We start from the raw sequence: 114,438 nt of genomic DNA, 5'->3' as shown, positions 1-114,438 counted from the left end.
GGTTGGGCACAGGCCGTTGTAGGAGCGGGTTCACCCGCGAACACCGGCGCAGCCGGTGCCACGCAACGCGCCGCCTGCTTCGCGGGTATGCACCATCGATACGACCAAGCGCTTCAGCCTCGAGCACCTCAGAAAAGCTCGACCGCTCGCAGCGTATCTACAGGAGGCCGCGCCACGTTGTTGCTTACCAACGAAGGTCTCGCTGCCCCGCCAAGGCCTGCGGCCCAAGCCATTGGGCCCCACGCAACAATGGCGTCAACTGCGCTTCAGGCTGCAGCTGGAACACCACCTGCGCCTGGCGTCCTGGCAGGTCGGCATCCACGGCCAGTTGATGTTGCCCTTGCTGCGCCAACTGCCCGCGCAGGTGCCAGCCACTGCGGCAATCCATTTCCAGCCAGCCGTGCCCAAGGCCTAGGGACCAAGGGTCGCTCAGGGCAAGGTCGGTTACGATCACGCGGCCTTCACTGGCCTGGCATTGGCGCCCTGTCCCCTGCATCCTCAACACACCCTGCCACTGGCCGGCCAGGCGGTAATCCGTCGAGACCGTCGCCAAAGGCCCCTTGGCTGATGCCTCCAGCCGCCAACGCCAGGGCCAGCCTTCTGCACGCAACTGCCAGGCCTGCCCCTGGAACCCCACTTGCGCGTTCGCCTGCAAGCGCCAGGGCTGCAGCGTCCAGCGCAAAGGCCCGACCGGCCCCCATTGTTGTGCCTGCCCTTGCCAGAGGCTTCCACCGACATCGCGTACCGGCAGGCCGAACGCACGCACCACCCAATTGGCCGGAAGCTCGATAAACAGCGTGAGCACGAATACCAGTAACACCCAGGCCATTGCTGCACTGCGGCTCATGGCTGCACCACCAGATCAAATCGCAAAGCCTTGCCCTGCTGCTCCAGCCCCCATTGCAACGGCAGTGCGCCTTCTGCACGCAGGCTCTGCACCCAGCCTTGCAGCATGCGCTCATCGGCCACCTGCCCGCGCAGTTGCCAGGCCTTGCCTTGCGTATCGACTTCGGTCAGTTCAACCCCACGGGCCTGGGCCGACTGACGTAGCCGCTCCAGGTTCAAACCGGGCCCGCCTTGCAGGCTGGCCGCCTGTTCGGCCAGCACACGCCACTGGCCAAGCACGCGCCATTGCGCAACGCCTTCGCGCAGGGCCAGGAAGGCCAGCAGCAGGGCGATCAGTCCCCAGGCGAACGTGAAGCGATGACGCTGTAGCCAGTCCCGGTTCATGAGGCTGCTCCCAGGTCGAAGATCACTTGGCCTTCTTGAACCTGCACTGTGGCGCCAGCGGCAGCCGCCATATCACGCCATGGCGGCGCACTGCCCTCGCCCTCCAGGCGCAGGTGCCAACGCTGACCATCGAAGCGCACCGCTTGCAGGCGCAAGCCGGGGTTGGCACGCAGCCAGGTCTGCAAGCGAGCCTGCAGGTCGTCTAGCTGACGTGTACGCAGTTGCTGCTGCAGTACGCTCTCGCGCAGGCGCTTGAGGGCCTGTGCCGCGTGCCGAGGGCTGGCCTGCTCGCCGGTCACGGCAACGACCTGGTTGCGCCAGAGTTGCGCCTGACGCCATTGCTGGCTCACCCACAAGCCACCCCAAACGGTGGCCAGCACCAGGCAAGCTGCCAGCAGCCGCTGCTGCTGGCGGGAGGCCGCCGGCAACGAACGCACCTTGCGGGCGCGGTCGAACAGGCCAGGCAATGTGTCGAGCGGCGCAAATACGGTTGGCCAATTGCCGCTCAGCGACGTCTTGTGCAGCCCTGCCCACGGTGGCTGCGGCACGCCACCCAAGGCATCAGGCCATGCCAGCCAGTGCTCCTGTCCGTCTTCGGCCAAGCCTTTGTAGAAGGACAGCCCGGGGGTGCGTTGCCATTGCCAGGCGCATCCTGGCTCGGGCGAAGGCAGCAGCTGCAGCTCCGCCCAGCAACGTACCGTCTGCAAGCCCCATTCGGCGCATTGGCCACGCCAGTCATCCAGCTGCTGACGCGCCACTACCAACAGACGAAGGTACCCCGGTTCACGGGCCAGGCAAGCACAGGCCACCTCATGCGGGGCCTGCAGCAAGCGATCCTCAAGCAGCAAAGGCCACTCTTCGCGCTTGAGCCCGGGCGGGGCCGGCACGCGAAAATGGCTGCACGCCTCGGCCGGCAGGACCAGCGCAACATGGGCCTGCGGGTTGGCCGGTGGCTCGCCCTGCCCCTGGCTTTGCAAAATACCGTCCTGGACCAGCGCCCAATGCCAGGCAGTACCCGGGCGCACCAGCAGCCACGCCTGGGCCGGCATACGCCGCCGCCATTCAAATTTCATGAGCGCCCCCATGGAAGGGCGAAGGTGCAGACATAGGGGGCTCCATCACGCAGCAGTTCCAGACGCACACCACGGCCTGGGTGCACCGGTTGGTCAGAGGGCCAGGCCAGCCAGCGGCCGCCCTGGTAGTACAGAACGTTCATGGCGCTGACCTGGTCGAGTCGTTCGCGCTGTACCCAGCGCGGGGCGACAGCGGCGTACAAGTCCGCCGAGCTTTCCAGCAGCAGGCGTTGCTCGCGGGCCTCGAACCGCAGGCGCTGGCGTTGCAGGCGCGAGCCACCTTCGGCTGCCGGCAGGCCGGTGCTGGCGACCCACAGCAACTGGTTGCTGGCGGGCTGCCAGTCCAGCCAACGGCTGGCCAGCGGCAGACGCTGGTCGTAGACACGGCGCAGCACCGGGCTGTCGAAGCGCCGCTCCAGGGCCAGGCAAAAGTCCAGCACCGAGGTTTGCCGAATGGTGTCCTGCAAGCGTTCGCGCACCTTCAGCCAGCCGTTGACCAGGGCGGCCAGCATGATGCCGAGCACGGCCGTCAGGGCCAGCGCGACCATCAGTTCGATCAGGGTCAAACCTGCCTGGCGGTGTTTCATGGGCGCTCCAGAAACACGGTGTACTGGCCCAGTGGCAGGCGCTGATCGCGGTCGGCGAACAATTGCAGTTCGCCACGGCGCAGGTCTCGCACGCCGGTACGGCGCAGTTGCAGTTGCCAGTGACACCGTTGGCCACCTTGGCCGAGCTCGCCGGCTACCTGGTTTTCGGCAGGCCAGTACTGCTCGACGGCAAAGCGGGCTTGCAGCTCACGCGCGCACAGCAGGCCAAGGCGGTGCTGTTGCAGGTTGTCCTGAACGGCCAGCCGCTGGCGCAGCACCTCGCTGGTGATCACCGCCAGCACGGCAGCGATTGCCAGGGCTACGGTCACCTCCAGCAGAGTGAAACCACGCTGTGCTTGCTTCATGGCACGACCCACATGCCATCGGTGCGGCTCCAGGCCCATTGCTGACTGCCATCGGCCCAGCGCCAGCGCACACTACCCGCCTGCGCCCAGCCATGCGGCGTGAACAGCACGCGCGGTTGCGGGCTGGCCGGCCAGTCCGGGTGCAGGCCCTTGGGCCAGTCGCCGAGCGGGACCGCTTCGACCACCCAGGCATTGCCCTCGCGGCGGACGAACTCCGGGCGCTGGCCATTCCAGCGCAACCCGCGCAGTTGCCCCGCATGCCGGGCCAGCGCGGCCTGGCCGCGGACCTCGACCGCCAGCCGTTGCAGGGCCTGCTCGACACTGGCCTGGCCGTTGCCAAGGCCGGCCACCGCCAGCCCGGTCATCAGCCCGGCAATGGCCAGTACCACCAACAGTTCGATCAGGCTGAAGCCGCGCTGATGACGCACCGTTACAGCGCCCAGTTCCCCAGGTCGGCATCCTGGCCTTCGCCACCCGGCAGGCCATCGGCACCCAGCGAGTACACATCGACCCGGCCATGTTCGCCGGGCATGCGGTACTGGTACGGGGTGCCCCACGGGTCCTCCGGCAGGCGACGCACGTAGCCATCACTGCGCCAGGCCCGAGGCACTGGCTCCTGAGCCGGCTTTTTCACCAGCGCGGCCAGGCCCTGTTCGCTGCTGGGGAAGCGCAGGTTGTCCAGCCGGTACATGTCCAGCGCCTGCTCCAGGGTGGCCAGGTCGGCCATCACCTTCTGCTTCATGGCCTTGTCCTGGTTGCCCAGCACGCTGGGCGCCACCACGGCGATCAACAGGCCGATGATGAAGATCACCACCATGATCTCCATGAGGGTGAAGCCGCGTTGGCGGTTACGTCGATGCTGCATGGCAATACTCCTTGTCGTCACAATTGCAGGCCCTGGTTGAGTTGCATGATCGGCAGCAGCACCGCCAGCACGATGAACAGCACCACGGCGCCCATCACCAGGATCATCAGGGGTTCGAACAGCGCCATGGCGGTATCGACCTGGCGGGCAAAGCCGCGCTCCTGGTCGTCGGCCACGCGCTCGAGCATGTCCGCGAGGGTGCCGCTGGCCTCGCCGCTGCCGACCATGTTCACCAGCAGCGGCGGGAATTGCTGGCTGGCATCCAGCGCACGGTGCAGGCTGGTGCCGCCCTGCACGTGTTGGCGCACCTGCTCCATGGCCAGGCGGATACGCCGGTTGCCGATGGTTTCGGTGGCCACTTGCAAGGCTTCGAGCAGGGCCACGCCACTGCCACAGAGAATCGCCAGGCTGCGCGCCAGGCGCGCGCTCTCCAGCACCTGCAGCAGGCTGCCAATACGCGGCAGGCGCAGCAGCAGCTGGTCGCGACGCAGGCACCAGTGCGGTTTGCGCAGCAGCCAGCCAGCCAGCCCCCCGAGCAACAGCGCCACCCCTAACAACCAGGGCCCGGCGTGCACCAGCCCCTGGCTCAGGCCGATCAGCAACGAGGTGATCAGCGGCAGGCTTTGCCCGGCATGGGCGAATTGCTCGGTGAGTTTGGGCACGACGAACGTCATCAGGCCAATCACCACGGCCAGCGATACCCCCATCAGCACAGCGGGGTAGATCAGCGCTGTGCGGGCCTTGTGTTGCTGGCGTTGCACCTGCTCCAGGTGGTCGGCCAAGCGGGTCAGCACCTGGGCCAGGTGCCCGGAACGTTCGCCGGCCTCGACCAGCGCGCAGTAAAGGCCAGTGAACGGTGCACCCTGCCGGGCCAGGCTGCGGGCCAGGCCCAGGCCTTCGGCCAGTGAGCCGCGCAAGGCCACCAGCACACTGTGCAAGGCGGGTTGACGCAGTTGCCGTTCAAGGGTGGCAAGGGCATCGACCAAGGGAATGCCGGCCCCGGTCAAGGTGGCCAGCTGACGGGTCAGCTCACACAACTGGGCGCGGCTCAGGCGCTGGCGTCGGGGTTGTCGGCTGCCGGCTTCATGGCGCTGCAACTGGCGGGCGAACAGGCCCTGCTCGCGCAGCAGCTGGCGGGCGTGGCGTTCACTGTCAGCCTGCAGGCTGGCCTTGTGCGATTTGCCGGCGAGGTCAACGGCCTGGTAGCGATAGGTCGGCATGCCTTAGCCCTGCACCACGCGCAGCACTTCAGCCAGGCTGGTTTCACCGCGGGCCAGGCAATCGCTGGCCATCGCCACCAGGCTCTGGCGCCGATCAGCCAGGTAATCCTGCATGGCCAGCTCACTGGCGCCGTCGTACAACAAGCCGATGAGCCCAGCGTCCAGTTCGATAAATTCGTACAGCCCCAGTCGCCCGATATAACCGCTGCCCTGGCACTGCTCGCAGCCCACGGCGTGATAAGTGCTGTCCAGTGCCGCCAGCTCGGGCCACAGCTCGCGCTCGGCGGCCTGTAGCGGCTGCGCCACCGCACAGCCGCACAAACGCCGCACCAGGCGCTGGGCCAGGACGCCGCGCAGGCACGAGGCGATCAGGAAGGGCTCGATGCCCATGTCGCGCAGGCGGGTCACTGCGCCTACCGCGCTGTTGGTGTGCAAGGTCGACAGCACCAGGTGGCCGGTGAGGCTGGCCTGCACGGCGATCTGTGCAGTCTCCTGATCGCGGATTTCGCCGAGCATGATCACGTCAGGGTCCTGACGCAGGATGGCGCGCAGGCCACTGGCAAACGTCAGCCCGGCACGCGGGTTGATGGCGGTTTGGCCAATGCCGGCGATGGCGTACTCCACCGGGTCCTCGACGGTGAGGATGTTGCGGCTGCCGTCGTTGAGGCTGTTCAGGCTGGCGTACAGGGTCGTGGTCTTGCCCGAACCGGTCGGGCCGGTGGACAACACGATGCCGTTGGGCCGCGCCAGGCAACTGCGCAGGCCCTGCAATACCGCTGTCGGCATGCCCAGGTTATCCAGCGCCAGCAGGTTGGCCTGCTTGTCGAGCACGCGCATCACCACCCGCTCGCCGTGGATGCCGGGCAAGGTCGAGACCCGTACGTCCACTTCGCGCCCCGCCGCGCGCAAGGTGATGCGGCCGTCCTGGGGCTGACGCTTTTCAGCAATGTCCAGGCGGGCCATGACCTTGATCCGTGATACCAGCATGGCCGACAACGCACGTGGAGGGCGCAGCACCTCACGCAGGTGGCCATCGACCCGCAAACGCACCACCAGGCTCTGCTCGAAGGTCTCGATATGGATGTCCGAGGCGCGCAGCCGCAGCGCCTGGCCGAACAGGCCGTTGATCAGGCGGATCACCGGGGCTTCGTCGTCGCTTTCAAGCAGGTCTTCGATGCGCGGCATCTCGCTCATCAGGCTATCCAGGTCGACCTGGTCGCCAATGCCTTCGATCAGCGCTTCGGTGGCGGCATCGCCAGCCTGGTACAGCTGGCCAAGGCGCTCGTCGAACAGCGAAGGTTCCAGGTATTCGAGCAGGCTTGGCTGGCCATGCACACGCAGCAACTCCTGCAACTGGGCATTGTCGGCGTCGGGCCGCAGCCATAGCTGCCAGCCCTGCTCTGCCGGGGCCATGGCCACTCCGCTCTGCCGTGCCTGGCGATAGGGCAGCATCACCAGTCACCGCCTTCCAGGCGTGCGCGGCTGGCGGGGAATACCTGCAACAGCCGCGCGCCCTCTGCAAGGTCCGGCAATTGCAGCGGTGTGGTCTGCTGCAGGGTGCGGTACTTGTCTTCACTGAGGCCCGCCAGGCTCGGGCCGTCGCGCAGAATGCGCGGGCGGATGAACACCATCAGGTTCTGCTTGGCGTTCCTGGTGGCATCGGAGCGGAACAACCGGCCAAGATAAGGAATGTCGCCGAGCAGCGGCACACGCTGGTTGCTGGTACTCAACTCGTCGCTGATCAGGCCGCCAAGTATCACCAGGCCGTTGTCCTCGACCATGACCTTGGTCTTGATCTCGCGCTTGTTGGTGATCACGTCGCTGGCCGAGCTGGTGTCGGCAATCGACGACACCTCCTGAACGATGTCCAGGCGCACGCTGTTGTCGACATTGATCTGCGGCTTGATGCGCAGCTTCACCCCGACTTCCTTGCGCTCGATGGTCTGGTACGGGTTGGCGTTGTTCTGCGTCACGGAGCCGGTGACGAAGGGCACTTCCTGGCCAACCAGGATCGATGCCTCGGCGTTGTCCAGGGTCAGCAAGGTGGGCGTGGACAGCAGGTTGAAGCCGCTCTTGCCTTTCAGCGCGTTGATCAGCATGGCGAAGTTGAAGCCCCCGCCGAAATGGCCGATGCCCGCCGTGGCACCGGTGGTGGTGGACAACAGGTCGCCCAGGGCCTCGTTGTCGCCACTGGCGGCGGCCCCGGCAATGCTGGCGATATTCACCCCGTTACTGCCGAAGTTGACGATACCGGCGCCGAACTTCTCGTCGGCGAACAGCCACTGAACGCCCAGCTCCTGGGCGCTGCTGTCGGACACCTCGGCGATGATCGCTTCGACCACCACCTGGGCACGGCGAATGTCCAGTTGCTCGACAATGGCCCGGTACGCTGCCAGCTCGCTGTCGGGGCCGACCATGACCACGGCATTGGTCCCTTCTTCGTATTCCAGGCGGATACCCGGGCCACCGGAGGCTGGCATCACCGGCCGGTCCTTGCCCTCTGCCTCGCCCGCGCCTTCAGCCGGCACCGCCCCTTCCTGGCTGAGCCCTCGCAGCACCTTGACCACTTCACCAGCATTGGCATGGCGCAGGTAGATCACCTGGGTGCTGCCGCTGCCCGGTGCCTCTTGAGGGCGGTCGAGCTGGCGCAGCAGGCTGGCGATGCGTTCGAGGTTGCTGCGCCAGTCAGTCACCACCAACTGGTGCGCCGCCGGGTACGGTGTAATCACCCCAACCCGCGGGTCGATCAGCGGTTTGAGGATGCCCAGTACCTGTTCGCTGGCGGCGTTGCGCACGCTGAATACGCGGGTGGCCACGCTGTCGCTGCCCTCGCCCTGCTGCCCGCCCGCCTCTACCGGCACCGGCTCCAGGCGCGCGGCCTGGTCGGGCACGATTTTCACGCTGCCGTTGGGCAGGTCGACGGTGGCATAGCCCTGGGCGCGCAGTTGGGCCAGGAAGATGTCGTAGATAGCGTCGGCGTCGTGCAGGTCGACAGTGCGCACGGTGACCTTGCCCTTGACCCGGGGGTCGACGATGAAGGTGGTGCCGGTGATACGCGACACGCTGTCGATGAACTCGCCGAGTTCGGTATCGACGAAATTCACTTCGTACATCGGCGTACCGTTGTCATCGAACACCGGCTCTTGGGCATAGGCCATGGACAAGGCCAGGCTCAGCGCAGCCGCCATGCAGTATCTAACAGGCATCGTTCATCCTTGCCGCTTGAAGCCGGTCACGGCGGGGCGTGGCGGCCAGGGCAGGCGCTCACGCCGCCCCTGGTTGTTGAAAATCAGGCCATCGCTGTCGATGTCCTGCAGCACGATCCCTGGCGCCAGGCGCTGACCGCGGGCCAGGGTGCGCACTTGCTCGCCGTAGCGCAGCACCACCACACTGGCGGCCAATGGCTGGGCCTTGAGGCCGCCGAGGTATTGCAGCGGCAGACGGGTAATGGTGATGGCGCCGTCGTCGGGCGGCGCCTGCCAGTGACCGACCATCAGCCCGGGCAGCAGGCTGTCGGCCACCGCAGACGCCGTGGCCGGGTGTGGCTGCCGGCTCAACTGCAGCACACACTGCGCAGACAACCAGCCGGCCAGGGTCAGGCCAGCGCCGGTGAGCAGGCGCGAGGTGAGCATCACGAGGCCAACTGCCGTGGGTGCCAGCCTGGGTGCCCCTGCACGTAACGCACTTCGGGCAGTTGCAGCGGCGCCAGTTGCCAATTGTCAGGCTGGCGGGCCAGCCAGGCTTCAACCCGCTGCCACAGTGGCTCGCCGGCCTGGCTTTCGAATTGCAGGCCAAAGGTGCGGCAAAGGCCCTGCACCGGCTCCAGCCCCGTGATGCGCTTGCCTTGTGGGCTGTAGCTGACGCTCCAGGCCTGGCCCAGCCAGCGCGGCAGGTCCTGGCTGTTGTCCAGCAGCAGCGGGTCACCGAACAATTGTTCAGCGGCGTTTTCCAGCACTTGTTCGACCTGCCTGGCCGGTGCCTCGACCACTGGCGCCGGGTAGCCACCGGTAAGGCTGATCAGGTGTTCGCGGGTAATGGGCGCCCCTGCTGCCAGCGGGTAGTCATAACGCAGGCCCGGCAACAACACGGGCATGCTGCTATCGTCGGCCAAGGCTTGATGCAGCAGGCGGTCCCAGCTGCCGCCACGGGTATCGCGGCGCCACAAGGCCTGGGGCGCGCGGGCCAGCGGCTGGTCGAGCCAGGCCGCGTGGCCGGCCCGTTGCTGGTGCAGTTGCGCCTGCAGTGGCGCGACACGCAGCTGCGCGGCAGGCGCCAGTTGCTGTTCAAAGGCCGGGAAAAAACGCCCGTCGAACTGCCACTGGCCGGCCACACGCTGGCAGCGCAGGCGGAAGGCACCGCTGCCCCGGCAGCCGGCAAACAGCACCGGTACGCGGCGACCGCTGGCCTGGGTGACCTCGACCGGCGCGGGCCACAGGTCCTGACCACGGGCGCACAACAGCACGTCGATTTGCGGCACCCGTTCAGCCAGCCACAGGCCGGGGCCCGTGCCTGCATCGGCCATGGCCACCACCAGGTCAGCCTCGTGCCGGGCTTGTTCGAATACCGGCAGCAGAGACTGGTACCACTGTTTAAGTGAGGCTTTCTGATCCTGGGCGTACGGGTCGGTCACGCCGACCACTGCGATACGGGCACCGCCGCGCTCAAAAACGTGCAGGGCTTGCACACCCAGTGCCTGGCGTTGTGCGTCAGCCAGCCCGGCGCCGAGGGTAATGGCGCTGGCCTGGCGATACAGGCCCGTGCTGCGTTGTGGCCACAGCACACGCTCATCGCTGCTGACCCGCGCTTCGATGCCCAGCAGTTGGCTGCCTTGCACACCACTTTCGCCCTGGGTCAGGTACGCCAGGCCACTGCCATTCCAGCCCTGGCCGTTCTCCAGGGTCAGGCTGTTGCTCGCACCGGCCTCGCCACGCAGTTGTTCCAGCAACGCCGCGAGCACCGCATAACCGCCCAGTTGCGCTGTCGTTGCCTGGCTGGCATCCAGCAGCGGCGCCAGTTGCGGGTAGGCGATACTGGCACTGCGGCCAGTCATCCAGGGCGCGCGGCCCAAATGGCTGACCGGCCCCAACCGGGTAGCCGGTACCACCGCCTGGCCAGGCTGGCGGGCATCGAGGGTATCGGCCACGTACAGCAAGTCGAGCTGGGCGTTGCCGCCCTGCTGCCCTGGGAAGGCTGTGCAGGCGCCGAGCAGCGGTGCCAAGGCACCGATACCCATCCAGCCGATCACTTCGCGCCTGTGCACACTGCTCGCCATCGCATCCGCCATCCTTATCCACATCTATTCAGGGACCCGGATGTTGCGGCGTTGGCATTACAGTTTGATGGCAGAAATCCGACAGCAATTCCAATTTGATCTGTAGACCACAAATCTAAGAACTGGCAGTTTTAAAAGCTCGTTAACATTTCTGCCAAGGAATCATCACACTTGCGCCTTAAAGTCGCGGTTTCCTCCAACTCAGCCAACACAAGGACACCCTGATGAGTCGAGATACCGGCGACAACCTGGACCGGAACCAAAGCGGCAACCTGCCGATGGCCAACGTCATGGACGCCTACCTGAGCCGCCGTAGCGTCATGCGCGGCAGCCTGGGCGCCGCCATCGCCATGATCGCCGGTACCGGCCTGACAGGCTGCTTCGACGGTGGTGGTTCCGATCACGATGATCCGGTCACCGAGCCCCCGGTGACCGAACCGCCAGTCACCGAGCCGGAAGTGCCGAAACTGGCACTGGGCTTTCAGTCCATCCCAGGCTCGCGCACCGACGCCTGTGTAGTCGCCGCCGGCTACAGCGCCTACGTGCTGGCGCCCTGGGGGACGCCACTGAACAGCAACGGCAACCCGTGGAAGTCCGACGGCAGCAACACCTCGACCGACCAGGCCAACGCCATGGGCATGCACCACGACGGCATGCACTTCTTCCCCATCAACGGCAGCTCGGAAGACGGCCTGCTGGCAATCAATTTCGAGTACATCGACACTGCCGCCCTGCACCCGGCCGGCCCCACTACCGATGTCAACGGCAAGCGCCCGGTTGAAGAAGTGCGCAAGGAAATCAACGCTCACGGTGCTGGCGTTGTACGCCTGCAGAAGATCAACGGCCGTTGGCAAGTGGTCGACAACGACCCGCTGAACCGTCGCTTCACCACGGCTTCACGCATGGAAATCACCGGCCCGCTGCGTGGCACCGACCACGTCAAGACCAAATACTCCACTGCTGGCACCCACTGCCGTGGCACCAACAACAACTGCGGCAACGGCTACACCCCGTGGGGCACCTACCTGACCTGCGAAGAGAACTGGCCGGGCATCTTCGTCAACAAGGGCACCCGCCCCGAGGACCAGCGCCGCATTGGCGTGGGCACCTCCAGCGGCCAGTACAAGTGGGAAACCGCTGCCGGTGACGCCAGCGAAGTGGACGACGAATTCGCCCGCTTCGACGTTACCGTCAAAGGCGCCAGCGCCACCGACGACTACCGCAACGAAGCAAGCACCTACGGCTACATCGTCGAGATCGATCCGTACAACAACAGCACCCTGGCCACCAAACGCACTGCGCTGGGCCGCTTCCGCCACGAGGGCTGCGCCCCCGGCCTGCCCGTCGCCGGCAAGCCGCTGGTGTGGTACATGGGTGACGACTCGAACAACGAGTACCTGTACAAGTGGGTGTCCACCGCCGTGTGGGACGCCGCTGATGCCAACCCGGCCGACCGCCTGGCCACCGGCGCCAAGTACCTCGACCAAGGCAAACTCTACGTGGCCCGCTTCAATGCCGACGGCACCGGCGTATGGCTGCTGCTGGACGTGGCCACCGCCACCACCGGCGGCAGCACCCTGGGCGCGCTGTATGGTGACCTGCCGGGCATCATCCTCAACACCCGTGGTGCTGGCGACGCCGTGGGCGCAACGCCGATGGACCGCCCGGAGTGGACCACGGTCAACCCGCTGAACGGCGACGTGTACCTGACCCTGACCAACAACAGTGCACGCACCCCGGACAAGGTCGATGCAGCGAACCCACGTGGCCCGAACCGCCACGGCCACATCATTCGCTGGCACGACAGCGACGACCAACTGAGCTTTACCTGGGACATCTTCGTGTTCGGCGCCAACGCTGCCGGCACCGCCGACATCAACCGCTCCGGCCTGACCGAACTGAACCAGTTCGCCAGCCCCGACGGCATGAGCTTCGATAGCCGCGGCGTGCTGTGGTTTGAGACCGACAACGGCGAAACCACCTTGACCGACTACACCAACGACCAGTTGCTGGCGGTGATCCCTACCGACCTGGTGGATGCCAGCGGCAAGCAGGTGCCGGTGAACGCACAGAACCAGGTGGACCTGCGGCGCTTCTTTGTCGGGCCAAATGGTTGCGAGGTGACCGGTATTACCTTTACCCCGGATAACAAGACGCTGTTCGTCAACATTCAACACCCGGACAACTGGCCGTATACCGACAAGGCGACCGATGCGACGCCGGCTGGGGCTACCGTGCGGCCGCGGGCTTCGACGGTGGTGATCCAGCGTATTGATGGTGGGGAGATCGGGACCGTTTGATCCCGTGCCGGTCAGCCAGCGTTTGCTGGCTGTACCGGCCTCTTCGCGGGCAAGCCCGCTCCTACAGGGGGCTCACTGGTTTCAGAACCAGCGTAGGGGCGGGCTTGCCCGCTTAGAGGTCAGTGAACGTTACCAGGCTATTGGCTCCCGGCTACGCACCCGCACTTGCTGCGCGGGCACCCGGGCATGCCATTGCACCACCCCCAGCGCCTCCACCTGGAACTCGCTGCGCATCACCCGCCCCTCTTCCTCGAACGACAGCTGCAACAGAAAATGCCCGCTGTTGAGCAGCAGCCCTTCGCTCAACCGTTCGAACGTTTCGTCATCCACCGCCCCAAGCGCTTGACGCAGTGCAGCCGCGTCCACATACCCCGACGCCGGCCTGCCGCTGACAATGCGGCTGAGCAACGAACGCGAGTAACGCCCTTCATACAGCGCCTCCAGCAGGGGCAGATGCTCCAACCCCAGCGCATTGGCGTTGAGCCGCCAACCCGTGGTCTGGGGCAAGGCGCACAGCATCGGGTAACGCGCCTGGCGGCTGGCGTCCGGCTCCAGCAACAGGTTCAGCTCGCTGGTGTCGAGCATCGGCTGGTCAGCCGCCAGCCGTGGCGGTTGCTGACGCAGGTACTGGGCGCTCTCGGCGCCCTGCAGGCGGGCATCACTGTCGGCATCGAGCCAGTCGGCCAGGGCATCGACCAGGCGTTCGGCCGCCATGTCATTGCCCAGCAAATAACGCAACTGGCGCTCGGCGCGTTCGCCATCGGCCCCCAGCAACGCATTGACGTTGAAGCAGGTGTGCTGGTCGCGTACCCGCAGCTGCGCCTGGCCAGCGCCAAAATCGTAGTTAAGCGGCTGCCCGCGCAAGGCTTGCCAGAACAGCGGACTGAGCCGCCAGGCAGGGTCCCGCAGGGCCTGCCCGGCATAGGCCAGGCCGGCCTGCTCCATGGCCCGCACCTGCACTCGCTGGTGCAGCAGGCGCACTTCGTCGACCTGACGCCGGCCATCTTCCACCAGCCAGGCCATGCCCGCCGCCAGCATTGCCAGCACCACCATTACCATCAACAGGGCCGCACCCTGCTGTTGCCTTCCACCCATCGGTGCGTGCCTCGCTCGCGGAATAAAAACGCCAGTCAACACGCGGGGTGTTTCAGGTAGATGGCAGTGCCCGTTCGTCATGTGCTCGTCATCTAGGCAAGGCAGGATTGCCCTTCCTTTTCATGACCTTACAGGAGTGGTCGCTATGGGTGGCATTGGAATCTGGCAACTGGTGATCGTACTGCTGATCGTGTTCTTGCTGTTTGGTACCAAGCGCCTGAAGGGGCTGGGTAGCGATGTGGGCGAGGCGATCCAGGGTTTTCGCAAGTCCATGGGTGGTGACAATGACGCCAGCGCCGCTGACCAGGCGCACGTGCAGCAACAGTGCCCGCTGAACGGCCAAGTTGCCCAGCAATCTCAAGCGGACCGCCAGGCCTGATGTTCGAGGTAGGCTTCAGCGAGTTGCTGCTGATCGGCGTCGTCGCGCTGTTGGTGCTGGGCCCCGAACGCCTGCCGGTGGCAGCCCGCACCCTCGGCCGCGGCCTGGGCCAGGCGCGCCGGGCCATGCACGCCTTGCGCACGCAGGTGGAGCGCGAAATCGAGATGCCCAACCTCGACCAGGCACCTCTGCAACGCCTGGAACAGGAGATCCGCCAGGGCATCAGCCTGAACGCGGAACCGGCCAATGATGCGGCCACGGCCGTGCTGCCCAAGGAAAATGCTTCATGAGTATTGCCATGGACCCTGCCGCGAGCATGCCCCTGACCGAACACCTGCGCGACCTGCGCAAACGCCTGGTGCGTTGCCTGGCGCTGGTGGCATTGGTGTTCGCCGGCCTGTTCCCCTTTGCCCAGACGCTGTACACGCTCATATCCGAGCCGCTACGGCGCTTTTTGCCGGAAGGCGCGAGCATGATCGCCACCAGCGTCACCTCGCCCTTTCTGGCACCGTTCAAGCTGACCGCGATGTGCGCCCTGTTCCTGGCCATGCCGCTGCTGTTGCATCAGGCCTGGGGCTTTCTGGCGCCGGGGCTGTACCGCCGTGAACGGCGCATTGCCCTGCCGCTGCTGGTATCGAGCATCGTTTTGTTCTATGCCGGCATGGCGTTCGCGTTCTTTCTGGTGTTCCCGATGATGTTCGGTTTCTTTGCCAGCGTGACGCCGGACGGCGTGGCGATGATGACCGATATCAGCCAGTACCTGGACTTTATCCTGGCGCTGTTTCTGGCGTTCGGGCTGGCGTTCGAGATCCCGGTGGCGACGTTCATCGTGGTCTGGGCAGGGTTGGCCGATGTGGCCACATTGCGGCGCAGCAGGCCCTACGTGGTCGTCGGGTGCTTTGTGGTGGGGATGATCCTGACACCGCCGGATGTGTTTTCGCAGACGATGCTGGCAGTGCCGATGTGGGTGCTGTTCGAGGTGGGGTTGCTGGCTTGTGGAATGTTGAAGCGGCCGGAGCCAGGCAAGGAGATTGTGGCTGGATTGTAGGGCCCTTTCGCGGGCACGCCCGCTCCCACAGGGATATCACAGGTTCTGAAGATTGTGATATCCCTGTGGGAGCGGGCGTGCCCGCGAATAGCCGTGATGCGTTCTAGAACTCGGCGAGCCGCCAGACTTCATAGGCTGGCGTCTCGTACGGGTGGCTCTGCTTGAGCGCAGCGACGACCTGCACAATCAGTTCGTCAGCCACCACCAGCTCCACCTTCCACTCTTCCACCGCCTCGACCTGGCCCGCTTGCCCGAGGAACGGCTGGCTGCCGTCCAACGGGCGGAACTGGCCCTGGCCAAGGGTTTGCCAGGCGCAGTGCTCATAGTCACCGATGCGCCCGCCGCCAGCAGCGAACACAGCGGCCTTGACCACTTCGACATGGCTGGCGGGGACGAAGAAGGCGAGCTTGTACACGCCTTAGTTCACCCACACCCGCGCGTTGCGGAACATACGCATCAGCGCGGCATCTTCCTGCCACTCGTCCGGGCGCCAGGAGTTTTGCACAGCGCGGAACACACGCTCCGGGTGCGGCATCATGATGGTCACGCGGCCGTCGCGGCTGGTCAGGCCGGTGATACCACGCGGCGAGCCGTTCGGGTTGGCCGGGTAGGCTTCGGTGACCTTGCCGTGGTTGTCGACGTAGCGCAGGGCCACGCAACCGGATACGTCAGCGGCCAGCAGTGCTTCTTCGCTGGCGAACTCGGCATGGCCTTCGCCGTGGGCGATGGCGATCGGCATGCGCGAACCGGCCATGCCCTGCAGGAAGATCGAGTTGGACTTCTGCACTTCGACCATGGCCACGCGTGCCTCGAACTGCTCCGAGCGGTTGCGCACGAAGTGCGGCCAGTACTCGGTGCCCGGGATCAGCTCGTGCAGGTTGGACATCATCTGGCAACCGTTGCACACGCCCAGGGCGAAGCTGTCGGTACGCTCGAAGAAGGCCTGGAAGGCGTCACGGGCACGGGCGTTGAACAGCGCCGACTTGGCCCAGCCTTCGCCAGCGCCCAGCACGTCACCGTACGAGAAGCCGCCACAGGCGACCAGGCCCTTGAAGGCTTCGAAGTCGACACGGCCAGCGAGAATATCGCTCATGTGCACGTCGATGGCGGCGAAGCCGGCGCGGTCGAAGGCAGCAGCCATCTCGACCTGGCCGTTGACACCCTGCTCGCGCAGGATGGCCACTTGCGGGCGCACGCCTTTCTTGATGTAAGGCGCCGCGATGTCGTCGTTGACGTCGAAGCCCAGCTTCACCGACAGACCCGGGTTGTCTTCCTCGAGCAGCAGGTCGAACTCCTGGTCAGCGCAGTCGGCGTTGTCGCGCAGGCGCTGGATCTGGTAGCTGGTTTCAGCCCACTGGCGCTGCAGCATGCGACGGTCATCGTCGAACAGCACTTCGCCGTTCAGGCTGATGGTCACTTCAGCGTTGTTGACTGGCTTGCCGATCACCGCGACGCACTCTTCACCCAGGCCAGCAGCGCTGAACTGAGCCAGCACGTCCGGGGTAGCATCCTGGCGAACCTGGATCACCGCACCCAGCTCTTCGTTGAAGAGGATGGCCGGCACTTCGCCCTTGCTGTCGGTCAGCGGGTCGAGTTGTAGGTCGAGGCCGCAGTGGCCGGCGAAGGCCATTTCCAGCACGGTGGTAACCAGGCCGCCGTCGGAACGGTCGTGGTAGGCCAGCAGGTGGCCGTCGGCGTTCAGGCCCTGGATCACGGCGAAGAAGGCCTTGAGGTCTTCGGCGTCGTCGACGTCCGGTGCCTGGGCAGCGATCTTGCCGTAGGTCTGGGCCAGGATCGAGGCGCCCATGCGGTTCTTGCCGCGGCCCAGGTCGATCAGGATCAGGTCGGTCTCGCCCTTGTCCATGCGCAGTTGCGGGGTCAGGGTCTTACGGATGTCGGTGACCGGGGCGAAGCCGGTGATGATCAGCGACATCGGCGAGGTGACGCTCTTCTCGACGCCCTCGTCGCTCCACTTGGTCTTCATCGACATCGAGTCTTTGCCGACCGGAATGGTGATGCCCAACTCCGGGCACAGCTCCATGCCGACAGCCTTCACGGTGTCGTACAGACGTGCGTCTTCACCTGGGTGACCAGCAGCGGACATCCAGTTGGCCGACAGTTTGATGTCGGACAGCTTTTCGATGCGCGAAGCCGCCAGGTTGGTCAGGGTTTCGCCGATGGCCATGCGGCCGGACGCCGGGGCATCCAGCAGCGCCAGCGGCGTACGCTCGCCCATGGCCATGGCTTCACCGGTGTAGACGTCGAAGCTGGTGGCGGTAACGGCGCAGTCAGCCACCGGAACCTGCCACGGGCCGACCATCTGGTCGCGGGCAACCAGGCCGGTGATGGTGCGGTCGCCAATGGTGATCAGGAAGCTCTTGCTGGCCACGGCCGGGTGGTTCAGCACGCGCTGGACGGCGCTGTCCAGGTCCAGCTCGCTCGGGTCGAAGTCATCGCCCAGCTCGGCTTCGCGGGTAACCGAACGGTGCATGCGCGGCGGCTTGCCCAGCAGCACGTCCAGCGGCATGTCCACCGGGGTGTTGCCGAAGTGGCTGTCGCTGACGGTCAGGTGCGGTTCTTCAGTGGCTTCACCGACCACGGCAAACGGGCAACGCTCGCGCTCGCAGATGGCCTTGAAGCGCTCGAAGTCGACCGCGCTGACGGCCAGCACGTAACGCTCTTGCGATTCGTTGCTCCAGATTTCGTGCGGGGCCATGCCCGGCTCGTCGTTGGGCACGTTGCGCAGCTCGAAGCGGCCACCGCGGCCACCGTCGTTGACCAGCTCAGGGAAGGCGTTGGAAATACCGCCAGCGCCCACGTCGTGGATGAAGGCGATCGGGTTGTTGTCGCCCAGCTGCCAGCAACGGTCGATGACCTCCTGGCAACGGCGCTCCATTTCCGGGTTTTCGCGCTGTACCGAAGCGAAATCCAGGTCAGCCGAGCTGGCACCGGTAGCCACCGACGAAGCAGCGCCGCCGCCCAGGCCGATCAGCATGGCCGGGCCACCGAGCACGATCAGCTTGGCGCCGACAGTGATTTCGCCCTTCTGCACGTGGTCTTCACGGATGTTGCCCATACCGCCGGCGAGCATGATCGGCTTGTGGTAGCCGCGCACTTCTTCACCGTGCGGGGTGTTGATGGCTTGCTCGAAGGTACGGAAGTAACCGGTCAGGGCCGGGCGGCCGAATTCGTTGTTGAACGCAGCGCCGCCAAGAGGGCCTTCGATCATGATGTCGAGGGCGTCGACGATACGCTCGGGCTTGCCATAAGCCTGCTCCCACGGCTGCTCGAAGCCCGGGATACGCAGGTTGGACACGGTGAAGCCGGTCAGGCCGGCCTTGGGCTTGGCGCCACGGCCGGTCGCACCTTCGTCGCGGATTTCGCCACCGGAGCCGGTGGAGGCGCCGGAGAACGGGGCGATGGCGGTCGGGTGGTTGTGCGTTTCCACCTTCATCAGGATGTGCACCGGCTCCTGCACCGCGCCGTACTGGCGGGTTTCAGGGTTCGGGAAGAAGCGGCCGGCAACGTTGCCGACGATCACCGAGGCGTTGTCCTTGTACGCCGACAGCACACCTTCGTTGTGCATCTGGTAGGTGTTTTTGATCATGCCGAACAGGCTTTTTTCCTGGGCCTGGCCGTCGATATCCCAACTGGCGTTGAAGATCTTGTGGCGGCAGTGCTCGGAGTTGGCCTGGGCGAACATCATCAGTTCGATGTCGTTCGGGTTGCGCTTGAGGCCCTGGAAGGCATTGACCAGGTAGTCGATCTCGTCTTCGGCCAGGGCCAGGCCCAGGTCGATGTTGGCCTTGGCCAGGGCGTCACGGCCGCCTGCCAGGATGTCGACCGAGGTCATTGGCTTGGGCTGGGCGTGGCTGAACAGGTCAGCGGCCTGCTCCAGCTGGCTGAGCACACGCTGGGTCATGCGGTCGTGCAGTTCGGCGGCGATCAGGGCGGCGTCAGCGTCGCTCAGGGTGCCGGCCACGTAGTAGGCGATGCCGCGCTCCAGGCGCTGGATCGACTGCAGGCCGCAGTTGTGGGCGATGTCGCTGGCCTTGCTGGCCCATGGCGAAATGGTGCCCAGGCGCGGTACCACCAGGAACAGACGACCCGTCGGCTCCTGTACCGGCACGCTCGGGCCGTACTTGAGCAGACGGCCCAGCACCTGCTGCTGGTCGGCGGTCAGCTCGCCGTCAACATCGGCGAAGTGGGCAAATTCGGCATACAAACCAGTAACAGCGGGGACTTTCTGGCTCAGTTGCTCGAGTAATTTACCGTGGCGAAAGGCAGAAAGGGCAGGAGCGCCGCGCAGGATCAACATCGTCGGGACAGCCTCAGGAAGGGGTGTGCTTAGAGGCCGTGCATTCTAGCCTAATTCGATGGCTTTCGGCACCTGCTCTAAGCCACGCCTGCCGGGCGGCGGAACCGGACTTCGGGGTCAGTTTTCAGCGGTGTCCGGCTTGAGACGAGATCGAGCGGCGCCGGGTGTCCGGTTCGACACATTCAGCGCCAGGGAGATCGAGCGCCGCAGGTGTCCGCCTCAAGACATTCTGCGCCTGGGAGATCGAGCGCCGCAGGTGTCCGGCTCGACACATTCAGCGCCTATGAGATCGAGCGCCGCCAGGTGTCCGGTTCGACACATTCAGCGCCTATGAGATCGAGCGCCGCCCGCGCGGCGCTTCGCGGGTAAACCCGCTCCTACGTTTGTTTCGGGCCAGTCCATCCTGTGCCTGGCGCGCGCGACCGCCTTGTTGGTACGACGCGATATTGAGATAGGCACCAAGGCGTTCGCGCGCGAATCCCACAGGCATAATTGGCCCGAAACAAACGTAGGAGCGGGTTTACCCGCGAAGCGCCGCGCGGGCGGCGCTCGATCTCATAGGCGCTGAATATTTTAAGGCGGACACCTGCGGCGCTCGATCTCACAGGCGCAGAATGTCTTAAGGCGGACACCTGGCGGCGCTCGATCTCCCAGGCGCTAAATGTCTCAAACCGGACACCTGGTAGCCCTCATGCAATCCCCCTCCCCCAACCACACAACCCGCTACCAGACAAGCTAACCGTTGTCGAGATATGGTTGGGCCAGTCCTTTGCGTATACTGCAACCTATGTTCGCCCACACTGCTTTGCGCCAGCGTTGCGCCAAATGGCTTCTCGCAACCGGACTCTTTCTGCTGCTAGGTGCCTGCGTTGAAAAACCCAGCACCCTCGAGCGCGTGAAGGAGGATGGCGTGCTGCGCGTGATCACACGCAACAGCCCTGCAACCTACTTCCAGGACCGTAACGGCGAAACCGGCTTCGAGTACGAACTGGTCCAGCATTTCGCCGACGATCTCGGCGTAAAGCTGCAGATCGAGACCGCCGACAACCTGGACGAGCTCTACGACTCCCTCGGCAAGCCCTCCGGCCCGGTACTGGCTGCCGCCGGCCTGGTCAGCAGTGAACGGCGCAAAACCCAGGTGAAATACTCCCATCCCTACCTGGAGGTGACCCCGCAGGTCATCTACCGCAACGGCCGCCCGCGCCCCACCGGCGCCCAGGGTTTGGTCGGCAAGAAGATCATGGTGCTCAAGGGCAGCAGCCATGCTGACCAGTTGGCTGAGCTGAAAAAGCAGTACCCTGCCTTGCAATATGAGGAATCCGACGCCGTCGAAGTGGTGGACCTGCTGCGCATGGTGGACGAAGGTCAGATCGACTTGACCCTGGTGGACTCCAACGAACTGGCGATGAACCAGGTGTATTTCCCCAACGTGCGGGTCGCCTTCGATTTGGGCGACACCCGCGACCAGCGCTGGGCAGTGGCAGCAGGCGAAGACAACAGCCTGCTCAACGAAATCAACGAATTTCTCGACAAGGCACAGAAAAACGGCACCCTTCAACGCTTGAAGGACCGCTACTACGGCCATGTCGACGTGCTTGGCTATGTCGGCGCCTACACCTTCGCCCAGCACCTGCAGCAGCGCCTGCCCAAGTACGAGAAGCACTTCAAGAGCTACGCCAAGGTCGAGCAGGTCGACTGGCGCCTGCTGGCCGCCATCGGCTACCAGGAATCGATGTGGCAGCCGGAAGTCACCTCCAAGACCGGCGTGCGCGGCCTGATGATGCTGACCCAGCGCACCGCCCAGGCCATGGGCGTGTCCAACCGCCTGGACCCGAGGCAGAGCATCCAGGGCGGCGCCAAGTACTTCATGAAGATCAAGGAAGAGCTTGACGACAGCATTCAGGAACCGGATCGCACCTGGTTTGCCCTGGCGGCCTACAACGTCGGCAGCGGCCACCTGGAAGACGCCCGCACCCTGGCCAAGCGCGAGAAGCTCAACCCGAACAAGTGGCTGGACGTGAAGAAGATGCTGCCGCGGCTGGCTCAGAAGCAGTGGTACCGGCAGACCAAGTACGGCTATGCCCGTGGGGGCGAACCGGTGCATTTCGTGGCCAACATCCGTCGTTACTACGACATCCTCACCTGGGTGACCCAGCCGCAGCTCGAAGGCCAGGTGGCCGAGGGCAACCTGCATGTGCCCGGGGTCAACAAGGACAAGCCAGCGGATAAGTCGTCGCCGATGTAAGCCAGTAGGCCTCTTCGCGGGCAAACCCGCGCCTACAAGATTTGCGCAGAACCTGTAGGGGCGGGCTTGCCCGCGAAGAGGCCGGTGCAGCTCAAGCCTTGGCCCGGCGGGCCTTGAAGAAGTCGCTGAGGATCTGCCCGCACTCTTGCGCCAGCACCCCGCCCTCCACCATCACCCGGTGATTGAGAAAGCCTTGGCCAAAGAACTGCCCCTGGCTCTGCACGATCCCCGCCTTGGGCTCCAGCGCGCCAAACACCACGCGCATCACCCGCGAATGCACGATCAGCCCCGCACACATGCTGCACGGTTCCAGGGTCACATACAGGGTGCTGCCGGGTAGCCGGTAGTTGCTGGCCGACCTGGCTGCCGCCCTGATCGCCACCATCTCGGCATGCGCGCTGGGGTCGCTGTCGATGATCGGCCGATTGAAACCCTGGCCGATCACCTGCCCATGCTGTACCAGCACCGCCCCCACCGGCACCTCGCCCAGCACCGCGCCTTCGGCGGCCAAGGCCAGCGCCAGGCGCATGAACTCCTGATCGCGACTGCGATCGATGATCTGCGGGCGCATCAGACCACCGCAATCGCGGCCATCAGGCCGGTTTCCATGTGGTCGATGACGTGGCAGTGAAACATCCAGGTCCCAGGGTTATCCGCCACCAGTGCTACCTGGGCGCGCTCGTTCTTGCCCAGCAAGTAGGTGTCGGTGAACCACGGTTCCTTGATGTCGTGACGGTTGGAGGCGATCACCTTGAAGCTCATGCCATGCAAGTGGATCGGGTGCTGGTACTGGGTCATGTTCTTAAGCTCGAAGATGTAGCTCTTGCCCTTCTGCAACGTGGCGATGGGGCGGTCGGCACAGGTCTTGTCGGTAATATCCCAGGCCTGGCCGTTGATCTGCCACATGCTCGACGGTTTGGCCGGATCAGGGGTGACAGAGACGCTGGCCGCCCACTCGAAATTGAAGTTCAGCTTTTCGGCATTCTCCAGGTCCGGCTCGGCGATCGGATTGGGCGGCAGCGCGGGCGGCCAGTCACTCGGCGCGTCGTTGCTGGCCACCGAACGCAGGGTGCCCAGGCGCACGAAACCGTCACGCAGGGAGATTTCCTCACCCGCCTCGGGAATGCGGATGGCCAGGCAGATACGCATGCCAGGGCCTAGCCAGTATTCGTCCAGCGCACGCGGGGTCACCGGGTTGCCGTCGAGGGCATAGATTCTCGCCTCGCAGTTGCCCTTGAGGTTGAGGCGGTAGGTCCAGGTATTGTCCAGGTTCAGCACGCGCACCCGCACCACCTGGCCGGCCGGCAGCTCGGTGATCGAGTCGGCCTGGCCGTTGATGGTGATCAACCGCCCGGCAGTGCCGTTGCGCGCGGCCTCGCGCGGAATGCTGAAAGGCAGCCATGCGCCCTGCTCGTCCACATGCCAGTTCTTCAGGCTCAGCGTACGCTCATGCTGGAACCCGGTGGGTTCACGTTCCTCGACGATCAGCGGCCCGACCAGACCGCGGCCCAGCTCCTCGGAACTGCTGACATGGGGGTGATACCAATAGCTGCCGGCGTCCGGCACGCGGAATTTGTAATCGAAGTACTCACCAGGCTTGACCGGCAGTTGCGAAACGTATGGCACACCATCCATCTCCAGCGGCAGGCGGATGCCGTGCCAGTGGATAGTGGTTTCGACCGGCAGGCGATTGATGAAACGCACCCGCAACCAGGTGCCTTGGCGTACCCGCAGTTCGGTGCCAGGTGCCGATGGGCCGAAGGCCCAGGCTTCGGTCTTGAAACCCGGCACCAGCTCCACTTCCAGTGGGGCGGCAATCAGCTCGTAGTCGTGCCCGGCGTTCTCGTCCTCGACCTTGCCCAACCAGTATCGCGCCGCGCCTCCGGCCCCCAGGCCTACTACAACCAGGCCAGTGAGGCCTTTGAGCATTTGTCGACGGGTGAAGGACATCGGTGCGGGTACCTCGCTTCGGTGCAATCAAACTGCCAGCAGGACTGACGATAAAGGCGAATACGATACACCTGCAAACGGGAAATATTAAGTGAAAACCCGGCGTCACGAAGCGACCGGACAAGCAATAAGCACCACCGCCCTGGCTCACGACCGTTCAAAACTGGCAGCCTTTCACCTCTATTGGACAACCGTGATGCTTGCCGACACCCTCCCCAGCGACCAGCAAATGCTGATGACCCTCGCCGGACAACTCACTGAAGACTGCCCTGACATGCGCGAGATGGCGCGCGAAGTCGCACAACAGCTCCTTGCGCGTCATGACCTGAAAGCACTCGAGCCCGACAATGTCTACCTGCACCGTTTCCACACCGCCGTCAGCAGCCCTCGAACCTTCAACGGCTGGCAGCACCTGGATCAGCCCTTTGAATCCCTGACCCTGCCACAACTGGTGATGCACCGCTTCGATGCCCAAGCCCGGGACAACGCTGACGTGCTCAGTTACCTCGCTGGCTTTTACAGCGATGGACCAGGCAAAGACGTGTATGACGAGCGCAATGAAGTTCGACTCGACCCCAAGGACGTGCTGGAGTATTTCTGGCGCATTGATTTTGCCTCGGGTTTCAAGACGCGGATGACCTCGTTCTGGGCAAAACATTCAGAGCACTTCCGCACGCTGGCCAAAGCCAACTTCATGAGCAAATTACTGGAAGCCTGCGCGCAAGAGCCCTCCTCCGCGCTAGCCCGTCACGGCCAGGATATCGCTCATGCCCTGGTGGGCGAGACAACCTGGCCGCCATCGCTGGAGGCACTGCAACGAAGGGCCTTGCCGGGTGGCGCAACGCGCGTATGCGCGTTGGACATTGGCGGGTATGTGGCGACGGACATCCTTCGCCTGCAATTGGCCAATGGCAGCCAGCTGATTTACATGCCGGGCGATGTCGACGGCTTACATTACTTCCAGAACGACCAGGCACTGTTCTGGTGGGTGCTCACAAACTGCACCTATGTCGAAAACCGAACCCGCTTTCTGGCACATTTTTCCCTCGACGATCGTGAAGAGGCTGACGGTAAAGTCGGGTTGAATCATCTGATCGATCTGCTCTTTCACGGCTGGGGCAACCATGATTACAGCGGCCTCAATACCCTCGACCTGACCATTGAAGAGGATGCCTTCGACTGGCTGCGCAACAAGGCTCGCAAGCGGATGATCGATGATGCGCATTTCTCTTTGCGCTCCAACGCCGACCTGCGCAGACAATTGTGGATCGGTTATCTGAAGGCGGGCCTGCAGGTGTTCGGCCCCATGGCGGCAGTGAGTTGGCCGGTAGCGTTGGCGCTGGTGGGGGCAGGCATTGCTGAAATGGGTTTGAACATCTACCAGGCGGTACACGGGCACACAACGCGTGAACGCAAGGCAGGTACAACCGGCGCCATTTTCGCCGCCATCGAGACACTGTTCAACGCGACCTTTCTGCTCAGCGCACCAGGCAAACCCCTTGACCAGTTCGCAGAGGTGGCTGAAGCAGGCGCTGCGACTGAGGAAGGGGAAGCCCCGATACCGGCGGAAGAATCAGCGCATGAACACAGCGGGGAACCCACTGATGAAAGTGCTTCAGAGGTGGCAGAGGCGATTGAAACCTGGGTACCTCAGCCCTTCCAGCCAAGCGAAAGGTGGGCTGCACTGCGCCCTTTCGAAACGAATGTAGTGCTTGGCGGCAAACCTGGTACAGGGTTTCTTGAAGGTATCCATCTGCAAGATGGGCAGTTTTACGCATTGATCGATGAGATGCCTTATCAAGTACGTTTTGTACCCGAACTGAAATCCTGGACCATCGTCGATCCTGAAAACCCTTTCTCATTTTACAAAAGCTTGCCCATCCGCCTGGATGGTGCAGGCCAGTGGCACCCAGTGGAACGCCTTGGCCTCAACGGAGGCATGCTGTCGAGCCTGAAAATCTGGGGCCGGCCGTCAGCAAGAGCAAGCGTGCCACCCTTGGCTGAAACACCTTACGCAGTGCCAGCCGATTTGCGCGCCTCACTGAAGGATGTTTCTGACGATGAGATTACCGGTGCGCGAGCGTTCCTCGATGCCCCTGATCGACAGGCCGCCATCGCCCGATTTCGCCAACTACGTGATCAACTGGCCGCCGATGCCCAAACGTTCATGACCACAGTGCAAACACCGGCACGGCCGCATATACCAGATTTACCCGCCAACGCTTCTTCCAAATACATTTTGAAAAGTCTCTACAACAACAGTAACGGCTTGGTCATTGGCGAAGCGCACAGTGGCCTTGGCAGCAAGCGATTGCTGATCGACAACATGCGCCAGCTACGCAAACTGAAGGTAAAGACACTGTACATGGAGCACTTCACCACCGACTTCCAGCAAGCAGACCTGGATACCTTCAACCGCACCGGCGTGATGCCGCAGGAGCTGGATCGCTACGTGGAAAGCCAGGATGTCGGCCACCGCACCGACCCCGAGGGCCGCTACACCTTTCGGCAGGTACTGGTCAGCGCACAGAAAAACGGCGTACGCATACAGTCCATCGACTGCATGGCCAGTTACCGCCAGGCGTGGGCAAATCCCGTTTCCGATGTGACACGCCAGCGCATGATGAACTTCCATGCACACTTGATCATCGAGGCAGACCAGGCCGCGCGCGGCTCGGGAAAATGGATTGCGCTGGTCGGCAGTACCCACGCCAACACCTTCCATGGCGTAACCGGGCTGGCCGAAACCGAAGGCGCGATTGGACTGCGTGTCGAAGACCGCCCGATCGGCGAACCTGACGCTTACAGCGCAGACCCTGGTGTGGATGCCTTGGACGAAGGTGGCACCGTAAGGCATGTGCAAAGTGACCTGCGGCTACGCGCCGCCGTATTGACCACCCGCCCGCCATCACCAGACTTTGACAGCCTGCTGGTGAGGCCTGGCGATTACGCGATCGAACGCACCCAGGGCGAGGAATACCTGATCAACCGCAGCCGGGACTCGACCTTGCGACGCACGCTGATCCAGCGCGATGGGCGCTTTTACTACCTGGAGCGCCCCGATTGGCCAACCATCCATGAACGTCGCTTTCAAAACCTGGGCGAGCTTCATGCCCAATTGAGATTACGCGGCATGCATCACATCGCCCCTTGAGCCAGGCAAGGCGCAGATACGACAAGGGCGCCTTGCGGCGCCCTTGGGGTTCAGCTTATTCCCACTCGATAGTGGCAGGCGGCTTGCTCGACACATCGTAGGTAACGCGCGAGATACCGTCGATTTCGTTGATGATACGACCGCTGACAGTTTCCAGCAGCTCGTACGGCAGGTGTGCCCAACGCGCGGTCATGAAGTCCACGGTCTCGACAGCACGCAGGGCCACGACCCAGGCGTAGCGACGGCCGTCGCCGACGACGCCGACCGACTTGACCGGCTGGAACACCACGAACGCCTGGCTGGTCTTGTGGTACCAGTCGGCCTTGCGCAGCTCTTCGATGAAGATGTGGTCGGCGCGACGCAGGATGTCGGCGTATTCCTTCTTCACTTCACCAAGGATACGCACGCCCAGGCCCGGGCCCGGGAACGGGTGGCGGTAGACCATGTCGTACGGCAGGCCCAGCTCCAGGCCGATCTTGCGCACTTCGTCCTTGAACAGCTCACGCAGCGGCTCGACCAGCTTGAGGTTCATCTCCTCCGGCAGGCCACCAACGTTGTGGTGTGACTTGATCACGTGAGCCTTGCCGCTCTTGGCGCCAGCCGACTCGATCACGTCCGGGTAGATGGTGCCCTGGGCGAGGAACTGGATGTTCTCCAGCTTGCTGGCTTCGGCATCGAACACGTCGATGAAGGTGCGGCCGATGATCTTGCGCTTCTTCTCAGGGTCGGCTTCGCCGGCCAGGTTGTCCAGGAACTGCTTTTCAGCGTCGGCGCGGATCACCTTGACGCCCATGTTCTCTTTGAACATGGCCATCACCTGGTCACCTTCGTGCAGGCGCAGCAGGCCGTTGTCGACGAATACGCAGGTCAACTGGTCGCCGATGGCGCGGTGCAGCAGCGCGGCAACCACCGAGCTGTCAACGCCGCCGGACAGGCCCAGCAGGACGTTGGCCGAACCGACTTGCGCACGCACCTGGGCGATGGCGTCTTCGACGATGTTGGACGCCGTCCACAGGGCTTCACAGCCGCAGATGTCCTGCACGAAGCGGGACAGGATGCGACCCCCTTGCTTGGTGTGGGTCACTTCAGGGTGGAACTGCACGCCGTAGTAGCCGCGGACGTCGTCGTACATGCCAGCGATCGGGCAGCTTGGGGTGCTGGCCAGAATGTTGAAGTTGCCAGGCATCTGGGTGACCTTGTCACCGTGGCTCATCCACACGTCCAGGCCCAGCACGCCGTCGTCGTCAACGTGGTCTTCGATGCCGTCGAGCAGGCGGCTCTTGCCGACAACGTCCACGCGGGCATAACCGAACTCACGCAGGTCGGAACCTTCTACCTTGCCGCCCATCTGCTCGGCCATGGTCTGCATGCCGTAGCAAATACCCAGCACAGGCACATTCAGGTCAAACACGGCTTGCGGAGCGCGCGGGCTGTTGGCTTCGTGGACCGACTCGGGGCCGCCGGCAAGGATGATGCCGCGCGGGTTGAATTCGCGGATCGCTTCATCGTCCATGTCGAACGGGTGCAGTTCGCAGTACACGCCGATTTCGCGCACGCGGCGGGCGATCAGCTGGGTGTACTGGGAACCGAAATCGAGGATCAGGATGCGGTGAGCGTGAATGTCGAGGGCCATGACTCAATCTCGTCAGTGGAAATCGGAAACGACGCGGGGCTGTCATGACAGCCCCGCTTTATGTTGTAGCTGGAAGCCTCAGCCTACGCGGTAGTTAGGGGCTTCTTTGGTGATTTGCACGTCGTGCACGTGGGATTCGGCCATGCCGGCACCGGTGATGCGCACGAACTCCGGCTTGGTGCGCATTTCTTCGATGGTTGCGCTGCCGGTGTAGCCCATGGACGAACGCAGGCCGCCCATCAGCTGGTGGATGATCGCGGCCAGGGCGCCTTTGTAAGGAACGCGGCCTTCGATGCCTTCCGGTACCAGCTTCTCGGCGCCGGCCGAGGAGTCCTGGAAGTAACGGTCGGACGAGCCTTGCGCCTGTGCCATGGCACCCAGCGAGCCCATGCCGCGGTAGGCCTTGTAGGAACGGCCCTGGAACAGCTCGACCTCACCCGGGGCCTCTTCGGTACCGGCGAACATCGAACCCATCATCACGCAGGACGCACCGGCAACGATGGCCTTGGACAGGTCACCGGAGAAGCGGATACCGCCGTCAGCGATCAGTGGCACGCCAGTGCCTTCCAGTGCTGCGGCAACGTTGGCGATGGCGCTGATTTGCGGCACGCCGACACCAGCAACGATACGGGTGGTGCAGATAGAGCCAGGGCCGATACCGACCTTGACCGCGTCGGCACCCGCTTCGGCCAAGGCCTTGGCGGCAGCGCCGGTGGCGATGTTGCCGCCGATCACCTGCACTTGCGGGTAGGTTTCTTTCACCCAGCGTACGCGGTCGATCACACCTTTGGAGTGGCCGTGGGCAGTGTCGACGACGACGACATCAACGCCAGCTGCCACCAGCGCAGCAACGCGCTCGCCGGTGTCCTTGCCGGTGCCGACGGCGGCGCCGACGCGCAGGCGACCTTGGTCGTCCTTGCTGGCCAGCGGGTAAGCCTTGGCTTTTTCGATGTCCTTGACGGTCATCATGCCCTTGAGGTTGAACTTGTCGTCAACGATCAGGACTTTTTCCAGGCGATGCTTGTGCAGCAGCTCGCGAACTTCGTTTTTATCGGCGCCTTCGCGGACGGTGACCAGGCGCTCTTTCGGCGTCATCACGTCGCGAACCTTGGCGTCCAGGCGATTTTCGAAACGCACGTCACGGGAGGTGACGATGCCGACCAGGTCGCCGTTCGCCAGTACCGGCACGCCGGAGATGTTGTTCAGGCGGGTCAGCTCGAACAGGTCGCGCACAGTGGCATCGGCGTCGATGGTGATCGGGTCCTTGACCACGCCAGCCTCGAACTTCTTGACCTTGCGCACTTCGCCGGCCTGTTGTTCGATGGTCATGTTCTTGTGGATGATGCCGATACCGCCTTCCTGAGCCATGGCAATGGCCAGACGCGCTTCGGTCACGGTATCCATGGCAGCGGAAACCAGCGGAATGTTCAGCTCGATGCCACGGGTCAAACGGGTCTTGAGACTGACTTCATTGGGCAGTACCTCGGAATAGCCAGGTACAAGGAGGATATCGTCGAAGGTCAGGGCTTCTTGGCTGATACGCAGCATCGCGGGGGCTCCCGGGCGGGAAAAATGGAAGCGCGCCATTATACTCATGCATGGCGCGCCGCTCAATGCAAAATAAGGGCCTTCGGTCAGGCTTGTGGCAGTTTTACCTGCACCACGGCCACCGGCTGGTCGAGCCAGTCGGCGAAGCTGTCGAGAAAGGCCTGGGTGAACCCGGCCTCGCCCCAGTTGTTGAAGATGAACCCCAGGTTGGAAAAGGCACATGGCTGCAGGTAAATGAAGCCATTGATGTCATCTTCGAAGCCGCACAGTGGGCAGGTAAAGTTGTCGCTCACTGCCGGCATCCACTCTTCCAGGCTTTCGAACAACGGTTCGCCTACCTCGCGCCGGCACTCCGGGCAACCGGCTTCTTCGAGGAAGCCTTCGGTGGGGGTATAGATGCAGCGCTTGAGCATCACTTCCAGGCCGTTGACCGGTTCGCCGAAGGGCAGTTTTTCCGGGTGCAGGGCCACTTTGCGCGCCCCTGCCGCCAGGGCATGGCCCATGCGGTTACCGGTGCGGCCACAGGTGGTCAGCTGCTCCTCGACGACCTTTTCGCGCACCAGCCAGCGCAGGATGGCGCGGGCACGGGCTTCATGCACCGGGACGGTAGACAGCTTTGGAACGATGATGCTCTGGGTGTTCATGAACGGGACAAGCCTGAGAAACGTCGGTAATGACGCAATTCTACCGCTCAGGCGCTCAGGTAGCGACCAATCAACGCCAGCCCACTGGCCAGCACCAGCCAGGTCACCAGCCGTACGAACGCTTCGCGGGATAACCGGTGGGTCAACCGACGCCCTACCCACAGACCAATGAACATGACAGGCAGCAGGCAGGCGGCGAGCAGCAGCAGGCGTTGGTCGGCATAGACACCGGCGATCAGGAACAGCGACAGACGCACTATCGTACTGCAGCTGATCAGCGCGCTCTGGGTGGCGCGTACCTGTTCCTTCACCTCCAGCCGTGCGCTCAGGTAAAGGGCATAAAGAAACCCGCCGCTGCCGAACAAAGCCCCGAACAACCCGCCTGCCGTGCCCATCGGCACCGCCCAGAAGCCGGACAGGCTGGCTGGCCTCACTTTCACTGCCAGCCCGTAAAGTGCATAGGCAGTCACGAATACCCCCATCAACAGCAGCAACAGGTCGGACTTCAGTTGCAGCAGGAACACCACGCCCAACGTACAACCCAAGGCCATGAAGGGCAGCAGCCGCAGCAATTCACTGCGTACCACATCCCGGCGCGACGGCAGCAGATTGCCGAACGCGGCCACGAAATCCAGCAGCACCAGCAACGGGATGATGCGTGACAACGGCATGAAGTGAATCAGCACCGGCCCCGCCACCAGTGCAGTACCAAAACCGGCGATGCCGAAGACGATGTAGGCCGCGGCAATGGCGAACAGGATCGGCAGCCAGTCAAGGCCGGAAAACGACAGTTGGGCAAGCATGGCAGCAGTTCCTGGGAAGACAGGCAAAGGTTAGCCAGCCATGAGCCATGCCGACTAATATGCCTTTATCCCAAAAGCCATCTCGAAAAGGCATGACATGACGTCAATCCGACAGTTGCGTTACTTCGTGGAGATCGCCGAGTGTGGCAGTTTCAGCAGTGCAGCCGAGCGACTGTACGTTGCCCAGTCGGCCCTTAGCCGGCAGATCAAGGAGCTGGAGCAGCAACTGGGCACGCCGCTGTTCGAACGCACGGCGCGCCTGCCTCGCCTGACGCTTGCCGGTCAGGCCTTTCTTGAACGGGCGCGACGCTTGCTGGCTGACCTGGCACAGGCAGAGCGGGTTACCCGTGACATTGGCCAAGGGTTGCAAGGCAGCTTGCGCCTGAACCATTCCAGCACCGTGCCGCTGACCGGCGGGCTTCTGGCTCGCCTGGGGAACTACCTGAAGCACAACCCAGGGGTTTCGCTGGAGATTGCGCAGCAGTCGTCGGAGGCACAACTGGAAGACATTGCTGCCGGACGGCTGGATATCGGCCTGTTGCGCTTGCCGGTGCTGCGCCAGCATGAAGGCGTGGTGCTGCATGAACTGTTCGACGAACCCTTGTTGCTGGCGGTCGCCGCTGGGCACCCCTTGGCGGGTACTCGGCACGTGCAACTGGAGCAATTGAAGGAAGAACGCTTCATTTCCATCCCGCACCGGGATCGCGGTGGCTTGAGCTACCTGTCGGCCTCGTTGTGCATGGGGGCAGGGTTCTTCCCGCAGGCGGCGCAGGTACTGTCGCGCAAGACTACGCAGTTGCAGCTGATACAGGCGGGGTTTGGGGTGGCGTTGTTGCCGCGGTGCATGTGCGAGATTGCCCCGGCTTCAGTCAGCTTCGTAGCGCTGGAGGGTGATTGCCAGAGCACGGTGGCACTGGCCTGTCGCCGTGATGCGGGGCAACTGGTGCGGCAGTTCGTGGCGACGATGCAGGGCTGAAGGCACCGGTTGCGGTCTTGTGGGAGCGGCCTTGCGTCGCGAAAGGGCTGCGATGCGGCCCCAGGTTTTCAGCTTCGCCGCATGAAGTGCCGGGGCCGCGTTGCGGCCCTTTCGCGACGCAAGGCCGCTCCCACAAGGATGGGGTCAAGGCTGACAGTAGGGGCAAGACAGACAACCGGGGCCGATGTCATTTATGATGCCTGCCATGATCAAAGACCCTTTCGAACGACTCGGGCTGGACCGCGAGGTCCTTACCGTCAGCCAACTCAACGGCCGCGCCCGCGTGCTGCTGGAAGACGTTTTCCGCAGCGTGTGGGTGGAAGGCGAAATCTCCAACCTCGCCCGCCCGGCGTCCGGCCACATGTACTTCACCCTCAAGGACAGCGGCGCCCAGGTGCGTTGCGCGTTGTTCCGGCAGAACGCCACGCGGGTACGCCAGGCGCTGCGAGACGGCCTGGCGGTGCGGGTGCGCGGCAAGGTTTCGCTGTTCGAGGGACGTGGCGACTACCAGCTGATTCTCGACACCGTCGAGCCAGCCGGTGATGGCGCGCTGCGCCTGGCTTTCGAGGCCCTGAAGGATAAGCTCGGTGCCGAGGGACTGTTCAGCACCGAACGAAAGAAGCCACTGCCGGCTCACCCGCAGCGCATCGGCATCATCACCTCGCCCACTGGCGCGGTGATCCGCGACATCATCAGTGTGTTCGGCCGCCGTGCCCCGCAGGTGGAGCTGAACCTGATCCCTACGGCTGTACAGGGCCGCGAAGCCATCGCGCAGATCGTACGCGCCATCCGCCTGGCCGACAGCCTCGGCTTCGATGCGCTGATTCTGGCGCGTGGTGGTGGTTCGCTGGAAGACCTGTGGTGTTTCAACGAGGAAGCCGTGGCGCGTGCCGTGGCCGCCTGCGTCACGCCAATTGTCAGCGCCGTGGGCCATGAAACCGACGTGTCGATCAGCGACTTCGTGGCTGACGTGCGCGCGCCCACCCCGTCGGCTGCCGCCGAGCTGCTGGCCCCTGACAACAGCGGCCTTCGGCAACGCCTGGATGGCCTGCAACGGCGCCTGCTGCTGCGCATGCAGAACCGCCTGACCCACGACCGCCTGCGCCTGGAGTCACTCACCCGCCGCCTGCGTCACCCAGGCGAGCGTTTGCGCCAGCAGGCTCAACGCCTGGACGACCTGGACATGCGCCTGCGTCGCGCGTTCATGCTCAACCTCAACCAGCGCCGCGAACGCCTGGCACGCCTGGACGCCCGCCTGGCCGCGCAGCATCCGGGGCGTAACCTGAAACTGCTGAACCAGCGCCTGGACAGCCTGGCCGAGCGCCTGCCACGGGCCATGCGTGAGGTGCTCAAGGACCGTCGCCAGCGGTTCCGGGCCCAGTTGCAGACACTGCAGGTGGTCAGTCCGCTGGCCACCCTGGCCCGCGGATACAGCATTTTGCTGGATGAACAAGGCCAGGCCATTCGCAGCGCGGAACAGACCCGCAACGGCCAACGCCTGACCGCCCGCCTGAACGAAGGCGAGCTGCTGGTGCGGGTCGAAGACAACCACCTGACCCCGGTCACCCTCTCACTACTGGACTGACACATGCCCCGCGTGCTCGCGCCCCTGCTTGCCCTTTCCCTGCTGCTGCTGGCCGGCGGCGCCCAGGCCAGCTACATCACCCGCACACTGAACAAACCGGTACCTGGCGGGGTGGCAGTCGTCGACCTGGGCCCCGCCGCCAACGCACCCAGCGCCCGTTTCGACGGCAAACCGGTGCTGGTGGTGAAGGAGCAGGACAACTGGCTGGCCATCGTCGGCATCCCGCTGACCCAGAAGCCCGGCACCGCAGTGCTGAACCAGGGCGGGCGCACCCTGCCTTTCAGCGTAGGCAGCAAGAAGTACCCTGAGCAGCGCATCACCCTGAAGAACACGCGCCAGGTCAACCCGAACCCGGCCGACCTCAAGCGCATCGACCGCGAACTGGCCGAGCAGATCAAGGCCTACCGCAGCTTCAGCCCTAACCTGCCGAGCAACCTGGTTCTCGACAAGCCGGTCAACGGCCCGCTGTCGAGCAAGTTCGGCGTGCGCCGCTTCTTCAACGGCGAAGAACGCAACCCGCATGCGGGGCTGGATTTTGCGGTGCCGGCAGGCACGCCGATCAAGACACCCGCCAATGGCAAAGTGATTCTGGTGGGGGACTATTTCTTCAACGGCCGCACGGTGTTCGTCGACCATGGGCAGGGCTTTATCAGCATGTTCTGCCACATGTCGAAAATCGATGTGCAGGTGGGCCAGCAACTGCGTCGTGGCGAGGTGGTCGGGCGCGTGGGCTCGACCGGGCGGGCTACCGGGCCGCACATGCACTGGAACGTCAGCCTGAACGATGCGCGGGTGGACCCGGCGATTTTCATTGGGGCGTTCCAGCCCTGAACGGTGCGCTGCCTGGGCCGGCCCATTCGCGGGTAAACCCGCTCCTACAAGGGGCGGCGTACCTGTAGGCGCGGGGTTACCCACGAATGGGCCAGCACCGCTGGCATTTCTTCCATTGTGTTGCGCCATCGAAAAATACCGCGCAAAAGCAACGAAGCACTCAGCCCAATCAAGCCATAAAATCTCGCCTAATTACTTTTTTTAAGCATTCCTCTCAATTTTTCCCGAACGCTTGCCATCCCCCACCCCACTGGTTAAGTTTGAAGGCATGAAAACCTTCAGCACCCTCATCCTGCTCCGACAACATCGCAGCCTCTGCCTGGTCAGCGCCCGACTACCAGGCTGAATCGCGTCGCCTCGCCTCTTCATATCGTTATCGCTCGGCAGGCCCGATCTCGGCCGCACACAAAAGGATTGCTTCCATGACCATGCTCAAAGACCCTTCGAAGAAATACCGCGCTTTCCCGACCATCGACCTGCCTGACCGTACCTGGCCGTCGAAGACCATCACCCAGGCACCTATCTGGTGCAGTTCCGACCTGCGTGACGGCAACCAGTCGCTGATAGAGCCGATGGACTCGGAGAAGAAACTGCGCTTCTGGAAGACCTTGGTGCAGGTTGGCGTGAAGGAGATCGAAGCCTCGTTCCCGTCTGCCTCGCAAACCGATTTCGACTTCGTGCGCACCCTGATCCAGGACGGCCACATCCCGGATGACACCACCATCCAGGTGCTCACCCAGGCACGTGAAGACCTGATTGCCCGCACCTTCGAATCGCTGCGCGGTGCGAAGAAGGCCATCGTCCACCTGTACAACGCCACCAGCCCGTCGTTCCGCCGCATCGTCTTCAATCAGGACAAGCAAGGCGTGAAGGACATCGCGGTGAACGCGGCCAAGCTGTTCGTCAAGTACGCCGCCCAGCAGCCGGAAACCCAGTGGACCTTCCAGTACTCGCCAGAAACCTTCAGCGCCACTGAAATGGAGTTCGCCAAGGAAGTCTGCGACGCGGTCATCGAGGTGTGGAACCCGACCCCTGAACACAAGATCATCCTCAACCTGCCGGCCACCGTGGAAGTGTCCACGCCAAATATCTACGCCGACCAGATCGAGTGGTTCTGCCGCAACGTCAGCCGCCGCGACAGCGTGATCATCAGCCTGCACTGCCACAACGACCGCGGCACCGGCATCGCTGCCACCGAACTGGGCCTCATGGCCGGCGCCGACCGTGCCGAAGGCTGCCTGTTCGGCAACGGCGAGCGTACCGGTAACGTCGACCTGGTGACCTTGGCACTGAACCTCTACACCCAGGGCATCGACCCGTTGCTGGACTTCTCCGACATCGACGGTGTGCGCAAGGTGGTCGAAGAGTGCAACCAGTTGCCGGTGCACCCACGTCACCCGTATGTGGGCGACCTGGTCCATACCGCGTTCTCCGGCTCGCACCAGGACGCCATCCGCAAGGGGTTCGCCAAGCAGCAGGATGGGGAACTGTGGGAGGTGCCTTACCTGCCGATCGACCCGGCCGACATCGGCCGCAGCTACGAAGCGGTAATCCGCGTCAACAGCCAGTCGGGCAAAGGCGGTATCACCTACCTGCTCGAGCAGGAATATGGCATCAGCCTGCCGCGTCGCATGCAGATCGAATTCAGCCAGGTGGTGCAGGGTGAGACTGACCGCCTGGGCCTGGAAATGACCGCCCAGCAGATCTACAGCCTGCTGCACAAGGAATACCTCCAGGCCAACGCGCCATACGCACTGGTCAGCCATCGCCTGCAGGAAGAAAACGGCCACAGCGCCGTGGAAGTGGAAGTTGCCGGTGAAGGCGAAACCACCCTGCACTGGCGCGGCAAGGGCAACGGCGCCCTGGAAGCACTGGTGGCCGGCCTGCCGATTGCCGTGGAGATCATGGACTACAACGAGCACGCCATTGGCGCTGGCACCAATGCCAAGGCCGCGGCCTACATTGAACTGCGTGTAGCCGGTGGCCGTCCGGTGCATGGCGTGGGTATCGATGAGAACATCACCACGGCCAGCTTCAAGGCCCTGTTCAGCGCGCTGAACCGCTCGCTGAGCCAGCAGGAAGCCAAGGCGGCCTGAAGCCTGGAATGAGGGATGAGAAAGCCCGCATCGTTTGATGCGGGCTTTTTTGTTGGCCTGCACTGGCCCTTTCGCGGGTAAACCCGCTCCTACAACGGCCTGTGTCCAATCACCAATGTGTGTCTACCACCGATCAGGTGTAGGAGCGGGTTTACCCGCGAATACGGACCCCCGGTGTGCGTCCACCGCAGATCGGTGCGGTAGGAGCGGGTTTACCCGCGAAAGGGCCAGCACAACCACTGCAAATACCCCAGGCAAAAAAAGGGGCGCCGACCAAGCGCCCCACAAGCCGTAAAGCACACAACAGTTTTCAGTTGGCGTCCAGCAGTGCCATCGCCTCGGCACTGCACGCTTCGATCCGCGCCCAGTCACCGTTCTTGATCCAGCTGCTGTCGAGCATCCAGGTTCCCCCCACGCACATCACGTTTGGCAGTGCCATGTAGTTGCGCACGTTGGCCGGGTTTACACCACCGGTAGGACAAAAACGAATATCGCCGAACGGGCCACCAAAGGCCTTGATCGCCGCTACGCCGCCGCTGATTTCCGCCGGGAACAACTTGAACCGGCGGTAGCCCAGGGCATAGCCCATCATGATTTCGGACGGCGTGCTGATGCCCGGCAACAGCGGGATTTCACTGTCCACGCCAGCCTCGAGAATGTCCTGGGTAATGCCTGGGGTAACGACGAACTGCGCGCCCGCAGCTTCAACCGCCGCGAACATGCTGCGGTCGAGCACGGTACCGGCGCCGACACACAGCTCCGGGCGCTGCTCACGCAGCACTTGAATGGCCTTGAGGCCATGCTGTGAGCGCAGGGTCACTTCCAGGGTACGGATACCGCCAGCGGCCAGGGCGTCAGCCAGCGGCAGGATGTCTTCCTCACGAGCAATGGTGATTACCGGCAGGATGCGCGCCTTTTTGCAAATGGCGTCGATCCGCGCGGCTTTATCAGCCATCGAGAGCTTGGGCTGTGGGCGTTCAAGGGTGGTCATGACTGTGGATCCTTGGCTCATGGGCACCAGTAGATGTCCAGGGGGTCGTGAAGAAAAGCGCGAATCGGCATTTCAGTAAGGTCATTGCCCGCCAGCGCGGCGCGCAGGGTAGCGAGTTTGCCCTGGCCTTGCACAGACAGCGCGATGAAGGCCGCGCTGGCCAGCAGCGAACGGGTCATCGACAGGCGCTGGTGCGGCACGCTCGGCGCCAGCAATGGCAGGCAGCGGCGTGGGCCGGCCGGGTCCAGGCCTGCTTCCAGGTTGGGACTGGCGGGGAACAGCGAGGCGGTATGGCCATCGTCGCCCATACCCAGCACCAGCACGTCGATCGGCGGTAGCTCGGCCAAGGCCTGGTCAGATTTGAGCGCAGCTGCATCAAGGTTCTCCGCCTGCTGGTACAGGCCAACGAAGCGGGCCTTGGCCGCTGCGCCCTTCAACAGGTGGCGGGCCAGCAGGCCGGCATTGCTGTCAGCGTGCTCCACTGGCACCCAGCGCTCATCAGCCAGGCTGACGATGACCTTGGCCCAGTCCAGCTGCTCGCTGGCCAGCTTCTCCAGGAACGGCACCGGGCTGCGGCCGCCAGACAACACCACACAGGCCTGCCCCTTGGCGGCAATCGCGGCGCGCAGGCGCTCAGCCACATCATGAGCCAAGGACACGGACAGTGCCTTGGCATCCGCCAGTTCATGAGCCTTCACGGCCGCTGGCAGTTTCAATTCAGATATCCCCATACCACGCCCTCCCATCGCGTGTGATCAGTGCAATCGAGCTCATCGGCCCCCAGGAGCCCGCCGCGTATGGCTTGGGCGCATCGCCCGCATTACGCCAGCCGGCGATCAACTGGTCGCACCACTTCCAGGCATACTCGATTTCGTCCTTGCGCACGAACAGGTTCTGGTTGCCGCGCATCACTTCGAGCAACAGCCGCTCGTAGGCATCCGGAATTCGTGCACTGCGCCAGGCATCGGAAAAATTCAGCTGCAATGGGCCACTGCGCAGTTGCATGCCCTTGTCCAGGCCCTGCTCCTTGGTCATCACCCGTAAAGAAATGCCTTCGTCCGGTTGCAGGCGGATGATCAGCTTGTTACCGATCTGCAAACGCTGTTCCGGGGCGAAGATGTAGTGCGGCGTTTCCTTGAAGTGAATGACGATCTGCGACAGTTTTTGCGGCATGCGCTTGCCGGTTCGCAGGTAGAACGGCACGCCCGACCAGCGCCAGTTGCGGATGTCGGCGCGCAGGGCGACGAAGGTTTCGGTGTCGCTCTGGGCGTTGGCGTTGTCTTCTTCCAGGTAACCAGGTACCGGCTTGCCTTCGCTGTAGCCGGCAATGTACTGGCCGCGCACCACACTGGTGCTCAAACCGTCACCAGTGATCGGTGCCAGGGCCTTGAGCACTTTCACCTTCTCGTCGCGGATGGCATCGGCGGACAGTTCGCTGGGCGGGTCCATGGCGATCAGGCACAGCAACTGCAGCAGGTGGTTCTGGATCATGTCGCGCAGTTGGCCGGCCTTGTCGAAATAACCCCAACGGCCCTCGATACCGACCTTTTCCGCGACGGTAATCTCCACATGGGAGATGGAGTTCTGGTTCCACTGGGTTTCGAACAGGCTATTGGCGAAGCGCAGGGCAATCAGGTTCTGCACCGTCTCTTTGCCCAGGTAGTGGTCAATGCGGTAAACCCGGCTTTCAGGGAAAAACCGCGCAACGGCATCGTTGACCCGGCGCGACGACTCCAGGTCGTGGCCAATCGGTTTCTCGAGCACTACCCGGGTGCGCGCAGCCAGCCCGACCTTGTCGAGGTTTTCGCAGATGGCCCCATACACCGCCGCCGCCGTGGCGAAGTAGGCAATCAGCGGCAGCTCGCCCGGCAGTTGCTCGGCCAGGGCCTGATAGCCCTCGGGCTGAAGGAAGTCCAGATGCTGGTAATTCAGGCGGGCGAGGAAGCGACCCAGCGCGGCAGGCTCGATATCTGCATCGGGCACGTGCCGACGCAGGTGGGCTTCGATGCTGTCCAGGTGCTCCTGCGCACTGCCGACCTCACGGGCGAGGGCCAGCAGGCGAGTGTCCGGGTGCAACAGGTTGGCCCGGTCGAGCTGGTAGAGCGCAGGAAACAGCTTGCGCAATGCCAGGTCGCCGAGGGCGCCAAACAGGGCAAAGGTGCAAGGTTCGACACTGATTGCAGCCATGATGTTGGTTCTTTCCTAAAGTTGGTCTAGGAATACCGCTTTCACACACGGTTTTCAAGGGATAATGTAGTAAAAACCACAACATTACACACAAGTGTTACAGACAAGTGGTGCGCCAACCGCACCGACAGTACGATAGACGACCGTGCAAAAAGCCTGCTGCTCCCACAGCCGGCTGTCTTCCCGACCCAAGGACACACCCATGGACCGCGTGCGAAACCTCCTGGAACAGATCCAGGGCCGCCTCGACGAGCTGAACAAGGCCGAACGCAAAGTCGCCGAAGTCATCCTGCTCAACCCGCAACAAGCCACCCGTTTCAGCATCGCTGCGCTGGCCCAGGCGGCCAAGGTCAGCGAACCGACCGTCAACCGCTTCTGCCGCTCGTTCGGCGTCAGCGGCTACCCCGAGCTCAAGCTGCAACTGGCGCAGAGCCTGGCCAGTGGTGCTGCGTATGTCAGCCGCGCAGTGGAGGCCGACGATGACCCGGCCGCCTATACCCAGAAGATCTTCGCCAGCGCCATCGCCTCGCTTGACAGCGCCTGCCAGCAACTGGACCCGCAACAGGTCAGCCGCGCTGTGGACATGATGATCCAGGCCCGGCAGATCCACTTCTTCGGCCTCGGTGCCTCGGCCCCGGTGGCCCTGGATGCGCAGCACAAGTTCTTCCGCTTCAACCTGGCCGTGTCGGCCCACGCCGATGTGCTGATGCAGCGCATGCTGGCCTCGGTCGCCCACACCGGCGACCTGTTCGTGATCATTTCCTACACCGGGCGCACCCGCGAACTGGTCGAAGTGGCGCGCCTGGCACGTGAAAACGGCGCTTCGGTGCTGGGCCTGACCGCCGCGGGCTCGCCACTGGCCAATGCCTGCAGCCTGAGCCTGCACATCCCGCTGCCGGAAGATACCGACATCTACATGCCAATGACCTCGCGGATCATCCAGCTGACCGTCCTCGATGTACTGGCCACCGGCATGACCCTGCGCCGCGGCGTGGACTTCCAGCCGCACCTGCGCAAGATCAAGGAAAGCCTCAACGCCAGCCGCTACCCGATCGAGGACGACGAACTCAACTGAGCCGGTGCGCCTGCAAACGCAGGTGCGCACGCTGCCCAGGCGCCAGGCTCAGGCCTTCACCACTGCCGCTGGTCGCCTCGACGCAGACAAAACGCTGCGACTCGCGGCCAGTCACCCCCATCAGCGGGCGATTGCCAGGGTGCCAGACCACGGTGTCGTCGCTGTCACCGGTATCGATGCACAGCTCGCGCTGCCAGGCCGGGTCCTGCAATTGCACCCGTGGCGTGCCGGGGTAGACCTTCTGGCAGCCGCCCTTGAGCTTCAGCGCGCCATCTTCACGGCAAGCCTGGCGGTTGAGGCGGTCGTAGCCCTCAATATCTTCCAACCCAGACAGCGCTATCTCGGACACGTCGCTGATGCGCCAGTACGCCAGCAGCGCATGGCTCAACTGGCAGGGTTCGCTGTCCTGATGCTCGGTGCTCAGGCTCAGTTCCATGCGGCTACCCAGCCGGGCGTGCAGGTCGACCTGCCAGTCGCACAGGTCCAGCCGCCATTTCAGGGTCACGCCCTCCTCGTCCTCACGGCTGTCCACCAGCTTCCAGTCCAGCAGCCGCGCCCAACCGTGGGCCGGCCACAGGTCTTCGCTGGGATGACGGCCATACCAGGGCCAGCACACCGGCACACCACCCCGGATCGCCCCAACCTGCGGCCACTGTTCGGCGCACCACAGCCACGGCCGTTCACCCGCTGGTTGAAAGTGCAACAACTGCGCGCCCTGGCGGCTGAACACCGCCTGGCAACGGGGGTGATCGATGATCAGGACATCGCGCTGCTGATAACGCTCCCACTCGAATGTCGGCCGGGGCCGCTGCGAGGAAAAGAAGCGATGGAGCGGATGTTCGGGCATGGTTCAGAGCTCTTGTTGTTTGAGATAGCGCTGTCTCGGCCTATCCCCAACACCCACTGCAGGCCAGTGGGTGCCGGGAACCGAAAATGGATTGGCGTAAATTTACAACAAGTTGCCTTAGAATGACGACTGAATCTTCAAGCCAGCGACCAGCGCGTTATCCACCTCGTCCACCCCGCCAGGGCTCTTGATGTACTGCAGGTTGGGCCTCACGGTCAGCCAGTTGGTGACGTGGAAGCCGTAGTAGAGCTCTGCGTTGTATTCGGTACGCTGCAGCGGTACGAAACCAGGGTTGTCGTAATCGTTGATGCCGCTCTGTGCGTTGAGCAGTTCGGCGCGCTTCTTCACGTCGTCATTCACATGAATTCGCGCCACGCCGAAGCCGATATCATCCTTGGGCCGAGCGTCGAAAGCGCCTTTGTAGACCAGCCCCACCTGCTGGTAGTTGTCGACCACGTTGGTGGCCTTGTCGTGCACGGTGAAGTTGGCGAACAGGCTAAGGCCACGGTTGACGTCGCCGCCATGGGCAGTGACCTGCTGCTGCGCCACCACCCACCATCCGTGCTTGCTGGAATGCGACTTGAAGGCTTCACCGGTCAGCGCCTGCGGGTTGCCGTTGACGTCGTCGTACACATCGTCAGCCTTGGCCGTGCTGTAGTAGTAACCCAGGCGGTACTCGCCCGGCAGACCATTGACCTTGGGCGACCACACCGCTTCCACCGGCAGGATCGCACCCTTGGTACCGCTACCGCTCAGCTTGAAGCCGTTGCCGGTTTCCAGGTTGGAGGGGTTCTGCTCGAAGGCCCCGACCTGCACGAAGAACGCCGGGGTGATGTTGTACTTCACCCGCAGCGCCCACTGGCTGACCGGCCAGTTGTACCAGATACCGCCCACCCAGTTGCCCACCTGCGAGCCGCAGAAGGCCAGGTTCTGGAAGTCGCAAGGGAAGCTGTTGAAGTCCTCCCCCTCGCCAAAACGGCCAAATTTCACGTCAAGCGCGCCGTCAAAGTACTTCTGCTTGATCCACATCTGGGTCAGGCGCCAGGTCTGGCCACGGCCCCACACCTCCTGCACCGAGCTGAACTGCCCGGCGCGCGGGTCGCTGATGCGGTCGTTGGACAGGTTGCGACCGCTTCGCTCGGTGATCGCCAGCTTGAACTCGGCATCATGCCAGCCCAGTATCTTCTGCAAGTCCAGATGCGCGCCGAGGGCGAACTGGTCGCTGTAGCGTGCGGTCTTGTCGTCGTTGTAGCCGCCATGCAGGTTGCCAGCCACCTCACCCACATAATCGAGGGTGAAGTCATAGCCCTTGTCCAGCAGCTCGGTCCGGGTGCCGCCCCAGTCGCCGGTCATCCATTTGGATTCGCTGGAAAAAGCCTCGGCAGCCTGTGTACCGCTGCTGCCTACAAGTGCAAGCAGGGCCAGCGATCCCAGTGTCTTGATGCGTTTGCGCTGTTCCATCCCTTTGCGTCCTCTTTTTCTTATTGATGGTGTAGACGATTCAACGGCCTTTGAAGTGAGCCACGTTGTCCTTTGCGGTTGCGCCAGTGCCGGCCAGGTGCAGGCGCTCGCCATTGGCAGCGTCGAACAGCAGCACCCGGGCTGGGTCGAATTGCAGGTTGAGGGTGTCACCCACCCGGCACGCCACATCTGGCGCCAGGCGGCAGCACACCTTGGTCTGGTTGAGCGTGACGAACACCAGTAGGTCCGGCCCGGTGGGCTCTGTGACCTGCACCTCGGCGCGGATAGCCGGCAAACCATTGCCGTCAGCAGCGCCCAGGGCAATCTGCTCAGGGCGGATGCCGAGGATGATCTCGCGCCCCTCCAGCGCGTCAGCAGCCAGCCCCAAAGGCAGCTCGCAGCGCGCCTGGCCGCTGTCGAGCAACGCCAGCAAGCGGCCATCCTGCCTGGCCAGACGCACCGGAATGAAGTTCATTGGCGGCGAACCGATAAAGCTGGCCACGAACTGGTTGGCCGGGTCGTTGTAGATCTGCTGCGGGGTGCCGAACTGCTGGATGATGCCGTCCTTCATCACCGCCACCTTGTCGCCCAGGGTCATGGCCTCGATCTGGTCATGGGTGACGTACACCGTGGTGGTCTTCAGGCGCTGGTGCATCAACTTCATTTCGGTGCGCATTTCGACCCGCAGCTTGGCATCGAGGTTGGACAGGGGTTCATCGAACAGGTAAATCTTGGGTCGCCGCGCCAGTGCCCGGCCCATGGCCACGCGCTGCTGCTGGCCGCCGGACAGCTGCGCCGGCTTGCGCGCCAGCAAGTGTTCGATCTGCAGCAACTTGGCCACCCGCGCCACTTCCTCATCGATGGCGGCCTGGGGCAGCTTGCGGATCTTCAGGCCGAATTCGATGTTCTCGCGCACGCTCATGGTGGGGTACAGCGCATAGGACTGGAACACCATGGCGATATCGCGGTCCTTGGGGCTCATGCCACTGACGTCCTGCTCGTCAATGAGGATGGCGCCGCCGGTGATCTGCTCCAGGCCGGCGATACAGTTCATCAGGGTCGACTTGCCGCAGCCCGACGGGCCCACCAGGATCAGGAACTCGCCATCCTTGATCGACAGCTGGATGTCCTTGAGGGTATCCGGCAGGCCGCTGCCGTAGGTCTTGTTCACATTGCGAAGTTCGAGCGTTGCCATGGCTTACCCCTTGACCGCGCCGGCCGTCAGCCCGCGCACGAAATATTTGCCTGCCACCACGTAGACCAGCAGGGTTGGCAGGCCAGCGATCATCGCTGCCGCCATATCGACGTTGTATTCCTTGGCCCCGGTGCTGGTATTGACCAGATTGTTCAGGGCTACGGTAATCGGTTGCGAGTCGCCGCTGGAGAACACCACGCCGAACAGGAAGTCGTTCCAAATCTGGGTGAACTGCCAGATCAGGCAGACCATGATGATCGGCGTGGACATCGGCAGGATGATGCGGCGGAAGATGGTGAAGAACCCGGCGCCGTCCAACCGTGCGGCCTTGACCAATGCGTCGGGGATGCTCACGTAGAAGTTGCGGAAGAACAGCGTGGTGAAGGCCAGGCCGTAGACCACATGCACCAGCACCAGGCCACCGGTGGTGCTGGCCAGGCCAAGCTTGCCGAGGGTGAACGAGGCCGGCAGCAGCACAGTCTGGAACGGCAGGAAACAGCCGAACAGCAGCAGGCCGAAGAACAGTTGCGAACCTCGGAAGCGCCACATCGACAGCACATAGCCGTTCAGTGCACCAATCGCGGTGGAGATCAGCACCGCGGGCACGGTGATCATGATCGAGTTCCAGAAGTAACCGCTGACCGCTCCCCAGGCCTTGACCCAGCCTATGCCGGTAATCACTGCAGGCCAGCTCAGCAGGTTGCCGGTGCTGATGTCTTCGGGGGTCTTGAAGCTGGTCAGCAGCATCACCACCAGCGGCACCAGATACAGCAGCACAGCGATCAGCAACACGGCATGGATGGCCATGCGGCTGAGGCTGAGCACCGGCTTGTCGACAGGACTATGCATGGCGTTTGCTCCGCAGCTCCGAGTACAGGTAAGGCACGAGGATCGCCAGGATTGCCCCGAGCATCAGGATGGCGCTGGCCGAGCCCATGCCCATCTGGCCGCGGCTGAAGGTGAACGAGTACATGAACATTGCCGGCAGGTCGGAGGAGTAACCCGGGCCGCCGGCCGTCATTGCCGCCACCAGGTCGAAGCTCTTGATGGCAATGTGCGAGAGGATCATCAGCGCGCTGAAGAACACCGGGCGCAGGCTGGGCAGCACCACGGTCCAGTAGATACGCGGCAGGCTGGCACCATCCATCTGCGCAGCGCGGATGATCGACGGGTCAACGCCACGCAAGCCGGCAAGGAACATTGCCATGATGAAGCCCGAAGCCTGCCACACGGCCGCGATCACCAGGCAATACACCACCCGGTCGGGATCGATCAGCCAGTCCAGGCGAAAACCCTCCCAGCCCCAGTCGCGCAGCAGCTTGTCCAGGCCCATGCCGGGGTTGAGCAGCCACTTCCAGGCCGTGCCGGTGACGATCATCGACAGTGCCATGGGGTACAGGTAGATAGTGCGGATGAAGCCCTCGCGACGGATGCGCTGGTCGAGCAACACTGCCAGCAACACACCGATGGCCAGGCTGATGGCAATGAACAGGCCGCCGAACAGAAGCAGGTTCTTGCTCGCCACCCACCAGCGGTCGTTGTCGAACAGACGGGCGTATTGCGCAAGGCCCGCCCACTTGTAGGTAGGCAGAAAGGTCGAGGTGGTGAAGGACAGCACGAAGGTCCAGAGGATGTAGCCGTAGAAGCCCACCAGGACGATGAACATGCTGGGTGCCAGCACCAGCTTGGGCAGCCAGCGCTGAAGCGCGTCCAGGGGTGAGGCCCGCAGTTGGGCGGTGGTCGTAGTCATGTCTTGGATCCCGAGGTAGTGGCGGTGCTACGCACCGCTTCGCGGGCAAGCCCGCTCCCACAGGTCCGGCGTCATGACCAGGAACAGTGGTGAGCAGGGCCCATCTGGGAGCGGGCGTGCCCGCGAACAGCCGTTACTGGGCAGCCTTGATCGCCGCCGCCAGCTTCTTCGCCGCATCGGCCGGGTCGGCCTTGGGGTCGTTGATGTAGTTGGTCACCACATCGAAGAACGCGCCCTGCACGGCCAGCGTGGTGGCCATGTTGTGCGCCATGCTCGGTTGCAGGCCGCCGGTCTTAGCATCGGCAAGGAAGTCCTTGGCGGAGGTTTGAGCACAGGCATCGAAACCATACTTGCCCATGTCGGCGAGCATGTCGTTGCGTACCGGGATCGAACCCTTGTTGATGCTGAAGACCTTCTGGAAATCCTCACCCAGCACCTTGCGGGCAATGTCCTGCTGGCCAGCAGAGGTGCCAGCGTTGTTCTGCTTGAACACCACCAGCGAATCGATGTTGTACAGGAACGCCTTGTCGGTACCGGGGAACGGCACGCACTGGTAATCCTTGCCGGCGGTTTTCTTCGCCAGGGTCCATTCGCTCTTGGCCCAGTCGCCCATGATCTGCATGCCGGCCTTGCCGTTGATGACCTTGGCGGCTTCCAGGTTCCAGTCCTGGCCCTTGCCGTCCGGGTCCATGTAGGTGGCGACTTTCTTCAGCTCGGTCAGCGCCTTGACCATCTGCGGCCCGGTCAGCGTTGCGCTGTCGAGGTCGACCAAGGCCTTCTTGTAGCCATCGGCGCCCATCACCGCCAGCACCACGCTTTCGAACACGGTGCTGTCCTGCCACGGCTGGCCACCATGAGCCAGCGGGATGAAGCCGGCCGCCTTGAGCTTGTCGGCGGCGGCGTAGAATTCGTCGAGGGTGGTAGGCGCCTTGTCGATGCCGGCTTTTTTGAACACCTCGGGGTTGATCCACAACCAGTTGATGCGGTGGATGTTCACCGGTACGGCAACGTAGTCACCGTCGTACTTCACGGTGTCGGCCACTTTCTTGTCGAGCAGCGAGTCCCACTTTTCGGCCTTGGCCACATCCTTGAGCACATCGGCGTCGAGCAAGCCGGTGGCCGCCCAGTCCTGGATGTCGGGGCCTTTGATCTGCGCGACACCGGGCGGGTTGCCTGCGACGGCGCGGCTTTTCAGCACGGTCATGGCCGTGGCACCACCACCACCGGCAACAGCGCCGTCCTTCCAGGTGAAGCCGTCTTTCTCGACCTGCGCCTTGAGCACATCGACCGCCGCCTTTTCACCGCCAGAGGTCCACCAGTGCACGACCTCGACACTGCCTTTGGATTCGGCAGCCGAAGCCCCCAAAGGAAGTAAAGAAGCCAGAGAGATTGCGGCAGCGAGACGGAGCGTGGAATTCATCGGAGCACCTTTCTTGTTGTTATGCCGTGCAAGTCGATCGCTTGCGTAGCATGAAGTCTAAACAGCGTGCCCGCCTCGTCAGGTAACGAAGCGATGCGTGAATGTCATCATCTGGTTACATAGCTGGAGCTGGCCAGGTTGCTGGCCAGGCTGGGTGCCAGCGGCAAGCCTGGCAGCAGCAGCGCCTGGTAGGCGTGGTAGAGGTCGGGCTTGCCCGGCCAGAGGGTCCCCGCTGGCCGGTTGCGGGCATCGAGTTCGTGGTGCCAGCTGCCAGCGACAGGGTCGATGAAATGGTTGGCGATAAAGCCCCAGCAGTTGCGGTACCACTGCTCGTACTGGGCTTCGCCGGTGCGCTGCAACAAGGCTGCTGCGGCGGCACAAGCTTCGGCGTGCACCCAGTGCAGGCGTGCATGCACCACCGGGCGATTGGCCCAGTCCAGGGTGTAGACGAAACCTGCAGCGCCATCGACGTTCCAGGCATGCTGGCAGGCGGCATCGAACAATCTGCAGGCACTGTCTGGAAGCCACTGCGGGGCGAGCAGCCCGGCCCGTTGCAGGCTGGCCTCCAGGTGCAACAGTAGCCGTGCCCACTCCATGGCATGCCCGGGCGTAGTGCCATAGGGCCGGAAGTGGTCGGCGGGGTGCTCGCGGTTGTAATCCGGCAGCGGCTGCCAATGGGCGTCAAAATGTTCGATGACCCGATAACCGTTGGCGGCGGCATGGGTATGGATAATGCGCTCAGCAATGCGCAAGGCGCGTTGCAGCCAAAGGCTGTTGCCGGTGGCATCGGCCAGGGCCAGGAATGCCTCGGTCGCGTGCATGTTGCTGTTGGCGCCACGGTATGGCTCAGGCAGTTGCCATGCGCGAGAGAAGGTCTCTCGAAGGGCACCCTTGGCTTCGCTCCAGAAGTGCGTTTCGATCACCTCGGTTGCATCGGCCAGCAACAGCTGGGCATCGGCTGCACCGGCCACCACTGCAGAGCTGGCGGCAAGGGCGACGAAGGCATGCAGGTAGGCGGACTTGCCGCTGTCTTCCTGGCCGCCGGGGTGGGCGAACCAGCCACCGTAGCTGGCGTCCTGCATGGCCCCACGCAGGGCAGCCACACCGTGTTCGGCATAGGCCAGGCTGCCGGGAATGCCCTGCAGATGGGCCAGGGCGAAGCAGTGGGTCATTCGCGCAGTATTCATGGTTTCGGCGCAGGCGCCGGGCGTGAGCTGGCCTTTGGCATCCAGGTTGCCGAAGCCGTCGGGCAGTTTCGCAGCTTTGGCGAATGCCAGCAGGCGCTGTGCTTCGGCCAGGCGCCAGGCGGTATGGGCCGGGGCGTTGAGCCAGCTGGTGGGCGGCAGGTTGAGGGTGTTCATGGGCCAGCTTGATCCTTGCCAGGCTTTTGCGAATTCTAGCCAGCGGGCGTGCGCGGGATGTCACGAAGGAAAACGGAATTGTCACCGGGCGGTGACATTGGTGTGCCCAGTGCTACCAACGCAAGACTCAGTCCACGCCACGCGGCAAATACAGAGTCACCCGCAACCCGCCCTCACGCAGGTTCAGCAAGCTCACCTCGCCCCCATGGCTGTGGGCGATGTTCCGTGCAATCCCCAACCCCAGCCCATAGCCCTGCTGCTGCCCGGCCAGACGGAAATGCGGCTCGAACACCTGTTCCAGCTGCTGTTGCGGCACCCCGGGCCCCTGGTCATCCACCTGCAGCACAAAGCCCTCTGCCCCGTCGATGATACGTAGCCGCGCCCGTTCGCCGTACTTGATGGCGTTGTCGATCAGGTTTCCGATGCAGCGACGCAACGCCAGCGGCTTGCCCGGGTAAGGCGCCAGCGCCTGGCCCTCGACGGTGATGCGACCATCGCCCAGGTAAGGCTCGGCCAGAATCTCCAGCACCTGGTTAAGGTCGACCGGCTCGATGTTTTCGTGGATGTCGGTGTCCTTCACGCACTGCAAGGCGCCTTTGACCAGCAACTCCAGCTCGTCCAGGTCCTGGCTGAACTTGGCCTGCAATCGCTCGTCTTCCAGCAGTTCGACGCGCAGGCGCAGGCGCGTGATCGGCGTGCGCAGGTCGTGGGAAATGGCGCTGAACAGCTGGCTGCGTTCGGTCAGGTAACGGCTGATACGCTCGCGCATGCTGTTGAATGCCCGGCTCACCTCGACCACTTCGCTGCCGCCCGCTTCAGCCACTGGCGCCACATCGGCACCCAGCGACATCTCTCGGGCGGCCCGCGCCAGGCGCTTCAATGGCCAGCTTTGCCAATGCACCAGCAAGCCGATGAACAGCAACAGCAAGGCCGTGGTCAGCACGATGAAGCCGATCTGCTGGCGCGGCAGGCGTTCGGCTTCCAGCCCCGTGTACGGTTCGGGCAACAGTGAGGCGATGTACAACCATTCGCCCTCGCCCAAGCGGATCTGCGTGACCAGTACCGGGGGTTTCAGCGGCTCCAGGGTCAGCGAATAATGGGCCCATGAGCGCGGCAGTTCGTCGAGTTTGAGGCCGCTGTTGAAGATGCGCAGGTCGTCAGGCCCGACAAACTCCACGGAAATTTCCATCTGCGAACCCAGGCGCTCGTGCAGCACCTGCTGGAATTCATCGATCACCGCCTGCTTGCGAGGGGTGACGGGCAGTGCCTGCATGTCCAGCGGCGTGGCGTTGAGCGACACGAAGAAACGCGTGCCACCCATGCTGCGCAATTGGTCGAGCACCAGCGGCCGATAGGCCACCGGCAGCGAGCGGAAGTAACTGACGCTGGCACTCATGGAATGGGCCAGGCTGCTGGCGCTGGCACGCAGCCCCTGAAGCTGGCTGGCCCGCAGCTGGGAAACCCAGATAATGCTGGACAACCCCTGGGCCAGCAGGACAACCAGCAAGGTCAGCAGCAGCATGCGCCCCAGCAAGGAGCGCGGCAGCAGGCGCCAGCGCCGCTCAGGGCGCACAGCAGACATGCGCCGCCAACAAGTAGCCACTGCCACGCACGGTGCGGATCAGCCGGGGAGGTTTGTCGGTATCGCGCAGGCGCTGGCGCAGACGGCTGACCGCCATGTCGACGATACGGTCCAGCGGCATCGGTTCGCGGCCACGGGTGGCGTTGCCGATGGTGTCGCGGTCGAGGATTTGCTGCGGGTGATCGAGGAACAGTTTGAGCAGGGCAAAGTCGGCGCCAGAGAGGATCACCTCCTCTCCATCACGGTGGAACAGGCGGTGGCTGACCGTGTCCAGGCGCCAGTCGTCGAAGGCCAATACGGCACTGCCCGGCGCCGCCTGGCCGAACTCGGAGCGGCGCAACAAAGCCTTGATTCGCGCTTGCAATTCGCGGGGGCTGAACGGCTTGCCCAGATAGTCGTCAGCGCCCAGCTCCAGGCCGATGACCCGGTCGGCCTCGTCGGAGCTGGCGGTGAGCATGATGATAGGTACGCGCGCCTGGCGTGGGTGCTGGCGTACCCAGCGGCACAAGCTGAAGCCGTCTTCGTCGGGCAACATGACGTCAAGAATGACCAGGTCGCAGGGCGTGGTTTCCAGCGCGTGGCGAAAGCCCTTGCCGTCAGCCTCGGCATGTACCTGGAAGCCGGAGCGGCTCAGGTAGGTTTGCAGCAGTTCACGGATTTCCTGGTCGTCGTCGACCATCAGGATCGATTTGCCGGCAGTGCTCAAGGTGGTCCTTCCTCTTGTTGATTGCAGGTCTTTTTGCCTGCTGTCGGGTAGTGCCATTGGCGCCGCAAAGCGGCTCCATCAGTGATCCAACGCCTGCTGCAACGCTACCCCTGCCCCCTCCAATCCGGAAAATTCCGCCGTCACCAGCCACACCGGCACCCCGGTGAAATAGCCACTCATACACCCCTTGTCGGCAAAACTCGCGGCAAACCCGCTACGCAAGAACAGCTCGGCAAAACGCGGAATCACGCCGCCCACAATATAGACCCCGCCTCGCGCGCCCAGCGTCAGCACATTGTTACCCGCCACTCGCCCAAGGAAACGACAGAACTGCTCGACCACCGCCAGCGCCCGTGGCTCACCGCCCAGTGCGGCATCGGTGATATGCGCCGGGGTCTTGTGCCTGGGCGTGTCGCCGTCCAGCGCACAGATCGCCTGGTACAGCCGCACCAGCCCCCCCCCACTGAGCACGGCCTCGGCGCTGACATGGCCGATCTGACTGTGGATCTGCTGGTGGATTGCCGCTTCGCGAGCATTGCCTACCGGCAGGTCAACATGCCCGCCTTCACCCGGCAGGGCCTTCCAGTGCTGTTCGCCCAGACGCAGCAGCGAGCCCACACCCAGGCCAGTACCTGGCCCGATCACCAGTGCCGGCCTCGAGGGGTCGGCCTGGCCGGGGCACACCTCGCGGAACTCGCCTTCGCGCAGACGCGTCATGCCCAGCGCCATAGCGGTGAAATCATTGATCAGCAACAGTCGCTCGACCTGCAAGGTCTTGCAAAATGCCGTGCGGCTCAGGCGCCAGTGGTTGTTGGTGAAGCGAAATTCATCGCCATCGACCGGGCCGGCCACCGCCAGGCACACCGCCGCCAGGCCACCGCGGGCGATGCCTTGGCTTTCCAGGTAGGCCTCGATGGCCTGCTCGGGGTTGGTGTAGTCCGCGGTGGCGAAAACATTTACTTCATGCAGCTGGTTGTCACGCCACAACGCAAAACGGGCATTGGTGCCGCCAATATCACCAACCAGCAGGTGCTTCATTTGAGGTGCTCCAGGGCCGAGGTAAAGGCACTGGCGCCCTGCTCTGCCGGGCTGAACGCCATGCGCATGAAGCCGAACAGCTCGCGCCCACACCCCAGGTCGTTACCCTGGGGGGCCGGCGGCAGCTCACGGCTGGCCAGTTCTTCGGCCGACACCATGATCCGCAACGTGCCTTCGACTCCGTCGACCCGCACGATATCACCATCGCGCACCCGCGCCAGCGGGCCGCCGTCGTAAGCCTCCGGGCAAACGTGGATGGCCGCGGGGATCTTGCCCGAGGCACCGGACATACGCCCGTCGGTAACCAGCGCCACCTTGTAGCCACGGTCCTGCAATACACCGAGGAACGGGGTGAGCTTGTGCAGTTCCGGCATGCCATTGCAACGCGGGCCCTGGAAGCGCACCACCGCGACAAAGTCACGCTCCAGCTCACCGGCCTTGAACGCGTCGGCCAGCGACTGCTGGTCCTGGAACACCCGCGCCGGGGCCTCGACCACCTGGTGCTCGGGGGCAACGGCAGACACTTTCATCACGCCACGGCCCAGGTTGCCCTCCATCACCCGCAGGCCGCCTTCGGCCGAGAATGGTCGCGACACCGGGCGCAGGATGCTTTCGTCCAGGCTGTGTTGCGGCCCTTCGCGCCACACCAGCTTGCCATTGTCGAGGAAGGGTTCCTGGGTGTAGCGGCGCAGGCCATGGCCGGCCACGGTGTTGACATCTTCGTGCAGCAGGCCGGCATCGAGCAGTTCACGAATCAGGAAGGCCATGCCGCCGGCAGCCTGGAAGTGGTTGATGTCGGCCTTGCCGTTGGGGTACACGTGCGACAGGGTCGGCACCACTTCGGAGAGGTCGGCCATGTCCTGCCAGGTCAGCTGGATACCGGCAGCCTGGGCAATCGCCGGGATGTGCAGGGTGTGGTTGGTCGAGCCGCCAGTAGCGTGCAGCGCGACGATGGAATTGACCAGCGCCTTCTCGTCGACGATTTCGCCCAGCGGCATGAAGCTGCCGCTGGCCTTGGTCATGCGCGTCACCTGCTGCGCAGCCTCGGCGGTGAGTGCGTCACGCAGCGGCGTGTACGGGTTGACGAACGAGGCGCCCGGCAGGTGCAGCCCCATCACTTCCATCACCAGCTGGTTGGTGTTGGCGGTGCCGTAGAAGGTGCAGGTGCCGGGGCTGTGGTAGGAATTCATCTCGGACTCCAACAGCTCTTCGCGGCTGGCCTTGCCTTCGGCATAGCGCTGGCGCACATCGGCCTTCTGCTTGTTGGAGATGCCGGAAACCATAGGCCCACCCGGGACGAAGATGGTCGGCAGGTGGCCAAAGCGCAGCGCGCCCATCATCAGCCCGGGGACGATCTTGTCGCAGATGCCCAGCATGAGTGCTGCGTCGAACATGTTGTGCGACAGCGCTACCGCCGTGGACATCGCGATCACTTCACGGCTGGCGATCGCCAGCTCCATGCCCGGCTCGCCCTGGGTCACCCCGTCGCACATGGCCGGCACGCCACCGGCGAACTGGCCGACCGAGCCGACCTCGCGCAGGGCCTGCTTGATCTGCTCGGGGAAGTGCAAGTAAGGCTGGTGGGCAGACAACATGTCGTTGTAGGCCGAGACGATGGCCACGTTGGCCGCGTTCATCAGGCGCAGAGTCTGCTTGTCTTCGCTGCCGCAACCGGCCACGCCGTGGGCGAAGTTGGCGCACTGCAGGCTGGCACGCATGGGGCCTTCACTGGCCGCACCGCGAATCAGTTGCAGGTAGCGTTCGCGGGTGGCGCGGCTGCGTTCGACCAGCCGCTGGGTGACCTCAAGGATGCGCGGATGCATGTACTGGACTCCAGGCTAATTGTAAGGGCGGTTTACCGGGCATTTCCCCTCCAAACGATTGCGGCCTAGGCTCATGGTTAGGAGCCCGCTGCATCGGTGGAGGCACGTTGCCCAACCACTCGTTGTATATTTAAACAAAATACTGCCACTAAAAAGGCTTGTTTTCTATCAGCCAGTGAATAATCTTGTAATTCCAACAACAAAACCGTTTCAGTGAAGCTCCTTTGTGCCATAGGTTTCACTCGAACTGCCAGAGGTACTGCCATGACCCTTCGCATCGCCATCAATGGATTCGGCCGAATCGGGCGCAATGTCCTGCGCGCACTGTATACCCAAGGCTACCGCCAGGACCTGCAGGTCGTCGCCATCAACGACCTGGGCGACAGCACCATGAACGCCCACCTGCTCAAGTACGACAGTGTCCACGGCACCTTCGACGCGACCGTCGAGGCCGACCACGAAAGCCTGACGGTCAACGGTGACCGTATCGCGGTCAGTGCCATTCGCAATCCGGCCGAACTGCCCTGGAAGGCCGAGGCGATCGACGTGGTGTTCGAGTGCACCGGGCTGTTCACAGACCGCGCCAAAGCCGCTGCGCACCTGGCCGCCGGGGCGGGCAAGGTGATTGTCTCGGCACCGGCCAAGGGTGCCGATGCCACCGTGGTATACGGGGTCAACCACGACATCCTGCGTGCCTCGCACCAGGTCATTTCCAATGCCTCCTGCACCACCAACTGCCTGGCGCCGATCGCCCAGGTGCTGCACCGGGAGTTCGGCATCGAGCAAGGCCTGATGACCACCATCCACGCCTACACCAACGACCAGGTGCTGACTGACGTTTACCACAGCGACCCGTACCGTGCGCGTTCAGCCACCCAGTCGATGATCCCGAGCAAGACCGGTGCCGCCGAGGCCGTGGGCCTGGTGCTGCCGGAGCTGGCCGGCAAGCTGACCGGCATGGCGGTGCGGGTGCCCGTCATCAACGTGTCGTTGGTGGACCTCACCGTCAACCTCAAGCGCGAGGCCACGGCCGAGCAGGTCAACCAGCTGTTCCTCGAGGCCAGCAAGCATTCCAAGGTATTGGGCTACAACGCCCTGCCACTGGTTTCCTGCGATTTCAACCACAACCCGCTGTCGTCGATCTTCGATGCCAACCATACCCGGGCCAACGGGCGGATGCTCAAGGTGCTGGCCTGGTATGACAACGAGTGGGGGTTCAGCAACCGGATGCTGGATAACTGCCTGGCGCTGCACCGGGCTGGCTGACGCGACCCGTGTGGGGGCAACTGTCTTGCTCAATTTCTAAAAGCTGGCGCGATCCCTGTGGGAGCGGCCTTGCGTCGCGAAAGGGCCGTGCAGCGGCCCCAGGATCTCCGCATCATGCATAGATTGCTGGGGCCGCTTTGCGGCCCTATCGCGACACAAGGCCGCTCCCACAAGGGTTGCTCAGGCCTCGTGGCAAACGTGGTCGTCGACCAAGGTATAACGCACCGTGACCGATGAATGGTTAGGGCAGGCTCAAGGTTGCAGGCCGCTCCCACAAAAAGCACACGGCATCCCGCGACTACAATCTTTACCTTTTCCTGATAATTCCACACTTGACCTGCAGCAAGGATGATAAGCATTATCATTAACCTTTCGTCGGCCAGGTCCCCCCGTGAGTCAGTCCCGGTTCAATTCCGTCTTCCTCGTTCAGCGCCTCACCCTGCTGCGTACCCTGCAGCGCATGGTCGGTAACCCCAGCACGGCCGAAGACCTGCTGCAGGAAACCTACCTGCGGGTGTCCCGCGCGCTGGGCGAGCGGCCCATCGAGCACATCGAGCCGTTTGTGTTTCAGACCGCGCGCAACCTGGCGTTGGACCACCTGCGTGCACGCCGGGTGCAGGCACGCATGCTGGTCGACGACGTGCCCGACGAAGTGCTGCACAGTGTCGCCGCGCCCGCCACCAGCAGCGAGGATGCCGCGCACGCCGAGCAGTTGCTCAAGCACCTCAGCGTCAGCCTCAATCAACTGAGCGAGCGCCAACAACGCATTTTCATCCTAAGCCGCCTGCATGGCGCCACCTATCTGGAAATCGCCGAACAACTGAGTGTTTCGCCCAGCACGGTACAAAAGGAACTGAAACTGATCATGGCAATCTGCATGGGTGTTGCCGAACGACTCAAGTAAGCTGACCGCAGGCGAACGGCAACGCAAAGCCCTTGCCACACCCCGCCTTAGTCTTGATCATTCGCAAAAAACCATTCAAGGATTCACCGTGACCGACAGCCCTGCTCCTCGCCCGTCACCTGCCAGGCCTATTGCCCGTGCTCGTGCCATGGACGAGGCGCTTGACTGGCTGGTGCGCCTGCAATGCGCAGATGCCGAGGACACCCAGGCCTTTGAAGCCTGGCTGAGCGCCGCGCCAGAAAACGCCGAGGCCTATGTCGAGGCTGAGGCACTGTGGAACGGTGCGCCGTTGCATCAGGTGGCCACGCACATGCACCAGCGGCAACGCCGCTCATTACGCGGGCGCCTGCGCAGTCACTGGAAACCCCTGGCCACCGCGGCGATGCTGCTGGTCGGGCTGTTCACCGTCGGTAACCTGCCCATGCGCCTGCAGGCCGACCACCTTACGGTGGTCGGCGAGCGCCAGCGCCTGCAACTGGAAGACGGCGCAAAAGTGCTGCTCAACACCAATTCGGCATTCGCCAGCGAACGCCAGGACGGCCGCCAGGTCGCCCGCCTGCTACAGGGCGAGGCTTACTTCCAGGTCCCCGAGGGCGCTCAGTTGCCGCTGGAGGTTGAAGCCGGGCCGTTGCGCGCACAGGTGCGCGACACCGACTTTGCCGTGCGCTACCTTGACGGCGAGGCCCAGGTACGGGTGCAACGCGGTGATGTCGACCTGCAGGGGGATCGTGACCAGCGCATCCGCTTGACTGCCGGCGACAGCATCAGCGTCGGCCCCCAGGGCTTTGGCCAGCGCCAGCGCCCCGACATGCACAAGGACCTGGCCTGGATCGACGGCCGTCTGGTGTTCGAGAACTGCCCGTTGAGCCAGGTACTGGCCGAAGTGCAGCGCTACTACCCGGGCTGGATCATCAACCGCAATGCGCAGCTGGAGAACGTTGCCGTCACCGGTAACTATCGCCTCGACCAGCCGCTGGAAACCCTGCGCGCACTGGCCCACATCACCTCGGCACAACTGCATGAGTACCCGGCGCTGGTCATCCTGAACTGACCCCTGAATTATTTTTACGCGATCGCACTCGCCCGCCCGTCTCGTTATAGCCAATGCAACTGATTCTTGTTTAAAGCAAGAACAGCCATCACCTATAACAGCCCGCGCGTCTGGGAGCGCTTCCGATGTCCACTGGTCCTACCCGCTCGTCCAACCTTCCCCGCCGTACAGGACAACTGTCCCTGTTGACCCTTGCTCTGCTCGCCAGCGGCGCCTGCAGCCTGCCGGCGCTGGCCGCCGAGCCGGCCCAGGCCAGCAGCCCGCGCATGGGCGACTACCGCTTCAGCATCGGCCAGCAGCCGCTGGTGTCGGCGATCAACGCCTTCAGCCAGGTCACCGGCTGGCAGGTCGGCTTCAGCGCCGAGCTGGCCGACGGCGTGGCTTCGCCAGGCGTACAAGGTTCGCTGCCGCCAGATGCTGCCCTCAAGCGCCTGTTGCGGGGTACCGGGCTGAGTTTTCGCAAGATCAGCAACGGCAATGTGGTACTGGAGCGCCAAGCCGCAAGCAACGTGATTGCACTGCAGCAGGTGACCGTCAGCGCCACCCGCAGCGCACAGGACGTCAGCCAGGTGCCGAGCACTGTCAGCGTGCAGACCCGTGAGCAACTGGACCGGCAGAACGTGAACAATATCCAGGATCTGGTGCGCTACGAGCCGGGTGTGTCGGTATCCGGAACCGGCCAACGCAGCGGGCTGAACGGCTACAACATCCGTGGTATCGACGGCGAGCGGATCCTCACCCAAGTCGACGGCGTGTCGATCCCCGACAGCTTCTTCTACGGCCCCTACGCCCAAACCCAGCGCAACTACGTCGACCCGGAAATCGTCAAGCGTGTGGAAATCCTCCGCGGCCCGGCCTCGGTGTTGTATGGCAGCAACGCCATCGGCGGTGCGGTGAGCTACTTCACCCTCGACCCGGACGACATCATCAAGCCCGGTAAAGACGTGGGGGCACGCCTGAAAACCGGCTACAGCTCGGCCGACGAAAGCTGGCTGACCTCCGCCACCGTCGCCGGCCGCCAGGGTGATTTCGACGGCCTGCTGCACCTGAGCCAGCGCAACGGCCACGAGACCGAAACCCACGGCAGCCACAGTGGCGACGGCCTGTCGCGCACCGAAGCCAACCCGATGGACGTGCGCACCACCAACGTGCTGGCCAAGCTGGGCTGGAACTACGCCGACGACGCGCGCCTGGGGTTCACCTACGAGCGCTACAAAGATGACCGCGACCAGAACATCCTCAGCGCGGTGGGTGGGCCGTTCATCCCCGGCTTTGGTGGCATGAACTCGTACCGCATGCGCCAAGGCAACGACACGATCACCCGTGAACGCTTCGGCCTCAATCATGAATTCGACCTCGATAGCGTGGTCGCAGATCACGTCAAATGGAGCCTCAACTACCAGATCGCGAAGACCGACCAACGTACCGATGAGCTGTATGTCGCCTCGGGACGCCAAGTGCTTCGGGACCGGCAGACTACCTACAAGGATCGCCAGTGGGTATTCGACGCCCAATTGGACAAGGCCTTCAGCATTGGCCAAACCGACCACCTGTTTACCTACGGCACCACATTCAAACAGGAGAAAGTAACGGGTTCACGTAGCGGCACCGGCACTTGCCTGAACATCGGGGGTACCTGTACAGCCATCGGACAGGACAGCGCGCGTGACGGCCAGGCCTTGGTCAGCGACTTCCCGGACCCGACCGTGAATACCTACAGCCTGTTCGCGCAGGATGAAATCCGCTGGAACAACTGGACCTTCATGCCCGGCGCGCGCTACGACTACACCCGTATGGAGCCCAAATTCACCGAGGCATTCCTGCGCGGTCTGGAGTCCAGCGGTACGGCGCCTACCTCCCAGGACGATTCGGACAAGAAGTGGCACCGCGTCTCGCCCAAGTTCGGCCTGACCTACGCCTTCAACGACAATTACACCTGGTACGGCCAATATGCAGAGGGCTTCCGCACGCCGACCGCCAAAGCCATGTATGGCCGCTTCCAGAACCTGGACCAAGGCTACCGCGTGGAGGGCAACCCGAACCTTGAGCCTGAAAAGAGCAAAAGCTACGAAACCGGCCTGCGTGGCAACTTCGACGCCGGCAACTTCGACGTGGCAGTGTTCTACAACAAGTACCGTGATTTCATCGACGAAGATGCCGTGCAAAGCGCCAACCTGGAACAGACCTTCCAGGCCAACAACATCAAGCACGCCACCATCAAGGGTGCCGAATTCAAGGGCCGCCTGAACCTCGACCACTTCGGCGCACCGCAGGGCCTCTATACTCAAACCTCGATTGCCTACACCTATGGTCGTAACGATGACACCGGTCAACCGCTGAACAGTGTCAACCCGCTCAAAGGCGTATTCGGCCTGGGCTACGAGCAGCAGAACTACGGTGGCTTGCTGAGCTGGACGCTGGTCAAGCGCAAGACCCGTGTCGACGACAGCACCTTTTATTCGCCTGACGGTTCTACCTCGAAGTTCCGCACCCCGGGCTACGGTGTGCTGGACCTGACCGGCTACTACAAGGTCACCGACGACGTCACCATCAACGCCGGGCTGTACAACCTTACCGACAAGAAGTACTGGCAGTGGGATTCGGTGCGCAGCTACGACGGCCAGGGTGAGGCGGCTGTGACCCAGCCAGCCAACATCGACCGCCTGACCATGCCGGGGCGCAACTTCGGTATCAATGTGGTTTGGGATATCTGAGGCGTTACGTCTGTACCGGCCTCTTTGCGGGTAAACCCGCGAAGAGGCCGGTACTGGCAACACAAATACCGGCTTTTTTTACTGTCCCGCTCCCGCTGTTTCGTCTTGTATCTAGACGCCCTCTTTCCAAGGACTGCCCCATGACCGAACGCCCATCCCTGCGCTCCCAACGCCTGAACCAGATCACCCACGCCCCGCACGCCGAACTGGATGCCCTGGTCAAATCCCACGCGCCTTTCGACAGCCGCGAAAGCTTCGCCCGCTTCGTCGTCGCGCAGTACCTGTTCCAGTCCGAGCTGCAGGCCCTGTACAACGACCCTCAGCTGATCGCCATCGTCCCTGATCTGGCTGAGCGCTGCCGTGCCGACCAGGCCCGCCTGGACCTTGCCGACCTCGACACCGAAGTACCGGCCGCCGTACCGGGTGCCGTGGGCAAGCTGAGCCTGGGCGAGGCAATGGGCTGGATCTTCGTCTCCGAAGGCTCCAAACTGGGCGCTGCGTTTCTGATCAAGCGTGCCGTGGCCCTGGAACTGTCCGACAGCTTCGGTGCCCGTCACCTGGGGGAGCCCGCCGGTGGCCGTGCCGAAGGCTGGAAGCAGTTCACCCGCATCCTCGATGGCCTGGCGCTCTCGCCGGAAGAGGAAGCGGCTGCCGAGCGCGGTGCAGTGGCCGCTTTCGAGCGCTTCACCGAGCTGCTCAAGCACGCCTACGCTGCGGATGCCGCGCTGGTCTGATACGCCGAAGCCGGCCACCCCTCCGGTGGCCGAACCGTTTTATGCAGTGAGAACATGACCCGACCAGCCCGCTCGAAACTCGCCCGCCTGTTGTATGGAATCCTGGCCTACGTGAGCCTCGGGGTGGGCCTGGTCGCCATTGTGATTCCTGGCTTGCCGACCACCGAGTTCATCCTGCTGGCCGCCTGGGCCGCCACGCGCAGCTCACCGCGCCTGTCGGCATGGCTGGAGAACCACCGGCTGTTCGGGCCAATTCTGCATAACTGGCGCAACGGCAAGGTGATCCAGCGCCGGGCCAAGGTCAGCGCAACCATCAGCATGCTGCTGTGCGCGGGCCTGATGCTGACCTTTCTGGAACACCACTGGCCAGTATTCCTGGCAATCGCCGGCATGACCCTGGGCAACCTGTGGATCTGGTCACGCCCGGAACACGCCTGCCCTGCCCCGTCACAAGCTCAGCAGCCCTGAATACAAGGCGTAGGCCGCCAGCGCGGCACCCACCAGCACGGCGGCGAAAATCAGCTTTTCCCAGGCCGTGAACAACGTCTGCCCCTGCTCATGCTTGGCCCTCGCGAACAAGATGACGCCGGGGGCGTACAGCAGCGCCGAAAGCAGCAGGTACTTGAGCCCGCCGGCATACAGCAGCCACACGGCATACAGCAGGGCAACCAGCGCCACCAGCAAGTCCTTGCGCCGCAACCTCGGCTGCCCGGCATAGGTTTCTGCGCGCATCGCCAGCAACACGGCATACGCCGCAGACCACAGGTAGGGCACCAGGATCATCGACGAGGCCAGGTAGATCAGACTGGTGTACGTACCGGCGGAGAACAGCGTAATCAGCAGGAAACCCTGAATCATGCAGTTGGTCAGCCACAGGGCGTTAGCCGGCACATGGTTGGCGTTTTCCTTGGCCAGAAAGCGCGGCATGGTCTTGTCCCGCGCCGTGGCGTAAAGGATTTCGGCACACAGCAGCGCCCATGAAAGCAAGGCGCCAAGCAGCGAGACCGCCAGGCCGAGGCTGATCAGCAAGGCGCCCCAGGGGCCGACGATATGCTCCAGCACCGAGGCCAGCGAGGGGTTCTGCAGCCCGGCCAGTTCCGGTTGGGTCATGATGCCCAGCGACAACACGTTGACCAGCACCAGCAGCGCCAGCACACCCAGAAAACCGATGACCGTGGCCTTGCCCACGTCTGACCGACGCTGGGCGCGCCCGGAATACACGCTGGCACCCTCTATGCCGATGAACACGAATACGGTCACCAGCATCATGTTGCGCACCTGCTCCAGCACGCTGCCGAATTGTGGGTTGCTCAAGCCCCAGATATCCCGGGTGAAGATATCGGCGCGGAAGGCGAATGCCGCGATCACCACGAAAATCAGCAAAGGCACCACTTTGGCGACGGTGGTGACCTGGTTGATGAAGGCCGCCTCCTTGATGCCGCGCAGTACCAGGAAGTGCACCGACCACAGCAGCAGCGAGGCACAACCGATGGCGATGGGTGTGTTGCCTTCGCCGAACACCGGGAAGTAGAAACCCAGGGTGCTGAACAGCAGTACGAAGTAGCCGACATTGCCCAGCCAGGCGCTGATCCAGTAGCCCCAGGCCGAGGAAAAGCCCATGTACTCGCCAAAGCCGGCCTTGGCGTAGGCATATACCCCTGAGTCCAGTTCCGGCTTGCGGTTGGCCAGGGTCTGGAACACGAAGGCCAGGGCCAACATGCCGACTGCGGTGATCCCCCAGCCGATCAGCACTGCGCCCACATCAGCACGCGCGGCCATGTTCTGCGGTAGCGAGAAGATCCCGCCGCCAATCATCGACCCGACCACCAGCGCGATCAGCGCGCCCAGGCGTAGCTTCTGTCCCGGTTCGCTCATGAGCCTCCCTTTCTTCCAGCCTGTCATGCGTTTGAAACAGCCTTGCGGGCTATATAAATACCGTTACTTATACTGAAGCCGTGCGCCCAACCTATATCACTAATAACTGCTTTGTCTATGTACCTGCTCCCTCAAAACTAGCAGCAGTCCAGCAACTAGAAAAGAAACGGATAAAACTCGAAATTCTTGTGAAAAATTTGCTAAAGCGGCAAAAGCGGCTAGTTTCAAGCTTCGCAGGCTGAACAGAGCGTTTGCTCTAGAAGGACATGGAGGTGCCAGCACACAAGGCCTGCAGCTCAAGCTGTCGGCACTCTCCAGGAGCACCCGTGAAGGAAATTTCCTACCTTCACGTCGCCTTAAACTGACGTAAGTCAGGTCAAGGCAACGGCGTCGGATCTATTCTGTCGTCAACTTTCTCCTGGCAGGAGTTGTTAAATGTCTGATTCATCCGGAAAACTAAAGCTCGGCGCATTAGTTGCACTTGTCGTCGGTTCGATGATTGGCGGCGGGATCTTCTCGCTGCCGCAAAACATGGCCGCCAGCGCAGGGGTTGGGGCCGTGTTGATCGGTTGGGGGATCACCGCGGTCGGCATGCTGACCCTGGCTTTCGTGTTCCAGACCCTGGCCAACCGCAAGCCTGACCTGGATGGCGGGGTGTATGCCTATGCCAAGGCCGGCTTCGGCGACTACATGGGCTTTTCCTCGGCCTGGGGCTACTGGATCAGTGCCTGGCTGGGCAACGTCGGCTACTTCGTACTGCTGTTCAGCACCCTGGGTTACTTCTTCCCGATCTTCGGTGAAGGCAACACCCCAGCCGCCATCATTGGCGCGTCGATCCTGTTGTGGGCGGTGCACTTTCTGGTACTGCGCGGCATCAAGGAGGCAGCCTTCATCAACCTGGTCACCACTGTGGCCAAAGTGGTGCCGCTGGTGCTGTTCGCCCTGATCTGCCTGTTCGCCTTCAGGCTCGACATCTTCACCGCCGATATCTGGGCCGTAGGCACGCCAGAGCTTGGCAGCGTCATGAACCAAGTGCGCAACATGATGCTGGTTACCGTGTGGGTGTTCATTGGCATCGAGGGCGCGAGCATCTTCTCGGCGCGGGCGGAAAAACGCACCGACGTGGGCAAGGCAACGGTGATCGGCTTCGTGACCGTGCTGCTGTTCCTGGTGTTGGTCAACGTGCTGTCGCTGGGCATCATGACTCAACCGGAACTGGCCAAGCTGCAGAACCCATCGATGGCTGCCGTGCTGGAGCATGTGGTCGGCCACTGGGGGGCGGTGCTGATCAGCGTCGGCCTGGTCATCTCGCTGCTCGGGGCGCTGCTGTCGTGGGTGCTGTTGTGCGCCGAGATCATGTTCGCCGCAGCCAAGGACCACACCATGCCGGAGTTCCTGCGCCGCGAGAACGCCAAACAGGTACCGGCCAACGCCCTGTGGCTGACCAACGCCATGGTGCAGATCTTTCTGGTCATCACGCTGTTCTCAAGCAGCACCTACCTGTCTCTGATCTACCTCGCCACCTCGATGATCCTGGTGCCCTACCTGTGGTCGGCAGCCTATGCGTTCTTGCTGGCACTGCGCAGCGAAACCTACGAACAGGCCCTGGCCGAACGCAAGAAGGACCTGATCATCGGTGGCATCGCCCTGTTGTACGCCATCTGGCTGCTGTACGCCGGCGGCGTGAAATACCTGCTGCTCTCTGCCCTGCTCTACGCACCTGGCGCCATCCTGTTCGCCAAGGCCAAGCGTGAGGTGGGCAAACCGGTCTTCACCAACGTGGAAAAACTGATCTTCGCAGCCGTGGTCATTGGCGCCCTGGTGGCAGCCTTTGGCCTGTATGACGGCTTCCTGACCCTTTGACCCACGTCTTCGCTCAATTGGAGGAATGAAACCATGTCCGCTGAAAAACAGAAGTACGGTGTCCACTCCGAAGCCGGCAAACTGCGCAAAGTGATGGTTTGCGCACCGGGCCTGGCGCACAAGCGCCTGACGCCGAGCAACTGTGATGAACTGCTGTTCGACGATGTGATCTGGGTCGACCAGGCCAAGCGTGACCATTTCGACTTCGTCACCAAGATGCGCGAGCGTGGTGTGGATGTGCTGGAGATGCACAACCTGCTGACCGATATCGTGCAGAACAAAGAGGCCCTCAAGTGGATCCTCGACCGCAAGATCACCCCTGACACCGTCGGCGTAGGCCTGACCAACGAAGTGCGCAGCTGGCTCGAAGGCCTGGAGCCACGCCACCTGGCCGAATTCCTGATCGGCGGCGTGGCAGGCCAGGACCTGCCGCAGAGCGAAGGCGCCGAAGTCGTGAAGATGTACAACGACTACCTGGGCCACTCCAGCTTCATCCTGCCACCCCTGCCCAACACCCAGTTCACCCGCGACACCACCTGCTGGATCTACGGCGGCGTGACGCTGAACCCGATGTACTGGCCGGCGCGTCGCCAGGAAACCCTGTTGACCACCGCCATCTACAAGTTCCACAAGGCGTTCACCGAGGCCGACTTCCAGGTGTGGTATGGCGACCCGGACAAGGACCATGGCAACGCCACGCTCGAAGGCGGTGATGTGATGCCGATCGGCAATGGCATCGTGCTCATCGGCATGGGCGAGCGCACCTCGCGCCAGGCCATCGGCCAGCTCGCGCAAAACCTGTTCGCCAAGGGCGCCGTCAAGGAAGTGATCGTCGCCGGCCTGCCAAAGTCCCGCGCCGCCATGCACCTGGACACTGTCTTCAGCTTCTGCGACCGCGACCTGGTCACGGTCTTCCCGGAAGTGGTGAAAGAGATTGTGCCATTCATCATCCGCCCGGACGAAAGCAAGCCTTACGGCATGGATGTACGCCGCATCAACAAGTCGTTCATCGAAGTGGTGGGCGAGCAACTGGGTGTCAAGCTGCGCGTGGTCGAGACCGGCGGCAACAGCTTCGCCGCCGAGCGCGAACAGTGGGATGACGGTAACAACGTGGTGGCCATCGAGCCGGGCGTGGTCATTGGCTACGACCGCAACACCTACACCAACACCCTGCTGCGCAAGGCCGGCATCGAGGTCATCACCATCAGCGCCGGCGAACTGGGCCGGGGCCGTGGCGGCGGCCACTGCATGACCTGCCCTATCGTGCGCGACCCGATCGACTACTAACGACCATTACGCCCGGCCGCACCCATGAAGTGGCGGCCGGGACATCACCGAACTCAAGGAGAAACTGTCATGGCGTTCAACATTCACAACCGCAACTTGCTCAGCCTGGAACACCACACCACCCGCGAGTTGCGCTACCTGCTGGACCTGTCCCGCGACCTCAAGCGCGCCAAGTACACGGGCACCGAGCAGCAGCACCTGAAGGGCAACAACATCGCCCTGATCTTCGAAAAAACCTCCACCCGTACCCGTTGTGCATTCGAAGTCGCAGCCTATGACCAAGGCGCCAACGTCACCTACATCGACCCCAACTCCTCGCAGATCGGCCACAAGGAAAGCATGAAGGACACCGCCCGAGTGCTCGGGCGCATGTATGACGCCATCGAGTACCGTGGCTTCAAGCAGGAAATCGTCGAAGAGCTGGCCAAGTTCGCCGGCGTGCCGGTGTTCAACGGCCTGACCGACGAATATCACCCCACCCAGATGATCGCCGACGTGCTGACCATGCGTGAGCACAGCGACAAGCCGCTGCACGACATCAGCTACGCCTACCTGGGCGATGCCCGCAACAACATGGGCAACTCGCTGCTGCTGATCGGCGCCAAGCTGGGCATGGATGTGCGCATCGCCGCGCCCAAGGCACTGTGGCCGCACGACGACCTGGTCGAGCGCTGCAAGCAGTACGCTGAAGAAAGCGGCGCACGCATTACCCTCACCGAAGACCCGAAAGCCGCGGTCAAGGGTGTCGACTTTGTGCATACCGACGTGTGGGTATCGATGGGCGAGCCGATCGAAGCCTGGGGTGAGCGCATCAAGCAGCTCAAGCCTTATCAGGTGAATGCCGAACTGATGAAGTCCACCGGCAACCCGCGGACCAAGTTCATGCACTGCCTGCCGGCATTCCACAACTCCGACACCAAGGTAGGCAAGCAGATCGCCGAACAATACCCGGACCTGGCCAACGGCATCGAAGTGACCGATGACGTGTTCGAATCGCCAGCGTGCATCGCCTTCGAGCAGGCGGAAAACCGCATGCACACGATCAAGGCGATCCTGGTATCGACCCTGGCTGATCTATAAGTAGCCCGCAGTCCCTGTGGGAGCGGGCGTGCCCGCGAAGGCGTCAGCCGCATCATCGATGATGTCAGGTCTGGCCTCTTCGCGGGCATGCCCGCTCCCACAGCGAACTCCGCAGCCTCCGTGCAGCGACAGTCCATTCATTCTTTCGCTAAAGGACATTACCATGCGTATCGTTGTTGCATTGGGCGGCAACGCCCTGCTTCGTCGCGGCGAGCCCATGACCGCTGACAACCAGCGCGCCAATATCCGCACCGCCACCGAACAGATCGCCAAGATTCACCCTGGCAACGAGCTGGTCATCGCCCACGGCAACGGCCCGCAAGTGGGTCTGCTGTCGCTTCAGGCCCTGTCGTACAAGCCAGACGAGGCCTACCCGCTGGACGTGCTGGGTGCCGAGACCGAGGGCATGATCGGTTACATGATCGAACAGGAACTGGGCAACCTGCTGGCCTTCGAGGTGCCATTCGCCACCTTGCTCACCCAAGTGGAAGTGGATGCCAACGACCCGGCCTTCAAGGACCCGACCAAGTTCATCGGCCCGGTCTACAGCAAGGAAGAGGCCGAGCGTCTGGCCAAGGAAAAGGGCTGGGTGGTCAAGGCCGACGGCGACAAGTACCGCCGCGTGGTAGCCAGCCCGAAACCCAAGCGCATCTTCGAAATTCGCCCGATCAAGTGGCTGCTGGAAAAAAGCAGCATCGTGATTTGCGCAGGCGGTGGCGGCATCCCCACCCTGTACGATGAAAACCGCAAGCTCAAAGGCATCGAGGCGGTGATCGACAAAGACCTGTGCTCGGCGCTGCTGGCCGAGCAATTGGAAGCCGACCTTCTGATTATCGCCACCGACGTCGATGCAGCCTACATTGACTGGGGCAAGCCGACGCAGAAGGCCATCGCCCAGGCCCACCCGGACGCGTTGGAAACGCTGGGGTTTGCCGCCGGCTCCATGGGGCCGAAGGTGCAGGCTGCCTGCGACTTTGCCCGCAACACCGGCAAGGTGGCGGTGATCAGTTCGCTGGAGAACATCGAAGGCATCGTCAAAGGCAAAGCCGGCACTCGGGTTTCCACCGAGAAGCCGGGGATCAGCTACCGTTGAATGCAGTCGGCGGGCTTACGCGGCCCGCCATTTTCGACCTTCCAAAGGAGATAGCCATGGCCCAGTATCAGCCTGGTCATGTACACATCGAGCGCTCTGCGCTGAACAACGCCGACCACAGCTATGACCTGAACATCGAGTACGAGGCTGTGTCGGACCCCAAGGAAGGCAGAGGCATTCAGTTCCACATGCATGGCAGCATCGAAGGCAAGACGGTGGAAGAAAAGTTCTTCCTGGCCAAGGACCAGGCCTTGCCCAGCTTCCTCATGTTACTGACCCGCAAGGCGCAGTCGTATCTGGCGCCGCCGAAGAAATTCGAGACCCTGAGTTCGCCGCACAAGCTCTATGACCATATGTTTGCGGACATTCGCGAAAAGCTCGATGTGAAATCGGGCGACCCGATCAAACCTGAACATCTGGAGTGACCCTTTTCGCGAGCAAGCCCGCCCCTACAGCAGCAACCCTGCGGGAGCGGGCACGCCCGCGAATGCGCCACCGCCGACCTTGGGCCTGAACCCCGTCTCAGGGCATACTGGCGGCCTCCGTTGCCAACTGTTCGAACCCCATGCGCATCCACGTCAGCTTCATCGACCGCGTCGGCATCACCCAGGAAGTCCTCGCCCTGCTCGGTGCCCGCAACCTCAACCTGGACGCCGTGGAGATGGTCCCGCCGAACGTCTACATCGACGCCCCCACCCTCAGCCCCGCCGTACTTGAAGAACTGCACGACGCGCTGTTCGAAGTACACGGCGTGCAATCGGTGGACGTGGTCGACATCCTCCCCGGCCAGCGCCGCCACCTGCAGCTCGATGCCCTGCTGGCCGCCATGAGCGACCCGGTGCTGGCGGTGGACAGCGCAGGCCTGGTGCTGTTGGCCAACCCGGCGCTGATCGAACTGTGCGGCCGCGAATCTGCCGGGCGCTCGGTGGGTGAGCTGTTTGGCGATCCCGCGCTGCTGCAAGCGCTGCTGGACAACAACTTCCACCTGCCCATGCGCGAAATGCAGCTGAACGGCCATAGCCTGCTGCTGGACGCCATGCCGATTACCAACGCCGGTGGCCTGCTGACGCTGTACCCCCCCTCGCGCATGGGCGAACGCCTGTCGGCCTTGCACCACGACCACGCCGAAGGCTTCGATGCCTTGCTTGGCGAGTCGCCGGCCATCCGCACCCTCAAGGCCCGCGCCTTACGCGTGGCGGCGCTCGATGCGCCGCTGCTGGTGCATGGCGAGACCGGCACCGGCAAAGAACTGGTCGCCCGCGCCTGCCATGCCGTCAGCAGCCGCCATGCGGCCCCGTTCCTGGCGCTGAACTGCGCCGCGCTGCCCGAGAGCCTGGCCGAAAGCGAGCTGTTCGGCTACGCGCCCGGGGCCTTTACCGGCGCGCAACGAGGTGGCAAGCCTGGGCTGATGGAACTGGCCAACCAGGGCACCGTGTTTCTCGATGAAATTGGTGAAATGTCGCCCTACCTGCAGGCCAAGCTGCTGCGTTTTCTCAGCGATGGCAGCTTCCGCCGGGTGGGTGGCGACCGTGAAGTGAAGGTGGATGTGCGCATCATCAGCGCCACCCACCGCGATCTGGAGCGCATGGTCGCCGAAGGCAGCTTTCGCGAAGACCTGTTCTACCGCCTGAACGTGCTTAACCTGGAGGTACCGCCGCTTCGCGACCGTGGCCAGGACATCCTGATGCTGGCGCACTTCTTCATGCAGCAGGCGTGCACACAGATCCAGCGCCCAGCCTGTCGGCTGACCCCCTCCACCCATTCGGCACTGCTGGCCAACCCTTGGCCGGGCAATGTGCGCCAATTGCAGAACGTGATCTTCCGCGCCGCGGCTATCTGCGAGGGCAACCTGGTGGATATCGGCGACCTGGACATCGCCGGCACCTCGGTGGCACGCGGGCAAGATGGCGAAGTGGCCAGCCTGGAACAGGCTGTAGGTGATTTCGAGCGCGAGCTGTTACAGCGCTTGTATGCCAGCTACCCGTCAACACGGCAACTGGCCGGGCGCTTGCAAACTTCGCACACGGCTATCGCGCAGAGGCTGCGTAAATATGGAATACCCGGGAAACCATGACGGCTGTGGTCAAAACCCATAATTGAATCGGACTTTTCCTAGCCGCTCAGCCACATGTGACTGGAGTGCTCCCCGTAGAATGGCGACATTGCAATTTTGCTTGTCACCCTGAACGAAGAGTACCCTGATGTTCGAACTCGATTTTTACGGGACACTGGTAGCCGCCTCGTTGGTACTGCTACTGGGACGCGGCCTGGTTGCACGCATTGGTTTCCTGCGCGCATACAATATCCCGGAGCCTGTTGCAGGCGGCCTGGTCGTTGCCCTGTTACTCCTGGCATTGCGCAGTTTCGATGTACACGTCCAATTCGATACCTCGTTGCAAACACCGTTGATGCTGGCATTCTTCGCTACCATCGGCTTGAGTGCAGACTTCGCAAGCCTGAAGAAGGGTGGACGCGTGGTCGCCGTATTCCTTTTGGTGGTGACGGGTTTGCTAATGGTTCAGAACGCCATGGGCATCGGCCTGGCAACAGCACTGGGGCTCGACCCGCTGATGGGCCTGCTGGCCGGTTCGATCAGCTTGTCGGGTGGCCACGGTACAGGCGCTGCCTGGGGCGCGACCTTCACTGAGCGGTTCGGCCTGGCTTCGGCTTCGGAACTGGCAATGGCCTCTGCCACTTTCGGCCTGGTGTTGGGCGGTTTGATCGGTGGGCCAGTCGCCCGGTTGCTGATCAAACGGGTCGAAACACCTGGCGTGCAAGAAGAAGCACCGCAGTTACCCAAGGGCTTTGAACAACCCGACAAAGAGCGCCTGATCACATCGTTTTCATTTATAGAAACCTTGGCACTTATTGCGGTCAGCTTACTGACGGGCACATTACTTAATGGCTTGTTGAAAGGCACAGCATTCGAACTGCCGACCTTCGTTTGCGTACTCTTCGTCGGTGTAGTGTTGCGCAATGGGCTTCGGGCTTTAGGCGTTTACAAAGTATTCGAACGGGAAGTGTCGGTACTGGGCAATGTGAGTTTGTCCCTGTTCCTGGCCATTGCCTTGATGTCGCTCAAGTTGTGGGACCTGGCAGCCCTGGCGTTACCCTTCTTTACCTTGTTGGCCGCGCAGACACTGGTCATGGCGCTGTTCGCAATCTTCGTGACGTTCAAGGTAATGGGGCGCAACTACGATGCAGCAGTCCTGGCTGCCGGCCACTGTGGCTTCGGCCTGGGTGCTACACCGACAGCCATCGCCAACATGCAGGCGGTGACACAACGCTATGGTGCCTCGCACCTCGCCTTCCTGGTGGTGCCGATGGTGGGGGCGTTCTTCATCGACATCATCAATGTCATCGTGATCAAGCTGTACCTGGCATTGCCCTGGTTTGTTGCGGGTTAAGCGATCTCACGCTCCCCTTGAATGACATCGTTCTGAGTGGCGTGGGGCCTGCCGGTACAGCCTACCAACGCAGCATGCGGGGGCCCCACCAGGCACCGAATACCGTCGGCACGAGCATGCCTAGGACATACCACACACCCCAGAACGGTACGCCCATTTCCGGACAATGCAGGCAGTAGGCAACCGTTGCGGTCGAGCCCGCCAGCAGGCCACCGGCAGCGCCCGCTTGCCGTAACCGGGTGGGCGCCAGACCTTTCAGCGCCCAGAACACGGTGACAAAGGCCGGCACCGACAGCAACGTGATATTCAGTGCGCAGGTACGCCATGTGCGCCCGAACAACAGGTCGGCGCGCGCCTCCACAGGCGCCCCGGCGATGCTGACCGCCGCCCCGCACCAGACCAGCAGCAGTGGCAAGCCAAGCATCTTCCAGCCTGCAGCGCCCTTCCCTCCTGGCCTGGCCAAGCGGCTCGTCAACCACAGCCCGATCAACGCCAAGCTGGTTGGAAAGGCGACTTTGCCCCAGAACAACGGGGTTTGTGCGACCTCTGTGATATCACTGCGTACACCGTAAAGGGTAATTGTCAGCAGCAGTGCGGCGGTCAGCCCGCCCAGCACAGCCACTGCCATCCGAATGCAAACGGCGTGGCGCGGTACTGGCCCTTCGCCTGCAGCCAGCAAGGCGATCAAATCGTCAGTCTTCATGGTTGTTGGCTCCTCCAATTAGCCTGGATAGCGCTTTCAGACCTCGATGTATCCCCACCTTTACCGCTGAACTGGAAAGCCCGGTAAGTTGTGCCGTCTCCTCGACGGACAACCCCTCCAGCTTGACATGAACAATCGGCAGTCGTTGCCGCTCTGGCAGTTGCTTGAGCAGCTTGGTCAGGTCTCGGCTGGCCTCGGCTGATTCAACCTCCGAGACGGCAAAAAGTTGCGCATCATCGTCCAGCACATCATGCCGGGCGTCGCGACGTGAAACACTTCGCAGATGATCCGCCAGCTTGTAACGGGCGATCGCCTGCACCCAGGCGGTCAACGGCTGCTGCGGCTGGTACGTGTGGCGCGCGTTATGCACCGCCAGCAGCACATCCTGCACCATGTCCTCTATCTCGGCCGGGCGCCTGCTCAGACGGCTGCGCAGAAACGCACGTACATGCAGCGCAAGCGTGCCAAGAAAATCCTGATAGGCCAGCTGGTCGCCTGTCAGCCCACGAAGCAACAGTGCTTTCAACCGGGCCTCGCGAGCCTCGAGCTCATCCTGTGAGTTAGTTCGCTGCATGGGTCGCCTGGGTTACACCCTGAATACAATTGACTTGATTCATCCGCTCCCGGCGTGTGGCACGCAGGTGCTGCAAATATGCCATGCCCTTGGCTTCAACATCAGGTTGTGAAGACACGCCCTGAAAAAATTTCTTCCAAGGCTGTAACCCGTTTTACGCAAGGCACGAACTACTCCATGAGCCGCCGGTAAAGACCACGGCCACACTCTCAGGAGATTGACCCATGAAAACCCTCGCCCTCACCACTGCAGCACTCGCTCTCGCCTCGCTTGCAGGCGTTGCCATGGCGGCCGACAGCACGCAACCCGCAGGCAGTGGCGCTGCCATGGAGAAATGCTACGGCGTCGCCATGGCAGGAAAGAACGATTGCAAGGCCGGCGCCGGCACCAGTTGCGCCGGCAGTGCGAAGAAGGACTACGACGGCATGCACTGGAAAAACGTCCCCGCCGGCACCTGCACATCGATCAAGACACCTGCCGGCATGGGCTCGCTGACACCTCAAAAGTCTTGATCAGGGGAAACCGACCATGAACGCAGACGCACGAATGGGCGCCGGAATCAGCCTGAAGGCCGAGTACTACGACCAGGCGCTGGCGTGCAATCTCGAAGGGCTCTGGTTTGAGGTTCACCCGGAGAACTACATGGTCGGCGGCCCTCGCCTTGCCTGGCTGAACCGAATCGCAGCACTTCACCCGGTCTCATTGCATGGTGTAGCACTTTCGCTTGCGGCTGACGCGCCCCCCGATCAGGACCATTTGCAGCGTCTGCGCGCACTGTGCGATCAGATCGAACCGGTACTTGTATCAGAGCACCTGGCCTGGTCCACCTGGCAGGGTCACTACCATCCAGACCTGCTGCCATTTCCCCGCAGCAACGAAGCCCTGCAGCGCATCGCTGAAAACATCCAGCGATGCCAGGAGGTATTGGGCCGGCGTATATCCATCGAAAACCCCAGTCATTACTTGCAGCTGCAGGGCCATGACTGGGACGAGATCGACTTTCTTGACGAACTGACACGTCGCACCGGTTGCGGCCTGCTGCTGGACATCAACAACGTCTATGTGAGTGCTCACAATCTGGGGTTTTCGGCAACTGCCTACCTGGACCGCTTTCCAGCGCAAGCCATCACAGAAGTTCATCTGGCCGGGCACAGCGATGATGACCAAGGCAGCCTGTTGATCGACTCTCATGATGCGCTGGTGGCCGAGCCTGTGTGGGCGCTGTACCGCCAACTGGTTTCCCGTGTCGGCCCGCGCCCGACACTCATTGAACGTGACGACAAGCTTCCCCCGTTCACCGAGCTGCTTGCTGAACGGTCCATCGCACAGTCGATCATGACTTGCCCGGGTGTATTGCCATGAACCTTTCCCTTGGTCAGTTCCAGCACGCGTTCATCGAGGCACTCTATTCCCGTCCTGCTCCCCAGCTTTCGGGAGTGACCGAACAGGCGGCGTTCGCGGTTTATCGCAACACGGTGTTGGCCGGCTGCGTGGATGCGCTGCGCGCCAACTTTCCGAGCGTGTGCACACTCGTCGGGCGTGCCTGGATGGATGAGACCGCGGCAGTTTACGCGCGGCAATTCCCCCCCAGCGATCCCCGGCTGATCTGCTATGGCGCAACCTTCCCGGATTTCCTCGAAGACATTCAGTCACAGCACGCTGTGCCGTATCTGGCGGATGTCGCCCGCCTGGACCTGCATTGGACAGAAGCCTTCAGCGCGCCGTACGAAACGTGCCTGAACCTTGTCGAACTGGCAGGCATGACCCCCAGCGATCTTGATCACGGTTGCTTGCCCCCCCGTGCCAGTGCTCGCTGGTACTGGTGCGAAACGCATCCTGTGTACACCCTGTGGCGCTGCGCCCGCGAGCAGGTTGCCTGGCCCCATGACCAGCCATGGGTGGGCGAAGGGGTGCTGTTTGTCGGCACCGCTGATGGCGTATGCCACCAGCCACTGGGAAAAGGTGGCCATGCGTTTCTCAAGGCCTGTGCGGCCGGACAGTCGCTGATGCAGGCCTCGGAACTGGCGCGACACGCTGAAACCGACCTGGATTTCACCGAGATGCTCGGGCGCCTGATGACAGCCCAGGCTTTTCGCCCACTCGCCTTCACAGGAGAACACCACCATGGCTAGTGCCGATTTCACACCTCCGGCCAGCAGCCTGCGGCGCGCCTGGAACCACGTTGCACAGAGCCTCGAGCGCCGTTTGAGCGATGACCTGTTGTGCCTGGTCGCCCGGTTCGGGATCGCCTCGGTATTCTTTCTTTCCGGACGCACCAAAGTGGAGGGTTTCCTCACCCTTACACCCGGCACCTATGAGCTGTTCCGCACCGAGTACGCGCTGCCGCTACTCTCGCCCTGGCTTGCAGCGCACCTGGCCGCCTACGCTGAGCACTTGTTCCCGCTATTGCTGGTGCTCGGGCTGATGACCCGGCTATCGGCGCTGGCACTGCTGGGCATGACGTTGGTGATCGAAGTGTTCGTCTACCCCGATGCGTGGCCCACCCACCTGACTTGGGCAGGGCTCTTGCTGCTCCTGGTTGCCCGAGGCGCCGGCGCGTTTTCGCTGGATCATCTGCTGAAAGTGAGATGACCGAAGGCCATTGGCACCTCGCCTGTCCAGGCACCACGTGTATCGTTTTCACTACGTCGTAGCGAAAACGATACACACCCTCCTCGACGTGGGTGCACAAGGGTTTGATGCTCAAACCCTTTTCCTCCCATGAGCACCTGTAACGATATCATTCCATACGAAAAATACGGCTTCTCCGCCTATTTACGTAATCTATTGATAAATAAGAAGTTTTATAGGTTGGCCGCATTATTGCTAAGGGAATCCTACCCTAAGAGCGCGGCGCCACCGCGCCCCCAACGCCCTGCTTCCCGAGGATTCCCCATGAGCGAGTTGCGTTTCACTGAAGATCACGAATGGCTGCGCGTCGAAGCCGATGGCAGCGTCACCGTGGGCATCACCGCCTACGCCCAGAATGCCCTGGGCGACGTGGTTTTCGTGCAACTGCCAGAGTTGCAGCAGTATGAGAAAGGCAGCGAAGCGTCCACCGTTGAATCGGTCAAGGCCGCCAGCGGCGTGTACATGCCACTGACAGGTGAAGTGGTCGAGGTCAACGGCCAGCTTGAAGACAGCCCGGAACTGGTCAACGAAGACCCGATGGGCGAAGGCTGGTTCTTCCGCTTCATCCCTGCCAATGCAGAAGCCGTCACCGCTCTGCTCGACCAGGACGCCTACGACCGCCTGCTCAAAGCCAACGACGACGCCTGAGGAATCCCGCCATGACCATCAACCTCGGCACCGCCAACGAATTCATCGCCCGTCACATAGGCCCGCGCGCCGCTGACGAACAGGCCATGCTCACTGCACTGGGCTTCGACTCGCTGGACGCCATGACCGCTGCGGTCATCCCCGACAGCATCAAAGGCACCAGCGTGCTTGGCTCGCACGACGGCCAGAGCGAGGCCGACGCACTCGCCGCACTCAAGGCCATCGCCGGCAAGAACCAGCTGTTCAAAAGCTACATCGGCCAGGGCTACTACAACACCCACACCCCGGCACCGATCCTGCGCAACCTGCTGGAAAACCCGGCCTGGTACACCGCCTACACCCCGTATCAGCCAGAAATTTCCCAAGGCCGCCTGGAAGCGCTGCTGAACTTCCAGACCCTGATCAGCGACCTCACCGGCCTGCCGATCGCCAACGCCTCCTTGCTCGACGAAGCCACGGCTGCGGCCGAGGCCATGACCTTCTGCAAGCGCCTGTCGAAGAACAAATCCAGCCATGCCTTCTTCGCCTCCGTGCACTGTCACCCGCAAACCCTCGACGTGCTGCGCACCCGTGCCGAGCCGTTGGGTATCGAGGTTGTGGTTGGCGACGAACGCGAGCTGGGCGATGTCAGCGCCTTCTTCGGGGCCCTGCTGCAATACCCGGCCAGCAACGGTGAAGTGTTCGACTACCACGAGGTCGTGCAGCGCTTCCACGCGGCCAACGCCCTGGTCGCCGTAGCGGCAGACCTGCTGGCCCTGACCCTGCTGACCCCACCGGGCGAGTTCGACGCCGACGTGGCCATCGGCAGTGCCCAGCGCTTCGGCGTGCCACTGGGCTTCGGTGGCCCGCACGCGGCTTACTTCGCCACCCGCGACGCGTTCAAGCGCGACATGCCTGGCCGCTTGGTCGGCGTGTCGATCGACCGCTTCGGCAAAACCGCCCTGCGTCTGGCCATGCAGACCCGCGAGCAGCACATCCGCCGCGAAAAGGCCACCAGCAACATCTGCACCGCCCAGGTGCTGCTGGCCAACATCGCCAGCATGTTCGCCGTGTACCACGGCCCTGCCGGCCTCAAGCGCATTGCCGAGCGCACCCATGCCCTGACCGCGATCCTCGCCGCCGGCCTGAAGGCGCTGGGCGTACAAGTGGTGGGCGCCAGCGCCTTCGATACCCTGACCCTGGCCACCGGCACTGCCACCGCCAGCCTGCATGACAAGGCACGCGCCCAGGGCATCAACCTGCGCCAGATCGATGCCGCCCATGTGGGCCTGTCTCTGGACGAAACCAGCACTCAGGCTGACGTCGAATCGCTGTGGCAGCTGTTGGGTGGCGAGCAGGCACAGCCTGATTTCACCGCACTGGCCGCCAGCACCGGTTCCCTGCTGCCTGCCGCCCTGCTGCGCCAGTCGGCCATCCTCGAACACCCGGTGTTCAACCGCTACCACAGCGAAACCGAGCTGATGCGCTACCTGCGCCGCCTGGCCGACAAGGACCTGGCGCTGGACCGCAGCATGATTCCGCTGGGCTCGTGCACCATGAAGCTGAACGCCGCCAGCGAGATGATCCCGGTCACCTGGGCCGAGTTCGGCAACCTGCACCCATTCGCCCCGGCCGAGCAGAGCCAGGGCTACCTGCAGATGACCACCGAACTGGAGGCCATGCTGTGCGCGGCCACTGGCTATGATGCCGTGTCGCTGCAGCCCAACGCCGGCTCGCAGGGCGAATACGCCGGGCTGTTGGCGATCCGCGCCTACCACCGCAGCCGGGGTGAAGGCCACCGCGATATCTGCCTGATCCCGTCGTCGGCCCATGGCACCAACCCGGCCACCGCACACATGGCTGGCATGCGTGTCGTGGTTACCGCCTGTGACGCCCGTGGCAACGTCGATGTCGAGGACCTGCGCGCCAAAGCCATCGAGCACCGCGAGCGCCTGGCCGCAATCATGATCACCTACCCGTCGACCCACGGCGTGTTCGAGGAAGCGATCGGCGAAATCTGCGCGATCATCCACGACAACGGTGGCCAGGTGTACATCGACGGCGCCAACATGAACGCCATGGTCGGACTGTGCGCACCCGGCAAGTTCGGCGGCGACGTTTCCCACCTGAACCTGCACAAGACCTTCTGCATCCCGCACGGTGGTGGTGGCCCGGGCGTAGGCCCGATTGGCGTCAAGTCGCACCTGGCGCCGTTCCTGCCAGGCCATGCACAGCTGGAAAACACCCAAGGCGCGGTATGCGCTGCGCCGTTCGGTAGCGCCAGCATCCTGCCCATCACATGGATGTATATCCGCATGATGGGCGGTGCCGGCCTCAAACGTGCCTCGCAGATGGCAATCCTCAACGCCAACTACATCGCCCGCCGCCTGGAAGAGCACTATCCTGTTCTGTATACCGGCGGTAACGGCCTGGTGGCTCACGAGTGCATTCTCGACCTGCGCCCACTGAAGGACACCAGCGGCATCAGTGTCGACGACGTGGCCAAGCGGTTGATCGACTTTGGCTTCCACGCCCCGACCATGTCCTTCCCGGTGGCTGGCACGCTGATGATCGAACCGACCGAAAGCGAGTCCAAAGAAGAACTGGACCGCTTCTGCAACGCAATGATCCAGATCCGCGAAGAAATCCGCGCGGTGGAGAACGGTAGCCTGGACAAGGACGACAACCCGCTGAAAAACGCACCGCACACTGCGGCTGAGCTGGTTGGCGAATGGACCCATGGCTACAGCCGCGAGCAGGCGGTATACCCCCTGGCGAGCCTGGTGGAAGGCAAGTACTGGCCGCCGGTCGGCCGGGTCGACAACGTGTTCGGCGACCGCAACCTGGTGTGCGCCTGCCCGTCGATCGAGAGCTATCAGGACGCCTGATAGCCCCTCCCCGCCACCTGGCTTGGGTGGCGGGCGCTGTGTAGGCGCGGGTCTACCCGCGAATGCGAGGGTGGCAATACCACCGCATTCGCGGATAAACCCGCGCCTACAGGGCTCAACGTCCGCCCAACAATCTGGCAGGAGGTCACCATGTCACTGAGCGTCTTCGACCTGTTCAAGATCGGCATCGGCCCCTCCAGCTCCCACACGGTCGGACCAATGCGCGCCGCTGCGCGGTTTGCCGAAGGGCTGCGCCGTGACGGCCTGCTGGCCCGCACCGCCAGCGTCAAAGCCGAGCTGTATGGCTCACTGGGCGCAACAGGCAAAGGCCACGGCAGTGACAAAGCCGTGCTGCTGGGCCTTGAAGGCGAACACCCGGACATTATCGACACCGACAGCATTCCCGCCCGCCTGCAGGTCATCCGCGACAGCGGACGCATCAACCTGCTGGGCGAACACAGCATTGCGTTCATCGAAAAGCAGCACCTGGCGATGATCCGCAAGCCGTTGGACTACCACCCCAACGGCATGATATTTCGCGCCTTCGACGACGCAGGCCTGCAAATCCGAAGCCGCGAGTATTACTCGGTAGGCGGTGGTTTCGTGGTCGACGAGGACGCTGCCGGCCATGACCGCATCGTCGAAGACACCACGGTGCTGGCCTATCCGTTCAAGACCGCCAAGGCGCTCCTCGGCCACTGCACCGCGCATGACCTGTCGGTGAGCCAGGTCATGCTGGCCAACGAGACCGCCTGGCGCCCTGAAGCAGAAACCCGAGCCGGGCTGCTGCGCATCTGGCAGGTGATGCAAGATTGCGTCGCGGCAGGTTGCCAGCATGAGGGCATATTACCGGGAGGGCTCAAGGTCAAACGCCGCGCACCGGCCCTGTACCGCCAACTGAGCGGCCACCCGGAAGCCAGCCTGCGTGATGCCCTGTCAGTGCTCGACTGGGTCAACCTCTACGCCTTGGCGGTGAACGAGGAAAACGCCTACGGCGGTCGTGTGGTCACCGCCCCTACCAATGGTGCAGCGGGCATCGTCCCGGCAGTCCTTCACTACTACATGCGCTTCGTCCCCGGTGCCAGCGAGGACGGGGTGGTGCGCTTTCTGCTCACCGCCGCAGCCATCGGCATCCTGTACAAGGAAAACGCCTCCATCTCCGGGGCCGAAGTGGGCTGTCAGGGCGAGGTCGGCGTTGCCTGTTCGATGGCCGCCGGTGCGCTGTGCGAAGTGATGGGCGGTAGCGTGCAGCAGGTGGAGAACGCAGCCGAAATAGGCATGGAACACAACCTGGGCCTGACCTGCGACCCGATAGGCGGCCTCGTACAGGTGCCCTGTATCGAGCGCAATGCCATGGGCTCGGTGAAGGCCATCAACGCGGTACGCATGGCCCTGCGCGGCGACGGGCAGCACTACGTGTCGCTGGACAAGGTCATCCGCACCATGCGCCAGACCGGCGCCGACATGAAAAGCAAATACAAAGAGACCGCCCGTGGCGGCCTGGCCGTCAACATCATCGAATGTTGACCCAACAATGACAGCAAGGAGTCATCGATGTCCGAAACACTGCTCAAGACCCCACTGCATGCCTTGCACCTGGAACTGGGTGCACGCATGGTGCCGTTCGCCGGCTACGACATGCCGGTGCAGTACCCGCTGGGCGTGCTCAAGGAACACCTGCACACCCGCGAGCAGGCCGGCCTGTTCGACGTCTCGCACATGGGCCAGATCGTTCTGCATGGCGCTGACGCCGCCAAGGCGCTGGAAAGCCTGGTACCGGTGGACATCATCGACCTGCCGGTGGGCATGCAGCGTTATGCCATGTTCACCAATGAGCAAGGCGGCATTCTCGACGACCTGATGGTGGCCAACCTGGGCGAGGACACCCTGTTCCTGGTAGTCAACGCTGCCTGCAAGGAGCAGGACCTGGCTCACCTGCAATCCCACATTGGCAACCGTTGCGAGGTGCAGCCGCTGTTCGAGGAGCGTGCCCTGCTCGCCCTGCAAGGCCCGGCTGCAGTCAAGGTGCTGGAACGCCTGGCTCCAGAAGTGGCCGGCATGACCTTCATGCAGTTCCGCCGAGTAACACTGCTGGGTGTGGACTGCTTCGTCAGCCGCTCGGGCTACACCGGCGAAGACGGCTACGAGATCTCGGTACCGGTCAACGCTGCCGACGCCCTGGCTCGCCGCCTGCTGGCCGAGCCGGAAGTACAGCCGATCGGCTTGGGCGCACGCGACTCGCTGCGCCTGGAAGCTGGCCTGTGCCTGTATGGCCACGACATGAACAGCGAGACTACGCCGATCGAAGCCAGCCTGCTGTGGGCAATTTCCAAGGTGCGCCGTGCCGAGGGTGCACGGGCTGCCGGCTTCCCGGGTGCCGAGACGATCTTCGCCCACGTGCGCGATGGTGTTGCGCGCAAACGTGTCGGCCTGTTGCCGCAGGAGCGTACGCCTGTTCGTGAAGGTGCGGACATTGTCGACGCAAACGATAAAGCGGTAGGTAAAGTGTGCAGCGGGGGCTTTGGCCCGACACTCGCCGCACCTGTCGCAATGGGTTATATCGATAGTGAACATGCTGCACTCGACACCGAGCTGTTTGCCGTGGTGCGTGGAAAGAAGGTGGCCTTGAAAGTCAGCAAAATGCCTTTCGTGACACCACGTTACTACCGTGGCTGAAACAGCTTTGTGAAGGTTTTGGGCAGCGTCGACATATTCGTTTTCGAACCTGCCCAATAACTTTTGAACATGGCGCCAGGCCAGGCGCCATGCCGTTTCCGACAAATCGGTCGGTTATCGGCAAGCGGCCAGTTTTCCATACGACCAAGGGCTTGTTTTTCGCTCGGGAGTTGGCGTAGAGTCACTGCACTGTGTTTGCATGGGTCGCAACAGTTCGTGACCTGGGCCAGTAGCCGAGATTTGCTACAACCCGTTCGACGTCTCTTACTTCCTGCAACCCAGCCCAGTAATCTTTCGCTTACAAAAAAGTGCGAAAGAAACTGTCATCAAAATTTAAGCTTCATAGGAAATAAGACAATGGCTGAGCGTCAGAACGGTACCGTCAAGTGGTTCAATGACGAAAAAGGTTACGGCTTCATCACCCCAGAAAGCGGTCCGGATCTGTTCGTGCACTTCCGCGCTATCGAAGGTAGCGGCTTCAAAAGCCTGAAAGAAGGCCAGAAGGTTACCTTTGAAGCAGTTCAGGGCCAGAAAGGCATGCAGGCTGACAAGGTTCAACCTGTCTGATCCAGCGCCAGACTTTGAAAAGCCCCTGCCAAGTGCAGGGGTTTTTTTTTGGTTCTTCACGGATTGCCGGGAAAGTCATTCTTGATCTTCATGAAAAAGAATTCGCTGTCCCGGTAGCCGTAAGCCATCCGCTTGATCACCTTGATCCGGTTGTTGATGCCTTCCAGCTGGCCCGTATGCATTGGCCATCGCACCCTGCTCAAGATGCCGCGCCAGTATCCCTTCAGGCGTTTAGCAAACTGCTTCAGTGCCGGTATCGCGCTTTCATCAGCCAGACGCAGCCACTGCTTCCAGGCTGATCGCCAACCCCAGGCGGTGGTGGGCGACCACAGCGCTTTTAACTCTGCTTTCATCAGATAAACCGTCATCAGCGATTGGTTAGCCGACAGCAGATCCCTCAGGTGCACCTGTTGATCTTCTCGCTTGAGATTTTCCGGATTACGCAGCAGTAGCCAGCGTGCTTGCTTGATCACCCTGCGCGCGGGTTTGTCATGGCGCAGACGGTTGGCTTCGTCGACCCGTACCCGGTCAATCACCTCGCGCCCATACTTGGCGACTACATGAAACAGGTCGTAGACCACGCGTGCCTGAGGGCAGTGTTGGCGTACCTCTAGGTCAAATGCGGTGTTCATGTCCATCGCCACTGCTTCGATCCGCACACAGCCTTCTGGCCCCAGCTCTTCAAAGAAGGGCCTGATAGCCGTTCTGCTACGTCCTTCACCAATCCACAGCACCCGGCGGGTATCGGCGTCCAGCACCACGCTGGCGTAGCGATGGCCTTTGAACAGGGCGAACTCGTCCATCACCAGGCGCCTGGGCTGGGCCTTTGGTAGCTTCTCTAGAGCGGCTTGTAGAGCTCGTCGTTCCAGCAAGCGCACACTGTCCCAATGCAAGTCAAACAGCTCGGCGACGTGCAGGGTAGGCAGCCGCTGGCAAGCCTGGATCACGGCCTCGGCCAAGCGCTGGGTCATACGCGAATAGCGATCAAGCCAGCTGACTGACTCCATCCGCTTGCCGCATGCGCGACACCCAACGCGCCGCAGTTCCACATTCAACCGTACCGCATGGCCAAGAATGGGGAGATCACGGATCGAGCGCTGACAGTATTCGTGGATGGCGGTGCTGGGCTGATGGCAGCCGCTGCAGGTGGGGAACCTGGTGGGCTGCGGAATCAGGTCGATCAGCAGATCGTCGCCGTCAGGCCTGATGGCAATGACAGAAAAGCCCTCCCAAAAGGGCAGAAACGTATTAATATCGTGCACAAGAACGCCGGTTTGTTGATGTGTTTGCTCGCACGAACATCATCCATCAAACCGGCGTTCTTGTTTCTGTCTTTCCCGGGATTCCGTGAAGAACCTTTTTTTTGCCCGTAGAATAGCAGGCTCGTCTTCTGGAGCTGTCCTGCATGTCCAAGCCTCTGCTCACACCCCAGGGTGATTTTCCGCCGGTCGGCCTGGGCCGGCGCCTGGCAGCGATGTTCTATGACTTTCTACTGTGCACCGCGCTGCTGATCGTGACCGCCGGCGCCTACAAGATGATTCAGATGTCGATCATCGGCGAAGCACGTATGCGCGAGCTGACCGAGGCCGGTGCACTGGATGGCGACCCATTGCTGTCTACGGTACTGCTGTTTGCCCTGTTCGGCTTTTTTGCCAAGTTCTGGACCCACGGTGGGCAGACGCTGGGTATGCAGGTATGGGGCGTTCGGGTGCAGAATGCCGATGGCTCGGCCATCAGCCTGTGGCAGGCGCTCTTGCGGTTCGTCGTGTCGATTGCCTCGTGGCTGTGCCTGGGGCTGGGTTTTTTCTGGGTGCTGATCGACAAGCGCAAGCGTGGTTGGCATGACATCTATTCGGAAAGCCAGCTGGTGCGGGTGCCTAAACAGAAGAAATGAGCCAGAGGATTGGCGTTGCCGGTTCGGGCCCTTTCCTCATGCCTGCGCGATACCTGTAGGCGCGGGTTTACCCGCCAAGAGGCCGGGCCAGATTAACACCCATGAAAAAGCCGACCCTGAGGTCGGCTTTCTTGTGCAGCTCAGGCTATTACCCTGCCCGGCGCAACAACCACACACCGGCCAAGGCACAGATACCCGCCGGTATCACCACCGCCAGCAGCGGCGGGAAGCCGAATACCTGGCTCGAAGGCCCGAGCAGGTCCTGACCAATGCGAAACACGAAGCCCACCAGCACACCCGTGAACACGCGCTGACCAAGGGTAACCGAACGCAGCGGGCCAAAGATGAACGAAATCGCCATCAGCACCAGGGCCGCCGTTACCATCGGCTGCAGCACCTTGGTCCAGAATGCCAGCCAGTATCGGGAGTTGTTCAGGCCCTGGTCAGACAGGTAATGGATGTAGTCCCACAAGCCGGTAATCGAAAGCGACTCCGGCGCAAGGATCACGGTATTGAGCAGCTCTGGGGTGAGCGAAACATCCCAGCGCTCCTCCGGCGCGTTGACCACCTCGGTGTGGTCGCCACGGAAATAGGTGGTACGCACATCAGCGAGCAGCCAGTGGTCGTTCTGGTACTGCGCACGGCGGGCAAAGCTCGAGGTGACAATCTTGCGCTCGCTGTCGAAGCGGTAGCGGGTCACGCCCAGCAGCAGGCCATCGGGCTGTACGGCGTTGATGTGCACGTACTCCTCGCCCTGGCGGTGCCACATGCCACGTTTTGAGCTTTGTGCTTCACCACCACCCTGGGCCAGGGAACGGTCGGCCTGGGCCTTGTTCTCGGTCACCGGTGCCACATATTCGCCAATCAGCAGCCCCACCAGCATCAGCACCAGCATGGGTTTCATCACCGCCCAGACGATACGGCCGATGGACACGCCGGCCGCACGCATGATGGTCAGCTCGCTGCTGCTGGCCAGACTGCCCAGGCCGATCAGGCAACCGATCAGGGCGGCCATTGGCAGCATTTCATACAGCCGCCGAGGTGCGGTAAGCAGGACAAAGTTGCCCGCGTCCATCACCGTGTAGGTGTCACTCAGGTCGCCCATCTCATCGATGAAGGCGAAAAGCGAAGCCAGGCCGAGGATGATCCCCAGCACGGCCAGGATGGCCAGCAGCACGCTCTGGCCAATGTAGCGATCGAGCTTAGCCATGAGCCACCTCCGCACGGCGGGCGGCACGTTTGAGGCGCAGCGGTTCCCAGTACATCAGGCCAAGGCCGATCAGCAGGAACAGGCCGTGGACCCACCACATGCCCAGGGCGATCGGCAGTTTGCCCTTCTCGAGGGCGCCGCGTACGGAAATCAGCATTGTCAGGTAGGCCATGTACAGAAGAATTGCCGGCAGCAGCTTGAGGAAGCGGCCCTGACGCGGGTTGACCCGCGACAGTGGCACCGCCAGCAGGGTGACGACGAACACCAGGATTGGCAGCGACAGCCGCCATTGCAGCTCGGCGCGCTCACGCAGGCCCTCCTTGCCGATCAGTTCGGAGGTGGGAAGCGCTTCGCGCTCGGTCACTTCCTCGGCGACTTCCGGCTTGGGCAGCAGCACACCGTAGGTGTCGTACTTGATGGCGCGGTAGTCGGCCTGGCCCGGGTTGCCGTCGTAGCGGTAACCGTTTTCCAGCACCAGGTAGCGGTTGCCGTCGGCCTGGATTTCCTGGTGGCCCTTCTCGGCGACCAGCACCGAGGGGGCGCGGTCCTTGGTCTTGTCCTGGTTGAAGCGCTTCTCGGAGATGAACACCCCGCCCAGGTTGATGCGGTCATCCGACAGTTGCTCGGTATAGGTTACCCGCGAGCCATCACGCAATGTCTGGAAGCGGCCCGGCACCAAGGTGTCGAACTCGGTCAGGGCATCCTGCTGGCTGATGATCTGCTGCACCTGGGCCACGCCCAGCGGGGCCAGGCTCAGGCTCAGCCAGGCCACCAGCAGGGCAACCAGGGCAGCCGGCGCCATGGTCATGCCCAGCAGGCGCTGCTGGCTCATGCCAGTGGCCGACAGCACGGTCATCTCACTTTCCAGGTACAGGCGCCCGTAAGCCAGGAGGATGCCGAGGAACAGCCCCAGAGGCAGGATCAGTTGCAGGAAGCCTGGCAAGCGGAAGCCCATGATCAGGAACAACACGCCAGGGTCGAGCACGCCCTGGGCAGCCTGGGCCAGGTACTTGATGAAGCGCCCGCTCATGATGATCACCAACAGCACAGCGCTGACGGCGCTCAAGGTGACCAGGACCTCGCGGGACAGATAACGAAAGACGATCAAACCAGACACTCCTGGGTTGTCAGGGCGGACTGCCATGCAATGGCGCCAAACAATGACTTAGTACATCCAAGACCAATGCCGGTTCGCCAAAGGCGAACCTCCATGTAAAGTGCGCGCATTATCCTGTGATTGACCGCCCCTGTCACTTGGCCGCGTACGAAGGTGCACAACGGGGTTGTCAGCACGCTTGCCACAGGCTCAAACTGGCAGCTTTTCCGCTGGTGCGCGACGACGCGGCCAGGCCCGTCCAGAGCGCTGGAACACACAGCGCCATTCGTATCGATCATTCGGGGATCCTGACATGGAACTGGTTGTAAAAAGCGTAGCTGCTGCATCCGTAAAAACCGCCACACTGGTCCTTCCGGTAGGTGAAAACCGCAAGCTCGGCGCTGTTGCCAAGGCTGTCGACCAGGCCAGCGAAGGCGCCATCAGCGCCGTGCTCAAGCGCGGCGACCTGGCCGGCAAGCCGGGCCAGACCCTGCTGCTACAGAACCTCCCGGGCCTGAAGGCCGAGCGCGTGCTGCTGGTGGGTAGCGGCAAGGAAGAAGCCTTGGGCGACCGCGCCTGGCGCAAACTGGTGGCCAGTGTCGCTGGCGTGCTCAAGGGCCTGAACGGCGCTGACGCAGTACTGGCCCTGGACGATATCGCGGTCAGCAACCGCGACGCCCATTACGGCAAATATCGCCTGCTGGCCGAAACCCTGCTGGACGGCGAATATGTGTTCGACCGTTTCAAAAGCCAGAAAGCCGAGCCGCGTGCGCTGAAAAAGGTCACCCTGCTGGCCGACAAAGCCGGCCAGGCCGAAGTCGAGCGTGCGGTCAAGCATGCCAGCGCCATCGCCAGCGGCATGGCCTTCACCCGTGACCTCGGCAACCTGCCACCCAACCTTTGCCACCCAAGCTTCCTGGCCGAACAGGCCAAGGAACTGGGCAAGGCGCACAAGGCCCTCAAGGTTGAAGTGCTGGACGAGAAAAAGATCAAGGACCTGGGCATGGGCGCGTTCTACGCCGTGGGCCAGGGCAGCGACCAGCCGCCACGCCTGATCGTGCTCAATTACCAGGGCGGCAAAAAGGCCGACAAGCCATTCGTGCTGGTGGGTAAAGGCATTACCTTCGACACCGGCGGCATCAGCCTCAAGCCAGGCGCCGGCATGGATGAAATGAAGTACGACATGTGCGGCGCCGCCAGCGTGTTCGGCACCCTGCGTGCAGTGCTCGAGCTGCAGCTGCCGATCAACCTGGTGTGCCTGCTGGCCTGCGCCGAGAACATGCCAAGCGGCGGCGCCACCCGCCCAGGTGACATCGTCACCACCATGAGCGGTCAGACGGTGGAAATCCTCAACACCGACGCTGAAGGCCGCCTGGTGCTGTGCGACACCCTGACCTACGCCGAGCGCTTCAAGCCGCAGGCGGTGATCGACATCGCCACCCTGACCGGCGCCTGCATCGTCGCCCTGGGCAGCCACACCTCCGGCCTGATGGGCAATAACGACGACCTGGTCGGGCAGTTGCTCGATGCCGGCAAGCGCGCCGACGACCGTGCCTGGCAGCTGCCGCTGTTCGATGAATACCAGGAGCAGCTGGACAGCCCGTTCGCCGACATGGGCAACATCGGTGGGCCGAAGGCCGGTACGATCACCGCGGGTTGCTTCCTGTCGCGCTTCGCCAAAGCCTACAACTGGGCGCACATGGACATCGCCGGCACCGCCTGGGTCAGTGGCGGCAAGGACAAGGGCGCCACTGGCCGCCCGGTACCTCTGTTGACCCAGTACCTGCTGGACCGCGCTGGCGCCTGAAGCCGTGAAGCCGGTGGTGCCTGGCGCGCCACCGGCCGGCGATTCCCACCATGAGCAAAGTCGACTTCTACATTCTGCCCACCGACTCGCTGTCGGCGCGGCTCGATTTCGCCTGCAAGCTGTGCGAGAAGGCCTGGCGCCTTGGCCACCAGGTCTATTTGCACTGCCAGGATGCAGAACAGCGCAGTGAACTGGACCAACGCTTGTGGCGCTTCAAGGGCGAGGCCTTCGTGCCCCACGACCTCGCCGAGGTGCATGCCGATGCTGACGTGGTTCTGGGCCTGGCTGACAACGCCGGCGAGCACCACGGCCTGCTGATCAACCTCGGCGCCAGCGTGCCGGGCTTTGTCGGGCAGTTCGAGCGGGTGGCCGAAATCGTTGTTGAAGAGCCGGCTATCCGCCAATCAGCCCGTGAGCGATTCCGTTTCTACCGTGAACAGGGCTATGCTCTGCAAGACCACCGCTTACAGCGACTTTGACGACGATGGACAAGCCCTCCCCTTTGCCCGATTCCGCCCATCTGCTCGATGACCTCGAGTCGATCCGTCAGCTGCTTGGCGACGCCGACCTGCAACCGCCGCTGCTCACCGAGACGGTAGAGCAGATTCCGTTGCTGCTGGACGAAGCCGCCAGCGACCCCGCGGCGCCCGCCGAACCTGTAGCTGCCGAACCCGAGGACGACCCGCAGACCCGCCGCCAGGACACCCTGCTGCACCTGGAAAGCGAGCTGCGCGCCGCAGCGCAGATGATCATGCAGGACGTGATCAACGACTTTACCCCGCATATCGAGAACGAAATCAAGCGCCGGCTGGATGCGCGGATCGAGCGGCTGATCAAGCGTTCCGAGTAGACCCGGGCAACGGTGTCGCCTGCTTCGCGGGCGCGCCCACTCCCACAGGTTCTGAGCCTGCGCTTTGCCCGTAAGAGCGGACTTGCCCGCGAAGCAGGCGACTCTGTTCCGACAGTTGTCAGCAGCTTGTCGCCTGCGGCCCCCAGCTTGGTTATACTTCCCGGCTTTCCCGAATAAATGCACAGGGTCCCGCCGCGCATGGATAAGACCTACCAGCCGCACGCAATCGAAACTTCCTGGTACAACACCTGGGAGTCCGAGAACTATTTCGCTCCACAAGGTGCAGGCGAGTCCTACACCATCATGATCCCGCCGCCGAACGTAACCGGCAGCCTGCACATGGGCCACGGGTTCAACAACGCGATCATGGACGCCCTGATCCGTTTCCGCCGCATGCAAGGCCGCGACACCCTGTGGCAGCCGGGTACCGATCACGCGGGTATCGCCACGCAGATGCTGGTCGAGCGCCAACTTGAAGCCAAAGGCCAGAACCGTCATGACCTGGGCCGCGAAAAGTTCCTGGAAAAAGTCTGGGAATGGAAGGATCAGTCCGGCGGCAACATCAGCCGCCAGATTCGCCGCCTGGGCTCATCGGTAGACTGGAGCCGCGAGCGCTTCACCATGGACGACGGCCTCTCCGAAGCGGTTAAAGAAGCGTTCGTGCGCCTGCATGAAGACGGCCTTATCTACCGCGGCAAGCGCCTGGTCAACTGGGACACCAAGCTGCACACGGCCATCTCCGACCTCGAAGTGGAAAACCACGACGAGAAAGGCCACCTGTGGAACCTGCGCTACCCGCTGGCCGACGGCGCCAAGACCGCCGAAGGCCAGGACTACCTGGTAGTTGCCACCACGCGTCCGGAAACCCTGCTGGGTGACGCTGCCGTAGCAGTCAACCCGAACGACGAACGCTACCAGGCACTGATCGGCAAATTCGTCGAACTGCCATTGGTCGGCCGCCGCATCCCGATCATCGCCGATGACTACTGCGACCCCGAGTTCGGTACCGGTTGCGTGAAGATCACCCCGGCCCACGACTTCAACGACTACGAAGTCGGCAAGCGTCACAACCTGCCACTGCTGAACATCTTCGACAAGAACGCCTTCGTGCTGGCCAGCGCCCAGGCCTTCAACCTCGACGGCAGCGTTAACGAGCAGGTCGACACCCAATTGCCGGCCCAGTACGCCAACCTTGACCGCTTTGTCGCGCGCAAGCAGATCGTCGCCGACCTGGACGCCCAGGGCCTGCTGGTCAGCATCGACGACCACGCCCTGAAAGTGCCGAAAGGCGACCGTTCCGGCACGGTCATCGAGCCGTGGCTGACCGACCAGTGGTACGTTTCCACCAAGCCGCTGGCAGAGCCTGCCATCGCCGCCGTGGAAGATGGCCGCATCCAGTTCGTGCCCAAGCAATACGAGAACATGTACTTCTCCTGGATGCGCGATATCCAGGACTGGTGCATCAGCCGCCAACTGTGGTGGGGCCATCGCATTCCTGCGTGGTACGACGAGGCCGGCCAGGTCTACGTTGGCCGCAACGAGGAAGAAGTGCGCGCCAAGCACAAGCTGGGCGCCGATGTGGTCCTGCGTCAGGATGACGACGTACTCGACACCTGGTTCAGCTCGGGCCTGTGGACATTCTCCACCCTGGGCTGGCCGGAACAGACCGAATTCCTCAAGAAGTTCCACTCCACCGACGTGCTGGTGACTGGCTTCGACATCATCTTCTTCTGGGTTGCGCGCATGATCATGCTGACCATGCACCTGATCAAGAACGAAGACGGCACCCCGCAGGTACCGTTCAAGACCGTGTACGTACACGGCCTGGTACGAGACGGCCAAGGCCAGAAGATGTCCAAGTCCAAGGGCAACGTGCTGGACCCGCTGGACATCGTCGACGGTATTACCCTCGACGCCCTGCTGGAAAAACGCACCAGCGGCATGATGCAGCCCAAGCTTGCCGAGAAGATCGCCAAGCAGACCAAGGCCGAGTTCCCCGAAGGTATTGCCAGCTACGGCACCGACGCCCTGCGCTTCACCTTCTGCTCGCTGGCCTCGACCGGCCGCGACATCAAGTTCGACATGGGCCGCGTCGAAGGCTACCGCAACTTCTGCAACAAGATCTGGAACGCAGCCCGCTACGTGCTGGACAAGGGTGAAGACTGCGGCCAGAACGGCGAAGCCTACGAGCTGTCGCTGGCAGACCGCTGGATCATCTCGCAACTTCAGCGTACCGAAGCCGAAGTAACCCGCCAGCTGGAGCAGTTCCGCTTCGACCTGGCCAGCCAGGCGCTGTACGAGTTTATCTGGAACCAGTACTGCGACTGGTACCTGGAGCTGTCCAAACCGGTACTGTGGGACGAAAACGCCCCGGTAGAGCGCGCCCGTGGCACCCGCCGCACCTTGGTGCGCGTGCTGGAGGTGGCACTGCGTCTTGCGCATCCGTTCATGCCGTTCATCACCGAAGAAATCTGGCAGCGCATCGCGCCGCTGGCCGGCATCGACGGCAAGACCATCATGCTGCAGCCATGGCCAGTGGCCAACGAAACGCGCATTGACGCCGCCGCCGAAGGCGACATCGAGTGGCTGAAAGAGTTGATGGTCGGCCTGCGTAATATCCGCGCCGAAATGAACATCGGCCCCGGCAAGCCGCTGCCGCTGTTCCTGAAGAACGCCAACGCCGACGACCAGCGCCGCCTGCAGGAAAACGAAGCGCTGCTCAAGAAGCTGGCCAAGGTCGAGTCGTTCACCGTACTGGGTGATGCCGACGAAGCGCCGCTGTCCGCTACCGCCCTGGTCGGTGACCTGCAAGTGCTGGTGCCAATGGCCGGGCTGATCGACAAGGATGCCGAGCTGGCGCGCCTGAACAAGGAAATCCAGCGCCTGCAAGGTGAAGTGCAACGTGTTGGCGGCAAGCTGTCCAACGCAGCCTTCGTCGACAAGGCCCCGCCTGCGGTGATCGAGAAGGAACGCGCCAAGCTGGCCGAGTCCGAACAGGCCCTGGCCAACTTCACCGAGCAGCATGCGCGGATTGCAGCGCTGTAATCACTAGAGAGACCGTTGGGGCCGCTGCACGGCCCTTTCGCGACACAAGGCCGCTCCCACAGGACGGCGCCAACCTTCAAGGCGCCACCACCCTGTGGGAGCGGCCTTGTGTCGCGAAAGGGCTGCGTAGCAGCCCCAGGTTCTTCAAGCCACCGCTCGTATAGGGCTGGACACTGCCATGACCCCGAACAAACCCACCCTGCACCCGCGCAACCGCCACCAGGGTCGCTACGACTTCCCCAGCCTGATCAAGGCCCACCCTGACCTGGCCCGTTTCACCATCACCAATCCCCACGGCAAGCCCAGCATCGACTTTGCCAACCCCGAAGCCGTCCGCGTGTTCAACCGTGCACTGCTCAAGGCCCAGTACGGCATCCAGCACTGGGACATCCCAGCCGATTACCTGTGCCCGCCCATTCCTGGCCGTGCCGACTACATCCACGTAGCCGCCGACCTGTTGGCCGATGACAATGCTGGCGACGTCCCAAGGGGCGCCCAAGTGCGTGCGCTGGACGTCGGCGTGGGGGCCAACTGCATCTATCCACTGCTGGGCCACAGCGACTACCGCTGGCGCTTCCTCGGTTCAGACATCGACCCCGTGGCTCTGGCCTCGGCCAAGGCTATCGTCCAGGCCAATGGCCTGGGCAAAGCCATTACCCTGCGCCAGCAGGCCAACCGAGCGCACATCCTCAGCGGCCTGCTGCAGGAGGGCGAACGCTTTGACCTGACCCTGTGCAACCCGCCCTTCCATGCCTCACGCGACGAAGCCACCCGCGGCAGCCAGCGCAAATGGAAGAACCTCGGCAAGCAGGACCCCAAACGCAAGCTGCCGGTGCTGAACTTCGGTGGCCAGAACAATGAACTGTGGTGCGAAGGTGGCGAAATCCGCTTTGTCACCCAGTTGATTGGCGAAAGCGTGCAGTACGCCGAACGGGTGCTGTGGTTCACCAGCCTGGTGTCCAAGGCCAGCAACCTGCCGGGCATCGAGGCCGCGTTGAAGAAGTCCGGCGCCAAGGCCGTGCGCATCATCGAGATGGGCCAGGGGCAGAAACAGAGCCGCATGGTCGCCTGGAGCTTCCATGATGACGCCGCACGCCAGGCCTGGCACGCCCAGCGTAAATCACAGGCATGAAAAAACCGCGCCCGGGCAAGCCGGGCGCGGTTTCGTCAAAACAACAATTACTTGTTGATAGCGTCGGTCAGCACTTTGGCTGGAACGAACTTGACGACTTTCTTGGCAGCGATTTCGATGGCAGCGCCAGTCGAAGGGTTGCGGCCGGTACGGGCAGGACGCTCGGAGACTTTCAGCTTGCCGATGCCTGGCAGAGTGATTTCAGCGCCGTTTTCCAGCTGGTCGGCAACGATCTGGCCCAGTTGCTCCAGAGCGTTCTTGGCGGTGGCTTTTGGCGCGGCGATCGATTCGGCGATGTCGGCAATCAGTTGGTCTTTGGTCAATGCCATGGTGGTGTTCCTTCCCTATCAAATTCGATGGTTATGCAGCGGACTACGACGTTATCGGGCCAGCCCCTTGAAATGGAGGGCCGCGCCAATTGCGTATGTAGATACGAAAATCGGCGTTTGGTTCGACACGACGACAGCATGCTGCCAGCAATGCGCACACGAGGGGCGCAAGACCGCGCAAAACTACCACAGGAATGGATAAATATCCGCTTCGCACTTTGATTAAATGCAGGTTTTTCGGGGGTTTCAGCTGAAAACACACAAAATTGAACAAAAAACGAACAACCGACATATCTGCCAACATACGGCCACTGCATCACCTCAGGTCTAGGTTAAACTTGGCAACTTTTGCAGCTCGCCGAGAATTCCATGCCAATCCGTCATTGCATCGTTCACCTGATCGACAAAAAGCCCGATGGCAGCCCCGCCGTGCTGCATGCTCGCGACTCCGAACTGGCTGCCTCCGATGCCATCGAAAACCTCCTGGCCGACCTCAATGACAGCTACAACGCCAAGCAAGGCAAGGCCTGGGGTTTTTTCCATGGCGAATCGGGCGCCTACCCGCTGAGCGGCTGGCTGAAGCAGTACCTGGAGGGGGAAAAGGACTTCACCGCCTTCAGCCGCGTGGCTGTCGAGCATCTGCAGAAGCTGATGGAAGAGTCCAACCTGTCCACCGGCGGCCACATCCTGTTTGCCCACTATCAGCAAGGCATGACCGAGTACCTGGCGATCGCCCTGCTGCACCATAGCGAAGGCGTGGCGGTGAATGCCGAGCTCGACGTGACCCCTTCCCGTCATCTCGACCTTGGCCAGCTGCACCTGGCAGCACGCATCAACCTGTCGGAGTGGAAGAACAACCAGAACTCCAGGCAGTATATTTCGTTCATCAAGGGCAAGAACGGCAAGAAGGTGTCGGATTACTTCCGCGACTTCATCGGCTGCCAGGAAGGCGTCGACGGCCCGGGCGAAACGCGTACCCTGCTCAAGGCCTTCAGCGATTTCGTCGAAAGCGAAGACCTGCCGGAAGAATCCGCCCGCGAAAAGACCCAGACCCTGGTCGAGTACGCCACCACCCAGACCAAGCTGGGCGAGCCGGTGACGCTCGAAGAGCTGTCCAGCCTGATCGACGAAGACCGCCCCAAAGCGTTCTACGACCACATCCGCAACAAGGACTACGGCCTGTCGCCGGAAATCCCTGCTGACAAGCGCACCCTCAACCAGTTCCGCCGTTTCACCGGGCGTGCCGAGGGGCTGTCGATCAGCTTCGAGGCACATTTGCTGGGGGACAAGGTGGAGTATGACGAAGCGGCGGGGACCTTGATCATCAAGGGGCTGCCGACAACCTTGGTGGATCAGCTGAAGCGCCGCAAGGACTGATTTCCCCCAAGCCCCCAAAGGAGGCCACCAGTGCCTCCTTCGCTGACTTGCGCAGCCGCTTCACCAACCGCTCCTGGCGCAGCGCCGCGCCCTTGTCCGGCCACTGCTCCACGTACACCAGCGCCTGGGCCGGGCTGGTCTTGAAATAGCGGGCGCCCTGCCCTTTCTGATGCGCGGCGAACCGACGCTGCGGGTCATCGCTGATGCCGCAATACAACGAGCCATTGGCTGCCCTTACCAGATAGACAAACCAGGGCTTACCAACGGCAGGTTCGACGACTTCACTCACCCTGGGCCTGCTGGAATGCGCGCAACCCCTTGAATGCCTGCAGGCGGACCTTGTTCTGCATCAGCGGCGACCACCCCAGCAGCATTCCAGGAACACCCAACGCTTGCCGCGACCAGCGCCACAGGTCAAAGGTATCGTCATGCTGGCAAATCAGCCCATCACGCATGACAAAGCGTGCCTGGATATCGTTGACCACAACACGGCCGGTCTGGCTGAACAGGTAGGTAGCCACCCAGTGCGCGCTGCCACTGTGCTCATCTGCACGTATGCTGTCGAATGTCAGGGTGAAGTTCTTGGCGCGGGTGGTGAGCATCCGCCACATATCGCCTGCGTCCTTGCCGCGCAGGGTGCCGAACACCGGGTCGCTGAAAACGATATCGCTGCTGTAGCAGGCCAGCATGGCGTCGGCATCCAGGCGCTGGAAAGCCTGGTAGAAACGGGTAATCAGGGCGCGGTTGGCATCGCTCATTGTGGGCTTGTCCGTCCTAGGTTCGAAAACTGCACGATAATCTGCCCCGATGGCTTATGCCAGTACCCTCCTCTTGGCAGGCAAGAGGACGGTACTGCAAAAACAGGCCTCAGACTTTTTCGCAGGTCACCTGCACCTGCAGTGCCCGCCCGGCACCCAGCCCGAACACGACGGCGCCAACGCCCAGTACCGCAAAAATCCAACCCAATGCCGCCCAGCCGCCGGTCAGGTCATGCACCAGGCCCACCGCGAAAGGCCCCAGCGAGGCCAGGGTATAACCCACCCCTTGGGCCATGCTCGACAAGTTCGCCGCCACGTGGGCATCTTTCGAGCGCAGCACGATCAAGGTCAGCGCCAGGGCAAAGGTACCGCCCTGCCCCAGGCCCAGCACAATGGCCCACCCCCACAACCCGGAAAGTGGCGCATACAGGCAACCGAACAGCCCCGCCAGCGTACCTGACATGACCAGCACGATTGCCAGCCGCTGGTCCTTGCCGCGGGTGGCCAGCCAGGGGGCACTGAGCGAGCTGATCAACTGCACGATTACCGACCCCGACAGCACCAGCCCTGCCTCGGTAGGGCTGAGGCCGCGACCGATCAGGATCGATGGCAACCAACCGAACACGATGTAGGCCAGTGATGACTGCAGGCCCATATACAGGGTCACCTGCCAGGCCAGTGGGTCACGCCACAAGCCTCGCACGCGATAGGCCACCCTGTGCAGCCCATGCCCCTGACGGGCCTGTGGCAGCCACACCAGCATAGCCAGCAAAGCCGGCAGCACCCAGAAGCCCAACCCTAGTGCCCAGCTGCCGTCGAAATGCTGGGCCAACGGCACGGTGGCACCCGCGGCCATGGCCGCGCCCAGGCATAATGCCATGGTGTATACACCGGTCAGCGTGCCAGCGTGTTGCGGAAAGTCGCGCTTGACGATACCTGGCAACAATACGCCGATAATGCCGATGCTGGCCCCTGCCATCAGGCTGCCGAGGAACACCCCGACAGCCCCAAAGGTACTTCGTACCACGAGGCCAAGCGCCAGGGTGACGAGGATGCCAAGAATCACCCGCTCGCTGCCAAAGCGCCGCGCCAGCACTGGCGCCAAGGGAGCAAACAGGCCCAGGCAGAGCACCGGCAAGGTGGTCAGCAAGCCCGCCTGCGAAGCATTCAGCCCCAAGCCTTCAGATACTTGGCCCAGCACCGGCGCCATGCTCGACAATGCCGGGCGCAGGTTCAAGGCCACCAGCACCAGGCCCAGCAGCAACAGCCAGGGCCGCCGCAACACCACAGCCTGTTGCTGGACCTGTTCGTCGTCAGCTTCAGCGTCGATCAGCAGCTCATCGAGATCCCGCTCGTTCGATGGGGTATTACGGGTGATGGATTCAGCCATGGCCTTCTCGGTGTCAGGATTCAATGAGGGTACGGCTCAGGCGCTTGGCCCGTTCAGCGTCCCGTTGCTCGATGGCGTCGAGGATCTGCCCATGCAAGTCGAACGTGGCCTGGCAGCGCGGAACGGTGGCCATATTGTGTTGCAGAGCGGCAGCCACGACCCCGGAAAAGTAACGGTACAGTTCGCTTAATGCCGGGTTGTGGGCGGCATCGACCAGCCGCTGGTGGAACACCAGGTCGCAGGCCACATAGGCATCGACATCGCCGTGAAAATGCCCGGCACTGCCTTCCAGGGCATCCCGTAGCGCTTGCAGGTCGGTATCGGTACGGCGCAAGGCCGCCAGCCCGACGGCCTCCGCCTCGAGGATATGGCGGGTTTCACGGGCCTGCTCGGGCGTACACCGGGACATCGCGTGCACCGCCTGCAGCGGGTCCTGGGCAGTGCGCAGGTAGCTTCCGTCTCCCTGGCGAATTTCCACCAGGCCACTGAACGCCAGCACGCGCATGGCCTCACGCACCGTGTTACGGCTAATGCCCAGTTGCAAGGCAAGCTCGGGCTCGGTAGGCAGGCGCTGACCGACCTGCCAATCGCCCAGCACGATGCATTCGCGCATGCGCTCTACCGCCAACTCCACCAGGGAACGCTTGGTCAGCTCTGTATTCATGTCACTCAACCAATCATCCGATGAATTGCCGCAGCTTACTGGATTGCAGGCGAAGACGTAAACCACCTGGTATTTCTGCCAGTTGTGGGCATGCCCCTTTGTTGCAACGCTCGTTGCGTGCTTTCAAGGATGCGCCCACATGCGAATGGCGAGTTTGCTGTTACTGCTGTTCCTGGCCCTGCAGCCAGGCTGTGACCCGGCCCGGCACCCGAGCCGCCCCAAGACCTTGCTCATCGGCCTTGATGGCGTGCAACTGCAGCAGTATTTGCAACTGGGCGATGCAACCAACCTGGAGCAGCGGCTTTACTACGGCAAGGCTTACGCCGGGGGTATCAATGGTAAAGCCAGCGAGCAGCTCACGTTGAGCGGCCCTGGCTGGATCACTTTGCTGACCGGCGTGTGGAGCAACAAGCATGGCGTTGAATCGGACGACGACTCGCAACGGGTCAACCCGGCGTTTCCCAGCCTGTTCAAGCGGCTACGCCTGGCCTACCCCAATGCCTACCTCTCCAGCATCGTCAACTGGTCACCCATCAACACGGCATTTCTGCTGGAGGACGCCCATGACGCCGATGTACGCGAAAGTGGTTTGCCAGATGAACAGGTGATTGCGCGTACGTTGCAGATCCTGGGTGACACACCCGCTGACTTCACGTTCATTCAACTGGACGAACCTGACCAGATCGGCCATCAAAGGGGTTATGGTGAGCACTACGCGCAGGCGTTGCGCAAGGCCGACAGCGAGATCGGGCGGCTATTGGACAAGGTAGACCAGCGGCGTCGCATGTTCCCACAGGAAGACTGGCTGGTACTCGTCAGCACCAACCATGGCCGGGACTATTGGGGGAAAGGCCATGGCGGCGCTTCGGAGCAGGAAAAGAGTATCTTCATCGCCAGCAACAAGCCGTTGAATCAGGAACTGACCGAGCTGAGCCTTCCTGTGGAGATGCCTGGGCCCGGCGGCCTGTACGGGCTTCCTGCGCAGACCTCGGTAGCGCCCACGGTGCTGCGCCACATGGGCCTCAAGCTGCAGCCGCAGTGGCTTTTGGACGGCACGCCTTTACTGGGTGATACCGGTGTGCGCAAGGCGCGGGCCGATGAAAACAAAGGACGGCTACGCTGGAACAGTAACGCCAAGGGTTATCTGACCATTATCAAGAACGGCCATGTGGTTGCCCAGGTTGCGGCCAGAGACGATCAATGGATCGATCCGGAGGGGATGGACAAGCAGAACGATTATGTACTGGTGCTGGATGGTACACCGGCGGCGGTGCGCAACAGGCCGGCAGCCAAGCCATTTGTGATCGAAGACCGCCGCTATTAAGCCCTTGAGAAGCAACAGTTCTGTCGTTCCTCAAGGGCTGGCGCGATCCCCGTAGGAGCGGGTTCACCCGCGAAAGGGCCGGGCCTGCTGGCCAGTTTCCACCCGCCGTTCACCGTTGCCGCCGCTACCGTATTCGCGGGTAAACCCGCTCCTACATTGGACGCGCACAGGCTGTTGTAGGAGCGGGTTCACCCGCGAATGGGCCGGGCCTGCTGGCCAATTTCCACCGACCGTTCGCCGCTGCCGCCGCTACCGTATTCGCGGGTAAACCCGCTCCTACGATGGACGCGCACAGGCTGTTGTAGGAGCGGGTTCACCCGCGAATGGGCCGGGCCTGCTGGCCAGTTTCCACCCGCCGTTCACCGTTGCCGCCGCTACCGTATTCGCGGGTAAACCCGCTCCTACATTGGACGCGCACAGGCTGTTGTAGGAGCGGGTTCACCCGCGAATGGGCCGGGCCTGCCGGCCAATTTCCACCGACCGTTCGCCGCTGCCGCCGCTACCGTATTCGCGGGTAAACCCGCTCCTACATTGGACGCGCACAGGCTGTTGTAGGAGCGGGTTCACCCGCGAATGGGCCGGGCCTGCTGGCCAGTTTCCACCCGCCGTTCACCGTTGCCGCCGCTACCGTATTCGCGGGTAAACCCGCTCCTACACGTCAGCTCAACGCATCCAGCAGTGCCTGGTTCATTTCCGGCGTACCGATGGTGATCCGCAGGAACTGAGCAATACGCGGCTGCTTGAAGTGACGCACGATCACGCCCTGCTCGCGCAAGCGTGCCGCCAGCTCGCCGGCATCCTGCTGCGGGTGGCGGGCGAAGATGAAGTTGGCAGCCGACGGCAGCACCTCAAAGCCCTTGGCCTGCAGCTGACCGACCAACACCTCGCGGCTGTCTATCACCTTGCGGCAGGTGTCCTCGAAGTACTCACGGTCTTCGAACGCCACCGCCGCACCGACGATAGCTGCACGGTCCAGCGGATAGGAGTTGAAGCTGTTCTTGATCCGCTCCAAGGCCTCGATCAGGTCCGGGTGCCCCACCGCCAGGCCCACTCGCAGCCCCGCCAGCGAGCGCGACTTCGACAGCGTCTGGGTAACCAGCAGGTTATCGTAGCGGTCCACCAGGCTGATCGCCGTTTCACCACCGAAATCGATGTAGGCCTCATCCACTACCACCACCGAATCACGGTTAGCCTGCAGCAGCTGCTCCACCACCTGCAACGGCATCAGGCAACCGGTCGGCGCGTTGGGGTTGGGGAAGATGATGCCAGCGTTGGGCTTTTTGTAGTCCTCAATACGGATCTGGAACTGCTCATCCAGCGCCACCTGTTCGAAGGCAATGCCGTACAGGCCGCAGTACACCGGGTAGAAGCTGTAGCTGATGTCCGGGAACAGCAGGGGCGCATCGTGCTGGAACAGGCCGTGGAAGATGTGCGCCAGCACCTCGTCCGAGCCGTTGCCGACAAACACTTGCGCCGGGGTCACGCCGTAGTACTCGGCCACCGCTTGCTTGAGACGGTCACCGTTCGGGTCCGGGTACAGGCGCAGGTTATCGTTCAGCTCGCCGCGCATGGCCTCCAGCGCCTTGGGCGACGGGCCATAGGGGTTTTCGTTGGTGTTCAGCTTGACCAGGCGGGCCAGCTTGGGTTGCTCGCCCGGCACGTAAGGCACCAGGTCCTTGACGAAGGGGCTCCAGAATCGACTCATGCTCAGTTCCCCTTCTCTTGGGTCAGGATACGGTATTCAGCGCTGCGGGCGTGGGCGGTCAGCGACTCGCCACGGGCCAGGACCGAGGCAGTGTGGCCCAGTTCGGAAGCGCCCTGTTCGGAGCAGAAGATGATCGACGAACGCTTCTGGAAGTCATACACCCCCAGCGGCGACGAAAAACGCGCGGTACCTGAAGTGGGCAGCACGTGGTTAGGGCCAGCGCAGTAATCGCCCAGCGCTTCGCTGGTGTGGCGGCCCATGAAGATCGCGCCAGCGTGGCGAATGTGTGGCAGCCAGGCTTGCGGGTCGGCCACGGACAGCTCCAGGTGCTCCGGTGCAATGCGGTTGGCCACGTCCATGGCCTGCTGCATGTCACGCACCTGGATCAGCGCACCACGGCCATTGATCGACTTCTCGATGATATCGGCACGTTCCATGGTCGGCATCAGCTTGTCGATGCTGGCAGCCACACGATCGAGGAAGGCGGCATCCGGGCTGACCAGGATGGCCTGGGCGTCTTCGTCGTGCTCGGCCTGGGAGAACAGGTCCATGGCAATCCAGTCCGGGTCGGTCTGACCGTCGCACACCACGAGAATTTCCGAGGGGCCGGCGATCATGTCAATGCCTACCTGGCCGAACACGTGGCGTTTGGCGGTGGCAACGTAGATGTTGCCCGGGCCGACGATCTTGTCCACCTGCGGCACGCTTTCAGTGCCGTAGGCCAGCGCAGCCACGGCCTGGGCACCACCGACGGTGAACACCCGGTCGACACCGGCGATGCAGGCAGCCGCCAGCACCAGCTCGTTGACCTCACCACGCGGGGTCGGTACCACCATCACCACCTCAGCCACGCCCGCGACCTTGGCCGGGATGGCGTTCATCAGCACCGACGACGGGTACGACGCCTTGCCGCCCGGCACATACAGGCCAGCACGGTCCAGCGGGGTGACCTTCTGGCCGAGCACGGTGCCGTCGGCCTCGGTGTACTGCCAGGAATCCTGCTTCTGCCGCTCGTGATAAATGCGCACACGGTTGGCGGCCTTTTCCAGGGCCTCGCGCTGGACCGGTGTAATACGGGTCAGCGCCAGTTCCAGGCGCGCGCGATTGAGGATCAGGTCGTCAATCGACTTGGCGTCAACACCATCGAAGCGCTGGGTGAATTCCACCAGCGCCGCATCACCGCGTTCACGCACGGCCTTGATGATGTCGAGCACGCGCTGATTGACCGCGTCATCGGACACACTTTCCCAGCTCAGCAGATGATCCAGATGTCGAGCGAAATCCGGATCAGCGGCGTTGAGACGGGCAATTGCAGTGGACACGGTCATGGCGAGGGCCTCGTAATATTAGCGAATGCTCAGGCGCCCTAGGGGATTGTGCGAAAAGTGCCTGCGCGACGATCATGCTACGTTAAAAACAGGCTTGGAATGCTCATTTGCAACCAGCAAAGTCGGGCGCGACCCCGGCCGTTCCTCGCCTGTTTTCGTTCTTGCATGATCGCCGCTCGGCGACTTTTCGCACAATCCCAAGCTACCAGTCCATCCGCGCGGGCACCCGAGAAAAATGGCTATGACGCGGATAGACGGGCGCGACAGCGAAGGTCGCGCGCAGGAGTCAACCGCGGTGTCGCGATTCGACCGCTTGACGCAGCGTGTCGATCAGGCTCTGGATACGGGCGTGCTGCATTTTCATGGAGGCTTTGTTGACCACCAGGCGCGAGCTGATCGTGGCGATCAGTTCCTGGGGTTCCAGGCCGTTGGCACGCAGGGTGTTGCCGGTGTCGACCACGTCGATGATCTTGTCGGCAAGGTTGATCAGCGGCGCCAGCTCCATCGAGCCATACAGCTTGATGATGTCGACCTGGCGACCTTGTTCGGCATAGTAACGCTTGGCTACGTTGACGAACTTGGTGGCCACACGCAGGCGGCCCTTGGGCTCGGCTGCGCCGACTACGCCCGCGGTCATCAGCTTGCATTGAGCAATCTGCAGGTCCAGGGGCTCATACAGGCCCTGGCCGCCGTACTCCATCAGCACGTCCTTGCCGGCCACACCCAGGTCGGCAGCACCATGCTCGACATAGGTCGGCACGTCGGTGGCACGCACGATCAGCAGGCGCACATCGTCCTGCGTGGTAGGAATGATCAGTTTGCGGCTCTTGTCCGGGTTTTCGGTCGGCACGATGCCGGCCTCGGCGAGCAACGGCAAGGTATCGTCGAGAATACGGCCTTTGGAAAGCGCGATGGTCAACATTGGAACGTCGGTCCTTAAGCGGCTGCTGCCGGCCAGGTCATCGACCTGGCCGCATTCAATTCAAAAGGTGCGTCCTTGCACCCGCGGGGTACTAGCCCGGTACGCGGCGGATTTTCGCGCCGAGCATCTGCAGTTTTTCCTCGATGCACTCGTAACCACGGTCGATGTGGTAGATGCGATCGATCAGGGTATCGCCTTCGGCAACCAGCGCCGACAGCACCAGGCTGGCGGAAGCACGCAGGTCGGTGGCCATGACCGGGGCACCCTTCAGCGCCTTGACGCCAGTAACGATGGCGGTGTTGCCTTCGACCTGGATCTGCGCGCCCATGCGGTGCATTTCGTAAACATGCATGAAGCGGTTTTCGAAGATGGTCTCGATTACCGCGCCAGTGCCTTCGGCAATGGCGTTCAGCGAGATGAACTGCGCCTGCATGTCGGTCGGGAACGCCGGATACGGGGCAGTACGCAGGTTCACGGCTTTCGGCCGCTTGCCATGCATGTCCAGCTCGATCCAGTCCTCGCCGGTGTTGATGTCGGCACCCGCTTCCTTGAGTTTTTCAAGCACGGCTTCAAGGATGGTAGGGTCGGTGTCCTTGACCTTGACGCGGCCACCGGTCACGGCAGCGGCAACCAGGTAGGTACCGGTCTCGATGCGGTCCGGCATGACGCGGTAGTTGGCCGAATCCAGTCGTTCGACACCATCGATGGTGATGGTGTCGGTACCTGCGCCCTGAATGTTCCCGCCCATCGCGTTGATGAAGTTGGCCAGATCGACCACTTCAGGCTCACGCGCGGCGTTCTGCAACACGCTGCGGCCCTTGGCCAAGGCAGCGGCCATCATGATGTTCTCGGTACCGGTCACGCTGACGGTGTCGAAGAAGAAGTGCGCGCCACGCAGGCCACCTTCAGGCGCCTTGGCCTTGATGTAGCCGCCCTCCACTTCGATCTTCGCCCCCATGGCCTCAAGGCCACGGATGTGCAGATCGACCGGGCGCGAGCCAATGGCGCAACCGCCAGGCAGGGCCACTTCGGCTTCGCCGAAACGGGCAACCATCGGGCCCAGCACCAGGATCGAGGCGCGCATGGTCTTGACCAGCTCGTACGGCGCGACCAGGGTCTTGATGGTGCGTGGATCGATCTCCACCGACAGCTTTTCGTCGATCACAGGCTCGATGCCCATGCGCCCGAACAGCTCGATCATGGTGGTGATGTCGTGCAGGTGCGGCAGGTTGCCCACGGTGACCGGGCCATCGGCCAGCAGGGTCGCTGCCAGAATCGGCAGGGCTGCGTTTTTCGCGCCCGAAATGCGGATCTCGCCGTCAAGGCGAGCGCCGCCAGTAATAATCAGTTTGTCCATTGGAGTCTCGCCGCCAAGTTGGCTCAGGTGCGCTCAGCCCAGGCTGCGCTGCTGAAAAATTTCATGGTTACCGCATGGATGCTGCCATTGGCGATCCACGGATTCAGGTGAGCATAGATCGCCTGCTGGCGTTTGACCGGACTCAGGCCAGCCAACTCGTCGCTGATCACGTTCAACTGGAAGTTGCAGCCTTCGCCTTCAACTTCGACCCGGGAACCCGGCAATTTCTCTTCAAGGAAGCTTTTAACTTCTACGGCCTGCATGCTCAACCTCAATCGGCGCCCGATGCGCACGGGTCGGCCATCATACAAAAAAGCCCCTCGCCTGCGAAGCCCAACGAAGGCTTCGCTGACCGAGGGGCCATCATCCGGGCCGGGCCACTAGCTTGCCAGCACTTCATCGAGATCATAGACCTCGGCAATTTCCCGCATGTCGTCAGGCATGCCACGCACTTCGCACGCCTTGCCAGTGGCCTGAGCATCACGCATGTACGCAAGCAATAACGACAAGCCGACACTCGACGACTTCTCGACAGCCGAGCAATCAAGCACCAGTCGCGGCTCGCGCGAGCCATCGATCAGCACCTTGCCTTGCTTGCGCAAGGCCGGGCCGCTGCGGTAATCCAGCACGCCAGCCAGACGCAGCACGCCCGGCTCTGCCATGCTTACAGCGGCCTCGCTCATTTGACGGTCTTCTCTGGCGAGTTGTCGGCAGCCTGCTTGGCCTTGGCCACTTCGCCAGCCCAGCCGTCGATGGTCTTGTCCAGGTCATTGCCGTTGCGCTGCATGGCATCGGCGAACTGGTCACGGAACAGCTTGCCGATGTTGATGCCGTTGACGATCACGTTACGCACCTTCCACTCGCCGCCAATGTTCTCCAGGGTGTACTGCACGGGGTACACGGCACCGTTGTTGCCGGTAACCTTCATGCCGACACTGGCGCGCTTGCCGTCATCGGCTTTAGCCGGGTCGACAGTGATGCCCTGGTTGTTGTACTCGAGCAAGGCATTGCCATAGAACTGCATCAGGCTGCGCTTGAAGTTTTCCTGGAAGCGCTGCATCTGCTCCGGGGTCGCCTTGCGCGAGTATTTCACGGTCATGATGCTGCGCGAGATACCGTCAGCATCCACCACCGGGCCGAGAATGCGGTTGAGCGAGTCATAGAAGGCGTTGGGGTTGGACTTGTACTGCTCCTTGTTGGCCTTGAGGTCGCCGAGCAGTTCATTGGTGGTGCTTTGAACCACTTCGTGCGGTGTCTGCACAGCCAGGGCCAGCAGGGGGAAGGCCGCCAGCAGCACCAGCAAGCCACGTCGCAAGATCGAAATCATGGGTACTCCTTAATTAGCCGGTTGCGCTTCTTTCGGTTCCTTGCCAACAGAGTTGAGCAGGAACTTGCCAATCAGATCCTCCAGCACCAGTGCCGACTGAGTGTCATGGATGGTTGCACCATCCTTGAGAACGTCGTCTTCACCGCCAACGCTGATGCCGATGTACTTCTCACCAAGCAAACCGGCGGTCAGGATCGAGGCAGTGGAGTCGGTCGGCAGGTTATCGACCGACTTGTCCAGCTGCAACGTCACCCGACCGGTGTAGGAATCACGGTCCAGATCGATGGCGGTAACCTTGCCGATGGTCACACCGGCCATGGTCACTTTAGCTCTGACCGTCAAACCGGCGATATTGTCGAAGTAAGCATAAACTTTATAGGTATCGCTGCTCGGGCTGGCCGACAGCCCGCTGACACGCAGGGCCAGCAGCAGCAGCGCCAGGATCCCGGCCAGGAGGAACAGGCCGACACCGATTTCCAGGGTGCGGTTTTGCATCAGAAATCTCCAAACATCAAGGCGGTCAGAATAAAGTCCAGACCCAGCACTGCCAACGAGGCATAGACCACGGTCTTGGTGGTTGCACGACTGATCCCTTCTGAGGTGGGCTCACAGTCGTACCCCTGGAATACGGCGATCCAGGTCGAGACGAAAGCAAACACCAGGCTCTTGACCAGCCCGTTGAGCACGTCGTCAGTGAAAGAAACACTGTTCTGCATGTTGGCCCAGAACGAGCCCTCGTAGACACCCAGCCAGTCCACCGCCACCCACGAGCCACCCCAGATACCGACCACGCTGAAGATCAGCGCCAACAGCGGCAGCGAGATGAAACCGGCCCACAGGCGTGGCGCAACGATGTACTTGAGCGGGTCGACACCGATCATTTCCAGGCTCGACAACTGCTCGGTAGACTTCATGTTGCCGATTTCGGCGGTCAGCGCGGAACCGGCACGCCCGGCAAACAGCAACGCCGTTACCACCGGGCCAAGTTCACGCAGCAGGGTCAGGGCGACCATCTGCCCTACCGCCTGCTCCGAGCCGTACTTGGTCAGGATGCTGTAGCCCTGCAGCGCCAGCACCATGCCGATGAACACACCGGACACGACGACGATCGCCAGCGACAGCACACCCACCGAGTACAACTGCTTGGTCAGCAGCTGGAAGCCGCCGCCAATACCACCGCGACCGACCAGCGCATGGAACAGGAACAGGCACGAACGCCCGAGCACGGCCAGCACGTCGATTGCCGAGCGGCCCAGCAGGCGGACACGTTCGAGTAAGGATTTTCTGCGCATCAACGCGCCCCCAGCAGGTCGGCGCGGTAGTCAGGCGCGGGAAAGTGGAAGGGAACCGGGCCATCCGGGTCGCCTTTCATGAATTGGCGGATCCGTGGATTGTCCGAACCCATCAGCTCATCAGGCGTCCCCTGGCCCAGCACTTGGCCGTCACCTACCACGTAAATGTAGTCGGCGATGCTGGCGGTTTCTGCCAGGTCATGGGAAACCACGATGCTGGTGATGCCCAGGGCATCGTTGAGCAGGCGAATCAGGCGCACCAGTACCCCCATGGCGATCGGGTCCTGGCCGACGAACGGTTCGTCGTACATGAGGATCTGCGGGTCCAGGGCAATCGCCCGGGCCAGTGCCACACGGCGCTTCATGCCACCGGACAGCTCGTCGGGCATCAGGTCGATGGCACCGCGCAGGCCCACGGCCTGCAGCTTCATCAACACGATGTCACGGATCATTTCGTCCGACAGCTGAGTATGCACGCGCAGCGGGAACGCGACGTTCTCGAACACATCGAGGTCGGTGAACAACGCGCCGCTCTGGAACAGCACGCCCATCTGCTTGCGGGCGTCGAACAGGTCGCTGCGCGACAGCGTCGGCAGGTTCTGCCCGGCAACCCATACCTCACCGCTCGCGGGACGCAACTGTGCGCCCATCAGGCGGAGCAACGTGGTCTTGCCGCACCCCGATGGCCCCATGATGCCGGTGACCTTGCCGCGCGGGATGCTGATGTCCACGTTGCTGAAAATGCTGCGCGAACCACGTTTGAAGGTTACACCCTTCAACTCGACCGCGTAGGCGCTATCCACACTCATCTAGACTCCTTGCTAATGCAGCCTCGTCCTAATGGACGCCGGCCTCCATCTGGAAGGCACACGCACCCCTGACAGGCCGAATAGCGGCGAACTATAGCACCGCTGACAGCCCCGCCCCAAGGCCGGGCAAGCAGTCGTTCAGCCCAGGGACAGGCTTTGGTGGTATTCACTGCAACAATCGAGGAGGTGAGGGTTTTCATCATTGCGCGTATAATCGTCGCCCTTTCATCAGGCATTGCTTTTTCGACATGAGCCAATCCAGCGAGCTGATCCAATCCGCCCAACGCACTCTGCGCCTGGAACTCGAGGCCGTAGAGGCCCTTTTGGCGCGCATCGACGACAATTTCGTCAAAGCCTGCGAACTGATTCTGACCAGCAAGGGCCGGGTCGTCGTGGTCGGCATGGGCAAGTCCGGGCACATCGGCAACAAGATCGCCGCGACCCTGGCCAGCACCGGCACACCGGCGTTTTTCGTGCATCCGGCCGAAGCCAGCCATGGCGACATGGGCATGATCACCCGTGATGATGTCATCCTTGCGCTGTCGAACTCCGGCAGCACCGCCGAAATCGTCACCCTGCTGCCGTTCATCAAACGCCTTGGCATCAAGCTGATCAGCCTGACCGGCAACCCGGACTCGCCGCTGGCCCAGGCCGCCGAGGTCAACCTTGACGCACGTGTCGCACAAGAGGCCTGCCCGCTGAACCTGGCCCCCACCTCCTCCACCACGGCAGCGCTGGTACTGGGCGACGCCTTGGCCATCGCCTTGCTCGAAGCCCGCGGCTTCACCGCCGAGGACTTCGCCTTCTCGCACCCGGGAGGCGCGCTGGGCCGCCGCCTGCTGCTGAAGGTCGAGAACGTGATGCACGCCGGCGACGATCTGCCTCAAGTATCACGCGGCACCCTGCTCAAGGACGCGCTGCTGGAAATGTCCCACAAAGGTTTGGGCATGACCGTGATCGTCGATGCCGATGGCAAACTGGCCGGGATCTTCACCGACGGTGACCTGCGCCGCAGCCTGGACCGCAATATCGATGTGCACACCACCCTGATCGACCAGGTCATGACCGTTCATGGCAAGACTGCGCGTGCCGACATGCTCGCCGCCGAAGCCCTGAAGATAATGGAAGACCACAAGATCAACGCCCTGGTGGTGGTGGACCGTGAAGACCGCCCGACCGGCGCCCTGAACATGCATGACCTGCTGCGCGCCGGCGTAATGTAAAGGAGCGATGGAATGAACCAGGACCTCATGCAACGCGGCAAAGGCATCAAGCTGGCAGTCTTCGACGTGGACGGCGTGCTCACCGACGGGCGCCTGTACTTCCTCGAGGATGGCAGCGAATTCAAGACGTTCAATACCCTCGACGGCCAGGGCATCAAGATGCTAATGGCCTCGGGCGTGACCACCGCGATCATCAGCGGGCGCAAGACCCCCGTGGTCGAACGCCGGGCCAGTAACCTCGGTATCCCGCACCTCTACCAAGGCCGGGAGGACAAATTGGTGGTGCTTGACGGCCTGCTCGCCGAACTGGGCCTAAGCTATGATCAAGTGGCTTACCTGGGCGACGACCTGCCCGACCTGCCGGTGATTCGCCGAGTGGCTCTGGGCATGGCCGTAGCCAACGCCGCACCGTTCGTACGCCAGCACGCCCACGGCGTGACCCAGGCACGTGGCGGCGAAGGCGCGGCCCGTGAATTCTGCGAATTGATCATGCAGGCCCAGGGCACCCTGGACGCTGCCAACGCCAACTACCTGTAAGGCTGCCCATGCTCAGCAAGAAAGCCCGAAACATTGTGCTGCTGGGGGCGATAGCCGCCCTGTTGGTAGCCATTGGCTACTGGAATGTCAGCCCGGAAAGCTTCCTCGACAAGCCCGTGGCCCAAGTCGACGAAAGCGCCATCGATTACTACGCGATCAACGCCCACAGCGTGCAGTTCCTGCCCGACGGCAAGCTGCAATACGAAATGACCGCCGACAGAATCGAACACCTCAAGACCAGCGAAGTCACCCAGGTGACCACACCGGACCTGCACCTGTACCGCGGCACCGAGTACCCGTGGCATGTGCAGAGCACGCGCGCCGAGGTCAATCCTGACGGTACCGAGGTCGAACTGATCGACAAGGTACGGATTGCCCGCACCGATGAAAGGCAGCGTGAAACCATCATTACCAGCTCACGCATGACCGTGTTCCCGCAGAAGCAATATGCGCAGACCGAGCAAGCCGTTAGAATCGACGGCGCCGGAGGCACCACTACGGGCAAAGGCATGAAAGCGTATTTGAAAGAAGGCAAGATGGACTTGCTCTCTAACGTAAGAGGACAGTATGAGGCTCGTTAAAACCCTCCCCCTTTTGCTCAGCCTGAGCGCAGCACTGGGAAGCGCGAGCGCCCTCGCCCTGCCGAACGACCGTGACCAGCCTATCCGCATCCAGGCCGACAACGCTCACCTGGATGACAAACAAGGCGTGGCCACTTACACCGGCGACGTGATCATCACTCAGGGTTCGATGATGATCAAAGGCAACACCGTGACCATTACCCGCTCCGCCTCTGGCGATATCGACGTAGTGACCTCGGTGGGCAACCTGGCCTACTTCGAGCAGCAGCAGAGCGCAGCCAAGCCGGACAAGATGAAAGGCTGGGGCGTAACCATCCAGTACCAGTCGCAGAAGGACTTGGTCATTCTCACCGACCGCGCCAAGGTCGAGAGCGAAGGCAATACCACCGAAGGCGAAAAGATCGTCTACAACACTCAGACCCAGGTGGCGACCGCCGGCCGTGGTGGCAATGTGACAACACCCCGTCAGCGCATCGACATGGTGATCCAGCCCAAGAAGAAGGCCGAGTAAATGGCAACCCTCAAAGCCCAGCACCTGGCAAAGAGCTACAAGGGGCGGCAGGTAGTACGTGATGTCAGCCTGTCTATCGACAGCGGCCAGATCGTCGGCCTGCTCGGCCCCAACGGCGCCGGCAAGACCACCTGCTTCTACATGATTGTCGGGCTGGTCCAGGCCGAACAGGGCCGCGTACTGATCGACAACCTCGATGTCAGCCACCAGCCCATGCACGGCCGCGCTCGCGCCGGTATCGGCTACCTGCCGCAGGAAGCCTCGATCTTCCGCAAGCTGTCGGTCGCCGACAACATCATGGCCATCCTCGAGACCCGCAAGGACCTCGACCGGGACGGCCGCCGCAAAGAGCTGGAAAGCCTGCTGCAGGAGTTCCACATCAGCCACATCCGGGACAACCTCGGCATGAGCCTGTCCGGTGGTGAACGCCGCCGCGTCGAAATTGCGCGCGCCCTGGCGACCGCACCCAAGTTCATCCTGCTGGACGAACCGTTCGCCGGTGTCGACCCGATTTCGGTCGGCGACATCAAGCAGATCATCCATCACCTCAAGGCCAAAGGTATCGGCGTACTGATTACCGACCACAACGTGCGTGAAACCCTGGATATCTGCGAAACCGCTTATATCGTCAACGATGGCCGATTGATCGCCGAAGGCGACGCTGAAACCATCCTGGCAAACGACTTGGTCAAAGAAGTTTACCTGGGCCACGAGTTCCGCCTCTGACCCGGCACGCGCCTGAAGTACTGGCAAACAGCCCTGAGACTGCGGGTAAAGTTGTTACGGTACTCTAGGCAAACGCTACAATTTAAGGCATAAAACTTGCTTGATCTGGCGCTTCGGCGCCCTCGTGTAGTGGATGGCGCATGCGCGCCGGCGAACAAGGTATTAAGCCCCTGCCATGAAACCATCGCTCGTCCTAAAAATGGGCCAGCAACTGACGATGACACCTCAGTTGCAACAGGCCATCCGCCTGCTCCAGCTCTCTACCCTGGACCTCCAACAGGAAATCCAGGAAGCGCTGGAGTCGAACCCGATGCTCGAACGTCAGGAAGACGGCGAGGACTTCGACAACAGCGACCCGATGGCCGACAACGCCGAGAACAAGCCGGCCGCCGAAGTTCAGGACAACAGCTTCCAGGAAAGCACCGTCAGCGCCGACAACCTGGAAGACGGTGAGTGGAGCGAGCGCATCCCCAACGAGCTCCCGGTCGATACGGCCTGGGAAGACATCTACCAGACCAGCGCCAGCAGCCTGCCGAGCAACGATGATGACGAATGGGACTTCACCACGCGCACATCGGCCGGCGAAAGCCTGCAAAGCCACCTGCTGTGGCAGTTGAACCTGGCGCCGATGTCCGACACCGACCGCTTGATTGCCGTGACCCTGATCGACAGCATCAACGGCCAGGGCTACCTGGAAGACACACTCGAAGAAATCTGCGCAGGGTTCGACCCGGAGCTGGATATCGAGCTGGACGAGGTCGAAGCAGTACTGCACCGCATCCAGCAGTTCGAGCCGGCTGGCGTCGGCGCCCGCAATCTGGGCGAATGCCTGTTGCTGCAACTGCGCCAACTGCCCGCTACAACCCCGTGGATGACCGAAGCCAAGCGCCTGGTCACCGATTTCATCGACCTGCTCGGCAGCCGTGACTACAGCCAGCTGATGCGGCGGATGAAAATCAAGGAAGACGAGCTGCGCCAGGTCATCGAACTGGTGCAAAGCCTTAACCCGCGCCCTGGTTCGCAGATCGAGTCCAGCGAGCCCGAGTACGTGGTGCCCGACGTCATCGTGCGCAAGGACAGCGACCGTTGGCTGGTAGAACTGAACCAGGAAGCCATCCCACGCCTGCGCGTCAACCCACAATACGCCGGCTTCGTGCGCCGTGCCGACACCAGCGCCGACAACACCTTCATGCGCAACCAGTTGCAGGAAGCGCGCTGGTTCATCAAGAGCCTGCAAAGCCGTAACGAAACCCTGATGAAGGTTGCCACGCAGATCGTCGAGCACCAACGCGGCTTCCTCGACCACGGCGACGAAGCGATGAAGCCGTTGGTACTGCATGACATTGCCGAAGCCGTAGGCATGCACGAATCGACCATCTCGCGGGTTACCACGCAGAAATACATGCACACCCCGCGTGGCATCTACGAACTGAAATACTTTTTCTCCAGCCATGTCAGCACCTCCGAAGGCGGAGAATGCTCGTCCACGGCGATCCGCGCGATCATCAAGAAACTGGTTGCGGCGGAAAATCAGAAAAAGCCATTGAGTGACAGCAAGATCGCTGGTTTACTGGAGGCACAAGGCATCCAGGTAGCCCGTCGCACCGTCGCCAAGTACCGCGAGTCTCTCGGCATCGCACCGTCGAGCGAACGCAAGCGACTGATGTAGCCCCTGAGATGTGCCACAGCGTTTTCGTGGCAGGTGCAAGACCTGCCTCTTTATGCACGGGCAACAAAGGAGAAGCTGTATGCAAGTCAATATCAGTGGACAGCATGTAGAAGTCACCCAGCCACTGCGCGATTACGTGCTTGAAAAGCTCGCCCGCGTGGAGAGTCACTTCGACAAGATCACCAACGTGCAGGTAATCATGAAAGTCGAGAAGCTTCAGCAGAAGGTCGAGGCGACCCTGCAGATTCCCGGCGGCGAAGTGGTAGCCAACGCCGAACACGAAGACATGTATGCAGCGATCGACGCCTTGGCCGACAAGCTCGACCGCCAACTGAAAAAACACAAGGAAAAACAGCAAAGCCTGCTGCAAGGTGCAGCTGCCCGCTGATCCCCCTCATCCATGATCCGACTTGAAACCATCCTGACCCCCGGCCGTTCCCTCGTGAACGTGCCGGGCGGCAGCAAGAAGCGCGCCCTGGAAAAGGTCGCCACTGTCATCGCCGACCAAGTGCCAGAACTGGAGATGCAGGACGTCTTCGAAAAACTGGTAGCCCGGGAAAAGCTCGGTTCTACCGGTTTTGGCAATGGCATCGCCATCCCGCACTGCCGGCTTGAAGGATGCTCTGCGCCAGTCAGCGCCCTGCTGCACCTGGAAGCGCCTATCGATTACGACGCCATCGATGGCGCGCCGGTGGACCTGCTGTTTGTGCTGCTGGTGCCCGAAGCGGCCACCGATGCCCACCTTGAACTTCTGCGTCAGATCGCCAGCATGCTCGATCGCAAGGAGGTCCGTGATCGACTGCGTGCGGCCACCAGCAACGAGGCCCTGTTCCAGGTTGTCCTGGACGTACAGAACGAGCACTGAACATGCGCCTGATCATCGTCAGCGGCCGGTCCGGCTCCGGCAAGAGCACCGCCCTCGATGTCCTGGAAGACAGCGGTTTCTATTGCATCGACAATCTGCCAGCCGGGCTATTGCCGC

Annotated in this window: 107 protein-coding genes (1 of these 107 running past the window's edge); 50 read left to right on the top strand and 57 right to left on the bottom strand. The window is 62.6% G+C overall.

Annotated features, from left to right (window positions below; genetic code table 11):
• Positions 1–184 precede the first annotated feature (184 nt).
• From REH59_RS05415 to REH59_RS05360, 12 genes are read right to left on the bottom strand one after another with little or no spacing between them, the layout of a single operon-like run.
• Entirely contained in the window at positions 185–847 is a 663-nt protein-coding gene (locus REH59_RS05415; protein ID WP_003254991.1) for a hypothetical protein, read from the bottom strand.
• Positions 844–1,230, bottom strand: coding sequence for a type II secretion system protein GspM (gspM, locus tag REH59_RS05410; RefSeq protein WP_014859960.1), 387 nt, complete (start codon positions 1,228–1,230; stop codon positions 844–846). The genes REH59_RS05415 and gspM overlap by 4 nt, the downstream gene beginning before the upstream one ends.
• Entirely contained in the window at positions 1,227–2,303 is a 1,077-nt protein-coding gene (locus REH59_RS05405) for a type II secretion system protein GspL (protein WP_245150121.1), read from the bottom strand. The genes gspM and REH59_RS05405 overlap by 4 nt, the downstream gene beginning before the upstream one ends.
• Positions 2,300–2,890 (bottom strand): type II secretion system protein, encoded by a 591-nt coding sequence (locus REH59_RS05400; protein WP_012051376.1) that lies wholly within the window; start codon positions 2,888–2,890, stop codon positions 2,300–2,302. Before REH59_RS05400 ends, REH59_RS05405 begins: the two co-directional genes overlap by 4 nt.
• Positions 2,887–3,255 carry a type II secretion system protein GspI gene (locus REH59_RS05395; protein WP_014859962.1) on the bottom strand — a complete coding sequence of 123 codons (369 nt, stop codon included), beginning with the start codon at positions 3,253–3,255 and terminating at the stop codon, positions 2,887–2,889. The genes REH59_RS05400 and REH59_RS05395 overlap by 4 nt, the downstream gene beginning before the upstream one ends.
• Entirely contained in the window at positions 3,252–3,683 is a 432-nt protein-coding gene (gene gspH, locus REH59_RS05390) for a type II secretion system minor pseudopilin GspH (RefSeq protein WP_003254996.1), read from the bottom strand. Before gspH ends, REH59_RS05395 begins: the two co-directional genes overlap by 4 nt.
• A gap of 2 nt (positions 3,684–3,685) precedes the next feature.
• A complete protein-coding gene (gspG, locus tag REH59_RS05385; RefSeq protein ID WP_004575677.1) occupies positions 3,686–4,120 on the bottom strand; it encodes a type II secretion system major pseudopilin GspG in 435 nt (144 codons plus the stop codon).
• A gap of 17 nt (positions 4,121–4,137) precedes the next feature.
• Positions 4,138–5,340, bottom strand: a complete 1,203-nt coding sequence (gspF, locus tag REH59_RS05380) for a type II secretion system inner membrane protein GspF (protein ID WP_014859977.1) — start codon at positions 5,338–5,340, stop codon at positions 4,138–4,140.
• 3 nt (positions 5,341–5,343) lie between these two features.
• Positions 5,344–6,792, bottom strand: coding sequence for a GspE/PulE family protein (locus tag REH59_RS05375; protein WP_014859978.1), 1,449 nt, complete (start codon positions 6,790–6,792; stop codon positions 5,344–5,346).
• The gene (gspD, locus tag REH59_RS05370; RefSeq protein WP_128573629.1) at positions 6,792–8,528 is read right to left on the bottom strand and encodes a type II secretion system secretin GspD; all 1,737 of its coding nucleotides are present in this window, start codon (positions 8,526–8,528) and stop codon (positions 6,792–6,794) included. The genes REH59_RS05375 and gspD overlap by 1 nt, the downstream gene beginning before the upstream one ends.
• Before the next feature lie 21 nt (positions 8,529–8,549).
• Positions 8,550–8,972: a hypothetical protein gene (locus REH59_RS05365; RefSeq protein WP_003255004.1), complete on the bottom strand. Its 423-nt coding sequence runs from the start codon at positions 8,970–8,972 to the stop codon at positions 8,550–8,552.
• On the bottom strand, positions 8,972–10,612 hold the full coding sequence (locus REH59_RS05360; protein WP_265536606.1) for a lipoprotein UxpA: 1,641 nt from the start codon (positions 10,610–10,612) through the stop codon (positions 8,972–8,974). The genes REH59_RS05365 and REH59_RS05360 overlap by 1 nt, the downstream gene beginning before the upstream one ends.
• 224 nt (positions 10,613–10,836) lie before the next feature.
• Between REH59_RS05360 and REH59_RS05355 the strand changes: the two genes are divergently transcribed.
• Positions 10,837–12,912 (top strand): PhoX family protein, encoded by a 2,076-nt coding sequence (locus REH59_RS05355; RefSeq protein ID WP_014859299.1) that lies wholly within the window; start codon positions 10,837–10,839, stop codon positions 12,910–12,912.
• Between the two features lie 129 nt (positions 12,913–13,041).
• On the opposite strand, the gene gspK is transcribed toward REH59_RS05355, so the two are convergent.
• Positions 13,042–14,007 (bottom strand): type II secretion system minor pseudopilin GspK, encoded by a 966-nt coding sequence (gspK, locus tag REH59_RS05350; RefSeq protein ID WP_003255010.1) that lies wholly within the window; start codon positions 14,005–14,007, stop codon positions 13,042–13,044.
• Between the two features lie 145 nt (positions 14,008–14,152).
• Between gspK and tatA the strand changes: the two genes are divergently transcribed.
• Genes tatA through tatC form a run of 3 tightly spaced genes read left to right on the top strand, consistent with a single transcriptional unit; the run spans position 14,153 to position 15,434 of the window.
• Positions 14,153–14,386, top strand: a complete 234-nt coding sequence (gene tatA, locus REH59_RS05345; RefSeq protein ID WP_003255011.1) for a twin-arginine translocase TatA/TatE family subunit — start codon at positions 14,153–14,155, stop codon at positions 14,384–14,386.
• A complete protein-coding gene (gene tatB, locus REH59_RS05340) occupies positions 14,386–14,676 on the top strand; it encodes a Sec-independent protein translocase protein TatB (RefSeq protein WP_003255013.1) in 291 nt (96 codons plus the stop codon). The genes tatA and tatB overlap by 1 nt, the downstream gene beginning before the upstream one ends.
• On the top strand, positions 14,673–15,434 hold the full coding sequence (gene tatC, locus REH59_RS05335; protein ID WP_003255015.1) for a twin-arginine translocase subunit TatC: 762 nt from the start codon (positions 14,673–14,675) through the stop codon (positions 15,432–15,434). Before tatB ends, tatC begins: the two co-directional genes overlap by 4 nt.
• 103 nt (positions 15,435–15,537) lie before the next feature.
• Here tatC and REH59_RS05330 read toward each other — a convergent pair whose 3' ends face one another.
• Together REH59_RS05330 and purL are read right to left on the bottom strand one after the other, a co-directional pair.
• Positions 15,538–15,849, bottom strand: a complete 312-nt coding sequence (locus REH59_RS05330; RefSeq protein WP_014860105.1) for a YqfO family protein — start codon at positions 15,847–15,849, stop codon at positions 15,538–15,540.
• 3 nt (positions 15,850–15,852) lie between these two features.
• On the bottom strand, positions 15,853–19,752 hold the full coding sequence (purL, locus tag REH59_RS05325; RefSeq protein ID WP_014860106.1) for a phosphoribosylformylglycinamidine synthase: 3,900 nt from the start codon (positions 19,750–19,752) through the stop codon (positions 15,853–15,855).
• Positions 19,753–20,539: 787 nt separating this feature from the next.
• Here purL and mltF point away from each other — a divergent pair.
• Positions 20,540–21,997 (top strand): membrane-bound lytic murein transglycosylase MltF, encoded by a 1,458-nt coding sequence (gene mltF, locus REH59_RS05320; RefSeq protein ID WP_003255019.1) that lies wholly within the window; start codon positions 20,540–20,542, stop codon positions 21,995–21,997.
• 91 nt (positions 21,998–22,088) lie between these two features.
• Here the strand turns inward: mltF and tadA are convergent, their stop codons facing one another.
• Positions 22,089–22,568 carry a tRNA adenosine(34) deaminase TadA gene (tadA, locus tag REH59_RS05315; RefSeq protein ID WP_003255021.1) on the bottom strand — a complete coding sequence of 160 codons (480 nt, stop codon included), beginning with the start codon at positions 22,566–22,568 and terminating at the stop codon, positions 22,089–22,091.
• The gene (locus REH59_RS05310; RefSeq protein ID WP_014860132.1) at positions 22,568–23,947 is read right to left on the bottom strand and encodes a multicopper oxidase family protein; all 1,380 of its coding nucleotides are present in this window, start codon (positions 23,945–23,947) and stop codon (positions 22,568–22,570) included. Before REH59_RS05310 ends, tadA begins: the two co-directional genes overlap by 1 nt.
• A gap of 196 nt (positions 23,948–24,143) precedes the next feature.
• Between REH59_RS05310 and REH59_RS05305 the strand changes: the two genes are divergently transcribed.
• Positions 24,144–27,101 (top strand): membrane-targeted effector domain-containing toxin, encoded by a 2,958-nt coding sequence (locus REH59_RS05305; RefSeq protein WP_128573647.1) that lies wholly within the window; start codon positions 24,144–24,146, stop codon positions 27,099–27,101.
• A 55-nt stretch (positions 27,102–27,156) separates the two neighbouring features.
• On the opposite strand, the gene guaA is transcribed toward REH59_RS05305, so the two are convergent.
• From guaA to REH59_RS05285, 4 genes are all read right to left on the bottom strand, one after another.
• The gene (guaA, locus tag REH59_RS05300; protein ID WP_003255024.1) at positions 27,157–28,734 is read right to left on the bottom strand and encodes a glutamine-hydrolyzing GMP synthase; all 1,578 of its coding nucleotides are present in this window, start codon (positions 28,732–28,734) and stop codon (positions 27,157–27,159) included.
• 78 nt (positions 28,735–28,812) lie between these two features.
• Positions 28,813–30,282, bottom strand: a complete 1,470-nt coding sequence (guaB, locus tag REH59_RS05295; protein WP_003255025.1) for an IMP dehydrogenase — start codon at positions 30,280–30,282, stop codon at positions 28,813–28,815.
• An 86-nt stretch (positions 30,283–30,368) separates the two neighbouring features.
• Complete coding sequence (locus REH59_RS05290; RefSeq protein WP_003255027.1) at positions 30,369–30,926, bottom strand: hypothetical protein; 558 nt, start codon at positions 30,924–30,926, stop codon at positions 30,369–30,371.
• Positions 30,927–30,973: 47 nt separating this feature from the next.
• Positions 30,974–31,729 (bottom strand): sulfite exporter TauE/SafE family protein, encoded by a 756-nt coding sequence (locus REH59_RS05285; RefSeq protein ID WP_012051361.1) that lies wholly within the window; start codon positions 31,727–31,729, stop codon positions 30,974–30,976.
• Between the two features lie 97 nt (positions 31,730–31,826).
• Here REH59_RS05285 and REH59_RS05280 point away from each other — a divergent pair, with 97 nt between their 5' ends.
• The 4 genes from REH59_RS05280 to leuA all read left to right on the top strand — a co-directional run bounded on the left by REH59_RS05280 (position 31,827) and on the right by leuA (position 37,217).
• Positions 31,827–32,705 (top strand): LysR family transcriptional regulator, encoded by an 879-nt coding sequence (locus tag REH59_RS05280; RefSeq protein ID WP_003255031.1) that lies wholly within the window; start codon positions 31,827–31,829, stop codon positions 32,703–32,705.
• Between the two features lie 205 nt (positions 32,706–32,910).
• Positions 32,911–34,290 (top strand): exodeoxyribonuclease VII large subunit, encoded by a 1,380-nt coding sequence (xseA, locus tag REH59_RS05275; RefSeq protein WP_128573915.1) that lies wholly within the window; start codon positions 32,911–32,913, stop codon positions 34,288–34,290.
• Between the two features lie 3 nt (positions 34,291–34,293).
• Entirely contained in the window at positions 34,294–35,121 is an 828-nt protein-coding gene (locus tag REH59_RS05270) for a M23 family metallopeptidase (RefSeq protein WP_003255034.1), read from the top strand.
• 422 nt (positions 35,122–35,543) lie between these two features.
• On the top strand, positions 35,544–37,217 hold the full coding sequence (leuA, locus tag REH59_RS05265; RefSeq protein ID WP_003255035.1) for a 2-isopropylmalate synthase: 1,674 nt from the start codon (positions 35,544–35,546) through the stop codon (positions 37,215–37,217).
• Positions 37,218–37,527: 310 nt separating this feature from the next.
• On the opposite strand, the gene REH59_RS05260 is transcribed toward leuA, so the two are convergent.
• From REH59_RS05260 to zwf, 3 genes are read right to left on the bottom strand one after another with little or no spacing between them, the layout of a single operon-like run.
• A complete protein-coding gene (locus REH59_RS05260; protein ID WP_003255037.1) occupies positions 37,528–38,208 on the bottom strand; it encodes a bifunctional 4-hydroxy-2-oxoglutarate aldolase/2-dehydro-3-deoxy-phosphogluconate aldolase in 681 nt (226 codons plus the stop codon).
• Between the two features lie 17 nt (positions 38,209–38,225).
• Positions 38,226–38,939 (bottom strand): 6-phosphogluconolactonase, encoded by a 714-nt coding sequence (gene pgl, locus REH59_RS05255; protein WP_121782923.1) that lies wholly within the window; start codon positions 38,937–38,939, stop codon positions 38,226–38,228.
• On the bottom strand, positions 38,926–40,395 hold the full coding sequence (gene zwf, locus REH59_RS05250; RefSeq protein ID WP_014860127.1) for a glucose-6-phosphate dehydrogenase: 1,470 nt from the start codon (positions 40,393–40,395) through the stop codon (positions 38,926–38,928). Before zwf ends, pgl begins: the two co-directional genes overlap by 14 nt.
• A 211-nt stretch (positions 40,396–40,606) precedes the next feature.
• On the opposite strand from zwf, the gene hexR reads away from it, so the two are divergent.
• Entirely contained in the window at positions 40,607–41,470 is an 864-nt protein-coding gene (gene hexR, locus REH59_RS05245; protein WP_169774905.1) for a DNA-binding transcriptional regulator HexR, read from the top strand.
• On the opposite strand, the gene REH59_RS05240 is transcribed toward hexR, so the two are convergent.
• The 12 genes from REH59_RS05240 to REH59_RS05185 form a co-directional block, all read right to left on the bottom strand.
• The gene (locus REH59_RS05240; protein WP_003255044.1) at positions 41,463–42,317 is read right to left on the bottom strand and encodes a D-hexose-6-phosphate mutarotase; all 855 of its coding nucleotides are present in this window, start codon (positions 42,315–42,317) and stop codon (positions 41,463–41,465) included. The genes hexR and REH59_RS05240 overlap by 8 nt on opposite strands.
• Positions 42,318–42,434: 117 nt before the next feature.
• Complete coding sequence (locus REH59_RS05235; protein WP_004575641.1) at positions 42,435–43,778, bottom strand: carbohydrate porin; 1,344 nt, start codon at positions 43,776–43,778, stop codon at positions 42,435–42,437.
• A gap of 40 nt (positions 43,779–43,818) precedes the next feature.
• A complete protein-coding gene (locus REH59_RS05230) occupies positions 43,819–44,973 on the bottom strand; it encodes an ABC transporter ATP-binding protein (RefSeq protein ID WP_014860126.1) in 1,155 nt (384 codons plus the stop codon).
• Between the two features lie 3 nt (positions 44,974–44,976).
• Positions 44,977–45,822 (bottom strand): carbohydrate ABC transporter permease, encoded by an 846-nt coding sequence (locus tag REH59_RS05225; protein ID WP_003255048.1) that lies wholly within the window; start codon positions 45,820–45,822, stop codon positions 44,977–44,979.
• Positions 45,815–46,723, bottom strand: a complete 909-nt coding sequence (locus REH59_RS05220; protein ID WP_003255050.1) for a carbohydrate ABC transporter permease — start codon at positions 46,721–46,723, stop codon at positions 45,815–45,817. Before REH59_RS05220 ends, REH59_RS05225 begins: the two co-directional genes overlap by 8 nt.
• 133 nt (positions 46,724–46,856) lie before the next feature.
• A complete protein-coding gene (locus REH59_RS05215; protein ID WP_014860125.1) occupies positions 46,857–48,143 on the bottom strand; it encodes an ABC transporter substrate-binding protein in 1,287 nt (428 codons plus the stop codon).
• 107 nt (positions 48,144–48,250) lie between these two features.
• On the bottom strand, positions 48,251–49,504 hold the full coding sequence (locus REH59_RS05210; protein ID WP_014860124.1) for an AGE family epimerase/isomerase: 1,254 nt from the start codon (positions 49,502–49,504) through the stop codon (positions 48,251–48,253).
• A 127-nt stretch (positions 49,505–49,631) separates the two neighbouring features.
• Positions 49,632–51,086 carry an ATP-binding protein gene (locus tag REH59_RS05205; RefSeq protein WP_014860123.1) on the bottom strand — a complete coding sequence of 485 codons (1,455 nt, stop codon included), beginning with the start codon at positions 51,084–51,086 and terminating at the stop codon, positions 49,632–49,634.
• Positions 51,067–51,792 carry a two-component system response regulator GltR gene (gene gltR / locus REH59_RS05200; protein WP_003255055.1) on the bottom strand — a complete coding sequence of 242 codons (726 nt, stop codon included), beginning with the start codon at positions 51,790–51,792 and terminating at the stop codon, positions 51,067–51,069. Before gltR ends, REH59_RS05205 begins: the two co-directional genes overlap by 20 nt.
• Before the next feature lie 78 nt (positions 51,793–51,870).
• Positions 51,871–52,830 (bottom strand): glucokinase, encoded by a 960-nt coding sequence (locus tag REH59_RS05195; protein ID WP_004575645.1) that lies wholly within the window; start codon positions 52,828–52,830, stop codon positions 51,871–51,873.
• The gene (gene edd, locus REH59_RS05190; protein ID WP_003255057.1) at positions 52,827–54,653 is read right to left on the bottom strand and encodes a phosphogluconate dehydratase; all 1,827 of its coding nucleotides are present in this window, start codon (positions 54,651–54,653) and stop codon (positions 52,827–52,829) included. The genes REH59_RS05195 and edd overlap by 4 nt, the downstream gene beginning before the upstream one ends.
• A 77-nt stretch (positions 54,654–54,730) precedes the next feature.
• Positions 54,731–54,919 carry a hypothetical protein gene (locus REH59_RS05185; protein WP_135007147.1) on the bottom strand — a complete coding sequence of 63 codons (189 nt, stop codon included), beginning with the start codon at positions 54,917–54,919 and terminating at the stop codon, positions 54,731–54,733.
• Between REH59_RS05185 and gap the strand changes: the two genes are divergently transcribed.
• The 6 genes from gap to REH59_RS05155 all read left to right on the top strand — a co-directional run bounded on the left by gap (position 54,918) and on the right by REH59_RS05155 (position 61,790).
• Entirely contained in the window at positions 54,918–55,919 is a 1,002-nt protein-coding gene (gene gap / locus REH59_RS05180; protein WP_014589858.1) for a type I glyceraldehyde-3-phosphate dehydrogenase, read from the top strand. The two genes, REH59_RS05185 and gap, sit on opposite strands and share 2 nt — an antisense overlap.
• 391 nt (positions 55,920–56,310) lie before the next feature.
• Positions 56,311–56,823, top strand: a complete 513-nt coding sequence (locus tag REH59_RS05175) for an RNA polymerase sigma factor (protein ID WP_003255059.1) — start codon at positions 56,311–56,313, stop codon at positions 56,821–56,823.
• Between the two features lie 88 nt (positions 56,824–56,911).
• Positions 56,912–57,874 carry a FecR family protein gene (locus REH59_RS05170; protein WP_014860122.1) on the top strand — a complete coding sequence of 321 codons (963 nt, stop codon included), beginning with the start codon at positions 56,912–56,914 and terminating at the stop codon, positions 57,872–57,874.
• A 125-nt stretch (positions 57,875–57,999) separates the two neighbouring features.
• Entirely contained in the window at positions 58,000–60,588 is a 2,589-nt protein-coding gene (locus REH59_RS05165; RefSeq protein WP_128573645.1) for a TonB-dependent receptor, read from the top strand.
• A 140-nt stretch (positions 60,589–60,728) separates the two neighbouring features.
• The gene (locus REH59_RS05160) at positions 60,729–61,322 is read left to right on the top strand and encodes a biliverdin-producing heme oxygenase (RefSeq protein ID WP_003255063.1); all 594 of its coding nucleotides are present in this window, start codon (positions 60,729–60,731) and stop codon (positions 61,320–61,322) included.
• Positions 61,323–61,376: 54 nt separating this feature from the next.
• Positions 61,377–61,790 (top strand): YbaN family protein, encoded by a 414-nt coding sequence (locus tag REH59_RS05155; protein ID WP_003255065.1) that lies wholly within the window; start codon positions 61,377–61,379, stop codon positions 61,788–61,790.
• On the opposite strand, the gene arcD (REH59_RS05150) is transcribed toward REH59_RS05155, so the two are convergent.
• The gene (gene arcD / locus REH59_RS05150; RefSeq protein ID WP_003255067.1) at positions 61,770–63,197 is read right to left on the bottom strand and encodes an arginine-ornithine antiporter; all 1,428 of its coding nucleotides are present in this window, start codon (positions 63,195–63,197) and stop codon (positions 61,770–61,772) included. The genes REH59_RS05155 and arcD (REH59_RS05150) overlap by 21 nt on opposite strands.
• Positions 63,198–63,632: 435 nt before the next feature.
• Here arcD (REH59_RS05150) and arcD (REH59_RS05145) point away from each other — a divergent pair, with 435 nt between their 5' ends.
• From arcD (REH59_RS05145) to gltS, 7 genes are all read left to right on the top strand, one after another.
• Positions 63,633–65,060 carry an arginine-ornithine antiporter gene (arcD, locus tag REH59_RS05145; protein WP_003255071.1) on the top strand — a complete coding sequence of 476 codons (1,428 nt, stop codon included), beginning with the start codon at positions 63,633–63,635 and terminating at the stop codon, positions 65,058–65,060.
• A gap of 33 nt (positions 65,061–65,093) precedes the next feature.
• Entirely contained in the window at positions 65,094–66,347 is a 1,254-nt protein-coding gene (gene arcA, locus REH59_RS05140) for an arginine deiminase (RefSeq protein WP_003255072.1), read from the top strand.
• Between the two features lie 69 nt (positions 66,348–66,416).
• Positions 66,417–67,427, top strand: coding sequence for an ornithine carbamoyltransferase (locus REH59_RS05135; protein WP_003255074.1), 1,011 nt, complete (start codon positions 66,417–66,419; stop codon positions 67,425–67,427).
• Positions 67,428–67,590: 163 nt separating this feature from the next.
• Positions 67,591–68,520, top strand: coding sequence for a carbamate kinase (gene arcC / locus REH59_RS05130; RefSeq protein WP_014860119.1), 930 nt, complete (start codon positions 67,591–67,593; stop codon positions 68,518–68,520).
• Positions 68,521–68,576: 56 nt separating this feature from the next.
• Positions 68,577–68,945, top strand: a complete 369-nt coding sequence (locus REH59_RS05125) for a DUF5064 family protein (protein ID WP_003255077.1) — start codon at positions 68,577–68,579, stop codon at positions 68,943–68,945.
• A gap of 140 nt (positions 68,946–69,085) precedes the next feature.
• Positions 69,086–70,594, top strand: a complete 1,509-nt coding sequence (locus REH59_RS05120) for a sigma-54-dependent transcriptional regulator (RefSeq protein ID WP_003255078.1) — start codon at positions 69,086–69,088, stop codon at positions 70,592–70,594.
• A 127-nt stretch (positions 70,595–70,721) separates the two neighbouring features.
• The gene (gene gltS, locus REH59_RS05115; protein WP_014860118.1) at positions 70,722–71,927 is read left to right on the top strand and encodes a sodium/glutamate symporter; all 1,206 of its coding nucleotides are present in this window, start codon (positions 70,722–70,724) and stop codon (positions 71,925–71,927) included.
• Positions 71,928–71,988: 61 nt separating this feature from the next.
• Here gltS and REH59_RS05110 read toward each other — a convergent pair whose 3' ends face one another.
• Together REH59_RS05110 and REH59_RS05105 are read right to left on the bottom strand one after the other, a co-directional pair.
• Positions 71,989–72,630 (bottom strand): DUF1109 domain-containing protein, encoded by a 642-nt coding sequence (locus REH59_RS05110; RefSeq protein ID WP_014860117.1) that lies wholly within the window; start codon positions 72,628–72,630, stop codon positions 71,989–71,991.
• Entirely contained in the window at positions 72,620–73,204 is a 585-nt protein-coding gene (locus REH59_RS05105) for a sigma-70 family RNA polymerase sigma factor (RefSeq protein WP_003255081.1), read from the bottom strand. The genes REH59_RS05110 and REH59_RS05105 overlap by 11 nt, the downstream gene beginning before the upstream one ends.
• 224 nt (positions 73,205–73,428) lie before the next feature.
• Between REH59_RS05105 and REH59_RS05100 the strand changes: the two genes are divergently transcribed.
• The 9 genes from REH59_RS05100 (at position 73,429) to REH59_RS05060 (ending at position 82,593) form a co-directional block, all read left to right on the top strand.
• The gene (locus REH59_RS05100) at positions 73,429–73,716 is read left to right on the top strand and encodes a DUF2282 domain-containing protein (protein WP_003255083.1); all 288 of its coding nucleotides are present in this window, start codon (positions 73,429–73,431) and stop codon (positions 73,714–73,716) included.
• A 16-nt stretch (positions 73,717–73,732) separates the two neighbouring features.
• On the top strand, positions 73,733–74,566 hold the full coding sequence (locus tag REH59_RS05095; RefSeq protein ID WP_047605008.1) for a DUF692 domain-containing protein: 834 nt from the start codon (positions 73,733–73,735) through the stop codon (positions 74,564–74,566).
• On the top strand, positions 74,563–75,336 hold the full coding sequence (locus tag REH59_RS05090; RefSeq protein ID WP_014860114.1) for a DNA-binding domain-containing protein: 774 nt from the start codon (positions 74,563–74,565) through the stop codon (positions 75,334–75,336). Before REH59_RS05095 ends, REH59_RS05090 begins: the two co-directional genes overlap by 4 nt.
• Positions 75,329–75,796, top strand: coding sequence for a DoxX family protein (locus tag REH59_RS05085; protein WP_014860113.1), 468 nt, complete (start codon positions 75,329–75,331; stop codon positions 75,794–75,796). Before REH59_RS05090 ends, REH59_RS05085 begins: the two co-directional genes overlap by 8 nt.
• 303 nt (positions 75,797–76,099) lie before the next feature.
• Positions 76,100–76,483: a glycine cleavage system protein GcvH gene (gene gcvH / locus REH59_RS05080; RefSeq protein WP_014860112.1), complete on the top strand. Its 384-nt coding sequence runs from the start codon at positions 76,100–76,102 to the stop codon at positions 76,481–76,483.
• 11 nt (positions 76,484–76,494) lie between these two features.
• Positions 76,495–79,350, top strand: a complete 2,856-nt coding sequence (gcvP, locus tag REH59_RS05075; protein ID WP_014860111.1) for an aminomethyl-transferring glycine dehydrogenase — start codon at positions 76,495–76,497, stop codon at positions 79,348–79,350.
• 150 nt (positions 79,351–79,500) lie between these two features.
• Positions 79,501–80,877: an L-serine ammonia-lyase gene (locus REH59_RS05070; RefSeq protein WP_004575653.1), complete on the top strand. Its 1,377-nt coding sequence runs from the start codon at positions 79,501–79,503 to the stop codon at positions 80,875–80,877.
• Between the two features lie 27 nt (positions 80,878–80,904).
• A complete protein-coding gene (gene gcvT, locus REH59_RS05065) occupies positions 80,905–82,026 on the top strand; it encodes a glycine cleavage system aminomethyltransferase GcvT (protein ID WP_014860110.1) in 1,122 nt (373 codons plus the stop codon).
• A 357-nt stretch (positions 82,027–82,383) separates the two neighbouring features.
• Positions 82,384–82,593 carry a cold-shock protein gene (locus tag REH59_RS05060; RefSeq protein ID WP_003255093.1) on the top strand — a complete coding sequence of 70 codons (210 nt, stop codon included), beginning with the start codon at positions 82,384–82,386 and terminating at the stop codon, positions 82,591–82,593.
• A 56-nt stretch (positions 82,594–82,649) separates the two neighbouring features.
• Here REH59_RS05060 and REH59_RS05055 read toward each other — a convergent pair whose 3' ends face one another.
• Positions 82,650–83,855, bottom strand: a complete 1,206-nt coding sequence (locus tag REH59_RS05055) for an ISL3 family transposase (RefSeq protein WP_265536574.1) — start codon at positions 83,853–83,855, stop codon at positions 82,650–82,652.
• A gap of 143 nt (positions 83,856–83,998) precedes the next feature.
• Here REH59_RS05055 and REH59_RS05050 point away from each other — a divergent pair, with 143 nt between their 5' ends.
• Positions 83,999–84,487 carry an RDD family protein gene (locus tag REH59_RS05050; protein WP_003255094.1) on the top strand — a complete coding sequence of 163 codons (489 nt, stop codon included), beginning with the start codon at positions 83,999–84,001 and terminating at the stop codon, positions 84,485–84,487.
• A gap of 148 nt (positions 84,488–84,635) precedes the next feature.
• Here the strand turns inward: REH59_RS05050 and lptG are convergent, their stop codons facing one another.
• Together lptG and lptF are read right to left on the bottom strand one after the other, a co-directional pair.
• Positions 84,636–85,697, bottom strand: coding sequence for an LPS export ABC transporter permease LptG (gene lptG / locus REH59_RS05045; RefSeq protein WP_014755453.1), 1,062 nt, complete (start codon positions 85,695–85,697; stop codon positions 84,636–84,638).
• On the bottom strand, positions 85,690–86,805 hold the full coding sequence (gene lptF / locus REH59_RS05040) for an LPS export ABC transporter permease LptF (protein ID WP_004575655.1): 1,116 nt from the start codon (positions 86,803–86,805) through the stop codon (positions 85,690–85,692). Before lptF ends, lptG begins: the two co-directional genes overlap by 8 nt.
• 301 nt (positions 86,806–87,106) lie before the next feature.
• On the opposite strand from lptF, the gene REH59_RS05035 reads away from it, so the two are divergent.
• The 5 genes from REH59_RS05035 to rlmF all read left to right on the top strand — a co-directional run bounded on the left by REH59_RS05035 (position 87,107) and on the right by rlmF (position 93,627).
• Positions 87,107–88,600 (top strand): leucyl aminopeptidase, encoded by a 1,494-nt coding sequence (locus REH59_RS05035; protein WP_004575656.1) that lies wholly within the window; start codon positions 87,107–87,109, stop codon positions 88,598–88,600.
• A gap of 50 nt (positions 88,601–88,650) precedes the next feature.
• Positions 88,651–89,079 (top strand): DNA polymerase III subunit chi, encoded by a 429-nt coding sequence (locus tag REH59_RS05030; protein WP_004575657.1) that lies wholly within the window; start codon positions 88,651–88,653, stop codon positions 89,077–89,079.
• 5 nt (positions 89,080–89,084) lie between these two features.
• On the top strand, positions 89,085–89,450 hold the full coding sequence (locus tag REH59_RS05025) for a hypothetical protein (protein WP_003255102.1): 366 nt from the start codon (positions 89,085–89,087) through the stop codon (positions 89,448–89,450).
• Positions 89,451–89,648: 198 nt separating this feature from the next.
• Positions 89,649–92,495 carry a valine--tRNA ligase gene (locus REH59_RS05020; protein ID WP_004575658.1) on the top strand — a complete coding sequence of 949 codons (2,847 nt, stop codon included), beginning with the start codon at positions 89,649–89,651 and terminating at the stop codon, positions 92,493–92,495.
• A gap of 178 nt (positions 92,496–92,673) precedes the next feature.
• On the top strand, positions 92,674–93,627 hold the full coding sequence (rlmF, locus tag REH59_RS05015; RefSeq protein ID WP_004575659.1) for a 23S rRNA (adenine(1618)-N(6))-methyltransferase RlmF: 954 nt from the start codon (positions 92,674–92,676) through the stop codon (positions 93,625–93,627).
• Between the two features lie 47 nt (positions 93,628–93,674).
• On the opposite strand, the gene REH59_RS05010 is transcribed toward rlmF, so the two are convergent.
• Positions 93,675–93,956, bottom strand: a complete 282-nt coding sequence (locus tag REH59_RS05010; protein WP_003255106.1) for an HU family DNA-binding protein — start codon at positions 93,954–93,956, stop codon at positions 93,675–93,677.
• Positions 93,957–94,325: 369 nt separating this feature from the next.
• Between REH59_RS05010 and yejK the strand changes: the two genes are divergently transcribed.
• Positions 94,326–95,333, top strand: coding sequence for a nucleoid-associated protein YejK (gene yejK / locus REH59_RS05005; protein WP_003255108.1), 1,008 nt, complete (start codon positions 94,326–94,328; stop codon positions 95,331–95,333).
• On the opposite strand, the gene REH59_RS05000 is transcribed toward yejK, so the two are convergent.
• From REH59_RS05000 to REH59_RS04985, 4 genes are all read right to left on the bottom strand, one after another.
• Positions 95,281–95,622: a GIY-YIG nuclease family protein gene (locus tag REH59_RS05000; RefSeq protein WP_003255109.1), complete on the bottom strand. Its 342-nt coding sequence runs from the start codon at positions 95,620–95,622 to the stop codon at positions 95,281–95,283. The two genes, yejK and REH59_RS05000, sit on opposite strands and share 53 nt — an antisense overlap.
• Complete coding sequence (locus REH59_RS04995) at positions 95,615–96,091, bottom strand: nuclear transport factor 2 family protein (protein ID WP_003255111.1); 477 nt, start codon at positions 96,089–96,091, stop codon at positions 95,615–95,617. The genes REH59_RS05000 and REH59_RS04995 overlap by 8 nt, the downstream gene beginning before the upstream one ends.
• Before the next feature lie 109 nt (positions 96,092–96,200).
• Positions 96,201–97,481, bottom strand: coding sequence for a CynX/NimT family MFS transporter (locus tag REH59_RS04990; RefSeq protein ID WP_128573644.1), 1,281 nt, complete (start codon positions 97,479–97,481; stop codon positions 96,201–96,203).
• Positions 97,482–97,494: 13 nt separating this feature from the next.
• On the bottom strand, positions 97,495–98,145 hold the full coding sequence (locus REH59_RS04985; RefSeq protein ID WP_014860108.1) for a FadR/GntR family transcriptional regulator: 651 nt from the start codon (positions 98,143–98,145) through the stop codon (positions 97,495–97,497).
• Positions 98,146–98,284: 139 nt separating this feature from the next.
• Between REH59_RS04985 and REH59_RS04980 the strand changes: the two genes are divergently transcribed.
• Complete coding sequence (locus REH59_RS04980) at positions 98,285–99,469, top strand: alkaline phosphatase family protein (RefSeq protein ID WP_014860107.1); 1,185 nt, start codon at positions 98,285–98,287, stop codon at positions 99,467–99,469.
• 658 nt (positions 99,470–100,127) lie between these two features.
• On the opposite strand, the gene hisC is transcribed toward REH59_RS04980, so the two are convergent.
• The 10 genes from hisC to REH59_RS04930 all read right to left on the bottom strand — a co-directional run bounded on the left by hisC (position 100,128) and on the right by REH59_RS04930 (position 108,209).
• Positions 100,128–101,174, bottom strand: coding sequence for a histidinol-phosphate transaminase (gene hisC, locus REH59_RS04975; RefSeq protein WP_004574500.1), 1,047 nt, complete (start codon positions 101,172–101,174; stop codon positions 100,128–100,130).
• A gap of 2 nt (positions 101,175–101,176) precedes the next feature.
• The gene (gene hisD / locus REH59_RS04970; RefSeq protein ID WP_003255117.1) at positions 101,177–102,502 is read right to left on the bottom strand and encodes a histidinol dehydrogenase; all 1,326 of its coding nucleotides are present in this window, start codon (positions 102,500–102,502) and stop codon (positions 101,177–101,179) included.
• A 286-nt stretch (positions 102,503–102,788) separates the two neighbouring features.
• Positions 102,789–103,424, bottom strand: coding sequence for an ATP phosphoribosyltransferase (hisG, locus tag REH59_RS04965; RefSeq protein WP_003255118.1), 636 nt, complete (start codon positions 103,422–103,424; stop codon positions 102,789–102,791).
• A gap of 91 nt (positions 103,425–103,515) precedes the next feature.
• Positions 103,516–104,781, bottom strand: a complete 1,266-nt coding sequence (gene murA, locus REH59_RS04960; RefSeq protein ID WP_003255119.1) for a UDP-N-acetylglucosamine 1-carboxyvinyltransferase — start codon at positions 104,779–104,781, stop codon at positions 103,516–103,518.
• A gap of 23 nt (positions 104,782–104,804) precedes the next feature.
• Positions 104,805–105,044, bottom strand: a complete 240-nt coding sequence (locus REH59_RS04955; protein WP_003255121.1) for a BolA family protein — start codon at positions 105,042–105,044, stop codon at positions 104,805–104,807.
• 117 nt (positions 105,045–105,161) lie between these two features.
• Complete coding sequence (locus REH59_RS04950; RefSeq protein ID WP_003255122.1) at positions 105,162–105,464, bottom strand: STAS domain-containing protein; 303 nt, start codon at positions 105,462–105,464, stop codon at positions 105,162–105,164.
• Positions 105,461–106,108, bottom strand: coding sequence for an MlaC/ttg2D family ABC transporter substrate-binding protein (locus tag REH59_RS04945; RefSeq protein ID WP_003255123.1), 648 nt, complete (start codon positions 106,106–106,108; stop codon positions 105,461–105,463). The genes REH59_RS04950 and REH59_RS04945 overlap by 4 nt, the downstream gene beginning before the upstream one ends.
• A gap of 9 nt (positions 106,109–106,117) precedes the next feature.
• Complete coding sequence (gene mlaD / locus REH59_RS04940; protein WP_014755441.1) at positions 106,118–106,603, bottom strand: outer membrane lipid asymmetry maintenance protein MlaD; 486 nt, start codon at positions 106,601–106,603, stop codon at positions 106,118–106,120.
• On the bottom strand, positions 106,603–107,400 hold the full coding sequence (gene mlaE / locus REH59_RS04935) for a lipid asymmetry maintenance ABC transporter permease subunit MlaE (RefSeq protein ID WP_003255125.1): 798 nt from the start codon (positions 107,398–107,400) through the stop codon (positions 106,603–106,605). The genes mlaD and mlaE overlap by 1 nt, the downstream gene beginning before the upstream one ends.
• Positions 107,400–108,209, bottom strand: coding sequence for an ATP-binding cassette domain-containing protein (locus REH59_RS04930; protein WP_003255127.1), 810 nt, complete (start codon positions 108,207–108,209; stop codon positions 107,400–107,402). The genes mlaE and REH59_RS04930 overlap by 1 nt, the downstream gene beginning before the upstream one ends.
• Positions 108,210–108,457: 248 nt before the next feature.
• Here REH59_RS04930 and REH59_RS04925 point away from each other — a divergent pair, with 248 nt between their 5' ends.
• From REH59_RS04925 to rapZ, 9 genes are all read left to right on the top strand, one after another.
• On the top strand, positions 108,458–109,432 hold the full coding sequence (locus REH59_RS04925) for a KpsF/GutQ family sugar-phosphate isomerase (RefSeq protein WP_014861682.1): 975 nt from the start codon (positions 108,458–108,460) through the stop codon (positions 109,430–109,432).
• A gap of 12 nt (positions 109,433–109,444) precedes the next feature.
• On the top strand, positions 109,445–109,969 hold the full coding sequence (locus tag REH59_RS04920) for a KdsC family phosphatase (protein WP_003255129.1): 525 nt from the start codon (positions 109,445–109,447) through the stop codon (positions 109,967–109,969).
• Between the two features lie 8 nt (positions 109,970–109,977).
• Positions 109,978–110,550 (top strand): LPS export ABC transporter periplasmic protein LptC, encoded by a 573-nt coding sequence (gene lptC / locus REH59_RS04915; protein ID WP_003255130.1) that lies wholly within the window; start codon positions 109,978–109,980, stop codon positions 110,548–110,550.
• Positions 110,537–111,061, top strand: a complete 525-nt coding sequence (gene lptA, locus REH59_RS04910; protein WP_003255131.1) for a lipopolysaccharide transport periplasmic protein LptA — start codon at positions 110,537–110,539, stop codon at positions 111,059–111,061. The genes lptC and lptA overlap by 14 nt, the downstream gene beginning before the upstream one ends.
• On the top strand, positions 111,062–111,787 hold the full coding sequence (lptB, locus tag REH59_RS04905) for an LPS export ABC transporter ATP-binding protein (protein WP_003255132.1): 726 nt from the start codon (positions 111,062–111,064) through the stop codon (positions 111,785–111,787).
• 175 nt (positions 111,788–111,962) lie between these two features.
• Positions 111,963–113,456 (top strand): RNA polymerase factor sigma-54, encoded by a 1,494-nt coding sequence (locus tag REH59_RS04900; protein ID WP_003255133.1) that lies wholly within the window; start codon positions 111,963–111,965, stop codon positions 113,454–113,456.
• A gap of 79 nt (positions 113,457–113,535) precedes the next feature.
• Positions 113,536–113,844 carry a ribosome hibernation-promoting factor, HPF/YfiA family gene (gene hpf, locus REH59_RS04895; protein WP_003255135.1) on the top strand — a complete coding sequence of 103 codons (309 nt, stop codon included), beginning with the start codon at positions 113,536–113,538 and terminating at the stop codon, positions 113,842–113,844.
• A gap of 12 nt (positions 113,845–113,856) precedes the next feature.
• Positions 113,857–114,321, top strand: a complete 465-nt coding sequence (gene ptsN, locus REH59_RS04890; protein WP_003255137.1) for a PTS IIA-like nitrogen regulatory protein PtsN — start codon at positions 113,857–113,859, stop codon at positions 114,319–114,321.
• A gap of 2 nt (positions 114,322–114,323) precedes the next feature.
• A protein-coding gene (gene rapZ / locus REH59_RS04885; protein WP_003255139.1) for an RNase adapter RapZ crosses the window boundary here: on the top strand, positions 114,324–114,438 show its beginning. Its footprint extends 740 nt past the window's final position; the window shows 115 of its 855 coding nt (coding positions 1–115); its start codon is at positions 114,324–114,326; the stop codon falls past the right edge of the window.

Source organism: Pseudomonas sp. BO3-4 (assembly GCF_034044115.1).
Taxonomy (GTDB): Bacteria; Pseudomonadota; Gammaproteobacteria; order Pseudomonadales; family Pseudomonadaceae; genus Aquipseudomonas; species Aquipseudomonas alloputida.
Note: the sequence above shows the minus strand (reverse complement) of the source record. Positions and strands in the feature narration are given on the sequence as shown.

Excerpts from the sequence above, each read along its gene's own strand:
- REH59_RS05415 (WP_003254991.1), bottom strand. The coding sequence starts at position 847 with ATGAGCCGCAGTGCAGCAATGGCCTGGGTGTTACTGGTATTCGTGCTC.
- gspM (WP_014859960.1), bottom strand. The coding sequence starts at position 1,230 with ATGAACCGGGACTGGCTACAGCGTCATCGCTTCACGTTCGCCTGGGGA.
- REH59_RS05405 (WP_245150121.1), bottom strand. The coding sequence starts at position 2,303 with ATGAAATTTGAATGGCGGCGGCGTATGCCGGCCCAGGCGTGGCTGCTG.
- REH59_RS05400 (WP_012051376.1), bottom strand. The coding sequence starts at position 2,890 with ATGAAACACCGCCAGGCAGGTTTGACCCTGATCGAACTGATGGTCGCG.
- REH59_RS05395 (WP_014859962.1), bottom strand. The coding sequence starts at position 3,255 with ATGAAGCAAGCACAGCGTGGTTTCACTCTGCTGGAGGTGACCGTAGCC.
- gspG (WP_004575677.1), bottom strand. The coding sequence starts at position 4,120 with ATGCAGCATCGACGTAACCGCCAACGCGGCTTCACCCTCATGGAGATC.
- gspF (WP_014859977.1), bottom strand. The coding sequence starts at position 5,340 with ATGCCGACCTATCGCTACCAGGCCGTTGACCTCGCCGGCAAATCGCAC.
- REH59_RS05375 (WP_014859978.1), bottom strand. The coding sequence starts at position 6,792 with ATGCTGCCCTATCGCCAGGCACGGCAGAGCGGAGTGGCCATGGCCCCG.
- gspD (WP_128573629.1), bottom strand. The coding sequence starts at position 8,528 with ATGGCGGCTGCGCTGAGCCTGGCCTTGTCCATGGCCTATGCCCAAGAG.
- REH59_RS05365 (WP_003255004.1), bottom strand. The coding sequence starts at position 8,972 with ATGCTCACCTCGCGCCTGCTCACCGGCGCTGGCCTGACCCTGGCCGGC.
- REH59_RS05360 (WP_265536606.1), bottom strand. The coding sequence starts at position 10,612 with ATGGCGAGCAGTGTGCACAGGCGCGAAGTGATCGGCTGGATGGGTATC.
- REH59_RS05355 (WP_014859299.1), top strand. The coding sequence starts at position 10,837 with ATGAGTCGAGATACCGGCGACAACCTGGACCGGAACCAAAGCGGCAAC.
- gspK (WP_003255010.1), bottom strand. The coding sequence starts at position 14,007 with ATGGGTGGAAGGCAACAGCAGGGTGCGGCCCTGTTGATGGTAATGGTG.
- tatA (WP_003255011.1), top strand. The coding sequence starts at position 14,153 with ATGGGTGGCATTGGAATCTGGCAACTGGTGATCGTACTGCTGATCGTG.
- tatB (WP_003255013.1), top strand. The coding sequence starts at position 14,386 with ATGTTCGAGGTAGGCTTCAGCGAGTTGCTGCTGATCGGCGTCGTCGCG.
- tatC (WP_003255015.1), top strand. The coding sequence starts at position 14,673 with ATGAGTATTGCCATGGACCCTGCCGCGAGCATGCCCCTGACCGAACAC.
- purL (WP_014860106.1), bottom strand. The coding sequence starts at position 19,752 with ATGTTGATCCTGCGCGGCGCTCCTGCCCTTTCTGCCTTTCGCCACGGT.
- mltF (WP_003255019.1), top strand. The coding sequence starts at position 20,540 with ATGTTCGCCCACACTGCTTTGCGCCAGCGTTGCGCCAAATGGCTTCTC.
- tadA (WP_003255021.1), bottom strand. The coding sequence starts at position 22,568 with ATGCGCCCGCAGATCATCGATCGCAGTCGCGATCAGGAGTTCATGCGC.
- REH59_RS05310 (WP_014860132.1), bottom strand. The coding sequence starts at position 23,947 with ATGTCCTTCACCCGTCGACAAATGCTCAAAGGCCTCACTGGCCTGGTT.
- REH59_RS05305 (WP_128573647.1), top strand. The coding sequence starts at position 24,144 with ATGCTTGCCGACACCCTCCCCAGCGACCAGCAAATGCTGATGACCCTC.
- guaA (WP_003255024.1), bottom strand. The coding sequence starts at position 28,734 with ATGGCCCTCGACATTCACGCTCACCGCATCCTGATCCTCGATTTCGGT.
- guaB (WP_003255025.1), bottom strand. The coding sequence starts at position 30,282 with ATGCTGCGTATCAGCCAAGAAGCCCTGACCTTCGACGATATCCTCCTT.
- REH59_RS05290 (WP_003255027.1), bottom strand. The coding sequence starts at position 30,926 with ATGAACACCCAGAGCATCATCGTTCCAAAGCTGTCTACCGTCCCGGTG.
- REH59_RS05285 (WP_012051361.1), bottom strand. The coding sequence starts at position 31,729 with ATGCTTGCCCAACTGTCGTTTTCCGGCCTTGACTGGCTGCCGATCCTG.
- REH59_RS05280 (WP_003255031.1), top strand. The coding sequence starts at position 31,827 with ATGACGTCAATCCGACAGTTGCGTTACTTCGTGGAGATCGCCGAGTGT.
- xseA (WP_128573915.1), top strand. The coding sequence starts at position 32,911 with ATGATCAAAGACCCTTTCGAACGACTCGGGCTGGACCGCGAGGTCCTT.
- REH59_RS05270 (WP_003255034.1), top strand. The coding sequence starts at position 34,294 with ATGCCCCGCGTGCTCGCGCCCCTGCTTGCCCTTTCCCTGCTGCTGCTG.
- leuA (WP_003255035.1), top strand. The coding sequence starts at position 35,544 with ATGACCATGCTCAAAGACCCTTCGAAGAAATACCGCGCTTTCCCGACC.
- REH59_RS05260 (WP_003255037.1), bottom strand. The coding sequence starts at position 38,208 with ATGACCACCCTTGAACGCCCACAGCCCAAGCTCTCGATGGCTGATAAA.
- pgl (WP_121782923.1), bottom strand. The coding sequence starts at position 38,939 with ATGGGGATATCTGAATTGAAACTGCCAGCGGCCGTGAAGGCTCATGAA.
- zwf (WP_014860127.1), bottom strand. The coding sequence starts at position 40,395 with ATGGCTGCAATCAGTGTCGAACCTTGCACCTTTGCCCTGTTTGGCGCC.
- REH59_RS05240 (WP_003255044.1), bottom strand. The coding sequence starts at position 42,317 with ATGCCCGAACATCCGCTCCATCGCTTCTTTTCCTCGCAGCGGCCCCGG.
- REH59_RS05235 (WP_004575641.1), bottom strand. The coding sequence starts at position 43,778 with ATGGAACAGCGCAAACGCATCAAGACACTGGGATCGCTGGCCCTGCTT.
- REH59_RS05230 (WP_014860126.1), bottom strand. The coding sequence starts at position 44,973 with ATGGCAACGCTCGAACTTCGCAATGTGAACAAGACCTACGGCAGCGGC.
- REH59_RS05225 (WP_003255048.1), bottom strand. The coding sequence starts at position 45,822 with ATGCATAGTCCTGTCGACAAGCCGGTGCTCAGCCTCAGCCGCATGGCC.
- REH59_RS05220 (WP_003255050.1), bottom strand. The coding sequence starts at position 46,723 with ATGACTACGACCACCGCCCAACTGCGGGCCTCACCCCTGGACGCGCTT.
- REH59_RS05215 (WP_014860125.1), bottom strand. The coding sequence starts at position 48,143 with ATGAATTCCACGCTCCGTCTCGCTGCCGCAATCTCTCTGGCTTCTTTA.
- REH59_RS05210 (WP_014860124.1), bottom strand. The coding sequence starts at position 49,504 with ATGAACACCCTCAACCTGCCGCCCACCAGCTGGCTCAACGCCCCGGCC.
- REH59_RS05205 (WP_014860123.1), bottom strand. The coding sequence starts at position 51,086 with ATGTCTGCTGTGCGCCCTGAGCGGCGCTGGCGCCTGCTGCCGCGCTCC.
- REH59_RS05195 (WP_004575645.1), bottom strand. The coding sequence starts at position 52,830 with ATGAAGCACCTGCTGGTTGGTGATATTGGCGGCACCAATGCCCGTTTT.
- edd (WP_003255057.1), bottom strand. The coding sequence starts at position 54,653 with ATGCATCCGCGCATCCTTGAGGTCACCCAGCGGCTGGTCGAACGCAGC.
- gap (WP_014589858.1), top strand. The coding sequence starts at position 54,918 with ATGACCCTTCGCATCGCCATCAATGGATTCGGCCGAATCGGGCGCAAT.
- REH59_RS05185 (WP_135007147.1), bottom strand. The coding sequence starts at position 54,919 with ATGGCAGTACCTCTGGCAGTTCGAGTGAAACCTATGGCACAAAGGAGC.
- REH59_RS05165 (WP_128573645.1), top strand. The coding sequence starts at position 58,000 with ATGTCCACTGGTCCTACCCGCTCGTCCAACCTTCCCCGCCGTACAGGA.
- REH59_RS05160 (WP_003255063.1), top strand. The coding sequence starts at position 60,729 with ATGACCGAACGCCCATCCCTGCGCTCCCAACGCCTGAACCAGATCACC.
- REH59_RS05155 (WP_003255065.1), top strand. The coding sequence starts at position 61,377 with ATGACCCGACCAGCCCGCTCGAAACTCGCCCGCCTGTTGTATGGAATC.
- arcD (WP_003255067.1), bottom strand. The coding sequence starts at position 63,197 with ATGAGCGAACCGGGACAGAAGCTACGCCTGGGCGCGCTGATCGCGCTG.
- arcD (WP_003255071.1), top strand. The coding sequence starts at position 63,633 with ATGTCTGATTCATCCGGAAAACTAAAGCTCGGCGCATTAGTTGCACTT.
- arcA (WP_003255072.1), top strand. The coding sequence starts at position 65,094 with ATGTCCGCTGAAAAACAGAAGTACGGTGTCCACTCCGAAGCCGGCAAA.
- REH59_RS05135 (WP_003255074.1), top strand. The coding sequence starts at position 66,417 with ATGGCGTTCAACATTCACAACCGCAACTTGCTCAGCCTGGAACACCAC.
- arcC (WP_014860119.1), top strand. The coding sequence starts at position 67,591 with ATGCGTATCGTTGTTGCATTGGGCGGCAACGCCCTGCTTCGTCGCGGC.
- REH59_RS05125 (WP_003255077.1), top strand. The coding sequence starts at position 68,577 with ATGGCCCAGTATCAGCCTGGTCATGTACACATCGAGCGCTCTGCGCTG.
- REH59_RS05120 (WP_003255078.1), top strand. The coding sequence starts at position 69,086 with ATGCGCATCCACGTCAGCTTCATCGACCGCGTCGGCATCACCCAGGAA.
- gltS (WP_014860118.1), top strand. The coding sequence starts at position 70,722 with ATGTTCGAACTCGATTTTTACGGGACACTGGTAGCCGCCTCGTTGGTA.
- REH59_RS05110 (WP_014860117.1), bottom strand. The coding sequence starts at position 72,630 with ATGAAGACTGACGATTTGATCGCCTTGCTGGCTGCAGGCGAAGGGCCA.
- REH59_RS05105 (WP_003255081.1), bottom strand. The coding sequence starts at position 73,204 with ATGCAGCGAACTAACTCACAGGATGAGCTCGAGGCTCGCGAGGCCCGG.
- REH59_RS05100 (WP_003255083.1), top strand. The coding sequence starts at position 73,429 with ATGAAAACCCTCGCCCTCACCACTGCAGCACTCGCTCTCGCCTCGCTT.
- REH59_RS05095 (WP_047605008.1), top strand. The coding sequence starts at position 73,733 with ATGAACGCAGACGCACGAATGGGCGCCGGAATCAGCCTGAAGGCCGAG.
- REH59_RS05090 (WP_014860114.1), top strand. The coding sequence starts at position 74,563 with ATGAACCTTTCCCTTGGTCAGTTCCAGCACGCGTTCATCGAGGCACTC.
- REH59_RS05085 (WP_014860113.1), top strand. The coding sequence starts at position 75,329 with ATGGCTAGTGCCGATTTCACACCTCCGGCCAGCAGCCTGCGGCGCGCC.
- gcvH (WP_014860112.1), top strand. The coding sequence starts at position 76,100 with ATGAGCGAGTTGCGTTTCACTGAAGATCACGAATGGCTGCGCGTCGAA.
- gcvP (WP_014860111.1), top strand. The coding sequence starts at position 76,495 with ATGACCATCAACCTCGGCACCGCCAACGAATTCATCGCCCGTCACATA.
- REH59_RS05070 (WP_004575653.1), top strand. The coding sequence starts at position 79,501 with ATGTCACTGAGCGTCTTCGACCTGTTCAAGATCGGCATCGGCCCCTCC.
- gcvT (WP_014860110.1), top strand. The coding sequence starts at position 80,905 with ATGTCCGAAACACTGCTCAAGACCCCACTGCATGCCTTGCACCTGGAA.
- REH59_RS05060 (WP_003255093.1), top strand. The coding sequence starts at position 82,384 with ATGGCTGAGCGTCAGAACGGTACCGTCAAGTGGTTCAATGACGAAAAA.
- REH59_RS05050 (WP_003255094.1), top strand. The coding sequence starts at position 83,999 with ATGTCCAAGCCTCTGCTCACACCCCAGGGTGATTTTCCGCCGGTCGGC.
- lptG (WP_014755453.1), bottom strand. The coding sequence starts at position 85,697 with ATGGCTAAGCTCGATCGCTACATTGGCCAGAGCGTGCTGCTGGCCATC.
- REH59_RS05035 (WP_004575656.1), top strand. The coding sequence starts at position 87,107 with ATGGAACTGGTTGTAAAAAGCGTAGCTGCTGCATCCGTAAAAACCGCC.
- REH59_RS05030 (WP_004575657.1), top strand. The coding sequence starts at position 88,651 with ATGAGCAAAGTCGACTTCTACATTCTGCCCACCGACTCGCTGTCGGCG.
- REH59_RS05025 (WP_003255102.1), top strand. The coding sequence starts at position 89,085 with ATGGACAAGCCCTCCCCTTTGCCCGATTCCGCCCATCTGCTCGATGAC.
- REH59_RS05020 (WP_004575658.1), top strand. The coding sequence starts at position 89,649 with ATGGATAAGACCTACCAGCCGCACGCAATCGAAACTTCCTGGTACAAC.
- rlmF (WP_004575659.1), top strand. The coding sequence starts at position 92,674 with ATGACCCCGAACAAACCCACCCTGCACCCGCGCAACCGCCACCAGGGT.
- REH59_RS05010 (WP_003255106.1), bottom strand. The coding sequence starts at position 93,956 with ATGGCATTGACCAAAGACCAACTGATTGCCGACATCGCCGAATCGATC.
- yejK (WP_003255108.1), top strand. The coding sequence starts at position 94,326 with ATGCCAATCCGTCATTGCATCGTTCACCTGATCGACAAAAAGCCCGAT.
- REH59_RS04995 (WP_003255111.1), bottom strand. The coding sequence starts at position 96,091 with ATGAGCGATGCCAACCGCGCCCTGATTACCCGTTTCTACCAGGCTTTC.
- REH59_RS04990 (WP_128573644.1), bottom strand. The coding sequence starts at position 97,481 with ATGGCTGAATCCATCACCCGTAATACCCCATCGAACGAGCGGGATCTC.
- REH59_RS04985 (WP_014860108.1), bottom strand. The coding sequence starts at position 98,145 with ATGAATACAGAGCTGACCAAGCGTTCCCTGGTGGAGTTGGCGGTAGAG.
- REH59_RS04980 (WP_014860107.1), top strand. The coding sequence starts at position 98,285 with ATGCGAATGGCGAGTTTGCTGTTACTGCTGTTCCTGGCCCTGCAGCCA.
- hisC (WP_004574500.1), bottom strand. The coding sequence starts at position 101,174 with ATGAGTCGATTCTGGAGCCCCTTCGTCAAGGACCTGGTGCCTTACGTG.
- hisD (WP_003255117.1), bottom strand. The coding sequence starts at position 102,502 with ATGACCGTGTCCACTGCAATTGCCCGTCTCAACGCCGCTGATCCGGAT.
- hisG (WP_003255118.1), bottom strand. The coding sequence starts at position 103,424 with ATGTTGACCATCGCGCTTTCCAAAGGCCGTATTCTCGACGATACCTTG.
- murA (WP_003255119.1), bottom strand. The coding sequence starts at position 104,781 with ATGGACAAACTGATTATTACTGGCGGCGCTCGCCTTGACGGCGAGATC.
- REH59_RS04955 (WP_003255121.1), bottom strand. The coding sequence starts at position 105,044 with ATGCAGGCCGTAGAAGTTAAAAGCTTCCTTGAAGAGAAATTGCCGGGT.
- REH59_RS04950 (WP_003255122.1), bottom strand. The coding sequence starts at position 105,464 with ATGAGCGAGGCCGCTGTAAGCATGGCAGAGCCGGGCGTGCTGCGTCTG.
- REH59_RS04945 (WP_003255123.1), bottom strand. The coding sequence starts at position 106,108 with ATGATTTCGATCTTGCGACGTGGCTTGCTGGTGCTGCTGGCGGCCTTC.
- mlaD (WP_014755441.1), bottom strand. The coding sequence starts at position 106,603 with ATGCAAAACCGCACCCTGGAAATCGGTGTCGGCCTGTTCCTCCTGGCC.
- mlaE (WP_003255125.1), bottom strand. The coding sequence starts at position 107,400 with ATGCGCAGAAAATCCTTACTCGAACGTGTCCGCCTGCTGGGCCGCTCG.
- REH59_RS04930 (WP_003255127.1), bottom strand. The coding sequence starts at position 108,209 with ATGAGTGTGGATAGCGCCTACGCGGTCGAGTTGAAGGGTGTAACCTTC.
- REH59_RS04925 (WP_014861682.1), top strand. The coding sequence starts at position 108,458 with ATGAGCCAATCCAGCGAGCTGATCCAATCCGCCCAACGCACTCTGCGC.
- REH59_RS04920 (WP_003255129.1), top strand. The coding sequence starts at position 109,445 with ATGAACCAGGACCTCATGCAACGCGGCAAAGGCATCAAGCTGGCAGTC.
- lptC (WP_003255130.1), top strand. The coding sequence starts at position 109,978 with ATGCTCAGCAAGAAAGCCCGAAACATTGTGCTGCTGGGGGCGATAGCC.
- lptA (WP_003255131.1), top strand. The coding sequence starts at position 110,537 with ATGAGGCTCGTTAAAACCCTCCCCCTTTTGCTCAGCCTGAGCGCAGCA.
- lptB (WP_003255132.1), top strand. The coding sequence starts at position 111,062 with ATGGCAACCCTCAAAGCCCAGCACCTGGCAAAGAGCTACAAGGGGCGG.
- REH59_RS04900 (WP_003255133.1), top strand. The coding sequence starts at position 111,963 with ATGAAACCATCGCTCGTCCTAAAAATGGGCCAGCAACTGACGATGACA.
- hpf (WP_003255135.1), top strand. The coding sequence starts at position 113,536 with ATGCAAGTCAATATCAGTGGACAGCATGTAGAAGTCACCCAGCCACTG.
- ptsN (WP_003255137.1), top strand. The coding sequence starts at position 113,857 with ATGATCCGACTTGAAACCATCCTGACCCCCGGCCGTTCCCTCGTGAAC.